The sequence below is a fragment of the Paraburkholderia sp. JPY419 genome (assembly GCF_050435705.1).
Lineage (GTDB): Bacteria > Pseudomonadota > Gammaproteobacteria > Burkholderiales > Burkholderiaceae > Paraburkholderia > Paraburkholderia youngii.
This window is the reverse complement of record NZ_JBNDKV010000002.1, coordinates 3205350-3320192: the sequence shown is the minus strand read 5'-3', so window position 1 is coordinate 3320192 and position 114843 is coordinate 3205350. Positions and strand designations below refer to the sequence as shown.

Below are 114843 nucleotides of genomic sequence, written 5' to 3'. Positions count from 1 at the left end.
GTTCGAGCCGCGGCGCCGGGGCGCCGCGCGCGATCCAGGCGAGTTGGATCACGCGCGGAAAAGCGGCGAGGCGCGCATCGTTCGACTCGACGTCGAACAGGAAGCGCGCGCCTTTGTCGTCGCGCGTTGGCAGACCCTTGATAGCGCCGACCACCTCGATGTCGCGCCCTTCCCACTCATGCGGCAGACTCACGGCGAGCCGCGTATGAGCGCGCAGAGCCGCATATCCGAAACCGACGCAGATCGCCGCGCACCACACGGCGCCCCAACCGGCGACCCGCCGCATGCGGACATCGCGCCATGCGCGGCTAGCGAACCGGTTCGAAAAGCGCCGCTCGTATTCGAGCCGGTACGCCGCACCCACCCTATCGCCACGCAAACCCCACACGGCAACGCCAGCCGCCGTGGAGCCGGCCAGTATCAACGCCCACGATCCGCCCGCATCCGGCAACACCGCCTGCTGCTGCAGCCAGATCACCCCCAACGCAAACCCGCACCAGACTGCCCGCATCCGCCCTCCGCGCCACTGGCGCCGGGCGTCGTCACGCGCCGGCGAGCAGGCAGCAGCGAGCCCGCCGGGCATGGGTCTCGCCCGGCGCGAACCCTTTCGATCAACGGAATCGATTATGCAGAGGAAAGCGCGAGTCGCGGCAGCGCGGCGAGCGCGTTAGCCGTTGTGCCAAGGGCTGCTGCGTCGGAAGTGACACCGCGCAGTTGCGCGAGACTCGCGCCGATCGCCGGAATCTGCTCCGGCGAATTGCGCTGCCTGTACATCCACGATGGCGCGATATCGGGCGCGTCGGTCTCGACGACCAGCGCGTCAAACGGCAGCTGTTCGGCGAGTCGGCGGATCTGCCGCGCGCGCTCGAACGTCAGGTTGCCGCCGAACCCGAGATGCAGGCCCTGATCGATATAAGCCTTGGCCTGCTGGAAACTGCCATTGAACGCGTGCGCGATGCCGCGATGGATCTGATGCCGGCGCAGTCCCGCGATCACCTGATCCTGCGATTTGCGCACGTGGCAGATGACCGGCAGATCGAACTCGCGCGCCAGTTGCAACTGCCCGTTGTAGAAAAATTGCTGGCGCGCATCGTCGAGACCGTCGACGAAAAAGTCGAGCCCAATCTCGCCAATGCCGACGAAGCGCGGATCGTCGAGACTCGCCTCGATCTCCAGGCGCAACAGGTCGAGGTCGGCGTCGACGGCGCCTGGCGTGTACATCGGATGAATGCCGAGCGCGTACGCGCCGCCGTCGACACGGTGCGCGAGCTCGCGCACCGCCGCGAAGTTCTGTCGCCCGATCGCTGGGATCACGATGCGCGACACGCCCGCATCGCGCGCGGACGCCGCGACCGCGTCACGATCGGCGTCGAACTCCGAAGCGTCGAGATGGCAGTGCGTATCGATCCACATGGGTTGTCTCGCTGGCAATGGAACCGACCGAAGGTGGTCCGGCGGTTCGCGGCGGCGGTCAGCATCCGCGGACCACCCGCAACGACCGTGCCGGGGTTTGGCTCAACTCGGGCTCGACTCGGTCTGAACCCGGGTTCAGACCGGCACCGGCGGTTCTTCGTGCAGCACGCCGTCGCGCAGCCGCATGATGCGATCGCAGCGCCCCGCCAATTCCGGGTCGTGCGTGACGATCACGAAGCTCGTCTCGAGCGTGCGCGACAGTTCGAGCATCAGGTTGAACACGGTGTCGGCGGTGCCGCCGTCGAGGTTGCCGGTCGGCTCGTCGGCGAGCACGCAGGCGGGCTTCGTGACGAGCGCGCGCGCGATCGCGACACGCTGACGCTCGCCGCCCGACAGCTCGCCCGGCCGATGCTTCGCGCGATGCCCCATGCCGACGCGCTCCAGCACCGCCATCGCCTCACGGCGCGCGACTTCGGTCGTCTCGCGACGAATTCGCAGCGGCATCGCGACGTTATCGAGCGCGGAAAACTCCGGCAGCAAATGGTGAAACTGATAAACGAAACCGAGCGCGCGATTGCGCAGGTCGTTGCGCTCGCGCTCGGAGAGCTTCGTGAACGGCTTGCCGAGCACCGACACCTCGCCCGCGCTCGGATCGTCGAGACCGCCGAGCACGTGCAGCAGTGTGCTCTTGCCGGAGCCCGACGCGCCGACGATCGCGAGCTTCTCGCCGCGCCGCACGGCGAGCTCGGCATTGTTGAGCACCTGCACGTTCAGGCCACCCTGCACGAACGATTTGGAAATGCCGGTGGCTTCGAGCACGTACGGATACGATGCGGGGTCCTGAGCGGTCATGGATGAATCGGTTGAGGGATGGACGAGGCGGTCATTCATAGCGCAGCGCCTCCGCCGGACGGACCTTCGCGCCGCGCCAGCTCGGATACAGCGTCGCGAGCGCGGACAGCACGAACGCGATGATGCCGATGCGAGCGACGTCGGCCGGAACCAGCTCGGACGGCAGCTCGCTGATGAAGTACACCGACGGCGGCAGGAACTGCACGCCGAGCAGATGCTCGATCATCGGCACCAGCCACGGAATGCTCCACGCGATCAGGCAGCCGAGCGCGACGCCGGTCGCCGTGCCGATGAAGCCGATCGTCACGCCCTGCACGACGAAGATCTTCATGATCGAGCCGGGCTGCGCGCCGAGCGTGCGCAGGATCGCGATATCGGCTTGTTTATTGGTCACCGTCATCACCAGCGACGACACCAGATTGAACGCGGCCACCGCAATGATCAGCGTCAGGATGATGAACATCATGCGCTTCTCGATCTGCACCGCCGAGAACCAGGTCTTGTTCTGCTGGGTCCAGTCGCGAATGTACAGATCGCCCGACAGCGTGCGCGCGAGCTGACGCGCGACTTCCGGCGCGCGCTGCATGTCGGTGAGCCTCAGCCGCACGCCGGTCGGCGCGGGCAGCCGGAACAGCGCCTGGGCGTCCTTGATGTTGATCAGCGCGAGCGTGCTGTCGTATTCGTAGTGGCCCGACTCGAAGATGCCGACCACCGTGAACTGCTTCAGGCGCGGCAGCATGCCGGCCGGCGTGATCGTGCCTTCGGGCGCGACGAGCGTGATCTTGTCGTTGACCTGCACGCCGAGATCGGCCGCGAGATCGGCGCCGAGCACGATGCCGAAGTCGCCGGGTACGAGGTCGGTCAGCTTGCCGCCCTTCATTTCCTTGCCGATATCGGACACTTCCGGTTCGAGCGTCGGCTCGATGCCGCGCAACGCGACGCCGCTCACCGCATCCTGGCGCGTGAGCAGCGCCTGGGCCTCGACGTAGGGCGCCGCGCCGATCACCTGCCGGTTCTGCCGCGCTTCCTTCGCGGTGAGCTGCCAGTCGGGCATCGACCCGGTCGGCGAAAAGATCTCGACGTGCGCGAGCACCGACAGCATGCGGTCGCGCACCTCTTTCTGAAAGCCGTTCATCACCGACAGCACCACGATCAGCGCCGCGACGCCAAGCGCGATGCCCGACATCGACACCAGCGCGATGAACGAGATGAAGCCGTTGCCAGTCGTGCGTTTGCCGGCGCGTGTGTAGCGCCAGCCAATCTGCCATTCGTAGGGAAATTTCAAGCGAATCCTTTTGTGCGTTCTTCGACTGTGTGTCGGGAGCGGCGGACATCGAGCGTGCGCCGAGCGGCCCGAGCGTCGTGATCGTTGGGCTCGCGGCGGCGCGGATCGTTCCTCGCCCGCCCAGCCGCCGTGCGGCTCCGCCGGCGCATGGAGGCGTGGCTGCACGGTGCGCCACCCCTGCCGCGCCCAGCGATCAAGCGCGAAGTTTGCCACACAATGCCGCCGGCTCGCGCAAAGCTCATGCCTCGGTTCGCGATCGACAAACCGACCGTGCCTCGTCGAAATACTCGCACCGTTTGCCCTACAATGCGCAGCATCATGCCTGCCGACCGCCTCCATCTTCTGCTGCCCTTCGCGCTGCCCGCCGCGGCCGACGCCTCCACCGCGCTTCACGACATCCAGAGCCCCGCCCTCGACAGGCTGATCGCCCGCGCGACGCTGATCGAACGCGTGATCGGCGAAGATTTTCAGCGCACGCTGCCGCACGAGCGCTGGGTCGCGCGACAATTCGGCGCGCTGCCCGATGGCACGGCAGGCGCCTCGGCCGCCGCCGACGAAGCCCCGCTCGCGCCCTACATGCTGCGCGCCGACGGCGGCGAACCCGGCAGCGCGACGTGGGCCTGCGTGCAGCCGGTGCACGTGCACATCGCGCACGACCACCTGGTGCTGATCGATCCCGCGTCGCTCGATCTGTCGGACGACGAAGCGGCCACGCTGCTCGCGCTTGCGCGTCCGCTGATCGAGGAACTCGGCGTGCGCATCGAAGCGCCGAAACCGACCCGCTGGTATCTGTCGAGCGACGCGTTCGGCACGCTCGCGGGCGCGTCGCCGTTGCGCGCGAGCGGCCGCAACATCGAGATCTGGCTGCCCCACGAAGCGCATTCCGGCGAACGCTCGCGCGCATGGATGAAGCTGCAGAACGAAGTGCAGATGGCATGGTTCGAGCATCCGGTCAACGAGGCGCGCGAGGCACGCGGGCTGCCGGCCGTCAACTCGATCTGGTTTTACGCGCAAGGCGCCGCGCGGCCGGTGCGCAGTCCGTTCGCGCAGGTGCTGTCCGACGCCGCCGCGACGCGGGGCCTCGCGCTCAGCGCGGGGATCACGCCAGGCGCGCCGCCGGCGTCGTATCGCGAACTGCCGGCGGCGCTGCGCCGTGCAACCAACGGCAGCGGCGCGACACTCGTCGAACTCGATCCATTCTCCGCGCCCTACATCGAACAGGACTGGGCGCGCTGGAACCAGGCATTCGCCGCGCTGCAGACCGACTGGTTCGAGCCGGCGCTCGCGGCGCTGCAGGCGGGCGAACTCGCCGAACTCGACCTCACGCTGTGCGGCGACACCGGCTCGGTGACGCTGAGCGTCACGCGCAGCGATCTGCGCAAATTCTGGCGGCGGCGCGTGCTGGCCTCGCTTTTCATCGAATGATCCACGGCCCTTCCGCATGACCCGAATCGTTACGCGCCCCTGCTCCCCCGTCGATGCCGAAGTACTGATCCGCTGCGGCATGCATCCGGTGCTCGCGCGCCTGTACGCATCGCGCGGCGTGTGCCTGCCCGAAGAGGTCGAGACCGGCCTCGCGCGGCTCGTGCCGCCCGTCGAGCTGAAGGGCTGCGACGCGGCCGCCGCGCTGCTCGCGGACGCGCTCCAGCGGCAGCGCCGCATGCTGGTCGTCGCCGACTACGACTGCGACGGCGCGACCGCCTGCGCGGTCGCGGTGCGCGGACTGCGCATGTTCGGCGCGCGCATCGACTATCTGGTGCCGAACCGCATGGAGCACGGCTACGGGCTCACGCCGGACATCGTCGAGCTGGCGGCGCGCAGCGCGGCGGGCAAGCCCGATCTGCTGATCACCGTCGACAACGGCATCGCGAGCGTCGACGGCGTCGCCGCCGCGAACGCGCTCGGCATCGACGTGCTCGTCACCGACCACCACCTGCCCGGCGACGAACTGCCCGCCGCGCGCGCGATCGTCAATCCGAACCAGCCGGGCTGCAGGTTCCCGAGCAAGTGCCTGGCCGGCGTCGGCGTGATGTTCTACGTGCTGCTCGCGCTGCGCGCCGAACTGCGCCGCCGCGGCGCGTTCGGCGACGCGCTGCCCGAACCGCGCCTCGACGGCCTGCTCGATCTGGTCGCGCTCGGCACCGTCGCCGATGTCGTCAAGCTCGACGGCAACAACCGCGTGCTGGTCGCGCAAGGTCTGCAGCGCATCCGCAAGGGTCGCATGCAGCCGGGGATCGCCGCCCTTTTTCGCGCCGCCGCGCGCGACGCGCGCAACGCGTCCGGCTTCGACCTCGGCTTCGCGCTGGGACCGCGCCTGAACGCGGCGGGACGGCTGTCGGACATGTCGCTCGGCATCGAATGCCTGACCACCGATGACGTCGGCCGCGCGTGGGAACTCGCGCAGCAGCTCGACGCGATGAACCGCGAGCGCCGCGAGATCGAGGCCGGCATGCAGCAGCAGGCACTGGATGACCTGTCGGCGGTCGACCCCGACGGCGCGACCACGATCACGCTGTTCAATCCGGGCTGGCATCAGGGCGTGATCGGCATCGTCGCGGGACGGCTGAAGGAGAAATTCCACCGCCCGTCGTTCACGTTCGCACCCGCCGACGATACCGGCGTGCTCGTCAAAGGCTCGGGCCGCTCGATCGCGGGCTTTCATCTGCGCGACGCGCTCGATCTGATCTCGAAGCGCGAACCGGACCTGATCGTCAAATTCGGCGGCCACGCGATGGCCGCGGGCCTGACGATCGCCGCCGCGAACGTGCCGCGCTTCACGGCCGCCTTCGAGGCGGTCGGCCGCGAATGGCTGTCGGCGGAGGCGCTCGCGCGCACGGTCGAAACCGACGGCGAGCTAGAAGACGCGTATTTCACGCCGCAATTCGTCGAGATGCTCGATGCGGCCGTATGGGGCCAGGGCTTTCCGGCGCCGGTGTTCTCGGGCGAATTCGAGGTCGCGTCGCAGGCGCTCGTGAAGGACAAGCACCTGAAGCTGCAACTGTTGCGCGGCCGCCAGCGCTTCAACGCGATCTGGTTCAATCACACCGATACGCTGCCCGCGCGCACCACCGTCGCCTACCGGCTCGCGAGCGACACATGGAACGGCGTGTCGCGCGTGCAATTGATCGTCGAGCACGCGGCGAGCTGAAATCTTCCGCAAAATCAATCGCGAACCCGCGCCGGATCGCCCGCGGGGCTCCGGCGCGGCGTGCCGATCGGCTATAATTTCTCCTTTTTACGAAGCTATAAAAGATCGACATGGAAGCGGAACGTCTCAACGCGATCGAAGCCTCTCTGGCCGACCTGCGCAAGCGCGCGGACGACCTACGGGGGTATCTTTGACTACGACGACAAAGCACTGCGTCTAATCGAAGTCAACCGGGAACTCGAAGACCCGGACGTCTGGAACGATGCGAAGCACGCCCAGGCACTCGGTAAGGAAAAGAAGCTGCTCGACGATACGGTCGGCAAACTCACGTCGATCACCAACGACGTGAACGACGCGCAAGACCTGTTCGACATGGCGCGCGAAGAAGCCGACGACGAAACGCTGCTCGCCTGTGAAGCCGATGCCCAGGCCATCGAGGCGCGCGTCGCCGACATGGAATTCCGTCGGATGTTCGCGAACCCGGCCGACCCCAACAACGCCTTTCTCGACATCCAGGCCGGCGCCGGCGGCACCGAAGCGTGCGACTGGGCGTCGATGCTGCTGCGCCAATATCTGCGCTATTGCGAGCGCAAGGGCTTCAAGACCGAAGTGCTCGAGCAGACCGAAGGCGACGTCGCCGGCATCAAGAACGCGACGATCAAGATCGAAGGCGAATACGCGTACGGCTTCCTGCGTACCGAAACCGGTGTGCACCGCCTCGTGCGCAAGTCGCCGTTCGATTCATCGGGCGGCCGTCACACTTCGTTCTCGTCGGTGTTCGTGTACCCGGAAATCGACGACTCGATCGAAGTCGAGATCAACCCGGCCGATCTGCGCATCGACACCTACCGTGCTTCCGGCGCGGGCGGTCAGCACATCAACAAGACCGACTCGGCGGTGCGTATCACGCACATGCCGTCGGGCATCGTCGTGCAGTGCCAGAACGACCGCTCGCAGCACCGCAACCGCGCCGAAGCAATGGCGATGCTGAAATCGCGCCTGTACGAAGCGGAAATCCGCAAGCGTCAGGCCGAGCAGGACAAGCTCGAAGCCGGCAAGACCGATGTGGGTTGGGGCCATCAGATCCGCTCGTACGTGCTCGACAACAGCCGCATCAAGGATCTGCGCACCAACGTCGAAATCAGCAACACGAAGAGCGTGCTCGACGGCGATCTCGATCCGTTCATCAGCGCGAGCCTGAAACAGGGCGTCTAAGCGCGCACGGCGCGGCCACGTTCAGTAATCGGGGCCGCGCTTGCTTCGTTTTCCAGTACCGCCTGAGGTTTCTACACTGACTGGCTTCCCGCTTTGCGGCGCACGCCGCGGCGGGCCACCGAATACCAAATCATCATGACTGAACCGACCCAGCCGAATGCGGCCCAGCGGAATGCCGCCCAGCCGAATGCCGCCCAGCCGACTGTCGTGCCCGAAGTGGACGACAACAAGATCATCGCCGAGCGCCGCGAAAAGCTGCGCGAGCTGCGTGAGCAGGGCGTCGCCTATCCGAACGATTTCCGTCCCACGCACCACGCCGAAGATCTGCAGTCGCAGTACGAGCACGCCGACAAGGAAGCGCTCGAAGCGAATCCGCTCGAAGTCGCGATCGCCGGCCGCATGATGCTCAAACGCGTGATGGGCAAGGCGAGCTTCGCGACCGTGCGCGATGGCTCGGGTCAGATCCAGTTCTTCATCACGCCGGCCGACGTCGGCCAGGAAACCTACGACGCGTTCAAGAAGTGGGACATGGGCGACATCGTCGCCGCGCGCGGCGTACTGTTCCGCACCAACAAGGGCGAGCTGTCGGTGCGCTGCACGGAGCTGCGTCTGCTGTCGAAGTCGCTGCGTCCGCTGCCGGACAAGTTCCACGGTCTCGCCGACCAGGAAATGAAGTACCGCCAGCGCTACGTCGATCTGATCGTCACGCCGGAAACGCGCCGCACCTTCGTCGCGCGCACGAAGGCGATTTCGTCGATCCGCAAGTACATGGCCGATGCGAACTTCATGGAAGTCGAAACGCCGATGCTGCACCCGATTCCGGGCGGCGCGGCGGCCAAGCCGTTCTCGACGCACCACAACGCGCTCGACATGCAGATGTTCCTGCGCATCGCGCCGGAGCTGTATCTGAAGCGTCTGGTAGTGGGCGGCTTCGAACGCGTGTTCGAAATCAATCGTAATTTCCGCAACGAGGGCGTGTCCGTGCGCCACAACCCGGAATTCACGATGATCGAATTCTACGCGGCCTACACCGACTACAAGTGGCTGATGGACTTCACCGAGCAGCTGATCCGCCAGGCCGCGATCGATGCGCTCGGCACGGCCACCATCACCTATCAGGGCCGCGAGCTCGATCTGTCGAAGCCGTTCCATCGCCTCACGATCACGCAGGCGATCCAGAAATACGCGCCGCAATACACGAACGAGCAGCTCGCCGACAGCACGTTCCTGCGCGCCGAACTCAAGAAGTTCGGCGTCGATGCCTCGCAGCCGCAGTTCCTGAACGCGGGCATTGGCTCGCTGCAGCTGGCGCTGTTCGAAGAGACGGCCGAGTCGCAACTGTGGGAGCCGACCTACATCATCGACTACCCGATCGAGGTGTCGCCGCTCGCGCGTGCGTCGGACAAGGTGGAAGGCATCACCGAGCGCTTCGAGCTGTTCATCACCGGCCGCGAAATCGCCAACGGTTTCTCCGAGCTGAACGATCCGGAAGACCAGGCCGCGCGCTTCAGGAAGCAGGTCGATCAGAAGGACGCCGGCGACGAGGAAGCGATGTTCTACGACGCCGACTACATCCGCGCGCTCGAATACGGCATGCCGCCGGCGGGTGGCTGCGGTATCGGCATCGACCGTCTGGTGATGTTGCTGACCGATAGCCCGAGCATCCGCGACGTGATTCTGTTCCCGCATCTGCGTCGCGAAGATTGAGCGACGCGAAGCGCGAGTAGTCGTTGCGCTTCGCGTGCAATGTGATGGTTTTGAAGAGCGCCCGGTCGATGCCGGGCGTTTTTTTATGCGCGTTTTCGCTTGGCGGGACCGGTTTCTGCGAGCAGTCGTTTTGTAACCGGCGGTAAAAGCCGCGCCAGTGCGCGCAAATCGCCGTGGTCGCAACGGTCTTGAAAGCTTGCTGACACAAGGCGCGCCGCGCAGAGGCCACCGGCCCACGCCCGAGGCCGCCATCGAGCCGGTTACAAATGGAAACGCTGCCGGGATCGAATTGCCCGACACTCAGTCTCATAGGCAGTCGACTCTGTCAGAAGCGGAGGCCCCACATGGACACCCCTACTCATCAACCCACGCAGCCACGTCGTCTTCATCCGTTGATCGCGGTCGCCGCCGGCGCGGTGCTCGTTGCAAGTCTCGTCGCTACCGCCGCGATCACCGGCGTGTTCCCGAAGGCGTCGGGCAACGGCGCACAGAACGATCAGACACAGGCCGCGCAGGTCAGCACGCAAGTGCCGGGCGTCGTCGATTCGGCCGCACCTGTCAATCCATCCGCGCAACAGCAGCAGGTTCTGGCTCAGCAAGCTGCGCAGCCCGCCCCAGCCCCGGCCCCCGCTCCGGCGCAGCAACAGCAATACGCGCAGCAGCAACAGGCGCCGGCCGCACCTCAGGCGCAGTACGCGCAACAACCCGGGCCGCAAGCAGCGCCCCAGTATGCGCAGCAGCCGGCGCCACAAGCCGCTCATTGCTCGACTTGCGGCACGGTTGTCGCGATCTCTGCAGTTCGGCATGAAGGACATGGCACCGGTATCGGCGCGGTCGGCGGCGCGGTGGCCGGTGGCGTCGTCGGCAACCAGTTCGGGGCCGGCGGCGGGCGTACCGCGTTGACGCTGCTCGGCGCGCTCGGCGGCGGGCTCGCCGGCAACTCGGTCGAAAAACATCTGCGCAGCACGACGTCGTATTCGGTGCGCGTGCACATGGAAGACGGCAAGACGCGCTACTTCACCTATCACGAGGCGCCGCCGTTCCACGACGGCGAGCGCGTGCGCGTGCAGAATGGCGGTCTCGTCGCCGACTGACATCAGCCCCTTCACTCACGCGCTCCACTCTCGTCGACGCAGCCATGAAAAAAGGCGATTCCATCGGAATCGCCTTTTCTTTGCAGTTCAATGAACCAGTTCGAACGCGCGTTCAATAATCCGCGTCTTCGATCCACGCCGCCTGAATCGCTTCGAGAATCTTTTCACTGGAGCGGTTCGGATCGTCGTCGAAGCCTTCGAGCTCCATCACCCAGCGATGCAGATCGGTGAAACGCACCTGCTGCGGATCGACATCCTGATGCTTGTCGGTCAGAGCCATCGCGATTTCTTGCGTATCGGTCCACTTCATGGCGGCGCCCTCCTGTTAGTGGTTTTCCTTCGCGTGATTGATCGAGTAACGCGGAATTTCGACGACCAGATCCTGCTCGTCCGGCATGATCGCCTGGCACGACAGGCGCGAAGCCGGTTCGAGCCCCCATGCCTTGTCCAACAGATCGTCCTCGTCTTCCTCGGACGGCGTCAAGGCGGCGAAACCCTCACGCACGATCACATGACACGTCGTGCATGCGCACGACTTCTCGCACGCATGCTCGATTTCGATACCGTTATCGAGCAGGTTGTCGCAGATGCTCTTGCCGGGAACGGCGTCGATCACCGCGCCTTCCGGGCACAGTTCGACGTGAGGCAGCACAACGATTTGAGGCATACAGTTTCCGTTTGGGTCTGAGGCACAGCGGCTGCCAGCAATGCCGCGTGCAGGCTCCGTACCATTTTACTGGCGCCGCGCGGACTTTTTAAGTCTAGCCGGCGCGCTCCATTGATTCCTGCGACGTTCGCAGTTCGTTCGCCGGTTCAGATCTCGTCCAGCTTGCGGCCCGACAGCGCGCGGCGAATCCCCTTGTTCATGCGGCGCGCGGCGAATTCGTCGGTGCCTTCGGCGAGCGCCTTAGTCGCGGCTTCGATCGCGCCGACGTCCTCGCCCGACGCGACATTGCGCAGCGCGGCGAGCAGCGCATCGAGTTCGGCGCGTTCACTGTCGTCGAGCAGTTCCGCGTCGGCCGCGAGCGCCGCGTCGGTCGCTTCGACGAGACGCTGCGCTTCGACCTGCGCCTCGCGCAGAGCGCGCGCCCGCATATCGATTTCAGCGGTCGAAAAGCTGTCTTCGAGCATGCGCGCGATGTCGTCATCGGCGAGGCCATACGAAGGCTTCACGACGACCGACGCCTCCACGCCCGACGCGAGCTCGCGTGCGAACACGGACAGCAGGCCGTCGGCGTCGACCTGATAGGTCACGCGAATGCGCGCGGCGCCCGCGGCCATCGGCGGAATGCCGCGCAGCTCGAAGCGCGCGAGCGAGCGGCAATCGCTGACGAGCTCGCGCTCGCCTTGCACGACGTGAATCGCCATCGCGGTCTGACCGTCCTTGAAGGTCGTGAAATCCTGCGCGCGCGCGACTGGAATCGTCGAGTTGCGCGGAATGATCTTCTCGGTGAGACCACCCATCGTCTCGACGCCGAGTGACAGCGGAATCACGTCGAGCAGCAGCCACTCGTCGCCTTCCGCGCCGCGGTTGCCGGCCAGCAGATCGGCCTGGATGGCCGCGCCGAGCGCGACGACCTGGTCCGGATCGAGATTGACGAGCGGCGCCTGGCCGAAGAACGCCTCGACCGCGCGGCGGATCACCGGCATGCGCGTCGCGCCGCCGACCAGCACGACGCCCTTGATGTCCTTCGTAGTGACCTTCGCGTCGCGCAGCGCCTTCTTCGTCGGACCGAGCGTGCGTTGCACCAGCTCGGCCGTGATGGTCTCGAAAGTGGCTTCGTCGATCGTCAGATCGAGCGCGGTGCCGTTGGCAAGCGTGAGCTTGAGGTTAGCCTTCGGCGCGCTCGACAACGCCTCCTTGGCCTCGCGCACGCTATCGAGCAGCAGGCGCACGTCGTGCGGCGCCAGCGTCTGCGGCGCGATGCCGGCCTGTTCGAGCACATGGCGGTACAGCGCATGATCGAAGTCGTCGCCGCCGAGCGCGGAATCGCCGCCCGCCGCCAGCACTTCGAACACGCCCTTGGTGAGCTTAAGAATGGATAAGTCGAAGGTGCCGCCGCCGAGGTCGTAGACCGCGTACAGACCTTCGGCGCCGTTGTCGAGACCGTAGGCGATCGCGGCCGCGGTCGGTTCGTTCAGCAGCCGCAGCACGTTCAGCCCCGCGAGGCGCGCGGCGTCTTTCGTCGCCTGGCGCTGCGCTTCGTCGAAGTATGCGGGCACCGTGATCACCGCGCCGACCAGTTCGTCGCCGAGCGTGTCTTCGGCGCGCTGGCGCAGCGTCGCGAGAATTTCAGCCGATACTTCCACCGGGCTCTTCACGCCGTCCACAGTACGGATCTGCACCATGCCGGGTGCGTCGATGAAGTCGTACGGCGCGTTTTCGGCGCCCTCCACCTCGGCCTTGCCGCGACCCATGAAGCGCTTGACCGACACGATCGTGTTGCGCGGGTCGCTGGCGGCCTCGGCCTTCGCCCGGCGGCCGATGCGACGGCCGCCCTGTTCCAGGTAGCGCACCACCGAGGGCAGCAGCACGTGCCCGTCTTCGTCGGGCAGCACATCGGGCAGGCCGCTGCGCACGGCGGCGACGAGGGAGTTGGTGGTGCCGAGATCGATGCCGACCGCCAGACGCCGCTGGTGAGGCGCCGGCGCCATGCCGGGTTCGGAGATTTGCAGTAAGGCCATCTGGATCTTCTCGGGGACGTTGTGCCCCGTCCTGAATGTTCGCGTTGCTGGGGGTGATGCTACGGCTCGCGGCCGCTCTGGTTTTTGTTTGTCGCTTGCTACATCGCTGCCTGCCGGTGCTGCTTCGGCGTGTTGCTGGTTGCCGGCGCCGCGCTTTTTGCGCGCGCCGCACGAAACCGGGCTAGCCTTCGAGCCGCTCGATCTGCGCTTCGATTTCCGACGCGACGCGTTCGATGAACATCATCTGCCGCACCGCCTCGGCCGCCGCCTGATTCGCACCGTTATCGAGCGATGCGCCGAGCTTGTCCAAGCGCTGACGTTCCTCGTCGCGCAACTCGATGAGCAGCGCGTCGAGCGCGTCGACGTTCTTCGCCGCGGCCGCGTCCTCGATGTTCTCGCGCCACTCCATCTGCTGCATCAGGAACGCGGGCTCCATCGCCGTGTTGTTCTCCGCGCCGACGTTGATGCCGCGCAGCGACAGCAGATAGGTCGCGCGCTTGAGCGGATCGCGCAGCGTCTGATACGCCTCGTTCGCGCGCGTCGCCCATTGCATCGCGATACGCTTTTGCGCATCGCCGGCCGCCGCGAAGCGGTCCGGATGCACCTGCGCCTGCACGGTGCGGTACGCGTGATCGAGTGTGCTCGCGTCGAGCGCGAATTGCGCCGGCAGACCAAACAGATCGAAGTGGCTGTCGTTCAGCGATGCCATCGGATGAAAGTCCGTTGATGAAAACCTGGTGTTGAAACGTTGGGCCGTGTCAGGCGTGAGCGCTTCACGCGCGCACGGATCAAACTAAAAAGGCGGCCCGCGCCGCCTTTGATCCGCCGCACGCGGAAAGTAACGAATCTAGACTCGGAACGACTCACCGCAGCCGCATTCGTCTTTCACGTTCGGGTTGTTGAACTTGAAGCCTTCGTTCAGCCCTTCGCGCGCGAAGTCGAGCTCCGTGCCGTCGATATACGCGAGACTCTTCGGGTCGACCACGACCTTCACGCCGCCTGTCTCGAACACCTGATCTTCCGGCGCGAGTTCGTCCACGTACTCGAGTTTGTAGGCGAGGCCCGAGCAACCGGTGGTGCGCACGCCGACGCGCAACCCGATGCCTTTACCACGGCGGGTCAGATACTTCTGGACGTGCTGTGCTGCCTTTTCGGTCAACGTAATTGCCATAACGTTTCTCAGTTGCCGGTGTGCTTGGCGCGCGTGTTCGCGCCGCGCTCACCGGTTGCTTCGTTCTTACCTTGTTGCTGCTCAGGCGGCCTTGCCGTCTTCGGCGACCGCCGCTTCGCCGTGGCGCTGCTTGTAGTCGGCGACTGCTGCCTTGATCGCATCTTCCGCGAGGATCGAGCAGTGGATCTTCACCGGCGGCAGTGCCAGTTCTTCGGCGATCTGCGTGTTCTTGATCGACATCGCCTGGTCGAGCGTCTTGCCCTTCACCCATTCGGTGACGAGCGAGCTCGACGCGATCGCCGAGCCGCAGCCGTAGGTCTTGAACTTCGCGTCTTCGATGATGCCGTCCGCGCCGACGCGGATCTGCAGCTTCATCACGTCGCCGCAAGCCGGCGCACCGACCATGCCGGTGCCGACCGTGTCGTCGTCCTTCGCGAAGGAACCGACGTTGCGGGGGTTTTCGTAGTGGTCGAGGACCTTGTCGCTATAAGCCATGATTACACTCCTTGATTCGTTTCAACCTGCAATCCGATGAACGTTCGATGTCGGTTTCGTTCAGCGGGCGCGTCAGTGCGCGGCCCACTGGATGGTCGACAGATCGATGCCGTCCTTGTGCATTTCCCACAGCGGCGACAAATCGCGCAGCTTGGAAATCTTCGTCTTAAGCAGGTTGATCACGTAGTCGATTTCCTGCTCGGTCGTGAAGCGTCCCACCGTGAAGCGGATCGAGCTGTGCGCCAGTTCGTCGTTGCGGCCGAGCGCGCGCAGCACGTACGACGGCTCCAGCGATGCCGACGTGCACGCCGAACCCGACGACACCGCGACGTCCTTCACCGCCATGATCAGCGATTCGCCTTCGACGAAATTGAAGCTGATGTTCAGGTTGTGCGGCACACGCTTTTCCATGTCGCCGTTCACATACACTTCCTCGATTTCCGACAAGCCTTTGAGCAAACGGTCACGCAGCATGCGGATGCGCTCGTTTTCGGTCGCCATCTCTTCACGCGCGATGCGGAAAGCTTCGCCCATGCCGACGATCTGGTGCGTCGCGAGCGTGCCCGAACGCATACCGCGCTCGTGGCCGCCGCCGTGCATCTGCGCCTCGATCCGGATGCGCGGCTTGCGACGCACGTACAGCGCGCCGATGCCCTTCGGGCCGTAGGTCTTGTGCGCCGAGAACGACATCAGGTCGACCTTCAGCTTCTGCAGATCGATCTGGATCTTGCCGGTGGCCTGCGCCGCGTCGACGTGGAAAATGATGCCCTTTTCACGCGTGATCTCGCCGATCGCCTCGATGTCCTGGATCACGCCGATCTCGTTGTTGACCGACATCACCGACACCAGAATCGTGTCCGGGCGCAGCGCCGCCTTGAATGCGTCGAGGTCGATCAGACCGTCGTCCTTGACATCCAGATAGGTGACTTCGAAGCCTTCTCGCTCGAGTTCGCGGGTGGTGTCCAGCACGGCCTTGTGCTCGGTCTTCACCGTGACGATGTGCTTGCCCTTGCTCTTGTAGAAGTGCGCGGCACCTTTCAGAGCGAGGTTGTCCGACTCCGTCGCACCCGAGGTCCAGATGATTTCGCGCGGATCGGCGTTCACGAGCGCTGCGACCTGCTCGCGCGCTTCCTCGACCGCGCGTTCGGCGTTCCAGCCATAAGCGTGGCTACGCGACGCGGGGTTACCGAACTGTTCACGCAGATACGGGATCATCTTGTCCACCACACGCGGATCGATCGGCGTCGTGGCGCTGTAGTCCATGTAGATGGGCAGATGGAGAGAGTCGTTGTTCATCAATTGCTCCGGGGACGTCATGTGCTCTGGCTTCTGGATTCGATATGGGGCTGCGGCGGAAGAGTTCTATCGCGTGCCGCGCTTCACGAACCGGCCATGTTGAAAACGGAATTGGGACCCTTGGGCGCCACGCGGACGGGTTCGACCGCCGGCGCGTCGCTGCGCCTGTCGCGCAGCACCGCCGGCGCGCCTTCGCGCGAACGCTGCTGGTCGACGAGATCCTTTAGCGAAACCGAATCGAGGTATTCGACCATTTTCTGGTTCAGCGTCGACCACAGCTCATGCGTCATGCAGTGGCCATCGTGCTGCTTGGTGCCTTCGCACGTGCCCTTGCCGCCGCACTGGGTGGCGTCGAGCGGCTCGTCGACCGCGATGATGATGTCGGCCACCGTTACCTCTTCGGCACGGCGCGCGAGATTGTAGCCACCGCCCGGTCCGCGCACGGACTCGACGATTTCATGACGGCGCAGCTTGCCAAACAGCTGCTCGAGATACGACAGGGAGATGTGTTGGCGCTGGCTGATACCCGCAAGCGTCACCGGGCCCTGCTCCTGGCGCAACGCCAGGTCGATCATCGCCGTGACGGCGAAACGGCCTTTCGTGGTGAGTCTCATATGATGTGGGAACCGCAATTCTCGACAATTTTTGTCAAGTATAAATACATGACCGATTTAGTCAAGTATGGGCGGCAAATTTTGTGTCATCTGCTTAATTGATCGCCATACTTCGACGCCAGATCCACATGCGCGGCACACGCGGCATGAGGCTGCGGTTGTCACCCGAGGGATTCGCCCGCGCTCTTCGCCCGATACCTACGCGAGCAACTGCGGGCGCAGCGCGGCGATCAGCCCGCGGCAGGCTGCTTCGCACTGATCGAGCACCAACTCGAAGCCTTCCGCACCGCCGAAATACGGATCGACGACCTCTCGCGCGCCGCTCCAGCGGCCATCCGACTCCGGCACGAACTCCATCAGCAGACGGATCTTGTCACGCTGAGAAGGCGGACACAGTTGCCGCAACGCGGCGACGTTGCGGTCGTCCATTGCAATCAGCAGATCGAAGCGCTCGAAGTCCGCGACCGTGATCTGTCGGCCGCGCAGCGCGTCGAGGGCATAGCCGCGCTGGCGCGCCGCGTGTTGTGCGCGTTCGTCGGGCGGCGCGCCGATGTGCCAATCGCCGGTGCCGGCCGAATCGATCAGAATGCGATCCGCGAGCTTTGCCTCGTCGACTAGATGACGCATCACGCCCTCCGCCGTCGGTGAACGGCAGATATTCCCGAGGCAAACGAAACAGATGGACACAGTTTTCATCAGCGATTCTTCGGCGCTCCAGGCGCCGCGCGTGAGGTCATCAGACAGTCAGCGGACTGCGCCGCGATTATACAAACCTCGACGGATTCGCGCCGGGCGTGGTACAGCCGCGCAAGCGCAGCGGGCTTCGTACCGTCGCGGTCGGCCGCGACTGCCTACGATGCCTCGGCCAGCGGGGTCGCCGCGGCGGCAGGCATCGGTTTGGCCGGCAATGCCGACGCTGTGTCGATCATGCCGTATGACACCGCGCGTGCGAGTTCGGCGGTCAGATGGTTGGCATCGAGCGGCATCTGCGAAGCGCGCGAAGAGATTTGGCCGTTGATGTGCAGATAGGCGAGCACCGCGAGCGACACAACGATGGCCAGAGGCCAGTACACCGATATTGTCTTTTTCATGATGTGTTTTCCAATTAGGGGCGCATGAGCTTTTGGCGCACTATGCCCAGTCGAAATGCTATAGGAATTCACAATCCGGAAAAACCCGCGCACACGCGATACATCGTTGCTCGAAATGGAACAGTCAATTGAGAAGTCTTCCATGAGCCATTGCGGGATCACTGGCACGAAAAAGAAGACCTTACAAACTCATACAAAGCCGCCGCGACGGAAAGCGATAATGATGGTCTTATTCTTACATCGACATTTCTTTGCACTTGCAACTGGTCCCACAAAATGAAACGCATTGCACCTCTCGCTGGCCTCGTGGCCGCCGCGCTGCTCGGCGGCTGCGCGGTCTATCCCGACGGCACGCCGATGTATGGCAACGGCTACGGCGCCTATAGCGGCTATGACGATTACGCGCCGGGCGTAGCGGTCGTGCCGCAATCCAATGTGTACCTCGGCTACAGCGATTATGGTCCGGGACGCTACTACGGCCCGCCGCCGGGCCGTGGCTTCCGCGGTCATCCGGGCGACAACGACCACGACAATCACGGCAACGATCGTGGCAACAATGGTGGCGGTCCTGGACAGCCGCACGGCGGGCCACCGCCGCAGGGTGCAGCGGGCGGTCCGCACGGCCCGAGCGGGACGAATGGCAGCCCGCGCCCCGGCGCGGGGGGCCCGCCGCCGGCGCAGCCGCAGCCGCAAGCAGGCAACGGCGGACGGGGCAACGACTGGGTGAGAAATGCGCCTGCCCGTCGCCCGGGGCAACCGACGGAACATTGAGGACCGTCCGACGTCGAGCTAGTCCCGCCCACGCCCAGGATGACAGCTGTGTGAGCGCGCAGCCGTCAAACCACTCCCACTGCCGCCGGCTCAGCCAATATGGCTGCGCTGCGCGGCATACAACTCCCGGAACGTACGACCCACCGGCGCCGGCATGTCGCGCGTAGCGGTCCAGCCCGCGCCGCCGAGCGGCAGCTTTGCAATCGACCGATTGCGCCCACCCATGCGCTCCAGCACGCGCACGGCGAGTTTCGTAAAGAGCGCATAGGCATGGGGATGCAGCGCGAGCCAACCCCACACCGCCAACCCGGCGCGCTCCTTCCACGGCCGCAGGTGTCGCTCCATCTGCTTTTCGCGCAGCTTGCGCAACAGATCGGACAATGGGATACCGACCGGGCACACGCTGTTGCATTCGCCGCACAACGTTGCTGCTTGCGGCAAATCGAGCGCCTTGTCGATGCCGACATAGCTCGGCGTCAGCACCGAGCCCATCGGCCCCGGATACACCCACCCGTACGCATGTCCGCCGACCTTCTGATACACCGGGCAATGATTCATGCACGCGCCGCAGCGGATGCAGCGAAGCATCTCCTGAAAGTCTCCGCCGATCAGCCCAGTTCGGCCACCGTCGACGAGCACCACGTACATATGCTCTGGCCCGTCCTGATCGCCCGCGCCACGCGGCCCGGTCAGCACCGAAAAATAGTTCGAGGTGGCCTGCCCGGTTGCCGAACGCGGCAGCAGGCGCATCGCTGTCGCGAGATCCTCGAGCGTCGGCAACACCTTCTCGATGCCGGTGACAGCGACGTGCACACGCGGCATCACCGTGCACATGCCCTCGTTGCCCTCGTTGGTCACGACCACCACCGAGCCCGTTTCCGCGATGATGAAATTGCCGCCCGTCACGCCCATGTCCGCGCTCAGAAAATGCGGCCGCAGCATCTCGCGCGCCTCGCGCGTCATGTCGGGAATCTCGGTGAGCCGCGGCCGGCCGTGGGTCTTCGCGAACAGATCGGCGATCTCGTCTTTATCCTTGTGAACGACCGGCGCGATGATGTGGCTCGGCGGCTCGTTGTCGTTGATCTGCAGGATGTATTCGCCGAGATCGGTTTCGATCGACTGCACGCCCATCTGCCCGAGCACTTCGTTCAGGCGCATTTCCTCGGTGACCATCGACTTGGTCTTGATCACCTTCTTTACGTCGTGCTTGCGCGCGATGTCGCCGACGAGCCGCGCAGCCTCCTGCGTGGTCTCCGCGAATAGCATCGTCACGCCGCGCCGGGTCGCCTCGCGCTCGAAGGTTTCGAGCCACACGTCGAGATTCTCGAGCGCGCGATTGCGACGCTCCTTGAGCGCCGCGCGGGTCGCGGGAAAGTCGATCGCGGTGATCGCGCTGGCGCGCGCCGACACGAACTTCGTAGACAGTTTGGTCAGGTTTTGCTGCAGGCGCTGGTCGGCGAGTTTCTGACCGGCGCGAGCCTTGAACTGCATCGATTGAACTTGCATGGCGGCCCTGAGGAGATCGGATTGAAAACGCGCGGCGCATCCGCGCGCGACGCAATGCGTGAAAGACGAGAGAGACGCGACGCGAACAATCGCCGTGTTCGCCGCGCGGGGCTTACACGTCGCCGGCCAGCATCTGCGCGATATGCAGCACGCGCGTCGTGGAGTCGCCCTGGCGGCGCAGCCGCCCTTCGATATTCAACATGCAGCCGAGGTCGCCGAGCACGACCGTACCGGCACCGCTCGCGGCGATGTTGGCGCACTTTTCGTCGACGATCGCGGTCGAGATATCGCCGTACTTGACCGCGAACGTGCCGCCGAAGCCGCAGCAATGCTCGCAGCCGTTCATTTCGGTGACCGCGACGCCGACCTGCGCGAGCAGTTCGCGCGGCTGCGCCTTCACGCCCAGTTCCCGCAGGCCCGAACATGAGTCGTGATAAGTCACCTGTCCTGCGAACTCGCCCGGTTGCAGCTGCACCTTCGCGACGTTGACGAGGAAGTCCGTCAGTTCGAACACCTTGCCGCGCAGGCGGCCGAAACGGTTCATCAGTTCGGGATCATCGCGGAACAGGTCGCCGTAGTGCGCGCGGATCATGCCGCCGCACGAGCCCGAGGGCACCACCACGTAGTCGAACTGTTCGAACTCGCGCAGCGTTTTCTCAGCGAGTTCGCGCGCGAGCCGGCGGTCTCCGGAGTTGTACGCGGGTTGCCCGCAACAGGTTTGCGCAGGCGGCACCATGACCTCGAAACCGGCGCCTTCGATCAGCTTGATGACCGAAAAACCGATCTCGGGACGCATCAGGTCGATCAGGCACGTGACGAACAATCCGACTCGCATGAGCCCTCCTTTCGGGGAAACGTCCCTGATTATCCGCTGTTTGCTGGTGCAATACCAACGGCCGGAAGGCATAGGAAGCAGCACCGTCGGATTGTAAGCGCGCCTCGAAGCGCGTTCGCTTTTTTCACAATACGAGATACAATCAGTTTTCGCTGTTTGACGCATCCACCGATTCTCATATGAGCGATACGAACCCGGATCCCAAAACCTCGATCCAGGTGATCGAACGCATGATGCGCCTGCTCGACGCACTGGCGGCACATAGCGACCCGGTCAGCCTGAAAGAACTGGCCCTCCGCACGGAGCTGCACCCCTCCACCGCGCACCGGATCCTGAACGATATGGTGATGTGCCGGCTGGTCGACCGTTCGGACCCCGGCACCTACCGTCTCGGCATGCGCCTGCTCGAACTCGGCAATCTCGTCAAGGCGCGCCTGTCCGTGCGCGACGCGGCGCTCACGCCGATGCGCGAGCTGCACCGTCAGACCGGGCAGACCGTGAACCTGTCGGTGCGTCAGGGTGACGAAATCGTCTATATCGAACGCGCGTATTCGGAGCGCTCGGGCATGCAGGTGGTGCGGGCGATCGGCGGGCGCGCGCCGCTCCATCTGACTTCGGTCGGCAAGCTGTTCCTCGCCGCCGACGAAGCCACCCGCGTGCGTGCCTACGCAACCCGCACCGGTCTGTCGGGCCACACGCAAAACAGCATCACCGATCTCGCGAAACTCGAGCGCGAGCTGTCGCATGTGCGCCAGCAGGCCTGCGCGCGCGACAACGAGGAACTGGAGTTGGGCGTGCGCTGCATCGCCGCCGGCATCTACGACGATACGGGCAAGCTGGTCGCGGGGCTGTCGCTGTCGGCGCCGGCCGATCGCTTGCAGGATTCGTGGCTGGGGCAGTTGAGCCAGACCGCGTTGATGATTTCGGAGTCGCTAGGCTACCGGCCGCAGGCGCAGCAGGATCATTCGCACGGCTCGCACAGTTCGCACGGCCAGCATTCGTAGGCCGCACGCGCAGGGGCCGCCTGACCGCCGTTGCACCGTTGCGCGCGCCGTCTTCGATGCCAACGAAAAAAGCCTCGCATCCGCGAGGCTTTTTCTTGGCACGACAACTGCAGCCGGCCCGGAATACGATCGGCTGACTAATCGTTCCGGCTTCAGGTACCGGGACCGCCGGCATCGGCGCTCGTGATACGTGTCTGGTCGCCGCCGTTGTCGAGCCATGTACGCAGACGCGTCGCGTCAGCGAAACGCGAGTACTTGCCCGACGAATCGAGCAGCACCAGGATCATCGGCCGGCCGTGGATGGTCGCCTGCATCACGAGACACTCACCCGCTTCGTTGATGAAGCCGGTCTTCTGCAGACCGATGTCCCACGTCGGGTTGCGCACCAGCGCGTTCGTGCTGTTATACGCGAGCGTGCGCTTGCCGGTGTACACCTCGTAGCTGTGATCGGTCGAGAACTTGCGGATCAGCGGGTACTGATACGCCGCGTTGACCATCTTCACCAGATCGCGCGCGCTCGACACGTTCATGCTCGTCAAACCGGTCGGGTTCTCGAAGTGCGTGTCGTTCATGCCGAGTTGCCTGGCCTTCGCGTTCATGGCCGCAAGGAACGCCGGACGGCCGCCCGGGTAGTAGCGCGACAACGCCGCCGCCGCGCGGTTTTCCGACGCCATCAGCGCAATGTGCAGCATGTCTTCGCGCGACAGCACCGAGCCCACCGCCAAACGCGAACCGGTGTTCTTCTCGTAGTCGCGGTCTTCGTCGGTGACTTCGATCTGGTCGGTCATCGGCTCTTTCGAATCGAGCACCACCATCGCGGTCATCAGCTTGCTGATCGATGCGATCGGTACCACAGCACGCGAGTTCTTGTCGAACAGCGTCTCGCCGCTGTTCTGGTCGATTACGTAGGCGACGCTCGAGCGCAGCATCAGCGCGTCCGGCGTCTCGTGCAAACCAAACGCCTGGCCGACGCTCGGCTGGCGCGGTTCGTACGCGACGCGTCGCATCACCGAATGGTGCCGGCCGTTCGCCGCGAACGTCACGCGCTTGCGTTTGACGCCGGCGCGCGGCGCATCTTCGTCTGCGGCAGCGGCTTTCACGGCCTCGCCCTTGCCGGCTTTCGCTGCCTCAGCTTTGCCGGCCTTCGCCGCACGGCTCGACACTTTTTCGGTGGCGGCTGCTTGCGCCGGCTTTTTGGCGGTTTTTGCGTGTGTGGAAGTTTTTGCGGATGCAGCAGACGTAGCTGCAAAAGTGCTGACAGGCGTAGCGAACGCCGCTGCGACGGCCAGCGAGACGGCCACCGACAGAGCGGTGCTGCGCGCCGCGCCGTGGAGCGCCTTTAGCGACGAAAACATGTCGGTTTTCATGGGTGTTCGATAGGGAGCGGCGAGAGGTTTCCGCAAGTGTAGTAAAGCAACGAAAAATTAGCAATTTGAAGCACTTATACGCGGTCCTTAAACCGGCTTGTCAGCTCCGATCGCGAAAACACGAATAAGTGCCGCGCCTCGATCGAAAAAAACGATCGTCGCCAGCAAGCCTCGCCATTGCTGCCGCCCAGCCCAACCGAGCAGATCCTTGCAGGATAACGGCAATTTCGAGACAACCTTGATCCGGGGAAATACTGTCAGAGCGCCGGCGGAAACTACTGCGCCGCGCCATGAGGGCATCGCGAGCGGGCGAAAGACTTTTAAGTGTCTGACGAAAGCCGCCGACGCGCGTTCGACTGCCTTCGTTCTTTAACGTTCCTTGTCATCGGGTGGTTTACATCGAATTGATGATGATTGGTTTTTCAGGGGCGAATCGCTGCGATGCAACCCGTCGCAGCCCCGTATAAAGGCTTTGACGCCGAAAAATAATTTCCCGACCGCCCCTTGCGAGGGTCGTTTATCTCGCACCAGCTAGGTGCAGCGACTCAATAGTTCCGCGTCATATTAATGACATGCCTACTGCATAACCTCTTGTTTTATCGGCGTTTTCTTAACATTGTGCGACGCACAAAAAACGCTTGACATTCCTTGTGGCCATCCTAAAATGGGAACCATTGCTGCGATGCACAATACATCGCGGTCCAGGCGGACGATCAATCGGCGTCTTGCCACCCACCCAATGCGGTCCGCACAGACCGGCCGCGATCCAGGAGCGTAAACCATGACTCTGCTGACCCCTGAGCAATTCGCCGCAGCCCAGAAAGCCAACTTCGAAACCCTGTTCGGCCTGACGACCAAAGCATTTGAAGGCGTCGAAAAGCTGGTTGAGCTGAACCTGCAAGTTGTGAAGTCGACGCTCGCCGAAAGCCAGGAAAATGCCCAACGCGCGCTGTCCGTGAAGGACGCGCAGGAACTGCTGGCACTGCAAGCAAGCCTCGCGCAGCCGGTGGCTGAAAAGGCGCTGTCGTATGGCCGCCACGTGTACGAAATCGTTTCGGCAACGCAAGGTGAATTCACCCGCGTTGCGGAAGCGCAATTCGAAGAGCAAAACCGCAAGGTTCAGGCGCTCGTCGAAAACGTCGCCAAGAACGCACCGGCTGGTTCGGAAACCGCTGTCGCCGTGATGAAGTCGGCTATCACCGCCGCCAACACCACGTACGAAACGGTCCACAAGGCAACCCGTCAGGCTGTCGAAATCGCCGAAAGCAACTTCAATGCAGCTGCAACGGCCGCTTCGAAGGCAGCTTCGCAAGCCGCTGCGCAAGCATCGCGCGCTGCCGCCAAGAAGGCGGTCTAAGCTTCACGCATCAACACGCCAGGCGTTAAACACCTGGCGTCGTCGTCTTTCACGCCGGCCCAGCCTACGCGCTGCGCCGGCGTTATCGCAAGCAACAGCGTCGTGCCGTTGCCGCTTACACGGTTTGATGGGCCGAACGCTCCGATACGTTGCAATGGACGTATCGTTTGCCCGGCCGCCAAGCCGGGATTTTTTTGCCCGCCTACCGGCCGCCAGGAAAACAGAAACGGCGCGCTCCGACATGGAGCGCGCCGTTTTTCTTTGCGCCACAGCCTGACGCACTTCGCCGGGAATGCATGTCGCCATGCATTCCCGGCGCACCGCTTTACTTCTTCTTGACGGGCGGCAGATCGGTACAGACGCCTTCATACAACTCGGCCGCCATGCCGATCGATTCGCCGAGCGTCGGATGCGGATGAATCGTCTTGCCGATATCCGTTGCGTCCGCGCCCATCTCGATCGCGAGACAGACCTCGCTGATCAGGTCGCCCGCGTTCAGACCGACGATACCGCCGCCGATCACGCGATGTGTCTCCTCATCGAACAGCAGCTTCGTGAAGCCTTCGTCGCGGCCGTTGGCGATCGCGCGGCCCGACGCGGCCCACGGGAATACCGCCTTGCCGAACTTGATGCCTTCGGCTTTCAGCTGGTCTTCCGTCTTGCCGGCCCATGCCACTTCCGGATCGGTGTATGCCACCGACGGAATCTGCATCGCGTCGAAGTACGCCTTCTCGCCATGCGCGGCTTCCGCCGCCACGTGGCCTTCGTGCACGGCCTTGTGCGCGAGCATCGGCTGACCGACGATATCGCCGATCGCGAAGATGTGCGGCACGTTCGTGCGCTGCTGATTGTCGACTTCGATGAAGCCGCGATCCGTCACCGCGACCCCGGCCTTTTCCGCGCCGATCCGCTTGCCGTTCGGCGAGCGGCCCACGGCCACCAGCACGAGGTCATAGCGTTGCGGCTCGGCCGGCGCCTTCTCGCCCTCGAACGACACGTAAATACCGTCGTCCTTCGCTTCGGCCGCGACGGTCTTGGTCTTCAGCATCACGTTCGCGAACCGCTGGCTGTTGTACTTCTCCCAGACCTTGACCAGATCGCGGTCCGCGCCGGTCATCAGGCCTTCGAGCATTTCGACGACGTCGATCTGTGCGCCGAGCGTCGAGTACACGGTCGCCATTTCGAGGCCGATGATGCCGCCGCCGATCACCAGCATGCGCTGCGGAATCTGGCGCAGTTCGAGCGCGCCGGTCGAATCGACGACCCGCGGATCTTCCGGAATGAACGGCAGCTTCACCGCTTCCGAGCCCGCGGCGATGATTGCCTGCTTGAACTTGACGACCTTCTTGCCGCCCTCGGTCTGCACTTCCATGTGGTTCGGATCGACGAACGCGCCGGTGCCCGTCACCACTTCGACTTTGCGCATCTTGGCCATGCCCGCGAGACCGCCGGTCAGTTTTTTGACCACGCCCGACTTGAAATCGCGCAGCTTGTCGAGGTCGATCTGCGGCTTGCCGAACGTGATGCCGTGCGACGCGAGATCAGCCGCTTCGTCGATGACGAGCGCGGTGTGCAGCAGCGCCTTCGACGGGATACAGCCGACGTTCAGACACACGCCGCCGAGCGTCGGATAACGCTCGACCAGCACGGTCTTCATGCCGAGGTCGGCGGAGCGGAACGCGGCCGAATAGCCACCGGGGCCCGAACCGAGCACGAGCATGTCGCACTCGATGTCCGCACTGCCCGAATAGCTGCCGGCCTGCGGCGCAGGTGCGGCGGCCTTCGGCGCGGCAGGCGCCGGCGCGGGCGCCGCCTTTTCAGGTTCCTTCGCCGCCGGGGCGGCCGCGGCCGCGCCGCCCGCCGCTGCCTCGACGAGCGCGATCACCGTGCCCTGCGAAACCTTGTCGCCCGGCTTGATGCGCACTTCCTTGACGGTGCCGGCGGTATCGCTCGGCACTTCCATCGACGCCTTGTCGGATTCGAGCGTCAGCAGCGACTGCTCCTGCTCGATGACGTCGCCCGGCTTGATGTTGACTTCGATAACGTCGACGTCCTTGAAGTCACCGATGTCCGGCACTTTTACTTCGACGAGACTCATGGTGTCCCCTTCTCTTATTGATCGATGATGAGCGGCGCGTTCGGCGCGCACGGCGCACGCGAATGCGCGGACGGCGCGACGCGGATCAGTCGGAACTATCCGCGCCCGCGCCGGCGGACCTCACCAGCCGGTCAAAGAATCACACGCCGGAAATCGGCAAGAATCGAACCGAGGTATGCGTTGAAGCGCGCGGCTTCCGCTCCGTCGATCACGCGATGGTCGTACGACAGCGACAGCGGCATGGTCAGGCGCGGCTCGAACTGCTTGCCGTCCCACACCGGCTTCATCGCGCTGCGCGACAGGCCGAGAATCGCGACTTCAGGCGCATTGATGATCGGCGTAAAGTGCGTGCCGCCGATACCGCCCAGCGACGAGATCGAGAAGCAGCCACCCTGCATCTGGTCCGGCTTCAGCTTGCCTTCGCGGGCGGCCTTCGACAGGTCGGCCATTTCCTTCGCGATGTCGACGAGACCCTTCTTGTCCGCGTCGCGAATCACCGGAACGACGAGGCCGTTCGGCGTGTCCGCGGCAAAACCGATGTGGTAGTACTGCTTGAACACCAGGTTGTCGCCGTCGAGGCTCGCGTTGAAAGTCGGGAATTTCTTCAGGGCCGCCACGCAGGCCTTGATCACGAACGCGAGCATCGTGAACTTGACGCCCGCCTTTTCGTGTTCCTTGTTCAGCTTCACGCGTAGCGCTTCGAGCTCGGTGATGTCCGCTTCGTCGTTGTTCGTGACGTGCGGGATCATGACCCAGTTGCGATGCAGGTTCGCGCCCGAGATTTTCTTGATGCGCGACAGCGGCTTCGGATCGATCGGGCCGAACTTCGTGAAGTCGACCTTCGGCCACGGCAGCAGATTCAGTTCGCCACCGCCGGCGGCCGGCGCGGCGGCTCCTGCCGGCGCCGCGCGCTGGCCGGTCATCACGCCCTTCACGAACGCGGTCACGTCGGCCTGCGTAATGCGGCCCTTCGGACCCGTGCCCTTCACCTGGCTCACGTCGACGCCGAGTTCGCGCGCGAACTTGCGCACCGACGGCGAAGCGTGGCTCGGATGACGCGTGCCGCCTTCGCCGGCCGGAATCAGGGGCGCCTGCGCGAGCGCGGACGGCGCGGCCGGTGCCGGGCTCGGCGCGGCCGGCGCGTCGGACGGCTTTTCGACCGGCGCCTTCGCGGCCGGTGCCGGCGCGGGTGCCGGGGCAGCGCCGCCTTCCGCTTCGATCACGACGATGACCGAGCCTTCCGACACGGTATCGCCAACCTTGACCTTCACTTCCTTGACGACGCCGGCGGCCGAGCTCGGCACGTCCATCGTCGCCTTGTCGGATTCGAGAGTGACGAGCGACTGTTCCTTCTCGACGCGATCGCCGACCTTCACCGCGATCTCGATCACGGGAACATCTTTGTAGTCGCCGATATCCGGCACCTTGATTTCCTGCACGCCGCCGCCTGCCGCCGCGGGCGCGGGCGCCGCGGCCGGAGCTGCCGCCGGTGCCGCTGCCGGTGCGGACGCAGGAACTGCCGCCGGCGCGGGCGCCGCGGCAGCCGCGTTGGCGCCTTCCAGCACGACGATCAGCGTGCCTTCGGACACCGCATCGCCGACCTTGACCTTCACTTCCTTGACGACGCCGTCAGCCGAGCTCGGCACGTCCATCGTCGCCTTGTCGGATTCCAGCGTAACGAGCGATTGCTCTTTTTCGACGGTGTCACCCGCCTTTACCAGCACCTCGATCACAGGGACGTCCTTGTAATCGCCGATGTCCGGCACCTTGACTTCGATCGCTTGACTCATTGTTAGTGTCTCCTGGGCCGCGCACGCCGCCTGCCCCTCGCGACGAGGAGCAGGCGCGTGCATCGTGGCACACGGGTGATGCCTTAGACGGTCATCGGGTTGGGTTTGGCGGGATCAAGGTTGTACTTCTTGAGCGCCTCGGCGACCACCTTGCGTTCGATCGTGCCTTCGTCAGCCAGCGCGTTGAGCGCGGCGACCGTGACCCAGTAGCGATCGACTTCGAAGAAGTGACGCAGCTTCTCGCGCGTGTCCGAACGACCGTAGCCGTCGGTGCCCAGCACGACGAACTTCTGCGGCACGAACGCGCGGATCTGCTCGGTCAGCGCACGCACGTAGTCGGTCGATGCGATGACCGGACCCGGCGCATCCTTCAGCAGCTTCTCGACGTGCGACAGCTTCTTCTCTTCGGTCGGGTGCAGCAGGTTCCAGCGCTGCACTTCGTGACCTTCGCGCGCGAGCTCGGTGAAGCTCGGCACGCTCCACAGGTCGGCGTTCACGCCCCAGTCGTTCTTCAGCAGGTCGGCCGCGGCGATCACTTCGTTGAAGATCGTGCCCGCGCCCATCAGCTGCACATGCGGCGCCTTCTTATCGGCAGCGGTCTTTCTGAACGAGTACATGCCCTTGATGATGTCCTCGGCTACGCTTTCCAGCCCCGGGCTCTGCGGGATCGCCGGGTGCTCGTAGTTCTCGTTCATCACCGTGATGTAGTAATACACATCTTCCTGCTCGGCGACCATGCGGCGCAGACCGTCCTGCACGATGACCGCGAGTTCGTAGCCGAACGTCGGGTCGTAGCTGATGCAGTTCGGCACCGAAGCCGCCCACAGCAGCGAGTGGCCGTCTTCGTGTTGCAGACCTTCGCCGTTCAGCGTCGTGCGGCCGGCAGTACCGCCCAGCAGGAAGCCGCGCGAGCGCATGTCGCCTGCGGCCCATGCGAGGTCGCCGATGCGCTGGAAGCCGAACATCGAGTAGAAGATGTAGAACGGGATCATGATCTCGCCGTGCGTCGAGTACGACGTCGCGGCCGCGATCCAGTCGGCCATGCCGCCGGCTTCGTTGATGCCTTCCTGCAGGATCTGACCGGTTTCCGACTCACGGTAGAACATCAGCTGGTCGGAATCTTCCGGCACGTACTTCTGGCCGTCCTGATTCCAGATGCCGATCTGACGGAACAGACCTTCCATACCGAACGTACGCGACTCGTCCGGCACGATCGGCACGACGCGCTTGCCGAGCGCCTTGTCCTTCAGCAGGATGTTCAGGATCCGCACGAACGCCATCGTCGTGGAGATCTCGCGGCCTTCGCCCGTGCCCTTCAACAGCGGCTCGAATGCCGACAGTTCCGGCACCGGCAGCGGCTGGGCCTTCTGACGACGCGCCGGCAGATAGCCGCCGAGGTCCATGCGCCGCTGGCGCATGTATTCGAGTTCCTTCGAACCTTCCTCGAACGTCAGGTACGGCACGTCGACGATCTGCTCGTCCGTAATCGGCAGACGGAACTGGTCGCGGAATTTCTTCAGCTGCTCCACCTGCATCTTCTTCTGCTGGTGGGTGATGTTCATCGCCTGGCCGGCTTCGCCCATGCCGTAGCCCTTGATCGTCTTCGCGAGGATGACGGTCGGCTGGCCCTTCGAATTGGTCGCTTCCGTGAACGCCGCGTAGATCTTGTGCGGATCATGGCCGCCGCGGTTCAGATTCCAGATGTCGTCGTCGGACCAGTCGGCGACCAGCGCCTTCAGTTCCGGCGTGTTGAAGAAGTGCTCGCGCACGAACGCGCCCGACTCCGACTTGTACGTCTGGTACTCGCCGTCGACCACTTCCATCATGCGGCGCATCAGCGCGCCCGACTTGTCGCGCGCGAAGAGCGCATCCCAGCGGCTGCCCCAGATGACCTTGATGACGTTCCAGCCGGCGCCGCGGAATTCGCTTTCGAGTTCCTGGATGATCTTGCCGTTGCCGCGCACCGGACCGTCGAGACGCTGCAGGTTGCAGTTGATCACGAACACGAGGTTGTCCAGCCGCTCGCGGCCGGCCATGCCGATCGCGCCGAGCGATTCCGGCTCGTCCGTTTCGCCGTCGCCGAGGAAGGCCCAGACCTTGCGGCCGTCGGTCTTCGCGATGCCGCGCGCCTGCAGGTACTTCATGAAGCGCGCCTGGTAGATCGCCATGATCGGGCCGAGGCCCATCGACACGGTCGGGAATTGCCAGAAGTCCGGCATCAGCCACGGATGCGGATACGACGAGATGCCCTCGCCGCCGACTTCCTGGCGGAAGTTGTCGAGCTGCTTGTCGGTCAGGCGGCCGAGGAGGAACGCGCGCGAGTAAACGCCCGGCGACGAGTGGCCCTGCACGAACACGAGGTCACCACCGTGCTCGGCCGACGGTGCGTGCCAGAAGTGGTTGTAGCCGACGTCGTACAGCGTGGCGGCCGACGCGAACGATGCGATGTGGCCGCCGACGTTGGTTTCCTTGCCGGCGCGCAGCACCATCGCCATTGCGTTCCAGCGGGTGTACGAGCGGATGCGGTGTTCGATGTCCTGGTCGCCGGGGTTCTTGGCCTGGCGCGCGACCGGGATCGTGTTGATGTAAGGCGTATTGGCGGAGAACGGCAGATGTTCGCCGTGCACGCGTGCAAACTCGATCTGCTTTTCGATCAGGTAGTGGGCACGGTCAGGGCCTACAGCAGAAATCACGCCATCCAGCGCTTCCAGCCATTCGCCGGTTTCCTGGGGATCGTCGTCTTTATCGGCGGCGACATATTTCATGACTTCGTCGGGTACAGCGGACATGCTCGTCTCCTGGGTATGGGGAACGCACTTTGAACAGACCACGCGGACGCAGGATAGGCCGCGGCAGCACCGGCTGATTGTAATAAGGGTCCCGACGTCAACGCAATCAAATTTTCAAATTACGAGATCAATTCTCACAATGCGGAAAATTGCTGCAACGCAACCTGGTTTGACTGCCGTTAGACTGATCCGTCGGCTAGTTTGCGCCGATTAACTGCACTTTCCGCGCTTTTTTGCGCCATTTGTCGGGGACGTGCTGAGCTACAATGCCACGCATGTTGACCGAACGGCTTTTCTCTCGCTCGGCGCGCACCGCGGGTTCGCCGGCGGATTCGTCGCCGTCCCCGCGCTGGCACCACGGACCCTGGTGGTCCAATTCCTATTTGCTGACGCCGCTGCTGTCGATCCTGGTATTCCTGGTCGTCATGAGCCTGATTCTCTGGAGTCTGAACCGGCGCGAACAGCAGCAGCAGGAAGACACGCTTTACCGCAACGTCGCGTGGGCGCAGCAGCAGATCCGGCTGTCAATGACAGGCGCGCAGGAACAGATCCAGGCGCTCGCGCGCGACCTCGCCGCCGGCCATGCCGACGAGCATTCGTTCCAGGTGAACACCACGGACATCATGCAGGGGCACCCCGAGATCCTCTACATGAACTGGTACACCGCTCAGCAGCAGCCGCGCTGGCCCAATGCCGCGCCGCCGGTGCTCGGCCAGCGGCTCGCGCGCCCGAACGACGCGCAAATGGACGAAGCGGTCAAAGCCGGCTTCGCCGAGGCGCGCAACACGCGCCGCCAGGTGTACTCGCCGCTCATCTACGACGACCTCGGCAACGGCTTCATCACGCTGCAAACGCCGATCTTCCGCGACCGCGATTTCCTCGGCACGATCGCCGCGGTGTTCTCGGTGGAAGGCATTCTGAAGCGCGACATCCCGCCTGAGCTGTCGGCCAAATACAAGATCTCGATCATCGACGTGAACAACCGCGAGTTGACCACCACGTCGACCCGCCCGCGCCTGCCGCGCGACATGTTCTACGACCTGCCGCTCGACCCGCCGGGCCAGGGCATCTCGGTGCGCGTGTACGCGTTCCCGCAGATCACCAACTTCACGAACAACACGCTGGTGTGGCTGGTGGCCGGCCTGTCCTGCTTCGTGCTGTGGAGCCTGTGGAGTCTGTGGAAGCACACCCGGCAGCGCTTCGAGGCGCAGCAGGCGCTGTACGCGGAAGCGTTTTTCCGCCGCGCAATGGAAAATTCGGTGCTGATCGGCATGCGCGTGCTCGACATGCACGGCCGCATCACGCACGTGAACCCCGCGTTCTGCCGCATGACCGGCTGGGACGAAAGCGACCTCGTCGGCAAGAGCGCGCCGTTCGCCTACTGGCCGCGCGACGCTTACCCCGAGATGCAGCGCCAACTCGACATGACGCTGCGCGGCAAGGCGCCCTCGTCCGGCTTCGAGCTGCGCGTGCGGCGCAAGGACGGCTCGACGTTCCACGCACGGCTCTACGTGTCGCCGCTGATCGACAGCTCGGGTCGCCAGACCGGCTGGATGTCGTCGATGACCGACATCACCGAGCCGAAGCGCGCGCGCGAAGAACTCGCCGCCGCCCACGAACGCTTCACCACCGTGCTCGAAAGCCTCGATGCGGCGGTGTCCGTTCTGGCCGCCGACGAAGCCGAGCTGCTGTTCGCAAACCGCTACTACCGGCATCTGTTCGGGATCCGCCCGGACGGCCACCTCGAACTCGCGGGCGGCGGCTTCGACAGCTCGCAGGCGTCGTCCGATTCGATCGACATGGTCGACACCTTCGTCGGCCTGCCCGCCGCCGCGCTGACCGAAAGCACCGCCGACGCGCAGGAAATCTACATCCCCGGCATCCAGAAGTGGTTCGAGGTGCGGCGCCAGTACATCCAGTGGGTGGACGGCCATCTCGCGCAGATGCAGATCGCGACCGACATCACGACCCGCAAGCGCGCGCAGGAGCTGGCGCGCCAGCAGGACGAGAAGCTGCAGTTCACGAGCCGCCTGATGACAATGGGCGAAATGGCCTCGTCGCTCGCGCATGAACTGAATCAGCCGCTCGCCGCGATCAATAACTATTGCTCCGGGACCGTCGCGCTGGTTAAATCCGGTCGGACGACACCCGACAATCTGCTGCCGGTGCTCGAAAAGACCGCGCAGCAGGCGGTGCGCGCCGGCATGATCATCAAGCGCATCCGCGAGTTCGTGAAGCGCAGCGAGCCGAAGCGTCAGGCCACGCGGGTCGCGGATATCGTCGCCGACGCGGTGGGTCTCGCCGAAATCGAGGCAAGGAAGCGGCGGATTCGCATCGTCACCGATCTGCGCTCGCGGCTGCCGGTGATCTACGTCGATCCGGTGCTGATCGAGCAGGTGCTGGTGAACCTGCTGAAGAACGGCGTCGAGGCGATGGCCGAAGCGCGCCCGAACGCGGTCGACCCAGTGATCCGGGTGGTCGTGCGGCTGGAGAGCGGCTTCGTTTGCATCAGCGTCGTCGATCAGGGGCCGGGCGTCGACGAAACGACCGCCGAGCGTCTGTTCGAACCGTTTTACAGCACCAAGTCCGATGGCATGGGCATGGGGCTGAACATTTGCCGTTCGATTATCGAATCGCATCGCGGGCGTCTGTGGGTGGTCAATAATGTCGAATCCGACGGCCACATCACGGGCGCCACGTTCCATTGCAGTCTGCCTATTGGGGAGCCTGACGGCCCGAGCAACGGCGGGTCCGAGGCGCCGACACCACAAACCGTTACGGGAGAGCTATGAACAGCCCAGTCACCACCCAGGAAACCGTCTTTGTCGTCGACGACGACGAGGCCGTGCGAGATTCGCTGCGCTGGCTGCTGGAGGCGAACGGCTACCGCGTTCAATGCTTCCTGAGCGCCGAACAGTTCCTCGACGCATGGCAGCCGCATCAGCATCCGGGCCAGATCGCGTGTCTGATCCTCGACGTGCGGATGTCCGGCATGAGCGGGCTCGAGTTGCAGGAACGCCTGATCGCCGACAACGCATCGCTGCCGATCATCTTCGTGACGGGTCACGGCGACGTGCCGATGGCGGTGTCGACGATGAAAAAAGGCGCGATGGACTTCATCGAAAAGCCGTTCGACGAAGCCGAACTGCGCAAGCTCGTCGAGCGCATGCTCGACAAGGCGCGCAGCGAAAGCACCAGCGTCCAGCAGCAGCGTGCCGCGGCCGAGCGCCTCGGCAAGCTGACCGCGCGTGAGCATCAGGTGCTCGAGCGGATCATCGCGGGCCGCCTGAACAAGCAGATCGCCGACGACCTCGGCATCAGCATCAAGACGGTCGAAGCGCATCGCGCGAACATCATGGAAAAGCTGAACGTCAACACGGTCGCCGATCTGCTGCGACTCGCGCTGTCGAACAAGCCGCAAACGGCGCAGTAACATCGGTATGGACGGCCCTTCGCCCGGAGGGCCGTTTCTGCGTGACCGCCATGAGTGGCAGTTGCGTCGCCCGTTCGTGACGGCGTGAGCGTCGCTGGATCCGGCGTGAGCGTGTCGTGCGAGCGGCCTGCCCCGCCGCCCGCGTGGCGCTTTCTTGCCGTCACACGTCCCGCCCCCTCCCCTCCCGTACGCTTCCACGCGCGACACGGGCCCCGAATCCGCTGCGGAAGCGCGCCTTCCGCGCCGGTATAATGTCGGACTTTGCAGCGGCGCCTTGCCCGAACCGGTAACGCGCCTGTCGCACGGCGACCCGGCTTCGTCAAGCAGTCGAAGCACGCCGTCGCGCGCCCCCTCCACGCGAGCGCTTCGACCCGCCAGCCAAAACCGCCTGCCCCGAATCGATTCCCGATCCCAACCTCGACTCAACGTTCGACCGACCATGACTGCCAAACTGATCGACGGCCTCGCCCTCTCCAAGACCCTGCGCGCCGACGTCGCGGCGCGCGCCGCAGCCCTGACCGCCCGCGGCCATCAGCCGGGCCTCGCCGTGATTCTGGTCGGCGACAATCCGGCCAGCGAAGTGTATGTGCGCAACAAGGTGAAAGCCTGCCACGACAACGGCCTCGGCTCGTCGTTCGACCGCTATCCGGCCGACCTGCCCGAAGCCGACCTGCTCGCGCGCATCGACGAGCTGAACCGCGACCCAGCCATCCACGGCATCCTCGTGCAGCTGCCGCTGCCGAAGCACATCGACAGCCACAAGGTGATCGAGGCGATCGCGCCCGAGAAGGACGTCGACGGTTTTCACGTCGCCAACGCGGGCGCGCTCCTGACCGGCCAGCCGCTGTTCCGTCCGTGCACGCCGTACGGCGTGATGAAAATGTTCGAGGCCTATGGCATCGAGCTGAAGGGTGCCAACGCGGTGGTAATCGGCCGCTCGAACATCGTCGGCAAGCCGATGGCGCTGCTGCTGCTCGAAGCGGGCGCGACCGTCACGATCTGCCATAGCAAGACGCGCGATCTGGCCGCGCACACGCGCAACGCCGATGTCGTAGTCGCCGCGACCGGTCTGCGCAACATCCTGACCGCCGACATGGTGAAGCCGGGCGCGACCGTGATCGACGTCGGGATGAATCGCGACGACGCCGGCAAGCTGTGCGGCGACGTCGACTTCGCGGGTGTCAAGGAAGTGGCCGGCCATATCACGCCGGTGCCGGGCGGCGTCGGCCCGATGACGATCACGATGCTGCTCGTCAACACGATCGAAGCGGCCGAGCGCGAGGCGGACGCGGCCAAGGCGTAAGCGCCGGGCGATCAGTGCGAGGCGGAGTGAGGTGACTCTTCCGCCTCGTCCACGGGCTCATCACCCCTCTTCTCTCGCAGCCCCGCTCATCGCCGCGCCGCCAGACCCCGCGGCCGACATCCCGCCCCAACGCGCGCCCGCGCACCGCAACATCTGTTAATTTGTCAGCCGATGGATTGGAATCGGCGCCTCCCGCCCCAATACTGTCCTTTGCCGGTGCCGCCGCGCGCCGTGCGCCGATCGTCGAGCGACACGCCGCTAGACGGCTCGCGCGAGCGCCGCCGCACCGCCCCCTTCACCCGCGTCAGACAGGAAGCCTTATGTCCACTACCGCCACGCCTCAAGACAACCCGCTCCTCGATTTTTCCGATCTGCCGCGCTTTGGCTCCATCCGACCCGAGCATGTGACGCCCGCCCTCGACGTGCTGCTCGCCGACGCGGCGGCCGCCGTCGAGCGTGCCGCGCTGCCGGTCACGCCCGCGTCGTGGGCCGACGTCGTCGAACCGGTCGAGCGCGCCACCGAGCCGCTGTCGCGCGCGTGGAGCGTGATCGGCCATCTGAATGCCGTCGCCGATACGCCCGAGCTGCGCGCCGTGTACGGCGACAACCTGCCGCGCGTGACCGAGTTCTGGTCGAGCGTCGGCCAGAATCTCGCGCTCTACGAGAAGTACAAGGCATTGAACGCGAGCGACGAGTTTGCATCGCTGAACGGCGAACGCAAGAAGATCCTCAGCAACGCGCTGCGCGACTTCCGCCTGTCCGGCGCCGAGCTGCCGGAAGACCAGAAGCCGCGTTTCGCGGAATTGCAGGAGCGCCAGGCGGCGCTGTCGAAGGCGTTTTCGGATCACGTGCTCGATGCGACCAACGCGTATGCGTACATCGTCGATGCGGGCAACGAGGCGCAACTGGCGGGCCTTCCCGAAGACGTGATCGAAGCCGCGAAGGAAGCCGCCGAGCGCGACGGCAAGACCGGCTACAAGTTCACGCTGCACTTCCCGTCGTATTTCCCGGTCATGCAGTACTCGGAAAACCGTCCGATGCGCGAAGCCATGTATCGCGCGTACGTGACCCGCGCGTCCGAGCTCGGCGCGCAATACGGCAACGGCAAGACCGAGTGGGACAACACCCAGGTGCTCGCCGACGAACTGAAGCTGCGCGCCGAAGAAGCGCAGATGCTCGGCTACGGCAACTTCGCCGAAGTGTCGCTCGCGCCGAAGATGGCCGAATCGCCGGCTCAGGTGATGGCCTTCCTCGAAGACCTCGCGACGCGCGCGCGTCCGCATGCGGAGCAGGACTGGAAGGAGCTGCGCGAATTCGCCGCGAGCGAACTCGGCATGACTGATCTGCAGCCGTGGGACATGACGTTCGCCGCCGAGCGTCTGCGCCAGAAGCGCTATTCGTTCTCGGAAAATGAAGTGAAGCAGTACTTCCCGGAAGACGCGGTGTTCAAGGGTCTGTTCAAGGTAACCGAGACGCTGTTCGGCGTGCGCATCCGCCGCGACGAGGCAGCGGTCTGGCATCCGGACGTGCGCTTTTTCCGCGTCGAGAATCAGGACGGCGGCCTCGTCGCGCAGTTCTATCTCGACCTGTATGCACGCGAAGGCAAGCGCGGCGGCGCCTGGATGGACGACGCGCGCGGCCGTCATAAGCTCGCGCACGGCGCGGTGCAAACGCCGGTCGCGTACCTGACGTGCAATTTTTCAGCGCCGGTCGGCGGCAAGCCCGCCTGCTTCACGCACGACGAAGTGATCACGCTGTTCCACGAGTTCGGCCACGGCTTGCATCACATGCTGACGCGCGTCGATGAGCTCGGCGTGTCGGGAATCAACGGCGTCGAATGGGATGCGGTCGAACTGCCGTCGCAGTTCATGGAGAACTTCTGCTGGGAATGGGACGTGCTGTCCGACATGACCTCGCACGTCGATACCGGAAAGTCGCTGCCGCGTGATCTGTTCGACAAGATGCTAGCCGCGAAGAACTTCCAGAGCGGTCTCGGCACGCTGCGGCAGATCGTGTTCTCGATGTTCGACATGCAACTGCATACCGGCTTCGATGCGAACGGTGCGAAGAGCGCCAACGACCTCGCGCGCGAAATCAACGAACGCTTCCACGTCGTGCCGCAAGCGCCGTTCTCGCGCTGGCCGAATACGTTCAGCCATATTTTCGCGGGCGGTTATGCGGCCGGCTACTACAGCTACAAGTGGGCGGAAGTGCTGTCGGCCGATGCGTATGCGGCGTTCGAGGAAGCCGCGCAAGCCGCGGGCAGTGTGCTCGATCAGACGACCGGGATGCGCTATCGCCGCGAGATCCTCGAAGTGGGCGGCAGCCGTCCGGCGATGGAATCGTTCAAGGCGTTCCGTGGCCGCGAGCCGAATATCGATGCGCTGCTGCGGCATAACGGCATGGCGCCGGGTGCCGCACACTGAGCGATGCCAATAGAAAAACCGGCGGTCTGCGCGAGCAGGCCGCCGGTTTTTTCATTTATCCGCGAAACACCGCGCTATGCGCGATGCAGCTTGAAATCGACCTGTTCAGGCCGCCCTTCGAGCGATAACGACGCGCGCGCGGCCGGCGCGCGGCTCACCACCCTGCCCCGGCTCACCACCGCGAGCCGCGCGGCGCGCAGGCGGATCGCCTCGATCTCGTCGCGCGCATCGAGCACGGCGAGATTGGCCGCGCATCCGGGCGCGATGCCGTAGTCTTCCAGACCGAGAATGCGCGCGGCGTTCACGGTCACCGCGTCGAAACAGGCGTGCATGCCGTCGACGCTGGTCATCTGCGCAACATGCAGGCCCATCTGCGCGACTTCGAGCATGTCGGCCGAGCCGAGGCTGTACCACGGGTCCATCACGCAGTCGTGGCCGAATGCGACCGTGATGCCCGCTGCCAACATTTCCGGCACTCGCATCATGCCGCGCCGTTTCGGGTACGTGTCGCTGCGGCCTTGCAGCGTGATGTTGATGAGCGGATTGGCGATCGCCGCGACGCCCGACTCGCGCATCAGCGGCAACAGCTTGCTCACGTAGTAGTTGTCCATCGAATGCATCGACGTAAGGTGCGAACCGGTGACGCGTCCGTGCAAGCCGAGCCGATGGGTTTCGGCCGCGAGCGTTTCAATGTGGCGCGACAGCGGATCGTCCGATTCGTCGCAATGCATGTCGACGCGCAGACCCTGCCCGGCCGCGTACTCGCACAGCATGCGCACCGACTGCGCGCCGTCGGCCATCGTGCGCTCGAAATGCGGAATGCCGCCGACCACGTCGACGCCCATGCCGATCGCGCGCTTCAGGTTGTCGAACGCGCCGGCGCTGCGCAGCAGACCGTCCTGCGGGAAAGCGACCAGTTGCAGATCGAGATACGGCGCGACACGGCGCTTCACTTCGAGGAGTGCTTCGACCGCGAGCAGACGCGGATCGCACACGTCGACGTGGCTGCGGATCGCGAGCAGGCCGCGCGCGACGGCCCAGTCGCAATATTGCATCGCGCGTTCGATCAACGCTTGCTGCGTGAGCTCTGGCTTCAACTCGCCCCATAGCGCGATGCCTTCGAGCAGCGTGCCCGACGCGTTCACGCGCGGCAAACCGTACGAAAGCGTCGCATCCATATGGAAATGCGGATCGACGAAAGGCGGCGTGACGAGCGAACCGGCCGCGTCGATTTCGTCGCGCGCGCTCGCGGCCAGGTTCGGTTCGACCGCGACGATGCGACCCGCGGCGATGCCGATGTCGACTTGGAACGGGTGATGCGGGGACAGCTGTGCGGCACTGCGCGGCAGCGCCGCGCGGCGGATGATCAGATCCATGTTCGCTCCGGTTGATCGCGTTTGGACTCGCTACGATTCTATCGGCGCCAGAATAATGCGGGCGCCGATGCGTACCGGCGCACGCGCCGCAATCCGTATCGGCTGCGGGCGATGCGACGCGCCTATACTCGCCGTTTCGGCCATGCATTGACGGAGCGTCCAGATGAAAACGATCGGCGTGATCGGCGGAATGAGCTGGGAGTCGTCCAGCGAGTATTACCGGCTGCTGAATCGCCACGCGAAGGTGCGGCTCGGCGGTCATCACAATGCACGCAGTCTGCTGCTGACCGTGGATTTCGCGTCGATCGAGGCGAATCAGCGCGCCGGCGACTGGCAAGCGCTCGGCGAACAGATGGCCGACGCCGCGCGCCAGCTCGAACGCGGTGGGGCCGATCTCGTGATTCTTGCGACGAACACGATGCATCGCGTGTACGAATCGATCGAGCAGGCAATCACGGTGCCGTTCCTGCACATCGCCGATCCGACCGGCGCGGCGTTGCGCGCGGCGGGCGTCGAGCGCGTGGGCCTGCTCGGCACGCGCTACACGATGGAGCAGACGTTCTATATGGGCCGGCTGCGCGAACGCTATGGACTCGACACGCTCGTGCCTGATAACGATGAACGCGCGGACGTGCACCGCATCATTTACGACGAGCTATGCCACGGTAACGTGGACGACGCGTCGCGCAAGGTCTACCAACGCGTGATCGAACATCTGGCCGCGCGTGGCGCGCAGGCGGTAATACTCGGGTGCACGGAGATCACGCTGCTGATCAAGCCGGAAGATTCGGTTCTGCCTGTGTTCGATACCACTGCTTTGCATGCGCAGGCCGCGGTGGAGTGGGCGATTGGAGCGGAGCGCTGATGGGTTAGAGGCTTCGATCGCGCGCGAATCCTGTTGCGTCTGTTCACGCGCGCGCGGCAAACGCAGCGAGCGCCACAAGCGAAACGAAGCGCTGAAAGTCAAAAAGCCCGCATGGCTTGCGCGATGCGGGCTTTCAACAATGCTTTGGTTGCGGGGGTAGGATTTGAACCTACGACCTTCGGGTTATGAGCCCGATTAAGCATGTGTCCCGATGTTCATCGATGTTGTTCACCGCTTTCAAATCAACAACTTACGTGTATAGTTGGGTCTTGGTGTTGCTGGCTGTTTCTTGCCGGCCGCGCCCAAATTCCGCCCAAACGAGGTTTTTGATGAAAAACAAGGTCACGATCAACCGCGACTTTCTCCGGAATCTGAAAGCGACCGGCAAGTTTCAGGAGTTCGCCGACGCCGACCTGACCGGGTTCAAGGTGCGCGTGTTGCCGTCCGGTACGATTCAGTTCACGGTCAAATATTACAAACCCGACGGGAGTGAGGGCCGCAAAAAGATCGGCACCTGGCCGGCGATGACCGCGAGCGACGCGCGCGAGGCGGCCCGCCGTGAGCTTGAACAGACGCCGACGAAAGCGGACTTGCCCGCCGTGGTCGAGGAAAAGAAACGCCGCCGCGCCGAGAGCATCCGCCGCGCTCACGGCGTGCCCACACTTCGCGCGTTTCTGGATGGCGACTACACCGCATACCTCGAAACGAACGGGATCAGCCTGTCGAATGCGGCCCTGATCCGCTCATCGTTTGCCGACTTGCTCGACCGCGCGCTTGACGAGTTCACGCCGTGGTTGCTTGAGGGCTGGAAATCCCGCACCATGAAAACCAGCATCAAGCCGAAAACCGTCGCGAACCGGCTCCACGCCTTGCAAGGTTTGCTCCGCGTGGCGGTCAAGGCCGGACACATCGCCTCAAACCCGGCGAAAGAGGTCGAGCGCAACGGCAAGGCCGACGTGATCGTGCGGTACCTGTCAGCCGACGAGCGCGAGCGCCTGTACGCGGCGATGGAGGCGCGCGAGGAGGCAAACCGCGACGCGCGACACCGGACCATCGCGCACCGCCGCATGCGCAAGCTCCCCGCGCTGCCGTCGTTGCGCCAGGTGCGCTATACCGACCACTTGCAACCCCTCGTCGTATGCGCGCTGAACACGGGACTCCGCAAGGGTGAACTCCTAGCCCTGGAATGGGACGACGTCGACATGGAACACCGCACGATTCACGTCCGGCGGGCCGTGACGAAGGACGACGAGCGGCGCGACGTGCCGATTACTGATGAACTGTTCGAATGCCTCACGGCATGGCGACCGCTGGCGCATGAGCGTTTTGTTTTTGGCAATGTGGAAACCGGCGAGGCGCTGACCGACTTCGGCAACGCCTGGGATCGGCTACTCGAAACGGCGCAAATCACGAACTTTCGTTTTCATGACACAAGGCACGATTACGCGACCCAACTCGTCAAGAACAGCGTTGACCTGAATCGCGTGCGCGCGTTGCTCGGGCACAGCGACATCAAGACCGTCTTGCGGTATGCACACCTGTCGCCCGATCACCTCCACGACGCCGTCGAACGGGCGTTCAACGCACCGCGCCGTGAAAAGGCCAAGCGCAAGGGCGCGAAACTGGCCGCCGAGAGATAAGGATTTTCCCTGGTTTGTGCGCCGCTGACCTCTCACTAGCAAGCGTTCCTTGCTGTTCATTGACGTTCTTTGATCTCCTCTGCGGTTCGCTCCGCGCGCCGCCATGACGACCGGCCGCCGATAAATCGCTTGCGGCCGTTCCACGTTCGCGCGGTAATGGACTTCATAAGCAACCAGACACGTGAGGAGTGCAAATGAAACATACGGAAACGACAACGCAAACGGAGAACACGCGGCACGTACTCACGGTTAAGGAGTTCTGCGAGCGCTATCGGATTGAACGGGGGCTCCTCTATCGTATGCGCCGTGACGGTCGCGGCCCGGATGTGTTGCAACTTGGGCGGCATGTCGTGATTACGATCGAGGCCGCGCGCGAGTGGGAAACGCGCATGACGGTGCGCCAACGCGGCACCGAAGCCGAAGCGACGACCGCGTAACACGCCGTAGCCGCAACACACAGTCGCACGGTCGTGGCTGTAGCAAACCGACCGTTATCCCGCGCCTGGGAACCAGAAAGAACCGAAGACATTTGTCGTGCGCATTCGTTGCGCGCGGCGAGCGTTCGCATTCGAAAACTGGAGCCGGCATGAACCAGAAAGAAAAGGGCCGCGCTGAAGGCGGCCCGAATGAACAAATGCAAGACGATTCTACCCATCGCGCATCACACCCGGCAAGACACCGGGCCGCGCCGGACTGTCCCAGCGTATCGAGCGCGCCATGACGATCAACCAGACTTACCGTGCTAGCCCGGTAAAGCGCCGGTATGGTGCGAGTCGCGTTCAGATGAGGCCAACAAAAGAACCCGCTGTTGCGAGCGCGCCAAACGCACAATGCGCCGACTACGACGCGCCGCGCTTCGCCGACGCGCAAGCGCTTGAGCGCTACTTCGACTCTCGCATTGCACGTGAACTCGAACGGTGCCGTGCGCGAATGAGCGAGGCCGAGTGGGCCGAACATCGCGCATGGATCGAGGCGAACGCGCGTGTCTCATTGCTCGAAGCGTTGCGCGCCCGCGCGAATCGGGGTGAGTTATGAACGCCGAACGTGACGTGCCGGGAAGTATCGATGCGGCGACGTACGCCAACCTGATCGAGCACAGCGGCAACCGGCGCGAGCAACTGGCCAATTCCGAAGCGAAGGCCGCGAAGGCTCGCGAAGCGAAGTCAGATGCCGCCGTCGCGGCCGATGCGAAGCGGAACGAAGCCGCCGTAGAACTGTTGCCGTTTTCGGAGGTTAAAGCCGTGAAGATTGAATGGTTGTGGCCTGATTTTTTACCACGCGGAAAACTGACGCTTCTTGCCGGTGCAAGTGGTGCATTCAAGACAACTTGCGCGCTCGACTGGGCGGCGACGCTCTCACGGGGCGGCGCGTGGCCGGACGGCACGCTTTGCGACAAGCCGCGTGATGTTGTCACATGGTCCGGCGAAGATAACATCGCAGACACGTTAGCGCCGCGCCTGATTGCGGCCGGTGCCGACCTTTCGCGCGTCTTTTACGTGAAGGCCAAAACGGTGGACGGTAAAGCGACATCTTTCGACCCGGCGCGCGACATGCTCCAACTCGAAGCGGCTATGGCCGGACATGACGTTGGCATGGTGATTATCGATCCGCTGTTAAGCGCTATTTCTGGCGACATGCACCGCGCGAATGAGGTTCGCATGGGGTTGCAGCCGCTTCTCGATATGGGCGAGCGCACCAACGCCAATATCACCGGCATCACGCACTTTTCGAAAGGCTCGAAAGGGCAACGGGTCGTAGACCGGTTTATCGGCTCTCAGGCATTCGGAGCCGTGCCGCGTATGACGATCGCATTTGCCCATAACCCCGAAACCGGCTCTCACGTTATGGCGCGGTCGAAAACGAATATTGCGCCTGAATGGGGCGGCTTCGCTTTCACTGTTGAACAGGTGATTGTAAAAGGCGATATACCGACCCAGCGCATCAATTGGGGCGGTTATCTCAATATGAGCCCAGAAGATATCGTTGCTGCGGTTGATGCCGAAGTTCAGGAAAAACTCGTTGAACAGGCGGAACATGAAAATTTCCTGAAGGGCATTCTGGCCGACGGGCCGAAGAGGACGACCGATGTCAAGAAAGAGGTAATGGGCGCGGGTCACGAATGGAAAGACATAACGAGAGCGCAAAAAGCGCTTGGCGTGATTGTGTACAAGCAACCAGGGGTGAAGGACGGACCGTGGTTCTGGCGCATGCCGTAACGGCTCGACCGTGAAGGAGAAGAATTCGGGCGAAGATCGAAGATTTCGGTTTTTCACGAACTCGGATTCTTCTAATCTTCAAATCTTCTCCCATAAAGGAAAACCCGTATGCCCCCGGCAAAGCCTTATCCAGAGAGAAGAAGGAGAAGATTAGAAGATTTTCAAAGTTGTTCTAAGGGGGTGAGTCTTTCTTTCATGGGCTCTCTCTTTCGAAGAGAAGATTAGAAGATTAGAAGATTTTGAGTTCGATAAAAACCGAAATCTTCAATCTTCCCCAAAAATCTTCTAACTCACGGAGTGACTCATGCGCACCCGCGACGAGAGGATCGACGAAGTCGCCGCGACGTTGCGTGTGTGGGCCGCCGACGAAGGTTTCGACCACGATACGCTGTTCGACGAATTCAGTGAAAGGGCAACGGCCCGCGCGCTACGCGTGTCGCCAAGCACGCTGTCGCGGTGGTACTGGGAAGGCACCGGCCCGATCCGGCCCGCACGTGTGCTGAACGGCCGGCGATGGTATTCGATCACTCAAATTGCCGCGTTGCTCGTCGACGGCGAGATCGGGGCCGCGAACTGATCCGGCTGTTTCATTCGTTCCATCCGTTCCGTTCGTTCCGTTTGCGCTGGAAAGCCCCGCCGGCGTGGTGGATGCTCCGCGTAGGGAATGACGACCGGAGAGACGTGCCATGCCTGTATCGATTGAAGCGAGCTACACCGCGAGCGGTAATGCCCTGGCCGTCATTCGCGCCGGCCGCGCGCTCGCCGTTAGCGGGAATGCTCCGGCCGCCGCGCGCGCCTGGCTGGTCGAGCAATACGGTGCGAACGATCCGGCAATCGCGCTCGTCGAGCGCGCCTCGGTGCTCACGACGAGCGCCGCGATCGAGCCGCCAGACTCGTTTGCGCGAGCGCTGGCTGACGTCGTGCTCCGGCGTTCGGTTGTCGGCCGGATCGAAGGTATCGCGCCGTTTACCCGCGTTGGATTCGAGGACGCGACCATGCGCGCGAGCGACGAGGCGGTTGGATTCTGGATCGCGGAGGCTATGCCGGTCCCGGCATTGCAAGGCGTCGATCCGTTCGTGGTCAACCAGATTCCCGTCACGAAAATAGGCGGTCTCGTGACCTTTAGCGCGGAGTTTGTCAAGCACGCCGGACCGCGCGCGGATGCGATTATCCGGCGTTGCGTCGAGAACGCATTGATCCGCCGGCTTGATGCTTCGCTGTTCGACGGCGCGGGCGGAGACGCGTCGCGGCCGCCGTCACTGGTCGACGCCGCGAGCACGATACCGGGGAGCGGCAACGCTGGGGAGGACGTCGCCGCCGCGCTCTCGACATTGCCGGAGGAGTATGGCGCCGAGCTCGTGTTGATCGTTTCGCCGTGGACCACACCGGCGCTGAACGCCTCCGGCGCGGCCGACGCGTCGACGCTCAACGCGCGCACCGGCGGACTGCTGTTCGGCTTTCCGTGCGTGACCTCGACGGCCGTTCCGCCGGGCGCCGTTGCGTGGGTTGTGCCGTCGCTGGTCCTATTGAGCGAAGCCGGCGCGTTTGTTGGCGCGTCGGACGCGGCCGTCATTGCCGCCGATGACGGCGACGGTGGCATCGAATTGCATTCGTGCTTTCAGGAAAATTTAACGTCCGTGCGCGGCGTTCTCTATATCGGCTGGAGAAAGTGCGAGCCGGCCGCCGCCGGCATGGTCTCCGACGTTGTGCCCGCAGCGATCCGGCCGGTTGCGAAGACGAAACGCACGCCGAGCGCGTAAGGGGACCGCCATGCAAACCGCACTGAACGCCGACGCCATGCGCGCGCAACGTGACTACTATCGCCGCGTCGACGAGCTGGAGCGCGCCGTACTGGCCGCCGTGCGATCCGGAGATTGCTTCGGACTTGCGCCTGACGTGAGCGCGATCACCGCCGCCGTGCTCGGCATGCCGTGCGCCAATCGCGGGCTCAATGTCGATTCGATCCTGATCGACCGCGACAACACGCGCGCGCAGTGGGTCGCGTTGCTCGTGCTGAGCGACGGCAATCACCGCACGCTGGCGGTCCCCTATCCCTGTGCGAACTGAGGAGGCGTCGCCATGACCGACTGTACCTGTGCTACTGGCCACTGCGCCTGTTACGGCGACGACGAGGCGACGCGTCTCGCCGAACGCGCAAGACAACGCGAGGCGTCCCGGCTGGAGTGGGCCGTGCTTGATTTGCTGAACGGCAAACCGGCCGGCGACGCATCGCCGCGCGCGCTCGAACTTGCCGCGTTGCTCGCGCCGCACCGCGAGGCGATCGTCGACGTGCTTGCGATCGATGTCGGCGTTTACTGGTGGTCGCATACCGGCGAGCAACAGGAGGCGCTTGTCGACTCGCGCCGGGTTCGCCTCGTGGCATAAGCGGAGACAACGGCAATGGCAAACAACGGCAACGGGCGCATCAAGCCTGGAAGGTTCCTCCGGTACGATGCGGCAAACGATCAGGGAATGCTCGCGGTACTGGCCCGCGTGGTCCTGGCCGGCCGGGCCGGGGACGACGAGCCCGTCGACCGGCTGACCGATCTTGAAGCGGTGAGGGCGTTGCCGCTCGCGCTGATCGCGGAGATCGGCTCCGCTACGCGCGTGGTACGCGCATCGCTGATCGTGCCTGTCGACGACGGCGAGGGCGACGGCGAGCGTTTGTCGTTCGAGACGGACACCGGCGTCGAAATCACCTTGCCGGCGACAAAGCCGGACAGGTCACGCGGTGCTCGCCAGGCGAACGGTACGGCCCGCGCTCCTGGCCGCGACAACGGGCACGCTGGCATGATCTGGAAATGAGCGCTGGCCTGGCACGGAAGACAAACCGCACGGCGCGCAAGGCGGCGTGTTGGCGTCGCACCTGACACCGGGGGGTATTCGGGCCTGACCGGAGGAGGCCAAAAACACCTAACGCCGGCTCACGCTTTCGCGAATGCGGGTCGCGCTGGCGTGAATTTTGTAGGCGGATGGCGAATAATGACCCCGCCTGACCCCGGCGCGGTGCGGCTTGGAGTCACACCGCACCGGCATGCAATCCGGTGCTCACTTGCAATCCCGCCAAGAATCAAATGGCCTTGGACAGGGAGGAAGTCAGGCTGCTCTTGGGAGTGGCTCAGTTCGGGTGACTCGACCCAAAAACTCGACAAAACCGACTGGCATCTTGCTCTTTCCAGCTAGGGTTCCGAGTGTAAGCAGGCTAAAGTTTGCCTTGTGTTCGCCCACCAAGGTCGTAAAGTACCCCGGTTCTTCCGAATTCCTGTCTTTCACCAAATGCTCTAGCCACTTATTAAAAAAGAAGAGACCGAACTTTCCTCGATATCGATCCTTGGAGTGCAGCTCATCAAAGGTTGTGGCGCAGGAGTCATATTCTTCGGCAGATGGTTCTCGTTCCATTTGCACTAAGTCCTGTGCGGACGCATCTGTGGACGTCACGCTATCGAGAGTCACACGAGCAAGCGGTCCTACTCGCTCGGGCAGGCGCTTGGTGAGCTCGATGCGAAGCGTACGAGCGACATATAATCGATAATTCACGGACCGCGTTACCGCCAAAAATTCCGCGTACATGGTCGCAAACAACTCCAATGCTTTCTCTCTTTCCTTGGCGCCGCCATGACAATGGAACTCATTCTTCAGTAGTTCATCAAGCACATCTTCTTCTACTAAATAATTTTCGACTGAGTATCTGTCAGTCATGAACAGATCATCCGAAGCATCTTCACCGCGAAGATCATCAAAATCTCTGTCGACAAAAAAGTAAACCCCTCTACCAATGTCATCCAAGTCTCGCCGAACCATCCGGCGAAGTTCCAATACGCCGGCTTTGCCGTTGCATATAAACGGCTCATACCGCAGGTCTCGATCGATTCGGCCAACCCAGGCATAGTAAACAAACTTGTCGTCGGGTCCCTCAAATGCAAAGACTGGGACGTCCGGCGCCCCCGACTTTAGCTGAGCTAGGCGCGTCTTTAGAACTGCTGCCACGTCTCGAGATTTCCTCATGTCCTCAAGAAGTGCTTCCTCTGCGTACTCTTCGCATTGGTAATCAGTCATTCGAATCATCCTCGTTGTCTGTCGGGTCGTCACTCCGTGCGTTTGGATCGACTTTCACCGACAGAGGCTTTGCGAACGGTTCGAGTTGGTTGTCGAAAATGAAAGGAGAGTGCGTAATCGCAATGACTTGGCTACACGACGGTGCCGCAAGCACGTCCAAGAGAATCTTTCGTTGCCAGTCAATCGACATTGAAAGCTCTGGTTCGTCAATCAGGATGATTTTATTTCCCGGATAGAGATATAATTTCGCGAACAGCGAAATCATTTGCTTTTCGCCCGACGATAATGATTCGATGGATATTTTTCTGCGAGGCGACACGCTTTCAACTTTCACGGCTAGCGCCTTTCGATCCACAGTCAATATTTTTCCGTCACCCGTCCGATGTTTCTGCACTTTGTTTTTATTGTTTTCAATGTCCGTGCTCGGATCTTCGCCAGATAGATAGCGATTGCATGAAAGAACAAAATTATCGACCATCAAATCGATTTCGCGGGTTGCCTTTATTACCTGATTCAGTTTTCCCAAAAAGTATGTCAAAAATTTGTTTGACTCAGACGAAATATCACTGTCATAAATACGGTCAACGGTAGGCATAGCGGTTTCGCTGAAGAAATTCCTTCTGGCGGATTTCAGCCGAGAGAAAAAAAGTCTCAACGATTCTTTACTGGGACGCTCTACCACATCGAAATCATCCCGGTCGAGTTCACCGGCAATGAGTTCATTGATAATGTCTGCACTGATTTTGCTGTAACCACGATTCGCCTCGCCAACAAGACGCTCGTTTAACCAAGCAAGCCTCTCAGAGATATCGGCCAATCCAAATTGAATATCGCCAGAATATATGCCGGTGCGAGGTATGTTAAGTATTTCCGATACACTCTTCCTGCGACCGAATTGGCTGCCGCGATCCGAATTTTCGGAAGGTAATGGCAACTCGATGCGGCGATACGTAGGCAAATAAACGATTTCCATCCCGGCAAAGGTATCGTTCAAAACTTTTCTGATATGAGCGATGTTTGGATGAGATTCTTCGATAGACGAAATTATCGCCGTGGCTGCGTTGACTATTTTATCGCTATCGTGCCGAAAGAATCTAATTAGTTTGTCGTATACGTCGTTTTCACCATAACGAACGTAATCGCCGCTTGAAAGCCTTTTGATATAGTCCGAGTTTATAAAGTCGTAAAGCTCGCTCGGACTTGAATTAATTCCGGCCGCGAGCTTATGAAGCCGCTCGTTAGCTGGAGTGCTTGCGATAGCCCGAACATCGTCTCGCGAAATTTCAAGGACGCTTTTGACATCTCTAAGTTTGCACTTGATTGAAGTGAAATGAAGACTGGCTAATCTATAAAATTCGCCTTTCAAAAAAGCGTCCAGTGCGCCGAGAAGGGTCGTTTTTCCCGCGCCGTTCCTTGCTATTAAGATCGTCGCGGCATATTGAGAGGTGAGGGTCACTGTACGGTAGCCGTACAGTCCCTCGATACTAAAGTGCTCTACTATTGATGCAGCCCCGCCGAGGGCAGTGTTCGAAGCCTCAGACATTTTTTCTTGTCCTTATTCTTGATGACGTACTGACAAAACCCGACGCCGGGAAGTATATATCGCTCGTTCGAAGATCGTTTGAGTTCTTGCCTTGGAACCAGCGCTGTAGGAAGTGCATCAGCTTCGGTTCATTGAGTCCGAGATTTGAGAGACAGGGGCAACTTTGCCCTCGAGCCGCCGCTTAGCAAGGCAGAGTTGCCGAGAAGTGTCCGTTAGTGGGCCACGACGAATGACGGCTCCTAGCCGAACACTTACTCATAAGGCCTTGACTCGATCAGTTGAATGCAGGCCGCCGTGCGCTCGGTACGGCTGGGGAAGGGAATGGGTGCGAAGCCGTACAGGCCGAGAAAACAAAAAACCCGCTCGAGGGCGGGTTTGATGGTGCGACGGTGTTTTGCCGGATTCTGGCGGCTGGCGCCCACATAGCGCCCAAATTTCGAAGAAAAGCTTCATTCCCGAAGCGGCCTGAATCGCGGAAAGCCTTACTAGGCTTTGGTTGCGGGGGTAGGATTTGAACCTACGACCTTCGGGTTATGAGCCCGACGAGCTGCCAGACTGCTCCACCCCGCGTCAGAGAAAAAAGATTATATAAGCTTGCTAGCAAAACGTCAAACCTATGCGCAGAACATTTATCGAACGACGTCGTCGCGATGAGATTCGAGCCCCGATGAACACGCATGAGCATGCGCCGTGAGCGCAAGACATGCGGGGCAGCCTCGTATTCCACGCATGGCGCGACGCACACAGCAAGTAGAATGTCGCCGACTTTGACCGGCGAGGCCCCCGCTATAATCGGCCTCGCTCTCATCACGCACGCACCGGATATTTTCGTGAAAATCGCCACCTGGAACGTCAACTCCCTCAAAGTCCGCCAGCAGCACGTCATCGACTGGCTCGCGAGCAGCGGCACCGACGTGCTGTGCCTGCAGGAACTGAAGCTCCCCGACGAAAAGTTTCCGCGCGCCGAACTCGAGGCGGTCGGCTATCGAAGCTGGTACGCGGGTCAGAAAACGTATAACGGTGTCGGCATTCTGGTGCGCGAAGGTTTGAACGTCGACGAAACCAGCATCGTGCGCAACATCCCCGGTTTCGAGGACCCGCAGCAGCGCGTGATCGCGGCGACCGTCGACGGCGTGCGCATCATCTCCGCGTATTTCCCCAACGGCCAGGCGCCCGGCACCGACAAGTTCGCGTACAAGCTACGCTGGCTCGACGCGCTGCACGACTGGCTCGCAACCGAGATGACACTGCATCCGAAGCTCGCGCTGCTCGGCGACTACAACATTGCGCCCGAAGATCGCGATGTGCACGACCCGAAGGCATGGGAAGGTCAGAATCTGGTGTCGCCCGAAGAGCGCGCCGCGTTCGTGCGGCTGATCGGCCTCGGTCTGCTCGACGCCTTCCGCCAGTTCGAGCAGCAGGAAAAGATCTATTCGTGGTGGGACTACCGGATGATGGCGTTCCGTCGCAACGCGGGGTTGCGCATCGATCACATCCTGCTGTCGAAGGCGCTGTCCGACATCTGCAAGGCGTGCGACATCGACAAGGTGCCGCGCAAATGGGATCAGCCGTCGGATCACGCGCCGGTGTTCGCGCAGCTCGGTTGATCCGGAACACAGGCACGAAGCGAGGCAGTGCGGCCTCGCTCCCCTATTGCTTTAAGCGTCGCCCAGCACACCCCACAAGAACTCGAACACCATCGCATCATGCTCGGCCTGCTCCAGCTCATCGGAGCCGCCGTGTCCGCCTTCCGTATTCTCCCGGTACCACACGTTCTGCGCGCCCAGCGCCTGCATGCGCGCGGCCATCTTGCGCGCGTGGCCGGGATGCACGCGATCGTCGGCGGTCGACGTCATGAATAGCACCGGCGGATACGCGACGCCCGCCGCGAGGTTGTGATACGGCGAATACGCGGCGAGCGTGCGCGCTTCATCGGGTTCGTCCGGGTCGCCGTACTCGTCGATCCACGATGCGCCCGCGTGCAGCAGGTGATATCGGCTCATATCGAGCAACGGCACCTCGCACACGACCGCGCCGAATAGCTCCGGCCGCTGCACCATGCAGGCGGCCACCAGCAGACCGCCGTTGCTGCCGCCCTGAATGCCGAGCTGCGCGGCGCTCGTCACGCCTCTCGCGATCAGCGCTTCGGCGACCGCGATGAAATCATCGAACGCGCGCTGGCGATTTTCTCCCTGCGCCGCCGTGTGCCAGCGCGTGCCGAACTCGCCGCCGCCGCGAATATGTGCGACCACGTACACGCCGCCGCGTTCGAGCCAGCCGATGCCCTGCCCCGTCAGATAGCTCGGCAACAGCGGAATCGCGAAGCCGCCGTAGCCGCTCAGCAGACACGGACGCGTCGATTGTCGATCGCCCGGCGATGACAGTGCTTCCTTCGGCCCAATCACCGTGTACGGTATGCGCGTGCCATCGGCCGATACCGCATGGCCGCGCGTCACGGCAGCGCTCGTCGCGTCGAACTGCGTCGGCCAACGGTCGAGCAACTCCCATTCGCCGGGCTCGTCGCGCGCGAGATCGGAGAGCCAGTAGGCAGGCGGTTGCAGATAATCGTCGGTGTCGACGAACACTTCGTCGTTCAGCGTCGACTCGACCGGCGACACATCGACCTGTGCATCGCCGCGCGCCGCAAACACGCGCTCGCGCCAGTGCCACGTGCCGTCCTCGCGCTGCGAAGGCGTCCAGATCAGCGTCTTGGCGCGTACGTCGTCGAGATACGACACGATCAGATGATGGCGCGTATGCGTCCAGTCGCAGGCCGAGGTCAGCGGTGTCGGCGTGAAAAGCGGCGTCACGTCGCGCTCGCCGCGCAAAAACGCGTCCTCGCGAATCGCGAGCAGCGCGCCGCCAGGATAGCGCGCGCGATTGCCGTCCCACTCGCAGTCCCAGTCGAGCCGTGGCTCTAGCAGCAGCCAGCCCTGCCACGCCCCCACCGCGACATGCGACGGCACCTCGTAACGATGCCAGGCATCGCTGACGTGGTCGAGGTAATAGGTGTGCGAATCGAAAAAGTCGACGCTGCTCGTCACCGTATGCCGGCGATCGAGCGGATCGTAATTCGCCTCCACGCCGATGTCGTCAAACTCGCCGCGAAACACGACGGGCGCGTCGGCGAGCGCGGTGCCACGGGTCCAGCGCCGCACGTCGCGTGGATAACCGGAACGCGTCAGCGTCTTGCGCCCGTTGTCCCAGCCGACGTACAGCGTATCGCGATCGATCCACGACACCGTGTGCTTGCCCGCCTTTGCTATCGCGAAACCATCGTCAATGAAACGCCGCGCGTCGAGATCGAACTCGCGCACGGCGAGCGCGTCCGAGCCGCCCGGAGACATCGTGATCAGCGCGCGGTCGCCGTCCGGATAAAGGATGTCGAGATCGACGCACACCCACGGTGTGCCTTCGGCCGCGCCGAGCGCGTCGAAGTCGAGCAGGTTCTGCCACACCGGCGCGCCGGCGCGCCATGCGGCCCACGCGGTGCGTCGCCAGATGCCGCGCGGATTGCTCGCGTCCTGCCACAGATCGTAGGCCCAGTCCTTCCAGCGATCAGGAATCACCGGGCGCTCGCGCGGCAGATAGGCATCGGCGAGCCGGCGTCTGAGCGCGTCGAACGACGCGCCGCTGCACCACGCCGCACGGGTGCGCGCATTCTGCGCGTCGACCCATGCGAGTGCGTCGGTGTCGTACAGCTCTTCGAGCGACAGGAAAGGATCGGGGGAAAGCGGCCACTCGAACGGGGCGGGAGAAGCGGGAGAAGCTGGCATCGTCGGCTGTCGGATCGGAACAGCGTTGATTATGCCTCGTGCACGACAGTTGCCGGTTTGCCGCAACGCGCGATGCAAAAACGACGAAGGCGGCCTAAGCCGCCCTCGCCTGCGATGCAGGATCGCTCAATACGACCGCATCAAGGCTCGAGATTGAGCTCCTGAATCTTGCGCGTAATCGTATTGCGCCCGATACCGAGCCGCTCGGCCGCCTCGACCTTGCGGCCGCGCGTGAAGTCGAGCGCCTCGCGGATCACGGCCGCTTCGAAGCGGCGCGCGAGTTCGTCCATCACGTCGGCCGCGTTCTCGCGCAGCATGCGCGCGACTTCGGTGCGCAGGCCGCCTTCCCATGCGCTCAGCGCGGTGGCGACCGACGCACCGCCCGCACCGACCGGATGCACGAGCGTGCTGGCGTTCGCGCCAGCGAGCGGCGCACCGACCGTGAATCCCGCATTGGTCGTCGCGGCGCCATCCGTCGTCGCGCCTGCGGCGGCGCCCGCACCGGGCTCGCTCCCGCCGCCGTGCGCGGGACCGAGATCGGGCGGCAGATCCTTGATTTCGATCGTCTGCGCGGGCGCCATCACCGTGAGCCAGTTCGCGAGATTCTCGAGTTGCCGCACGTTGCCCGGAAACGGCAGCGACGCCAGATACGCGAGCGCCTCGTCGGACACGCGCTTCGGTTCGACACCGAGATCACGCGCGCTCTTCTGCAGGAAATGTCGCGTCAGCAGAGGAATGTCCTCGCTACGCTCGCGCAACGCGGGCAAGCGCAAGCGGATCACGTTCAGACGGTGATACAGGTCCTCGCGAAACAGCCCCTGCCGCACGCGCGCTTCGAGATTCTGGTGTGTCGCCGCGATCACGCGCACATTCGCGCGCAGCGGATTGTGGCCGCCCACGCGATAGAACTGTCCGTCCGACAGCACGCGCAACAGACGCGTCTGCAGATCGAACGGCATGTCGCCGATTTCGTCGAGAAACAGCGTGCCGTTCTCGGCCTGTTCGAAGCGTCCCTGGCGCATCGCCTGCGCGCCGGTGAACGCCCCACGCTCATGACCGAACAGTTCGGACTCCAGCAGATCCTTCGGAATCGCGGCCGTGTTCAACGCGATGAAGGGGCCGTTCGCGCGTGGGCTATGTCGGTGCAGCGCACGCGCGACCAGTTCCTTCCCGGTGCCTGATTCGCCGGTAATGAGCACGGTGGCCGCCGAATGCGACAGGCGACCGATCGCGCGAAACATGTCCTGCATCGCGGGTGCCTGGCCGAGCATCTCGGGCGCTTCGGCGACGCGCTCGTCCCACGTCTGCTCGCCACGCATGCTTTCGTCGACCGCGCGGCGAATCAGCTCGACAGCCTTATCGACATCGAACGGCTTCGCCAGATACTCGAACGCACCGCCCTGGAATGCGGCCACCGCGCTATCGAGATCCGAGAACGCGGTCATGATGATGACCGGCAAGCCTGGCACCTTGTCGCGGACGGTTTGCAGCAGCTCCAGCCCGGAGCCGCCGGGCATGCGGATATCGGAGACCAGCACCTGCGGGCTGTCGTGATCGAGCGCGGCCGACGCTTCGCGCACGTTGGCGAAGCTGCGCGTCGCGAAGTTCTCGCGCGCCAGCGCTTTCTCGAGCACCCAGCGAATTGATTGATCGTCGTCTACTATCCAGATCGGCTTCATATGGTTCGGTCAGAAGTCTTGAGGTGCTTGTGGTATCTAGAGGTCGAGCGGCAGCAGAATCTGAAACTCGGTATGGCCCGGCCGGCTGTCCACCTCGATCAGACCTTCGTGCTGCTGCACGAAGGTCTGCGCAAGCGTTAGACCGAGACCGCTGCCGTCCTCGCGCCCCGATACGAGCGGATAGAAAATGCGGTCGCGAATCTCTTCCGGAATGCCTGGGCCGTTGTCGACGATATGCAAGTCCAATGCCAGCTTGCACAGGCGTTTTGAAATCGTGACCTTCCGCGCGATGCGCGTACGCAACTCGATGCGCGCATCGCCCTGCGAGATCCGCTCGCGCAACGCCTCGGCCGCATTGCGCACGATGTTCAGCAGCGCCTGGATCAGCTGCTCCTTGTCGCCGCGCAGATCCGGCACGCTGACGTCGTAGTCGCGCTCGATCGTCAGGCCGCGCGGAAATTCCGCGAGAATCACCTGACGCACACGCTCGCACACCTCGTGAATATTCACGTCGCCGACGATATGCGGATGCCGGTGCGGTTCGAGCAGGCGGTCGACCAGCGTCTGCAGCCGGTCCGACTCCTTGATGATGACCTGGGTGTATTCGCGCAACTCGTCGCGTTGACGCTCGCCGAGTTCGAACTCGAGCAGTTGCGCGGCGCCGCGAATGCCGCCGAGCGGATTCTTGATTTCGTGCGCGAGATTGCGGATCAGATGCTTGTTGACGGCCGTCAGGTCGTTGATGCGCTCTTCGCGGTCGGTGCGCAGATGTCGCTCGTTCTCGAACAGTTCGAGCAACACGTAGTCCTGCGCGCTTTCCAGAAAGCCGACGATCGCATGCACGTGCAGCGGCTCGTGGCCGGGACGCTCGAGCACGGCGTCCAGATGCGTCGCGTGAAAACGGTGCGCGGCGATCGCGGTGATCGTCGCGACCAGTTCGTCCGCATTCGAGAAGATGTCCGGCCACGCCATCTGCGTAAGCTGCTTGCGCGACATCTCCAGCATCGACTCCGCCGACGGATTCGCGAACGCGACGCGCAGCGTGCGCTTCTCGAGCACCAGCACGACGGTGGGCAACGCCTCGAAGCCTGGCAGCAAGCCAGAGCTCACAAGCTGCACGTCATCCGACAGCGTCTGTTCGTGTCCTTTCCTTGCCTTGATCAGATTCTTGAGAACCATCTTGCAGTGTGGCCGGTAGGAGATGGTGATAAATCAGGAGTGCGGCCTGTTGGTGATTCGTCGCAATGCATGTCGCCCGCGCGCGGCCGGCCGTGCGTACGGCCTAACGAAAAAGGGACGGCGCCGCCGTCCCTTCGTGACCGATCGCGAGCGTCGGGCAAAGCGCTTCGCCGCGTGAAGGGCGAAGCGCCATCGCCGCTTACAGCGAGTAGTACATTTCGAATTCGATCGGGTGCACCGACTGACGATAGCGTTGCAGCTCGCCCGTCTTCAGTTCGATGTACGCGTCGAGCATCGAATCCGTGAACACGCCACCGCGCGTCAGGAACTCGCGGTCCGCGTCGAGTGCGTCGAGAGCCTGGTCGAGGCCGGCGCACACGGTCGGGATCTTTGCATCCTCTTCCGGCGGCAGGTCGTACAGGTTCTTGTCGGCAGCTTCGCCCGGGTGAATCTTGTTCTGTACGCCGTCCAGACCCGCCATCATCAGCGCGGAGAAGCACAGGTACGGATTCGCCAGCGGATCCGGGAAGCGCGTTTCGATACGGCGGCCCTTCGGGTTCGACACGTGCGGAATACGGATCGATGCCGAACGGTTGCGAGCCGAGTAAGCCAGCTTGACCGGCGCTTCGAAGTGCGGCACGAGACGCTTGTACGAGTTCGTACCCGGGTTGGTGATCGCGTTCAGCGCGCGAGCGTGCTTGATGATGCCGCCGATGTAGAACAGCGCGAATTCCGACAGACCTGCGTAACCATTGCCCGCGAACAGGTTCTGGCCGTCCTTCCAGATCGACTGGTGAACGTGCATGCCCGAGCCGTTATCGCCGACGACCGGCTTCGGCATGAACGTCGCCGTCTTGCCGTACGTGTGCGCGACGTTGTGGACGATGTACTTCATCTGCTGCAGCCAGTCCGCGCGCTGCACGAGCGTCGAGAACTTGGTGCCGATTTCGTTCTGGCCCTGACCTGCCACTTCGTGGTGGTGCACTTCGACCGGAATGCCGATCTGTTCGAGCAGCAGACACATTTCCGAGCGGATGTCCTGGAACGTGTCGACCGGCGCGACCGGGAAGTAGCCGCCCTTGGTGCCCGGACGGTGGCCGGTGTTGCCGCCTTCGAATTCCTTCGCCGACGACCACGGTGCTTCTTCCGAACCGATCTTGATGAAGCAGCCCGACTGGTCCGTGTTCCACTGCACCGAGTCGAAAATGAAGAATTCCGGTTCCGGACCGAAGTAAGCGGTGTCGCCGAGGCCCGAGCTCTTCAGGTACGCTTCGGCGCGCTTCGCGAGCGAGCGCGGATCGCGCTCGTAGCCCTTGCCGTCAGCCGGTTCGACGACGTCGCAGGTCAGCACGAGGGTCGATTCTTCGAAGAACGGGTCGATGAAGGCCGTGTTCGCGTCCGGGACCAGCAACATGTCCGATGCTTCGATGCCCTTCCAGCCGGCAATCGACGAACCGTCAAACGCATGGCCGCTTTCGAACTTGTCTTCATCGAATGCCGACACCGGCACCGAAACGTGTTGCTCTTTGCCGCGCGTGTCGGTGAAGCGGAAGTCGACAAACTTGACGTCTTCGTCTTTGACGAGTTGAACGACGTCGGCCACGGATTTACTCATAACCTATCTCCTGATTAACAATTTCGGCGGATTTCAGCCGCCGCCCAATCTAGCTGACCCGTCCCGGAACGTCCACTTATACGGCGTCGCAGGCGGAAAATTCTGCGGGACCAATCGATCGGCACCAATAAAGCAGATAGTGTGCCACCTCTGGGCCCGCTATGAGCCAATTCGGCGCCCATCGTTACTGCGCTTACGTCTGCGGGCTACGCGCGGAGCGCGGGCTGCGCTACCCAGAAACGCCCGAGCATCCTTGTGCACCAGTTTCGTGCATTCACCGCTTTGGAAAACGCGCTATCTTCCATTTTGGTGCATCTGGGCAAAATCGCACCAAACTTGCGCATCGAGGTTGGGACAGCGCCCGGCGACTGCCCCACGACGCCCAGTCTACCCAGGTCTGCGCGGTGCCTGCCGCGCGCTAGAATGATCATTTGGTCCGAAGGAGATTGACGCTCATGAGCACGCTCGAACAGCTTTACGCGAAGGCGGACGCCCGTCGCGCCGAGAACCAATTGCCCTACGCGGGCGCGGTATCGCCGGCCGAGGCGTTCGAATTGCTGGAACTCGATCCGCGCACGCGTCTCGTCGACGTCCGTACCCGCGCCGAACTCGACTGGGTCGGCCGGCCGGTGATCGGTGATGGCCAATACGCGCATGTCGAATGGACGCGCTATCCGGGCGCCGTGCCCAATCAGGAGTTCATGCAGCAACTCGCGCAGGTCGCCTCGCCCGACACGCCCGTGCTGTTCCTGTGCCGCAGCGCCGCGCGCTCGAAGCTCGCCGCGATCGCCGCGACCCAGGCCGGCTTCACGAAGGCGTACGACCTGCTGGAAGGCTTCGAAGGCGACAAGGACGGCCAGGGGCATCGGAAGACGGTGTCGGGATGGTGTTTTCGCGGCTTGCCGTGGATCGGCGCCTGATGGCGGACTGGCGCACTGTCGTCACATGCGCAAGTCCTGTCTAGCGGGGGCTGAGGCAGGCTAATCGAAACAGGACGCGCCGACCACGCACTGATTGCATCGTCGGCGCGGGTTGTGACACTACGATGTCGCGGCTCGCGCCAACCCGACCCTCAGGCGCGAACCGCTGTCGCGTTCTCAGCTTCGCGGCTTACCCGTGGCGGCCGCCGCCGCTGCCGCGACTTCAGGCTCGACGATGTCGCCACCGAGCAGATGCACCCCTTCGCGCAGCTTCACGAAAGCCGCGGCGACGGCTTCCGGCTCACCCTTCACCCCGAGATCGATGTGATGCCGCGCATACACGCCGCCGCGCTCCGCATCCCCGACGCTCGGCAGGCTGAACACCCGCACGCCCGGAAAATCCCGCTCGATTTTCTCCATCAGCGGCGTTACGCGCGACTCCGGCAGCTCGAACACCAGCAGCGACTTTTCGGCGTGCGGCGTGGTGTGATGCAGATGCGCGTACTGCGTGTCCAGCACCCACTCGATCATCGGCCAGGCCATCACCGGGAAACCCGGCACGAAATGGTGCTGGCGGATCGAAAAACCCGGAATCTTGTTGTAGCCGTTCGGAATGATGTCGGCGCCCTGCGGATACGTGCCCATGTTCAGGCGATGCCGGTTCTCGGGCGAGTTCAGATCCAGCGGTGTCGTTGAAGTCGCCGGATACATGTCGCGGATGCGCTCCTGGATGAGCTTCGCGGCCTGCGGATGCAGCTCGAGCGGCACGCCGAGCGCGGCCGCCGCGCACTGGCGCGTGTGGTCGTCAGGTGTCGCGCCGATGCCGCCCGTCGAGAAAACGATGTCGCCCGACGCGAACGTCCGACGCAGCGTCGCCGTGATGCGCTCCGGATCGTCGCCGATGTACTCCGCCCAGCCGAGCGACAGCCCGCGCGCCCGGAGCAACTCGATGACCTTCGGTAGATGCTTGTCGACGCGCCTGCCCGACAGGATTTCATCGCCGATGATGATGACGCCAAATGCCATTGCCGCCTCTTTCGTTTGATCAATAGGGAACCGGCGCGACCTCGCGCGCGCCGCCAGACGCTTCCGCCCGCATACGCTGCAGCGCGCGCAGGCAGTAGTTGCCGAACCATAGCGCCGAGAACACGAGGATGAACGCGTAAATCCAGATCGTCACCGTGGTAATCACCGGGAACAGCACGATCAGCCATACCGACGACGCCCACAGCAGCGTCGGCAGCGAACCTAGCAGGCCGCTCACGACGCCGATCAGCAGCAGCGGCAAGCGGTGGCGCCGCACGAGTTCACGCCGCTCGTCGCGCGTCGCATGCAACGCGAGCGCGTCGTAGGTCATCACCCGATACGTGAGCCAGCCCCACAGCAGCGGAGGAATCAGCGCGAAGAACGGCGGTACGAGCCACAGCGGCAACGTGACGATCAGCAGCACGAGACACAGCAGCGTGGTCCAGAGCGCCTGACCGAGGCTACCGTACCATGTTCCGCCGCGGCGTATCTCCAGCCCGGCGAATTGGCGCGCCGCGAGAAAGCGGATCACGGCCGGCATCGACAGCATGGCGATCAGCAGCAGCACCGTGACGACGATCAACGGGATCGCCATTGCAATTACGATGAACGGCGCGATGACCGCGTGCAGCGTCGAGAAACCGAGCACGTCGAACAGATGATAAAGCGTGGCGGTGAAAGACCAGTCGTCGAGCCACGTGCGGGTCGCGCCGGTCACCGTCTGCCAGCAGAACCACAGGAGCAAGCCCCAGCCGACCGTCGCGACGATAAACGGTTTGAAGGTCAGCCAGAGCATGCGCGGATGCACCGCGCTTGCGAGTGCACGCCCAAACGAGCGCAACAGATCATTCATGCGAGCCAATGCCTGCGAACGGAACGATGGACAGGAAAAATGCGCCGCGCGCCGGCCTGGCATGCTGGTGGGGCACTGGAGGTGCGCACGAACGTGCACAGCATAAACCAAGGGACACGCCGCCGGCGGAAGTGGGCGGCGGGGCGGAGCGCGTGCTCGAGAGAATCCGCAATGGACTCAGAATGAACTCTGAATGGACTCTGAAAGGACTCAAACGGCAGCGGTGTCGTTGCCGGTTGCGCGGCGCTTCAATACCAGGCGATGCGCGATGCGCACGAAGGCGAACCAGTGCTGCGCCCAGAAGCCATCGCCATAGCGGCGGCCTTCGAGCTGATCGCTGATACCGGTCGGCTCCACGTCGCGGCTCCACGACGCGCTGCGGAACAGCATGTCCCACCATGGGAACAACACGCCGAAATTGCAGCCGTACTTGCGCCCTTCATGACCTAAGCCGATTGCGTGGTGACGGCGATGGAACGCCGGACTGACGAGCAGCCGCTCGCCGAGCCAGCCGTAATACAGCCGGATGTTCGCGTGCTGCACGCTCTGCGCGAGGTTCGTGATCGCGACCAGCACGACGAACTGCGACGGCGGCACACCGATCGCGAGCGAGATCACCGCGAAGAACGACGCCTGCAGCAAATCATCGAGCAGATGGTTACGATCGTCGGACCAAAGCGACATCTGCCGCTGACTATGGTGTACCGCATGCAGTTCCCACCACACGCCGAAGCGGTGCTGCCCGCGGTGATACCAGTAGCCGGCGAAATCGAGCACGAACAGATACATGACGAACGTGACGAGCGGCTGCGTGGTCACGCCGGGCCACAGGTTGTCGAAGTTCAGGTTCGCGATGCCGTGAAGCCTGAGCCAGCCTTGCACGTTGTCGAAGAACGGCTGCAGTGCGAAGAAAAAGAAAAGATTCAGAATGCCGAGCTTGGCGATCCACGTGTACAGCACGTCGACCCGCACTGCCTTGCGGTTCTCCCATTGCTCGACCGGACGCAGCGCCTCGAGCGGACGCAGGATCGCGTACATCGCGAGCACCTCGAGCACACCGACGATGACCCAGTACAGGCTGTCGTACGTGTCCTCGTCGTAGTCCATCAGATTGAAACGGAACAGCAGCGGCTGTACCACGTCGACGTACAGCCACGTCTGCGTGGCTGAAACGAAGCTGTCGAGTGTCGAGAAAATCAGATGGAACATGATGCTGGCCTGTTACTTCATCCCTGGTGGCTCGTGGCGCCGGGGCTCTGCTGCGTTGCTCCCAGGCACCCCCTGAGACCCCTCAAGCACCGTTCGGCGCCGTGACCGGCGCGCGGTTGAAGAAATAGATGCCATGCGGCGAGCGGCCGACCGCAATCGTCTGGATCAGCTTGCGCGTGTTGAGATCGATGATGCCAATGTGCTTCGCGAAGCGGAAGGTCACCCACAGATAGCGCTTGTCGGCGGAAAGCTCCATGTCGTCCGGTCCCGGCATCAGGCCGGTGATATCGCCGACGTTGGTGAGCGTGTCTTCGTCGATGATGCTGATCGTGCTAGCGACGCGGTTCGACACCGCGACATGCTTGCCGTCGGCGAGCGAGCGGAAGTTGTGAGCGCCCTTGCCCGTGTGAATCGTCTTGACGACTTTCTGGTTGCGCCAATCCACGACGGCGACGTAGTCCTCGCCGGTCATGCCGACGAGCAGGTACTTTTCGCCCGGCGTCATCCACAGGCCCGCGGGCACCTTGCCGACCTTCATCTTCCATTTGACGGTTTGCGTGGGCAGGTCGATGGCGGCGAGTTCGCCCGAGATCTGCAGCGAAACGAACACCGTCCTGCTGTCATTCGTGAACGCCATATGGCTGGGCATCACCGCGAGCGGCAGCCGTGAAGCCAGCGTCATCTGGTTTTTCTGGTTGTCGTAGTGGTAGATGTCGAGGCGGTCGAGCCGCAAGCCCGTAGTGACGAGCCACTTGCGATCCGGCGAAAAACCGATTTGATAGGGATCTTCGATGTTCTCGACCCAACGCTGCAACTGCCCCGTTTTCGGATCGACGAACATCAGGCTGTTCGACACCGAATTGGCGACGATCAGCGAGGAATTGTCCGGCGTGGCCATCAGGTGATGCGGTTCCTTGCCCGTGGGCACGGTGCCGATGACCTGGCGGCTGTTCTCGTCGATCAGGCTCAGCGTGGCCTCACCGGAATTGAGCACGATCACGTTATTGGCGTGCGCCGCCGGAGAAAAAAAGCTTGCGGCGGCGACCAGCACCGCAGTTGCGGCGAACGTGGCAGTCAAGCCGGGAAGAAGAAATTTACGCATGAAAACTCGCTTCGGAGAACAACGGTCATTGTAGAACGTTTGCCGGTCCGAGCGGTTGACGTAAGTCACCGGGCGACGAGCGAAAAATGACGGATGCGATGAAGTGCGGCCGCGCGTGGGAAAGTTCGTCTGCCACGTCCCGTTTGATGCTCGCGCCGCGGGTTTTCGAGTGAGGAATCAATGTGCTCTCCTTGCCAGAATCAATCATGCATCAGCCACACGCCAATATCGCCCAAAGCAATAACCAAAACAATAGGAATATTCTTTTTTTCGCGTCAATAAATCTACCTTTATTAATATATTTTTTAGCCCAATTGAATTTCGGAGTTCGCTGATATCTGAATTGCGCGCGGGCATCGGAGAATTCTTCCTGCGCGTTGTCCCGCCAGCGCCTCATCCGTGCGAACCACGCGTACAACGCGGGGACGACGCGCGCTCGACCAAATAGCGCAAGCAGCTTCACCAATGGCAAGGGTTTTTATTTCAAGATTTTCAAACTTACCCGGGCAATAACGTCACACCAATCTCGAATTACGCACCACACGCCACGAACTAAAATAATGCGGAGGATTTTAAATTGATGAACAAGAATATTTCGATAATTGGCCGTACCACATCTCAAAGAAAGGTCGCAGCGGCGCAAACTGCCTGCCTGCAAACACACCGTGCTTCCGCCCGCCAGAAAAGCATCGCCCGAGCAGTTCGACGTACCGCGGGTGTTGCCATAGCGGCGGCCCTGTGCGTCACGGAAGCGAACGGCGCCGGCGTCGATTCCGTCGAGGTAGGCACGGCCAGCGCGCCCGCCGACGCCGCGGTCGCGATAGGCGCACAGGCCATCGCAAGCGGCAACTCATCGCTGGCGATCGGCTCGCAGGCGAACGCGCAAAACGACGGCGCGCTCGCGGTAGGGGCAGGCGCCACGGCGCAGGGCGACAGCGCAGTCGCCGTGGGTCTCTCCTCTTCCGCAAAAGGCGAAGGCGCAAGCGCCTTTGGGCCCTATGCGAATGCGCAGGCGGAACGCGCGACCGCGGTCGGTCTCGACGCGTCGGCGCTCGGTGTCGACTCGGTCGCAACGGGCTCCGGTTCAATGGCGGCGAATTCGGCCGCCTCCGCGTTTGGCTCCCAATCCACGGCAACCAGCGTCGGATCGACCGCGCTCGGCTATGTCGCGCAGGCCGGAGGCACCAACTCGCTTGCCGCCGGAGCATGGGCCTCGGCACTGGCGGACTCGAGCGTCGCCCTTGGTAGTAACACCCTCGTCAGCGGTGTCGGCGCCATCGCCCTCGGCGTCGCTGCGCAGGCGAGCGGCGCCTACGCCAGCGCAATCGGCTTCGGCGCAACGGCAGCGGGAGCCGGCGCGATCGCGCTCGGCAGCAACGCAAACGCGAGCGCCGACAATAGCGTCGCGCTGGGCGCCAATGCCAGCACCACGACGGATCTGTCGCAAAGCGCATTTGTGCCCGGGGGAGCGGACGCTACCCCGGTCGCGGCCCGCATCGCGACAGGCGAAGTCTCACTTGGCTCGGCGAATAATGAGCGTCGCCTGACCAACGTCGCCGCGGGCGCTGCGCCCACTGACGCGGTCAACGTGAGCCAGTTGAACGCGGTCGACAACAAGGTCGATGCACTCGCTGAAAGCAGCGCGCTGCACTACCTCAGCGCTGCCGACCCGGCCGACGGCTCCAACAACGCGCTCGCAGAAGGCACGCACGCGCTCGCCGTGGGCAGCAACGCCAGCGCCGTCGGCGCCAACGCAAGCGCATTCGGCACGAGCGCCAGCGCGAGCGCAACGGACTCGACCGCGATAGGCGCGGGCGCCGTCGCCGGCACGGCCGGCGCGACCTCGCTGGGCGCGTCAGCGTCGGCCTACGGCTCAGGGGCCACGGCGCTCGGGGCCAGCGCGACGGCAAACGGCGACGGCACGCTCGCGATCGGCTCTGGTGCCAGCGCAGCCGCCGACAACGCACTTTCGCTCGGCTATCAGTCGAGCGCGCTGGCGGCGAACGCCGTCGCGCTCGGTCAGGGCTCGATCGCCGATCGCGCGGGGACCGTATCGGTCGGGTCAGCGGGCAACGAGCGTCAGATCACCAACGTCGCGGCCGGCACCGCGGACACCGATGCGGTCAACGTCGCCCAGCTGAAAGCGGTGAGCGATCAGAGCAGCGCGAGCGCGGCGAAACTCGACGGCGCGGTCATGTACGACACGAACGCCGACGGCAGCATCAATCGGAACAGCATTACGCTCGGCGGCGATACCACGGAGGGCACCGCCATCCACAACCTCGCGAACGGCGTGCGGGCGTCCGACGCGGTCAACCTCGGTCAGCTGAACGCGGCGCTCGAAGGGGCGATCAATAACGCGGCGACCGGTTCGGCCGGCGCGTTATTCAGTGCTGCGGGTGATAGCGCGACTGAAACCGCGCAAGCATCCGGTGCACACGCGATTGCGGCCGGGGCGAATGCGCGGGCAAGCGGCGCCAACGCGGCAAGCGTCGGGGCGAACGCCATCGCCAGCGGCAACAACGCGACGGCGGTCGGCGCCGCGGCCAGCGCGAGCGCCGACAACTCGGTGGCCTTGGGCCAGGGCTCCATCGCAGACCGAGCGAACTCAGTATCGGTTGGCTCGGTGGGCCAGGAGCGCCAGATCACCAACGTCGCGGCCGGCGTGCGAGGCAGCGACGCGGTCAACGTCAATCAGTTGCAGCAAAGCATGAGCGGCGCGATCAGCGCGGCGAATCGCTATACGGACGATCAGATCCGTTCCGCCCGCCGGGACAGCTACGGGGGCACGGCATCGGCGCTCGCGATGACAGGCTTGCCGCAAGCGGTCCTGCCCGGACACGGCATGGTCGCGATGGCGGCCGGCACGTACGGCGGTCAATCCGCGCTCGCAATCAGCGTGTCGCAGTTGTCGGACACCGGCAAATGGATCTACAAGGCCCAAGGCAGCGCCGACTCACGCGGGCAGTTCGGCGCATCGATCGGCGCGGGGATGCATTGGTGAAATCAGCACGGGCGATCGTGTCAGGCAAAGCCCGGCCGCCTTGCACACCCAGTGTCCAGCGCCCGCGTGCGAGCGGCCTGACTTTACCGCTGCATCGACTCCCAAACCTTGTACAAGCGCTTCACCGAGACCGGCATGGGGGTGCGCAGCTCCTGCGCAAACAGCGAGATGCGCAACTCCTCGAGCAGCCAGCGGAATTCCGCAAGCCGCGGATCCGTGACGCCGCCGCGCTGCGACACCGCCCGCTGAAAGTGCTGCAACAGCGGCTGGAATTCGGCGAACTGCCGCGCGTCGCGGGTGGCGTCCGCGCGCAGCTTGTCGATACGCAGCGCCATCCCCTTCAGATAACGCGGGAAATGTGCGAGTTGGGCATACGGCGTATCGACGACAAAACGCTTGCCGATCAGCGCATCGAGTTGATTCTGCAGATCGGTGTACGCGGCCGCGAATGGCTTCGCCTGCAGAAGCTTCTTCGTCAGGCTCGCGTACTCGCCGAGGATCTGGCCGACCAGCCGCGAGATTTCCTGCGCGAGCAACGTGAGGCGGCTACGCCCTTCGTCACGGCGGGTATGGAAGCTCGCATCGTCGTCGGGCAGCGGGTCCTGCAGACACGCGCGGTCGAGCGCGGTGTCGATCAACTGATCGCGCAGTTCTTCCTGCGTGCCGCGCGGCATGAACTGCATGGCCATTTCGCGCAGGCCCGGCAGATTCTTCTCCAGATACTTGATCGGCTCCTTCAACTGCAGCGCGAAAAGCCGACGCAGGCCCGCCCGATGAATCCGCGCGGCTTCTTCGGGCGAATCGAACACCTCGACGTCGCAGTGGGTGCCACGGTCCACGAGCGCCGGGTAGCCAAACAACGTCTGGCCACCACGGCGAATTTCGAGCAACTCGGGCAGCTTGCCGAAATTCCACGTGGTCAGGTTTTCGTACAGCGCGGTGGCTGGTGCGCCATCCGGCGCCGCGGGTTGTGGCGCGGCCGCGCCCTTGCCGCGCGCCGGGCCGCTCGCAGCCAGATCGGGAGACCGCGCAGGTGTCGCGACACCGCCGCCTGCATCGGCCAGGGCGGCGCCTGCCGCGCCCGAAACGAGCTTCTGGAAATGCTGCTGCGCCTGACCGCCGAGTTCTGCGCGCAGTTGCGACAGATTGCGTCCCATCGCGAGCTGCCGGCCATGTTCGTCGATGACCTTGAAGTTCATGAACAGATGCGCGGGCAGCGTCTCGAGCTTGAAGTCGGACTGCTTCATCGCGACCTGGGTCTGCTCGCGCACGTCGGCGATCAGCGCTTCGAGCAGCCCGCCTGCTCCGAAGCGCTGGGCGCCGTGCCGTTCGGCGAAACCTGCCGCGTATTCAGGGAGCGGCACACAATGCCGACGCAGCTTCTGCGGCAGCGACTTCAGCAGCAACTGCGCCTTCTCTTTCAGCATGCCGGGCACGAGCCACTCGCAACGGCGCGCGTCGACCTGGTTCAGCGCATACAGCGGTACGGCGAGCGTTACGCCGTCGCGAGGCGTGCCCGGCTCGAAGTGATAGGTCAGCGCCATCTCGATGCCCGCCATCGTCAGCCACTTCGGGAACAGATCCGTCGTGACACCCGCCGCTTCGTGCCGCATCAGATCGTCGCGGGACAAATACAAGAGCCGCAGCTTGTCCTCCGCCTGGCCGCTCTTTTTGACTTCGTCGCGATACCAGCGCTCGAACGACGCGCCGGTATAGACGCCATCCGGCAGCGCCTGATCGTAGAACGCATAGATCAATTCGTCGTCGACCAGCACGTCCTGGCGGCGCGACTTGTGCTCGAGCTGTTCGATGTCGGCAAGCAGTTTGCGGTTGTGCGCGAAGAAGGCCAGCTTCGTGTCGAACTCCCCTTCAACAAGCGCACCGCGAATAAACAGCTCGCGCGCCCGCGCCGGGTCCTGCTTGCCGAATGCGACGCGCCGCCGGTGATAAATCGGCAGGCCGTACAGCATCGCGCGCTCGAACGCGGACACCTGCGCCGCGCGCTTTTCCCAATGTGGCTCCGACAACGACTTTTTCAGCAGATGCGCGCCGACCTTCTCGACCCACTCCGGCTCGATTTTCGCGATACAGCGCGCGTAAAGCCGGCTCGTTTCGACCAGCTCGGCAGCCATCACCCATTTGCCCGCTTTTTTCACGAGCGCAGAGCCCGGCCACAAATAGAACTTGATGCCGCGCGCGCCGAGATAGTACGGCTCATCGTCGGCTTTCAGGCCGATGTTGCCGAGAAGGCCGGTCAGCAGCGCAAGATGGATCTGCTCGAACGTCGCCTCCGCTTCGTTCAGGCGCCAGCCGTGCTCGCGCACGACCGTCAGCAGTTGCGAATGAACATCGCGCCACTCGCGCAGCCGCAACTGCGACAGGAAGTTCTTGCGGCACTCGTCCTGCAACTGCCGGTTCGATTTCTTGTGCGCGATCGCTTCGTCGAACCAGTTCCAGATCTTCAGCCACTGCAGGAATTCGGAGCGCTCGTCAGCGAAGCGGCGATGCGCCTGGTCGGCCTGCTCCTGCGCGTCGATCGGCCGATCGCGCGGGTCCTGCACGGACAGCGCGCTCGCGATGATCAGCACTTCCTTCATCGCCTGCTGGTCGCGCGCGGCGAAGATCATGCGGCCGACGCGCGGATCGAGCGGCAGTCGCGCGAGTTCACGGCCGAGCGGCGTCAGGTGATTGTCGTCGTCGACGGCGCCGAGCTCGTTGAGCAACTGGTAGCCGTCGGAAATCGCACGGCCCGGCGGGGGCTCGATAAACGGGAACGTTTCGATCGCCGTCAGGTGCAGCGACTTCATGCGCAGAATCACCGAAGCGAGCGAAGAGCGCAGAATTTCCGGATCGGTGAAGCGCGCGCGGCCCTGGAAGTCGCTTTCCTCGTACAGCCGAATGCAGATGCCATCGGCAACCCGTCCGCAACGCCCCGCCCGTTGATTCGCGGCGGCTTGAGAAATCGACTCGACCTGCAGCTGCTCGACCTTGTTGCGATACGAGTAGCGCTTCACGCGGGCGAGGCCCGTGTCGACCACGTAGCGGATGCCGGGTACCGTCAGCGAAGTTTCGGCGACGTTGGTCGCGAGCACGATGCGGCGCGCGTTCGACGCGCGGAACACGCGCTCCTGCTCGGCCGCCGAGAGCCGCGCGAACAGCGGCAGAATCTCCGTATGGGGCGGGTGATGTTTGCGCAGCGCCTCGGCGGCGTCCCGAATCTCACGCTCGCCGGGCAGGAACACCAGCACATCGCCGTGACCCTCGCGGCACAGTTCGTCGACGGCCTCGACGATCGCCTCCATCAGATCGCGATCGGTCTCGCGCTGCGTCTTCGGGCGCTCGCGGCCAGACGACGCCACACCCGAGGTCCCTTGCGCCGCCTTGACCGCCGGGCTGTCCTCGACCACCGGTCGGTAACGCACCTCGACCGGATAAAGCCGCCCGCTCACTTCGATCACCGGTGCGGGCTTATCGTCGCTGCCGAAGTGGCGCGCGAAACGGTCGGCGTCGATCGTCGCCGAGGTCACGATCAGCTTCAGGTCGGGACGCTTCGGAAGAATCTCCTTCAGGTAGCCGAGCAGAAAATCGATGTTCAGGCTGCGCTCGTGCGCTTCGTCGATGATCAGCGTGTCGTAGGCTTTCAGCAGCGGATCGGTCTGCGTTTCGGCAAGCAGAATGCCGTCGGTCATCAGCTTGACCGATGCGCCCGGCGCGAGGTTGTCGTTGAAGCGCACCTTGTAGCCGACCACTTCACCGAACGGCGTGCCGAGTTCCTCGGCGATACGGCGCCCGGTCGCCGACGCGGCGATCCGGCGCGGCTGCGTATGGCCGATCAGACCATTGCCGCCTGTGCCCAGACCACGGCCGAGCGTGAGGCAGATTTTCGGCAACTGCGTGGTCTTGCCCGAACCGGTTTCGCCCGACACGATCACGACCTGATTCTCCGCGATCGCCCGCGCGATCTCGTCGCGACGACCGGAAACGGGAAGTGCTTCGGGGAAGGTGATCGGTGGAATCGGATTCGGCTCGACGATCCGCGGCGACCGCGGTTCGCGCGGCGCGCGAGGCTCCTTGCGCGGCTCGCCCGATTGTTTGTCGTGCGAGTGCGTGGCGCGCGGACCGTGACGTTGCTCGTCACGTGGTCCGCGCTCGTCCTGTTCGTTGCGAGGCGCACGATGCCGTTCAACGCGCGGCGTGTCCGAGCGCGCGTCGCGGACTTCGCCACGCTGCCCGCTTTGCCGCGTACCACCTCGCTCATCACGAGCCTGGCGGCCATGCGCACCGCGCGGCGCGGTCGAAGGCGTACTGCGGTGCTCGCTTTGCGGCCCCTCCTGTTGCTCGCTTTGCGGCCCACCGCTCTGCTGCTCACGGGCCGCGTTTTGAAGCGCGGAACGGAATTGGCCAAGCTGCTCGCTCAACGAAGCGCCACGTGGCTCGCCACGAGCCCCACCGCCCCGCTTGGCATCGGACGCTTCACCCGATTCAGCGCGAGATTCGCCGCGCCGTTCATCACGCGCCGCGCCTCGCGCGCGAGCGTGCTTTTCGCGATCGTCACGACCCGCACCGCCACCTTCCGGCGACACTGTTTGCGCAGAGGCGCCCGCCTCCCGACGCGCGTCACGCGCCTGCTCTGGTTTCGCATCCTGCGCTGGGTGGCGCATCGTGTCACCGGGCCTGGCCGGCTCTCCGGCCGACGCCGGTTTCTCGTTCGCCCCAGCGGGACTTTTGGGTACATTCGACATGGGGGCGCATTATAATCCCCGGCATGAATTCCCAAACCGACCTCGTCCCCGCGCCCGCGAGCGTTCCGGCCCCCGCCGACTCGCCGGAAACCCTCGCCCAGCACGCGCAATTCGTCGACTGGATGCGTTCAGTCGCTCCGTATATCCACGCGTTCCGAAACAAGACATTCGTCGTCGGTTTCGGCGGCGAAGTGGTGCATCAGGGGCTGCTCAATGCACTCGTGTCCGACATCGCGCTGCTACAGGCAATGGGCATCCAGATCGTTTTGGTGCATGGCTCGCGCCCGCAGGTCGAGGAGCAGATGAGTCTCCACGGCGTCGAATCGGAGTTTTCGCACGGCATGCGCATTACCGACGCGCGCGCGCTCGAGTCCGCGAAGGAAGCGGCCGGCGAAGTGCGTCTCGACATCGAAGCCGCAATCAGCCAGGGTCTGCCGAACACGCCGATGGCGCACGCGCACATCAGCGTCGTGTCGGGCAACTTCGTAACGGCGCGCCCAGTCGGCATTCTGGACGGCGTCGACTTCCAGCACACGGGTCTCGTGCGCAAGATCGACGCGGATTCGATCCGACATTCGCTCGCGAGCCGCAAGCTCGTGCTGCTGTCGCCGCTCGGCTTCTCCCCCACCGGCGAAGCGTTCAATCTGTCGATGGAAGACGTGGCTTCGGCCGCGGCCATCGCGCTGCGCGCCGACAAGATCGTGTTCCTGACCGAAACCGCGGGTCTGATGGAGACCAGCGAAAGCGGTACGGAGCTGATCCGCGAACTGTCGCTCGACGACGCCTACAAGCTGCACGAAAGCGGCGAAGTCACCGGCGACGCCGGCTTCTACCTGAAGCATTCGATCCGCGCCTGCCGCGGCGGCGTGCCGCGCGCGCACATCATCCCGTATGCGCTCGACGGCAGCCTGCTGCTCGAACTGTTCCTGCACGATGGCGTCGGCACGATGATCTCGTACGAGAACCTCGAAAGCCTGCGCGAAGCGACGCCGGACGACGTCGGCGGCATTCTCGCGCTGATCGAGCCGCTCGAAGCCGACGGCACGCTGGTACGGCGCGGCCGTCACCAGATCGAGCGCGACATCGACCATTTCTCGGTGATCGAGCACGACGGCGTGCTGTTCGGCTGCGCGGCGCTGTATCCGTATTCGCAGGAGCGCATCGGCGAAATGGCGTGCCTTACGGTCGCACCCGAAGCGCAAGGCACCGGCGACGGCGAGCGTCTGCTCAAGCGGATCGAGCAGCGCGCGCGGGCACGCGGCCTCACGCGCATTTTCGTGCTCACCACGCGCACCGAACACTGGTTCCTGAAACGCGGCTTCGTCAAGGCTACGGTCGACGACCTGCCCGAAGACCGCCGCCGACTCTATAACTGGCAGCGAAAGTCGCTCGTGCTGATGAAACAGCTTTGAGTAACTGCGTGATCGTCCCCATCTGATCCGAACTGGCGTTTGCCCGCCCCACGTTGATACAGTAATTATTTTTCATGGGACTGGAGTCAGTGCTAAAGCACTCACTCCGGTCGACACAGGAGAAGCACAGCATGACTCGTATGGTTCAATGCGCGAAGCTCGGCAAGGAAGCCGAAGGCCTCGATTTCCCGCCGCTGCCGGGCGAACTCGGCAAGCGGATCTACGAAAGTATCTCGAAGGAAGCCTGGCAGGCCTGGTTGAAGCAGCAGACCATGCTGATCAACGAAAACCGCCTGAACATGGCCGATCCGCGCGCGCGTCAGTATCTGATGAAGCAGACCGAAAAGTTCTTCTTCGGCGAAGGCGCGGATACCGCATCGGGCTACGTGCCGCCGTCGGCTTGAGCTTGCCACGTCGAGAGCGACACCAGCACGCGTCGCCCGAACCGGGCGAACACACGCCTAAAAATCCGCGCCGCGAGCGCGGATTTTTTCGCCCCGACATCGGCCGCGCATCGTGTCGGCATTCACCTCGTCTGCACGTCAAAAAATCGCCCCCGCGAATGTTCTAAGCGGTCCGTTTTCAAACCCGTTTCGACCCCGCCAGAACCCCCGCCCCGCAATGGATTGAGCCACACCGGCGGCCTTCGCCCGCACCCCCGGTTTGCACGATCCTCTGTCATCGTGCTAATATGTGCCCCGTTTCAGCTGCAATTCACCTTCATTCGTGTTCTTTTCAGATTGGCTCGTCGTGCATTTTCGGCGCGTGCGTCATCCTGAATCGAGCTGTTTTTAAACAAGAAGGCTCGTCGGTCGTTTCCCCGCCTAACGCGGATAAATTCAAGACCGGCCTTTTTCGTTTCAAGCCTTCAGTGGCGCATGGGTCGGCTTCCGCAACCCCGCGTCCTTCATGCACCTGCCCCCCTTCCACGGCCACGCAGGTGCAACTGTCAGCACAATCTAGACGAGTGTTTTTTCGCGAACTTATCGCGAGGCACGGGCGTTTGCTTCATTTCGCCAACTGTTCCGCCGCCGTATAACCGGCACCGCGGATACCCTCGCCACGCTCACGAAATTGCACTTCCAGCAACCGAGGCGGAACGCATCACGAGTTTCGTCGCAGTCATTGGAGTTTTTAACCTTGACCGCTTCCAGCAACGGCTTCTGGCGACATCACAAACAAGAACAACGCCTTACCCTCGACGACATCACCGTCGTCGATCACTCCCTCCTGAAACGGGCCGTCGGCGCAATGGCGCTCGGCAACGCGATGGAATGGTTCGATTTCGGCGTGTACAGCTATATCGCGGTGACGCTCGGCAAGGTGTTCTTCCCCTCGTCGAGCCCGTCGGCGCAGCTCATCGCGACCTTCGGCACGTTTGCCGCGGCGTTTCTCGTGCGGCCGATCGGCGGCATGGTGTTCGGGCCGCTCGGTGACCGTATCGGCCGTCAGCGCGTGCTGGCGATGACGATGATCATGATGGCCGCGGGCACCTTCGCGATCGGCCTGATCCCCAACTACGCGACGATCGGCATTCTCGCGCCGGCGCTATTGCTGCTCGCGCGCCTCGTGCAGGGCTTCTCGACCGGCGGCGAGTACGGCGGCGCCGCGACCTTCATTGCCGAATTTTCGACCGACAAGCGCCGCGGCTTCATGGGCAGCTTCCTCGAGTTCGGCACGCTGATCGGCTATGTGCTCGGCGCGGGCACGGTCGCGCTGTTGACGGCGACGCTGTCGACCGACGCACTGCTGTCCTGGGGCTGGCGCGTGCCGTTCCTGATCGCCGGTCCGCTCGGCCTCATGGGTCTCTACATCCGTATGAAGCTCGAGGAAACGCCCGCGTTCAAGAAGCAGGCCGAACAGCGTGAAGCCGAGGACCGCGCGCTGCCTAAGCAGTCGTTCGGCCAGCTGCTCGCGCAGCAATGGAAGCCGCTGCTGCTGTGCGTCGGCCTCGTGCTGATCTTCAACGTGACCGACTACATGGCGCTGTCGTATCTGCCGAGCTATCTGTCGGCGACGCTGCACTTCAATGAGACGCACGGCCTGTTCCTCGTGCTGCTCGTGATGATCCTGATGATGCCGATGACGCTCGCCGCCGGCCGTCTGTCCGACGCGATCGGCCGCAAGCCGGTGATGCTGCTCGGCTGCGTCGGTCTGTTCGCGCTGTCGATTCCCGCGCTGCTGCTGATTCGCATGGGCACGGTGCTGCCGGTGTTCGCCGGTCTGATGATTCTCGGCGTGCTGCTGTCGTGTTTCACCGGCGTGATGCCGTCGGCACTGCCGGCGCTGTTCCCGACCCGGATCCGCTACGGTGCGCTCGCGATCGGCTTCAATGTCTCGGTGTCGCTGTTCGGCGGTACGACGCCGCTCGTGACCGCATGGCTGGTCGACCGCACCGGCAATCTGATGATGCCCGCGTACTACCTGATGGGCGCATCGCTGATCGGCATTGTATCGGTGCTTGCGCTGCGCGAAACCGCGCGCAAGCCGCTGCTCGGCTCGGGCCCGTGCGTCGCGACGCGCGCCGAAGCGCACGCGGTGCTGCGCGGCGAACGCGAGGCCGAGGAGATGGATGAACGGTTCGCGGCGGCTGCGACCGCGCGTGCCTGATCGGCGCAGTCATCCCTCGCCAGAGTAGTCTCGAAGCGGGCCGGCGATTTTCGCCGGCCCGCTTTTTTTACGTCAGCAGCGCATCGAACGTCGCGCTGACCTGCGCGCCTTCGACGATCAGTCTGCCAGCGCACACCGGCAGCTTGAAGCGCCGTGGCCCCGCGCTGCCCGGATTGACGTACAGCACGCCGTCGCGCTCGGCGATCGACGGCTTGTGCGAGTGGCCGCTCACCACGACGCGAATGCCTTCATCGTGCGGTACGCAGCCCAGCTCGGCGATATCGTGCACGACCAGAATCGTGACCTGCTGGACGGTCAGCCGAGCATGCGTCGGTAAAGACGCCGCCCATTCACCGGTATCGTTGTTGCCGCGCACCGCGGTCAGCGGCGCGATCCGCGCGAGCGCGTCGAGCACGTCCGGCTTGCAGATATCGCCCGCGTGAATGATCGCGTCGCAGCCGTCCAGATAGTGCAACGCTTCGGGACGCACGAGGTTGTGGGTATCGGAGACGAGCCCGATGCGGGCAGCAGTCGATGGTGGGCGACGTGAAGTCATGCGCAGTCCTGCTCAGTCTGCGGCTGCGCAAACTCACGCGCCGCCGCTGGGGCGCGCCGCTGCCCAGCCAGCATGCGCCGCGTCAACCCCTGCACGACGACCGACACCACCGCCGCGCACGCAAAGCCCGTCGCCACACCGTACTGTGGCAACAGCAATGCCGTCACCGCGAAGAACGCCGCGAACGAGCCGCGCCCGACCACCATGCCGCGCATCAGCAGCGCGACGAAGTCCGCGCCATGCGCACGCTGCGCCGATACCGCGAGCACGATACCGAGCAGCGGAAACACCGACAGCACGCCACTCCACGCCGCGCCCATCGATGCCGAGGCCGTCGTCACCGCGAGCGTCAGCAGCGCGCCCGCGAGCATGCGTACCGCCAGATCCGCGCGGCCGACGCGCGCCGCCGGTACATGACCGGTCGCGCGCGGCAAGCTGCTCTGCGACACCGCGACGCCCACGCACGCCGCCGCCAGCGCCCACCCGGCCGAACCGGGCAGCCGCACGATCAGCAGCGCCGCGCCGAGCCAGCCGGCCACCCCCACGACCAGTGCAAGCGGCCAGGCGAAACGCCGGCAGGTCCAACCATAAGCAAGATTGAACGCCTCCAACGCGGCGATCGCCGCAATCGACGCCGCCGACGCCTGCGCCGCGAACGCCGGCCCTCGCTCGAGCGCGAGCAGCAGCATGATCGGTCCGGCGACGACCGGCAGCCCCGCGAGCCATCCCGCGACCGATGGTCCCCAGACGCGCGCGGCCACCGTCAGCGCCGCGAGAAAGGCCGGCACCAGCACGAGCTTCAGCGCGAGCAGCATGCTCAGGCCTCCAGCACGTGTTCGATGCGCCGGTCCGGCACGAACCACCACACGGCCGCGAGCGCGTACAGCGCCGCCGACGCCCACGGCACGACGAACGCGAGCCCGATGCCGGTCAGGTAAATGACGACCGAGACCTTACCCTTGAAGTCGTTGCCGAGCGCTTTGGCCAGTGCCGAATCGCGTCCATGCTGAGAAATCAGCGCACGCGTCAGGATGAAATACGCGATCGCCGACATGAACAGCACGATGCCGTACATCGCGGTCGGCCACGCGGCCAGATGGTTTCGGCCGACCCAGTGCGTGACGACCGGCAGCAGCGACAGCCAGAACAGCAGATGCAGGTTCGCCCACAGCACCGTGCCGTTGACCTTCTGCACCGCATGGAACACGTGATGGTGATTGTTCCAGTAGATGCCGACGTAGATGAAGCTCAGTACGTAAGCGCAGAACACCGGTACGACCGGGCGCAGCGCCGCGAGATCGTAGCCCTCTGGCACCTTCAGCTCGAGCACCATGATCGTGATGATGATGGCGATTACGCCATCGCTGAAGGCTTCGACACGTCCCTTGCCCATGCTGCGTTGTCCCGAAGATGAATGCGGTGGGGCGCACAGCCCGCCCGCGCGTTGCGCCCGGGCCGCGCCGCTGCCGATTATCCGCGATGGCGCGAGGATTTGTCGATGCGCGGAACCGGCCGCGCGAACGGCTCTATGCGCCGGGGCTCACGGGTAGTAGACGGCGAGCCACACGCTTGGCTCGGTGTCGCTCGTATATGCGACGCGGTGCCGGCAATGCGCTTCGATCAGCACGTGATCGCCTGGCTTCATCGGATGCGGCTCGGGGTCGCCGTCGAATTCGAGCACCGCCGCGCCGCTGAGCAGCACGACCCATTCGGCGCGCGGGCTGTCGTACCAGAAGCCCGGCGGACTCGCCTGCCCCGTCGAGACGATCCGCTCGATCGTCACGCCGCCCCGCTCGACGAGCGCGTCGACCTGCTCATCGGCCGTCGTCCTCGACCGCGCGACGGCGTCGAACAGGTTGCCGCTGCTACGTGCGGGTTTGAGCGAGCTTGTCATGGGCGTGTCGCGCCGGCGTCAACGCAGTTCATTGCATCGGTTTGAGTCCATCGAGCAGCGTCGGCACGAGTTCGCTGATGGTCGGATGCACGTGCATCGCGTATTGCAAAGTGGGATACGGCGCGCCCGCCGTCATGATGTCGACGAACGTATGGATCGCCTCGTCGCCCTCGACGCCGTGAATCGCCGCGCCGAGTATCTGTTTGCTGTTGGCATCGACGAGCGCCTTCATGAAGCCGTCGGTTTCGCCACGCTCGCGCGCACGGCCCACTCGCGACATCGGCATCGTCGCGATCAGCGCTTTGCGGCCGCTCTTGCGCACCTCCTCTTCCGACATGCCGACACGCGCGAGCGGCGGATCGACGAACACCGCGTACGTCATGATCCGCGTGTCGACGCTGCGCGCGCCGCCGTCGAGCAGGTTCGCCGCGACGATCTGGTAGTCGTCGTAAGACGTATGCGTGAACGCGCCGCGGCCGTTCACGTCGCCGATCGCCCAGACGCCCGGCACGCTGGTGCGCAGCTGGCCGTCGACGATGATCGTGCCGTGCCGGTCGGTCTCGATGCCCGCGACGTCGAGACCGAGGTCGTCGGTATTCGGCGTGCGGCCGGTCGCGATCAGCAGATGCGATGCCTCCATCGCCGGAATGTTCTGCTCGAAGCCGATGCACACGTCGTTTGCGCGATGCGGATGCGGCTCGACGCGCGTCGGCTGCACGCCGAAATGAAACTCGACGCCCTCGCGCGCGAGCACCTTCTGCACCGATTCCGCGAAATCGGCATCCTCGCGGTTGAGCACGCGCTCGCCACGCACCAGCACGCTGACGCGGCTGCCGAAGCGGCGAAACACCTGCGCGAATTCGAGCGCGATATAACTGCCGCCGACGATCACCAGATGATTCGGCAACGTGGTCAGTTCGAGCAGCGTCGAGTTCGTGTAGTACGGAATCCGCTGGATGCCTTCGAGCGGCGGCACGACCGCGCGCGTGCCGGTGTTGATGAAGATTTCGAACGCGCTGAGTTCGTCCAGCAGTTGGCCGTCGCGCCCGATGATCGAAAGCGTGCGCGCGCCGGTGAAGCGCGCGTGGCCATTGAACACCGTGATGTTTTTCGTGCCGCGCAGCCACTTTTCGACGCCGCTGCGCGACTGTCCGATGATCCGGTCCTTGCGCGCCTTGACGGCCGCCATATCGACGCTGACCGAGCCCACCTGCACGCCGAGGTCCGCCGCATGGCGCGCCACGTGCGCCGCGCGGGCGCTCGCCACATAAGATTTGGTCGGCGTGCAGCCAACGTTGACACAGGTGCCGCCGAAGTCCGCGCGTTCGATCACCGCGGTACGGCGCCCGCTTTGAGCGAGCCGCACGGCGAGCGGCGAGCCGCCTTGTCCCGTACCGATCACGACTGCGTCGAAGTGCTGTGGCATGGCAACTCTCCCGGGGCAGGGTGCAGGTCGTAGCATCTTACGCTTAGTGCCACGGGCTGCCATGCGATGTCGGATTGTGCGGGCGCTTTGGCGACGGCCCGTTTCGCCGCGCGCCGCGCGAGGCGGCGCCAATCAGTCTGGATTACTGGGTGGTACTTCGTGGGACTTCTCAGGCGTGGCAATGAACCGCGCAAATCAACTCGCGCGAACGCTGCAATGCGGCCTGCGCGCCGCGCGCCGCGAACACCCAGCCGACCTGGCCGAGATTGAAGTCTTGCGACACCATCACCTGCATCAAGGCGACCATCGGCAACACGACCGATGGCCGGTAAAGCTGGTTTCTGATCAACTCTGACATCACGACCCCCATTGCGGAGCGCCGCTTCGGCACTGCGCACCAATAACGTTTCGATGGGGGAATTCTAGGGAGCGCGTCGCCGCCGATAAATAGCGGCAACGCGAAGTCACTTGTTCGGCAAACTGAACAATCGCATCAGGACGCCTTCGCCCTGCCGATCAATTGCGCGTCGTACAGCGTGCGCGCATAGGCGCTGGCCCCGACCGGCCGGCTGTACAGGTAGCCCTGCTGCTTGTCGCAATCGATCGCGCGCAGAAACGCCGCCTGCTCGGCGGTCTCGACGCCCTCGGCGGTCACGTTCATGCCGAGCGAGTGCGCCATCGCGACGACCGCCTGCGTGATCGCGATCGAATCGCGATGATCCGGCAGCCCCGCGACGAACGACCGGTCGATCTTCAGGTTGTGCAGCGGAAAGCGCTTCAGGTACGACAGCGACGAATAGCCGGTGCCGAAATCGTCGACCGACACGCGCACGCCCATTGCGCTCAGCGCGCTCAGCATCGGCAGCACGGTATCGCTGTCGCTCATCAGCAGCCGCTCGGTGATTTCGAGTTCGAGCGCGGCCGGTTCGAGCGCGCACTGCGCGAGACAGCGCTCGATGCGCTCGAGCAGCCCGTCGTTGAACTGCCGCGGCGACAGATTCACCGCGACGACCAGATGCGGCGCCAACGTGCGCCGCCACTGCGCGACCTGCTGGCAGGCGTGTTCGAGCACCCAGTCGCCGATCTCGACGATCAGCCCGGCGTCCTCGGCGACCGGAATGAATTCGCCCGGCGACACGTTGCCCAGTTCGCCGTTGTACCAGCGCAGCAGCGCTTCCGCGCCGATCGTGCGGCCGCTCTGGCTATCGACGATCGGCTGGTACACGAGGCTCAGCTCGTTGCCCGCGAGCGCGCGCCGCAGCGACTGCTCGATCGTGAAACGCCGCTGCAGATGCTGGTTCAGCTCGGCGGTGAAGAACTGGAAGTTGTTGCGGCCGCGCTGCTTCGCGTGATACATCGCCGAGTCGGCGTTGCGCATCAGCGTCGCGACGTCCCGGCCGTCTTCGGGAAAGAGGCTAATGCCGATCGACGCGCCCAGGTAGTACTCGTTCCCCGCCACCGCGAATGGCACCGCGATCATGTCGAGAACACGATGCGCGAGGCCGATCAGCTCGCTGGTATTACCGCACGCACTGGAGACGATCACGAACTCGTCGCCGCCCACCCGCGCCAGCGTGTCGCTGCGCCCGACGCAGGCCGACAACCGCTCGGCCACGCTGCACAGCAGGGCATCGCCGGCTTCGTGACCGGCGGTGTCGTTGACCTTCTTGAAGCCGTCGAGATCGACGAACAGCACGGCGACGCTGGCGAGTTCGCCGCCATGCTCGCCGCCGGCGCGCGGCGCGAACAGGTCGCGCATCCGTTCGGTCAGGTAGGCGCGGTTGTAGAGGCCCGTCAGCGAATCGCGCGTGGCGAGGTACTTCAGCTGGCGCTGCGCCTCGCGCACCGGCCCGATGTCGGAAAACGAAATCAGCACGGAGTCCGGTTCGCTGTCGCCCGGGCGCAGGATCGGCACGACGTTTTCCGTGATCCACACGACTTCGCCGCTCATCAGCTCGAGGCCGATCGTCACGCCGAGCATCGGCTTGCCGGTCGCGAAGACCTGGGTGACCGGACGGTTGGCGTCGCCGATCACCGAGCCGTCCTCGCCGAACGCGCGTGTCATCACGGTCTGCATGCTGCGGCCGACGACCTGCGGTGTCACGTGCAGCATGCGCTGCGCACTCGGATTGCAGGCGAGCACGATGCCGGTGCGCGACTGCACGACGATGCCTTCGCTCAGATGATCGACGACCAGCCGGTGACGCTCCTCGCTATGCGCGAGGCGCTGCGCCATCGCGTCCTGATGGACCGCGAGGCCGACGCTGCTGCCGATGTCGCGCAGCATCGCCTCTTCCTCGGGGGTCGGACGGCGCGTGGTGCGGTAGTAGACCGCGAACGCGCCGAGCACGTTGCCGGCATCGTTTTCGAAGGGCACGGACCAGCAGGCGCGCAAGCCATGGGGCAATGCGAAAGCGCGGAAGTTTTCCCACAGCGGATCGGATTCGATGTCGTCGACGATCACCAGACGGCGCTCGAACATCGCCGTGCCGCATGAGCCGGCGCGCGGACCGATCGCGGCGCCCTCGATCGCGGCGCTGAACGGGGGCGGCAGCGACGGCGCGCCGCCGACACGCACGTGCAAGCCGTCGGGGTCGAGCAGCAGGATCGAGCAGCACGCGCCGTCGCCGAGCAGCGCCTCGGCGCGACGGCAGACTTCGTCGAGCAGCTCGGGCAGCGGCGTGTTGCGCGTGATCAGCCGCAACACGCTGCGCTCGGATGCGAGTACTTCCTCGGCCCGTTCCGGGCGATAGCGGGCGCCCTCCGGCGCGGCTGTCGTGCCACGTGATGTCGCTTCGCAAATCATAGTTGCGCCCCCCAACCCAACATCGGCAAGTTAGTGTACGCGGCACACCGGGGTTTACGCTAAGCACGGCGTGGAAATCTGCCACGCATTGCGTGCGGACGGCTACGGGTGTGGTGTGCGAGCATCGGTCGACGCGGGTACGACGGGCGACGGCAGGTCTGAGGCCGTCGGTTCGTGGCCCGCAAGCGCCGCAGCGGATCGATGCCGGGCCGCTGCGGCAGGTTGCGGCGGCCCGATTGGCACCACTGTCTTCAGTGCTGTGGCGGCGTCAATGTCTCAATTGTCAATTGTTGCCGCCGCCTCCTGGTGGCCGTGTTCCGCCGCCACCACCGCCTTGGGGTCCGCCTTGATGATCACTTTGAGGTCCGCCTTGACCACCTGGGGGACGATTGCCGCCGCCCTGCTGAGCGCCGCCCGGCGGGCGACCGCCTCCGCCGCCTTGCGGTCCGCCGCCCGGTGGCCGGCCAACCCCCCCACCGCCCTGCTGCGCGCCGGGAGGACGGCCGCCCGCGCTGCCCGGCGGCGGACCACCCGGTGGTCGGCCGCCCGCGTTGCCCGGTGGTCGGCCGCCCTCGTGACCTGGAGGCCGTCCGCCTGCATGGCCCGGCGGCGGCCCACCCGGAGGACGCCCGCCCGCATTGCCCGGCGGCGACCCACCCGGAGGACGCCCGCCGACATGCCCCGGCAACGGCCGCCAGTTCGGCGGGGGATGCCCGGCGCCCGGTCGCGGCGGCGGGGGCGGCGCATGACGCGCCCAGCGCGACCGCTGGCCGTACCACGGCTGGCCGCGGTAGTAGTTGCCCCAGTAATCGTTGATCGAGAACGCGAGGATCGGCAGGCCGAGCGCCGCGCCGTAGTTCAGCGGCATGTTGTAGCCCTGGTACGGCGAACTGAGCCGAGACGCATACACCCAGCCGCGCAGATTCGGTGTGGCGACGTCGCACCACTGGTAGTTGCTCAGGCACCCCATCACCGTCACCGGAACGCCGCCCGGTAGCTGCGCGACGATCGGGTAGTCGGACGCCGGGCCCGCGCGCAGGTTTGTGCCGCTATTCGTATAGGCCTGCGACTGCGCGCTGGCCACGCCGGGCAAAATCAGCAGGCCCGCTGCCATGTAAAGACCGATCACGAGTTGTCGTTGCATTCGTTCTTCCTATCTCGATGGCCACCTTTTGATCACGCCGGCCTATGTGCCCCCACTTCCAATATATAGAGATTGCGCCTTCTTCATGACACGCGAACGTGCGCGCGCCGTACTCGCGCATGGCACATGCCAGCCGGCAAGCCCGTGCGGCAACATCTGGTAACGACCCGCCCGAACTCCCGCGTTGTTCGGACGTCCGCGAGGCGCGCGACCGGTCGATCATCGGCGGCATGATCAATCGATGCACCGCCGGGACCCTGATGACCCTTTTCCGCCGCCTCCTGATCGCCGGACTGCTGCTCGCGCATCCGCATGCCAACGCCACCAGCTTCGACTGCCACCGCGGCCGCTCGCCGGCCGAGCGCATGATTTGCGGCGACTCCGCGCTGTCGGCGCTCGACGACACGTTGGGCCAACTCTACTGGCAAGCGCGTCGACGAGTCGCCCAGCGCCGCGCGTTCATCGACGACAGCGACAGCAAGTGGGCCTGGCGCGAAGCGAACTGCCGTGACGCCGCGTGTCTGCGGACGTGGTACGCGACGCGCATCGACGAATTGCAGCGGCTGCTGGCGAGCTTGCCGGGCGGCTCCCGGCGCGCGGCGTCCGCGGGTGGGGATGCGGACGCGCACCCGGACCCGTCGACGCTGCAATGCACGGCCGCGAAGCCCGGCCTCGTCGTCAACGAGCAGTGTGCAAGCGTGATCGGACAGTCGGGCAAGCGTTGGAAGTATCAGCCGCACGATGGCGACTGGTTTTGCGGCGTGGCCACGCTCCAGCCTGTGGACATGGCGCCGCCGCAAGCACAAGCGCCGATGCCGATGCAACCGCAGGTGCAGGCGAGCGTTGGGCAATGAGACGGCGAAACACACTGGCCACGACGGCGATCAACCTGCGCGCCGGGTGAATTGCGCACGCAAAGCTCAGTCAGCGGCCGACGGCTCACCGCCCTCGCCTGTGCCGAACAGCTCCGCGCAAAGCTGCGCGCCGATTTCGCTCAGCGACGCGGCTCCGGTGCCATCGTCGTGGAACATCGTATCGACGAGACCGCCGCCCGATAGCGCCGTCAATTGCCGCCGCAAGCTGCTCATCGGCACGCCGGCCTGCTTCGACAGCTTCGCTAGCGACCATGCGCGCCGGGGTGTCTCGCGATGCGCGCGCCATAGCTGCGCGAGTATCGCGGCGAGTTGCGGGTCGATGTCGTCGTCGTTCATGTCGGTCTCGCAGTTGTGAGGTGTCGGTCGTATCGCGGTTGCGCCCTTCACGTCATCGCCGTAGCCAGCTCGCCGAGCGTCTTCAGCGCCGCCTCGGCCGGCGCGTTCCACGGATAGCTGTAGTTGAGCCGGATGAAGTGCCGATAATCGTTGCGCGTCGAAAACATCATCCCCGGCCCGACCGTGATACCTCGTTCGAGCGCGGCCTGATAAAGCCGCATCGAGTCGATCGCAACCGGCAGCTCGACCCACAGCACGTAGCCGCCGCGCGGCGTCGACACGCGCGTGCCGACCGGGAAGAAGCGCAGCACCAGCGCACTCATGATGCTCGCCTGCTGCCGGTACACGCGGCGCAGATGCCGCAAATGCCGGTCGTAGCCATCCTGACGCAGATAATCGGCGACCGCGACCTGCGGCACCGACGGCGTCGTCAGCGTATTCAGGAACTTGAGCTTCTCGACCTGCGCGCGATAACGCCCCGGCAGCGCCCAGCCGATCCGGTACGACGCGCTCAGGCTTTTCGAAAACGACGCACAGTGCAGCACGAGCCCTTTGGTGTCGAACGTCTTCAGCGTCGATGGCCGCGCGTCGCCGAAATACAGCTCCTGGTAGACGTCGTTTTCGATCGCCGGAATCTCGTGCGCGGCCAGCAGTTCGACCAGCTGCCGCTTGCGCTCGTCGGACATGCAGAAACCGAGCGGATTCTGGAAGTTCGGCATCACCATGCACGCGGCGATCTTCTGCCGCGCGATCACCTTCGCGAGCGCGTCGATGTCGATGCCGTCGACCGGATGCGTCGCCACCTCGATTGCGCGCATGCCGAGGCGCTCGATCGCGTGCAGCATCGCGTAGAAGGTCGGCGATTCGACCGCGACGGTGTCGCCCGGCTTCGCGACCGCCTGCAGGCTCAGGTTGATCGCCTCCGTCGCGCCGAGCGTGATCACGATTTCGCCCGGATCGACCGGCAGACCGTTTTCCGCATAGCGCCGCGCGATCTGGCGGATCAGCTCGGGGTTGCCCGGCGGCAGATCGTCGATCAGATTCCAGCTCGCGTGCCGCCGCGCAACCGCGTTCGCGTACTGGTTGATGCGCCGCCACGGGAACAGCGACGGATCGGGATACGGCGAGCCGAACGGCACGGCGTCGTGCGCGCGGATGCTGCGCAGGGTCGACAGCACGAGCCGGCTCACGTCGACCGTCGCGGGCACTGGCGGCGGCGCGGACTTGCGGCCCGCGCCCGCCGCGGCGGGCACCGGCGCGAGCGCCCGCGCGGCCGCGTCGCGCACGAAATAGCCCGACTGCGGCCGGCTCTCGATGATGCCGCGGCTCTCCAGCAGCGCATACGCATGCAGCACCGTCTTGATGCTGACGCCGTGCTGCTGGCTCGCCTGCCGCACCGACGCAATCCGCTCGCCGGCCGCGAATACGCCGCGGCGCACGGCTTCGGTGATTTCGTCGGCGAGTTTTTCGTAGAGCTTCATGCGATTTGGGCGGTTCAGGGATCGTCGCGCAACTGTACTCCTATTCTTTCCGATTTTCTGTATCCGACGTGGATTGTAGAACACAGTACGCTTGCGGGCATTGGTCTGCAAAATCTGTCGAATCTGTCCATCGTCACGTCATGAAGAAGAACGAAGCACAAGCCGAACCCCGCATCGAGCCGTACAAGCACCCCGCCGCCGGCTGGGGCGCGCTGAAGCATGTCGCCATCAACCTGCTCAAGGAAAAGGTCGCGGGCGGCAACTACCGCACGCTGCTCAAGCAGAACCAGCCTGACGGCTTCGACTGCCCCGGCTGCGCGTGGCCGGATCGCGAGCACGCGTCGACGTTCGAGTTCTGCGAAAACGGCGTGAAGGCGGTGGCCGCCGAGGCCACCGGCAAGCGCGTGACGCCGGCGTTCTTCGAGCAGCACAGCGTCGCCGAGCTGATGACGCAATCCGACTTCGAGCTTGAGCAGCACGGCCGCCTGACCGATCCGCTCGTCTACGACGCCGCGCGCGACCGCTACGTGCCGATCGGCTGGGACGGCGCGTTCGAGCTCATCGCAAGCCATCTGAAGCGCCTCGACGATCCGAACCGCGCCGCGTTCTATACGTCGGGCCGCGCGAGCAACGAAGCCGCGTTCCTGTACCAGCTGTTCGTGCGCATGTACGGCACCAACAATTTTCCCGATTGCTCGAACATGTGCCACGAGGCGACGAGCCGTGGCCTGCCGCACACGGTCGGCGTAGGCAAGGGCACGGTCACGCTCGACGACTTCGAACACGCGGATACGCTGCTGATCTTCGGCCAGAACCCGGCCACCAACCATCCGCGCATGCTCGGCGAGCTGCGCGAATGCGCGAAGCGCGGCGCCACGATCGTGTCGATCAATCCGCTGAAGGAGCGCGGCCTCGAACGTTTCGCGAGCCCGCAGCATCCGGTCGAAATGCTGACGATGGGCAGCACGAAAATCAGCTCCGTGTTCATCCGTCCGAAGGTCGGCGGCGATTTCGCGCTGATCAAGGGCGTCGCCAAACGCGTGCTCGAACTCGACGACGAAGCGCTCGTGTCAGGCCTCGAGCGCGTGCTCGACGTCGACTTCATCGCCCAGCACACGGTCGGCTTCGCCGCATTCGCCGATGATCTGCGCGCCGAGCGCTGGGACACGATCGTCGCCGAGTCCGGCGTGCCGCTCGACGAGGTGCTGAAGCTCGCCGATATCTACGTGAAGGGCCGCGCGGTGATTTCGACCTGGGGCATGGGTCTCACGCAGCACAAGAACTCTGTCGCGACGGTGCAATTGCTGTCGAATCTGATGATGATGCGCGGCAATATCGGCCGGCGCGGCGCGGGGCTGTGCCCGGTTCGCGGCCACTCGAACGTGCAGGGCGACCGCACGGTCGGCATCGAGGAAAAGCCTACCGAAGCGTTTCTCGACAATCTTGGCGCAGTCTACGATTTCGCGCCGCCGCGTGAGCACGGTCTCGACGTCGTCAACACGATTCAGGCGATGCTCGATGGCAAGGTGAAAGTGTTCATCGGCCTCGGCGGCAATTTCTCGATCGCGACGCCGGATACGCCGCGCACGTGGGACGCGATGCGCGCATGCGAGCTGACCGTGCACGTGACGACGAAGCTCAATCGCAGCCACCTCGTGCATGGCCGCGACGCCCTCATCCTGCCAACGCTCGGGCGCACCGAGATCGATATTCAGAACGGCGTGGCGCAAGGCGTCAGCGTCGAGGATTCGATGAGCATGGTGCACATCTCATACGGGATGAACAAGCCGGCGTCGGACAATCTGCTATCCGAAGTGGCGATCGTCGCGCGCATGGCGCATGCGACTTTGGGCAGCGGCAAGGTGGACTGGCTCGCGCATGCGGCCGACTACGCATTGATTCGCGATGGCATCGCGAAGGTGATCGACGGTTTCGACGACTACAACGAGCGGCTGAAGAAGCCCGGCGGTTTCCATCTCGGCGTCGCGTCGCGCGATCGCATCTGGAAAACGCCGAGCGGCAAGGCGCAGTTCATCGTCCACGCGATCGCGCTCGACACGCCGATTCATCAGGCGAAGAAGCGTCACGGCGAACGCCTGATGACGCTGATGACCATCCGCTCACACGATCAGTACAACACGACGATTTACGGTCTCGACGATCGCTATCGCGGCGTGTACGGACAGCGGCGCGTGCTGTTCGCCAACAAGGACGATCTGGCGATGCTCGGGTTCGCGGCCGGTCAGCGTGTCGATATCACGAGCGTGTGGGCCGATGGCATCGAGCGACGGGTGGACGGTTTTCTGCTCGTCGAGTACGACATTCCGCGCGGCTGCCTCGGCGCTTATTACCCGGAGACGAATCCGCTGGTGCCGCTCTCCTCGGTCGCGGATGGCGCGGGTACGCCGACGTCGAAGTCGATTCCGGTGTTGTTGACCGCGTCGGCGGTGGAGGATGCCGCTGTTCTGGCGGCCTGAAGTCGGCTCTATTTTCCGCGCCTTGCGCGCGGCGTCCCTCACCCGGGCTTTTTCGCCAGATCGCGATGCGTCAGATACAGACGCAGATCGAATTCGATCTGGTGGTACCCCGGCTGCATGAACTCGCACAGACGATAGAACGCCTTGTTGTGATCGCTCTCTTTCAGATGAGCGAGTTCGTGCACGACGATCATCTTCAGAAACTCCGGCGCCGCGCCCTTGAATAACGACGCGATGCGGATTTCCTTCTTCGCCTTCAGCTTGCTGCCCTGCACGCGCGAAATGCTCGTATGCAGGCCGAGCGCGTGGCGCATCACGTCGAGCTTGCTGTCGTAAGCGACCTTGTCGATCTGCTCCGCGTTGCGCAGGTATTCGCGTTTGAGCTCGCCGCAGTACTCGTACAGCGCGCGGTCGGTTTGCACCTCGTGCGTGTTCGGGTACTTCTGCGCGAGATAGGAGCCGAGCTGATCGTCGGCGATCAGCGTTCTCACCTTCTCTTGCAGAGGTGCGGGGTAGCCGGTCAGGTATTTGAGCGAAGACATGAAGACGGATCGAGGTTGGCGAGGAGATATTACGCAGGGTCGCGCCGATCGACAAGGTTGGGCGCTTGTCCGGATTTACGCCGAGTTCTGGGGGCTCATCGCGTTATGCGGCGTGACATCATCGCGTTATGCGGCGTGACAGTTTCTCACTCAATTTGTCCGCATAGGCCAACGAAAGCGCTTCACCCGCACGCGCATGGCGCGAACATCTCGGTTTCACTCAGGCGGACATCGCGGCGCGTCTTGGCATCAGTCAGTCTGCTTATGCACAACAGGAAAACAGCGATCGCCTGCGCAAATCATCGCGCGAAAAGATCGCGGCTGCGCTCGGTATCAGCGCGAAGCAACTGGATTTCTGATCGGGAAAACTGGAGAGCGAGATCGGCACGGCGGTCATCGGCGTGCGCGCATCGTGCCTGTCATTTGCAACTCTGGTGCCGGGGACCGGACTTGAACCGGCAAGCCCGAAGGCGGCGGATTTTAAGTCCGCTATGTTTACCAATTTCATCACCCCGGCAAGGGTCGCAATCGCGCGTGGTCGCGAATTCTACCATCGCCTCGCCGCAGCCCCAAGAACGCCCGACACCACGTTCATCCCCAAGTCACAAACCTTGCCGATAATCCGCTCACGAAAACGATTACAGCGGGCCGCAAACCGATGACGCCGACGATCAAGGATGTCGCCGCCCACGCGGGCTTTTCCATCGCCACGGTATCGCGCGCGATCAACGCGCCGCATACCGTGAACCCCATCACGCTCGACAAGGTACGGCAGTCGATCGACGCGCTGAACTTCCGCCCGAGCCCGCTCGGCCGGCAATTGCGCGGCGAGCGCACGCGCCTGATCGGCGTCGTTCTGCCGACGCTCGCGAATCCGGTGTTCGCCGAATGCCTGCAAGGCATCGACGATCTCGCGTCGGCGCAAGGCTACCGGCTGATGCTGATGACCACGCAGTACCACGTTGAGCGCGAACGCCACGCAATCGAAACGCTGCGCGAGCATCGCGTCGAAGGCCTGATCCTGACCGTCGCCGATGCCGACACCCATCCGCTGCTCGACGAACTCGACCGCGACGGCCTGCTGTACGTGCTGATGCACAACGACACGGTGCGCCGCCCGTCCGTGTCGGTCGACAATCGCCTCGCCGCCTATGACGGCGTACGCCGGCTCATCGCCAACGGCCATCGCCGCATCCTGATGCTGGCCGGCTCGTTCGCCGCGTCGGATCGCGCGCGTCAGCGGCATCTCGGCTACACGCAGGCGATGCAGCAAGCCGGCCTCACGGCCGCGCCCGCGCTCGAAGTCGATTTCAACGCCGACGAACTCGCGCCGTCCGTGCTCGCGCACCTGACGCACGGCGCAAACCGTCCGACCGCCCTCTTCTGCAGCAACGATCTGCTCGCGATGGTCGTGATGCGCGGCCTGCGTCGCGCGCGTCTGAAGATTCCGCAGGACATGTCGATTCTCGGCTTCGACGGCCTCGCGATGGGCGAACTGCTGTCGCCAGCGCTCGCGAGCATCTGCGCGCCGAATCGCGAGATCGGCTGTGCGGCGTGGCAGCGCTTGCTCGCACGCATCGGCGGCGCGCGCGACGATCGCGCATTCCCCGCCACCTCGCTCGCGTTGACCCTGCCGCACAGCGTGCGCGAAGGCGCGACGATCGCGGCGCTCGGGTCCCACGCAGATTTCGACAGGGCATCACCAACGCAAGGGCTGACCGCCTAGGCAGCCTTCGCGCACTACAACCGCTTGCAACCACCACCTTTTACGGGCCCGGAGTGAGTGCGGAAGCACTTGCACCGATCGAACACAGGAGACCTGCAGTGACCCGCTCGACCTCACGTTTCGCATCCTCGCTCAGTCCGCTCTGGCAGAAACTGTCGCACGCCGCCGCGACCGTGCTACCGGCGAGCCTGCTCGTCGCCGGCGCGGCGTTCGTCACGCTCGCGCCGCAAACCGCGCGCGCCGATGAAACCGCGATCTGCTACAACTGCCCGCCCGAATGGGCCGACTGGGCGAGCCAGATCAAGGCGATCCAGCAAAAGACCGGCATTCGCGTGCCGTTCGACAACAAGAACTCGGGCCAATCGATCGCACAGCTGATGGCCGAGCAGAAAAGCCCGGTCGCCGACGTCGTGTATCTCGGCGTGTCGTCCGCGTTCCAGGCCAAGGACAAGGGCGTGATCCAGACATACAAGCCCGCGCACTGGGACGACATTCCGGCCAGCCTGAAAGACCCGCAAGGCTACTGGTTCACGATCCACTCGGGCACGCTCGGCTTCTTCGTCAACAAGGACGCGCTCGAAGGCAAGCCGGTGCCGCGCTCGTGGGCCGATCTGCTGAAGCCCGAATACAAAGGAATGATCGGCTACCTCGATCCGTCGAGCGCGTTCGTCGGCTATGCGGGCGCGGTCGCGGTGAACCAGGCGCTCGGCGGCACGCTCGATAACTTCGAGCCGGGCCTCGACTGGTTCAGGAAGCTCAAGGCGAACGCGCCGATCGTGCCGAAGCAAACCGCGTACGCGCGCGTGCTGTCCGGCGAAATTCCCATCCTGCTCGACTACGACTTCGACGCGTATCGCGCGAAGTACAAGGATCATGCGAACGTCGAGTTCGTGATTCCGCAGGAAGGCACGATCTCGGTGCCGTACGTGATGAGCCTCGTGAAGGGCGCGCCGCATGAAACGAACGGCAAGAAGGTGCTCGATTTCGTGCTGTCTGACGAAGGCCAGAAGCTGTGGGCGCAAGCGTATCTGCGGCCGGTGCGCGCGAGCGCGATGAATGCCGAGACCGCCGCGCAGTTCCTGCCCGCGAGCGAATACGCGCGCGCGAAGCCGGTCGACTTCGCGAAGATGGCCGAAAAGCAGTCGGGCTTCGGCGAGCGCTATCTGCAGGTGATGCATTGAACGACGTCACGTTCCCGCTGCGCTGGCGCATCGCGTTGCTCGCGCCGGCGCTCGCGGTATTCATCGCGTTCTGGCTGCTGCCGATGGGCGCGCTCGCGCAGCTCTCCGGCGGCGGCCACGCGTTCGCGACCTATCGCGCGATGCTGACCAATCCGCGTTATATGTCGAGCCTCGGCGCGACCGTCGTGCTGTCGGCGGCGGTCACGGCGGCCACCCTGGTGCTGTCGGTGATCGCGGGGCTGCTGCTCGCGCGCCGCGAGTTCGTCGGCAAGCGCACGCTGTTCGCGCTGCTGACGTTTCCGCTCGCGTTTCCGGGCGTCGTCGTCGGCTTCATGGTCATCATGCTGGCCGGGCGTCAGGGGCTGATCGGCGCGCTCTCGCTGAAACTCGCGGGCGATCGCTGGGTATTCGCGTATTCGATGAGCGGCCTGTTTCTCGGCTATCTGTACTTCTCGATTCCGCGCGTGATCGTCACCGTGATGGCCTCCGCGACCAAGCTCGATGCCTCGCTTGAAGAGGCCGCGCGCTCGCTCGGCGCATCGCCGTGGCGCATCATGCGCGACATCGTGCTGCCGGCGCTGTCGCCCGGTCTGATCGCGGCAGGCGCCGTGTGCTTCGCGACCGCGATGGGCGCGTTCGGCACGGCGTTCACGCTCGCCACCGACATCGACGTGCTGCCGATGACCATCTATACCGAGTTCACGCTGAACGCGAACATGGTGACCGCCGCGGGGCTGTCGATCGTGCTGGGCATCGTCACGTGGGCGGTGCTGGCCATCGCGCGCAGCGCGAGCGGTTCGGGCGTGGCGGCGAGCGCATGAACGACAACCCATCCATGAACTCAGTCACGGCCTCCTCGCCGTCGCAACCGGCAGCGGGACCGCGCACGCTACGCGCGTGGCCTTCCTCGCGAACCTGGCTCGCCGCGGGTCAATGGTTCGTCACCCTGCTGCTGTGCGCGTTCCTGATCGTGCCGGTCGTCATGTCGATCGTCGCGGGGCTGACGGTCAACTACTTCAAGGGTGTGTCGAGCGGACTCACGCTGCGCTGGCTCGTCGAAGTGTGGAGCCAGTATCACGGCTCGGTGTGGCTGTCGCTCGAAGTGGCCGCCGCGACGCTCGTCGTCACGCTGTTGACCGGCGTACCCGCGGGCTACGTGCTCGCGCGCAGCAAGACACGCTTCGCCCGCATCGTTGAGGAGTTTCTGGTGCTGCCGATCGCGCTGCCCGGCCTCGCATCGGCGCTCGCGCTGCTGGTGATCTACGGCGGCTTCACGGCGTTCCGGATGAGCACGGCGTTCATCGTGGTCGGGCATGTGGTGTTCACGCTGCCGTTCATGGTGCGCGCGGTCGCGGCGGTCTGCGCGAGCAGCGATCTGCGCACGCTAGAAGAAGGCGCGGCAAGCCTCGGCGCGGGCTTCTTCACGCGCTTCGTGACGATCGTGCTGCCGAACGCGCGGCCCGGCATCGTCGCGGGCGCGCTCGCGGTGCTGACGCTGTCGATCGGCGAATTCAACCTCACGTGGATGCTGCACACGCCGGACACGAAGACGCTGCCGGTCGGCCTCGCCGATACCTACGCATCGATGCGCATCGAGATCGGCAGCGCGTACACGATCCTGTTCTTCATCATGACGATGCCGCTCCTCGTCGCGATGCAATGGCTCGGCGTCGATGCGACCGGCCAGCGCAGCGCGTCGAACAGGCACGGCGCCGCCTCTTTCGCGAAACCCATCGACACGCCATGAAACTCACCTCGGTTCCCATCACGCTCACGCAATGCGCCAAGACGTTTCGCGGCACGCGCGTGCTCGAACCGCTCGACCTGTCGATCGGCGCGGGCGAAACCCTCGTGCTGCTCGGACCGTCGGGCTGCGGCAAGACGACGACGCTGCGCCTGATCGCGGGCCTCGAAACCCCGGACGCGGGCGGTCGCATCGCATTCGGCGACGACGACGTGACCACGCTGCCGATCGAAAAACGCGCGGTCGGCATGGTGTTCCAGAGCTACGCGCTGTTTCCGAACCTGACCGTGCGCGGCAACATCGGCTACGGTCTGAAGATCAGGCGCGTGCCGGCGGCAACTGCCCGCCAACGCATCGACGAACTGCTCGGCATGATGCGGCTTGCCGCGCACGCGGACAAACCGATCGATCAACTGTCGGGCGGCCAGCGTCAACGTGTGGCGCTCGCTCGCGCGCTCGCGGTGCAGCCGCGCGTGCTGCTGCTCGACGAACCGCTGACCGCGCTCGACGCGCGTCTGCGCGACGCATTGCGCACGGAGATGAACGCGCTGTTGCGCGAGCTCGGCATCACCACCGTCTACGTGACGCACGATCAGGCCGAGGCGATGGAGCTCGGCGATCGGATCGTCGTGATGAGCGCGGGACGCATCGAGCAGATCGGTTCGCCGCGTGACATCTACTATCGTCCGGCCAATCGCACGGTCGCGCAGTTCGTCGGCACGATCAACCGTATCGCGGGCGAGCCGCGCGACGGCATGCTGACGACGAGCGGCGGCGCCGTGCCGGTGCCCGCGCATGCATCGAATGCGACCGGCCCGCACGAAATCTTCTTTCGCCCCGAGGACGCGCGGCTCACCGACCCCGCGCTCGCGCAGTTGCGCGGCCTGATCGAAAGCACCGCGTTCCTCGGCGAACGCACGCGTCTGACGATTGGCGGCGCCGCGCCCGAGCCGCTCGTCGTCGATGTCGCGGGCCGTATCGAGCTTGCGCGTGGCACGCCGGTCGGCATTTCGATCGAGCGGGACGCACTGATTGCGCTATCGTAGGTACAAACAGCGCCGCAGCCAGGCGCTCAACACGAAGCAACAAGGACCTCTGTCATGCTGCTGGCCCAAATTAGCGATCTGCATATCAAACAACCCGGCGCACTCGCGTATCGCCGCGTCGATACCGCTCCCTACCTCGCGCGCTGCATCGACGCGCTGAACGCGCTCACACCGCGCCCCGACGCGGTGCTGATGACCGGCGACCTCGTCGATCAGGGCGACCCAGAGCAGTATGCGCACCTGAAGGCACTGCTCGCGCCGCTCGAGATCCCCTACTTCCTGATGGTCGGCAATCACGACGAACGCAACGCGCTGCGCGCGGCGTTTCCCGAGCGCGAGGAATTGCAAAGCGGCGGCGAGTTCGTGCAGTACGCGGCCGACGTCGGCCCGCTGCGCGTGATCGCGCTCGATTCGCTGGTGCCCGGTTCGAGCGCCGGCATGCTGTGTGACACGCGGCTCGCGTGGCTCGCGCAGCAGCTCGATGCGGCGCGCGGCAAGCCGGTCGTGGTCGCGCTGCATCATCCGCCGTTCGCGTGCGGCATCGGACATATGGACGAGATCCGGCTCGACCCGGCGGCATCGGACAAGCTCGCCGCGTTGATCGCCCGCTATCCCAACGTCGAGCGCGTGCTCTGCGGGCACGTGCATCGCTCGATGTTCGTGCGCTTCGGCGGCACGATCGCGAGCGCGATTCCCGCGCCCGCGCACCAGGTGGCGCTCGATTTTCGCGAGGAAGGACCGTCGGCGTTCGTGATGGAGCCGCCCGCTTACGCGCTGCATTACTACGCGCCGGCGACGGGCATCGTCACGCATCACGCGTATGTCGATCCGGCCGACGGCCCGTATCCGTTCTACGATGCTGGCGCGTTGATCGACTGACAGGAGCGGTAGATCTCTCTGCAACCGGATGGCGGACGCGCGGGCGAGCGCTCGCGCGACCGCCAGCAGGAACCCCGCCGCTCCGGTATGATCGGCACGCTTGAGGACCGCGCATGGGCCGGTCCGTCGATCCGCCTCCGTCATGTCCACTTCCGACGCTTCCACTTCCGCTTCCTCCGCCCGGTCGTTGCGCGGCGTGTTGCTGCTGCTCGCGACGATCGCCGGTGTCTCTGTGGCGAACATCTACTTCAATCAGCCACTCCTCGACAACTTGCGCCAGTCGTTTCCGGACAGCGCGTCCTGGGTCGGCGCGGTGCCTGCCGTCACACAGCTCGGCTACGCCGCCGGCATGCTGCTGCTCGCGCCGCTCGGCGACCGCTTCGACCGGCGTTTGCTGATCCTGCTGCAGATCGCCGGCATGTGCGTCGCGCTCATCGTCGCGGCGTCGGCGCCGACGCTCGCGGTGCTGATCGTCGCGAGCCTAGCGATCGGCGTGCTCGCGACGATCGCGCAACAGGCGGTGCCGTTCGCGGCCGAACTCGCGTTGCCGTCCGAGCGCGGCCACGCGGTCGGCACCGTGATGAGCGGCCTGTTGCTCGGCATCCTGCTCGCGCGGACCGCGGCGGGCATCGTCGGTGAATACTTCGGCTGGCGCGCGGTGTTTGGCGCATCGGTCGTCGCGCTGCTCGCGCTCGCGGTCGTCATCATTTTGCGTCTGCCGAAGAGCCAGCCGACCTCGACGCTGCCGTACGGCAAGCTGCTCGTGTCGATGTGGCATCTGGTGACCGAGCATCGCGCGCTGCGCGAGGCGTCGCTGACCGGAGCGGCGTTGTTCGGCGCGTTCAGCCTTTTCTGGTCGGTGCTCGCGCTGTTGCTCGCGGGTGCGCCGTTTCATCTCGGGCCGCAGGCGGCGGGGCTGTTCGGTATCGTCGGCGCGGCTGGCGCGCTGGCCGCGCCGCTCGCGGGCAAGTTCGCCGACCGGCGTGGCCCGCGCGCGATCATCACCGTGTCGCTCGTGCTGGTCGTGATCGCGTTCGTGATCTTCGGCGCATCGGCGAAGAGCATCGCGGGACTCGTGGTCGGCGTGATCATTCTCGACATCGGCGTGCAGGCCGCGCAGATTTCCAATCAGTCGCGCATCTATGCGTTGAAGCCCGATGCGCGCAGCCGCGTGAATACCGTGTACATGGTCGCGTATTTCATCGGCGGGGCGCTGGGCTCGGGTGTCGGCGCGATCGTGTGGCCGGCGTTCGGGTGGATCGGCGTCACTATCGCGGGGATCGGGTTTGCCGGGCTCGGCGCGTGGAATCATCTGCGCTTGCCGGCGCGGACGGGGCATTGATATCAATGCTGACCAGGGCCGGATAAGAATCGTCTTGTCGATTTGCCACCGCTGGCGGAGCCTGGTAACGCCTGTCGCATTCCGTCGCGCGGAATCATCCTTCGCCCATTTCATTACTCGTCATTACTTGATAGCTTAACGGACTGATGTGGGCACGAGTCGAAGACTCGCGCCATTGTTCATCGACGCGTTATGCGTTGTCCCCTGCCCGATCAAGTCCACACGCCGGTATGTCGAATAAATATAACTACGGAATACACGGCAATCTAACCGCGACGCAACTGTTCCTTCTAATCTCCGTGGATGAAACCATGGCCCAAATCGGTATCAGCGATGCCGTGGGCGCCTCCATGATCGTCGCAGGCTCGCGCTTCATTCCGACGCGAGGCAAATTTGGCGGCGCGGTAAAAGGCACGTCAGTGGCGTCGAAGCTGTCCCGCTCGCTATTGCCCTTCGAGTTAAAGCATCGAATTCTGCCTACATTCACGTCATGGACGAGCGTCGTGCTACTGCGCGTGAAGTTGACGAGCCATCTGGGCGTATTCGTCGGTCGAGCAATTCCCGGAGTCGGGTGGATAATCACCGCATCTGACGTGGCAATAATCGGCTACAAAACCGTCAATGCCTATAACCGCCTGGTCAAACCGGAGGATCGCCTGTAATGAACGACACTTGGCTCGATCTCACTCGGTTCATCCGCGAAATGCGCACGCCCGCTGGGCTGCCCCTCGACGACGAGCTGACCCGCGACATGGATCTGTATCACGATCTGGAGTGGGAGCCGGCGAGAATCCTCGACGTGATGCAGGCATGGGCTCAACGCTTCCAGGTGGACCTGCGCGATTTCGACGTCGCCTATTACGTTCCGTCCGCCAATATGCGAAAACTCGACATCGTCGCGGCCGCGTTGAAGTCCCCGTTCAGTGCCAGCGCGCGAGAATTACTCGGTGGACGTTCGCTTACCCTTGGGATGCTCGAAGAAGCCATGAAATGCGGATCATGGAAAACTGACTAGAAACGTCCTCCCGCGCAGGCTCTTACTCGCCGCCCCCCCGCCCCAACGCATACTCATGCAGCGCGTCGAGCACACGATCGAACTCGAACGATTTGTCGTAAAAGTGCCGCACGCCGTACTGCTCGCAGCGCGCTCGATACGCGGGCAACGCATGATTGGTCAGCACCGCCGCGAACATCGAATCGATCAGCCCCTCGCGCTGCAGATACGCGAGCACCGGCACACCCGAGCCCTGCTTCAGTTGCAAATCGACGATTACCGCGTCGAACGCTTCGTCGCCGAGTAACGCGATTGCCTGATCGGCGGAATCGGCATAAGCGGCCACGCGCAGCAAGCCCGAAGCATCGATCGCCTCGACGAGGCTGCGGCGGATCAGCGGCGAATCCTCGATCAGCAGCACGCGCAACGGCGCGCGGCTGGCTGGATCGGTAGCAGGGTTCGATTCGCTGTTCATCAGGATGTCTCGATCGTCCGTCATTCGATCAGACCATTCTTGATCGCGTAATACGTGAGGTCCGCGTTGTTCGCGAGTCGCATCTTCTCGAGCACTCGCGCGCGATACGTGCTCACCGTCTTGACCGACAGATGCAGTTCTTCCGCGATCTGAGTCGGCAACTGGCCGGCCGCGAGCTTGCAGAAGATCTGGAATTCGCGCTCCGATAGCGCTTCATGGGGACGCCCGGCGGCGGGCTTGTCGAGATTGTCGGCAAGCGTATCGGCGACCGCCTCCGACAGATAGCGGTGACCGCGCGCAACCGAGCGGATCGCGCGCACGATTTCTTCCGGCTCGCAGTCCTTGTTCAGATAGCCGTTCGCGCCCGCGCGCAGCAGATTGATCGCGTACTGGCTCTCGGGGTAGCCCGACAGGATCAGCACGCCCTGCTCCGGACGCACCTGCTTGATCACCCGCAACGTATCGATGCCGTTCTTGTCCGGCATCGCGATGTCGAGCAGCACCACGTCGAATGCCTGCTCGCGCACGAGGCCGATCGCTTCGTCGCCGGTCGCGGCCTCGGCGGCGACGCACATGTCCGGCTCGTCGGCGACGAATTGTCTGAAACCACCTCGAACGATCGCATGATCGTCAGCTATCAGCACTCGAATCATCGCTTGGGTGTCCGTGCAAAGGGAGTCGCTCCTAAGCCGACATTGTAATGATCCGCGGCCACGGCAGAACGTGGACTGCGAGGGCGGCTTCGCACCGCAGCCGCCGGCATTCCCGAGTTCGCTGGCGCCCGGTCAACACTATTGCGCCGCGTCTTCGTCGCTTCCCTGTCACTTTGGCGCGCTACTCACGCCCCGCGAGCAGATCCGCCATATCGTCGGCGTGCTCTTCCTCGACCGCGAGAATCTCCTCGAACAGCCGGCGCGTGGTCACGTCCTTCTCGCCGAGATAGTGGACGATCTCGCGGTACGTGTCGATCGCGATGCGCTCCGCGATCAGGTTCTCGCGAATCATGTCGGTCAGATCGGTGCCTTCCTTGTATTCCGAATGCGCGCGCGCCTTGATGCCGTCCGGCGCGAAATCGGGTTCGCCGCCAAGCTGCACGATGCGCTCGGCGATGCGATCGGCGTGTTCCTGCTCCTCGCTCGCGTGCTCGGCGAATTCTGTCGCGACCGCTTCGGAGTTGATGCCCTTCGCCATGAAGTAGTGACGCTTGTAACGCAGAGTGCAGACGAGCTCGGTGGCGAGCGCGTCGTTGAGCAGCTTGAGCACCGTGTCGCGATTCGCGCCGTAGCTCGGCGTGACCGGACCATCCGACATATGCTTGCGCGCGTCCTCGCGGATCTTTTTGATGTCCATCACGAACGTGTCGCCAGATTGCTTCGTCATCGAACTTCTCCTTTATCCGATATTGGGGAATCGCGCATCAGCACGAATCGCGCCTGATGCGCCGACGGTGGAGTGACGGCGCGCTTCGAACGCGGGCGCCTCGATCGAGGATTCAAACGCCGCGCGTTCCCGCGCCTTGTTGACTACCTGTACCTACGTATTGCGTACTTCGCTGCCGATCTCGTGTTACGTTCATCCAGGGCTCGCGTGGCTAGGTTCGAAACACGCCGAGCAGCAACGTGACCACGAACACGACGAGGAAGATGTAGAAGAGGATCTTCGCGATTTCGGCCGCGCCGGCCGCGATGCCGGTGAAGCCGAACACCGCCGCGATGATCGCGATCACGAAGAAGACGATGGCATAGTGAAGCATGGCATTTCTCCCTTTTGTTGGCCCTGCAATCGACTACCAGCAAACCCCTCGCCTGCTATGAAGGCGCGGCTTGCCGCCACTGCGATGGCCGCGCTAATCAATCGTTTTCTTCGTCACGACGAAGCCGAGCACGAGGAACACCACGCACAGCACGACAAAGACGAAGAACAGGAACTTCGCGATCGCCGCCGCGCCGGCCGCAATGCCGGTAAAGCCGAGAAGACCCGCGATCACCGCGATGATCGCGAAGAACAGCGCCCACTTCAGCATGATGGTTTTCTCCCGAAACATTGAATGAACGATCGGGTCCATGCTATCGATGCGCGGTGCCGCGCGCATTCCGACGCTCGCCGTTTTTCGTGTGAGAATCCGCTTACATTGGATTACGACGACGTTACGCGCGGCTTCGGTCGATGCTGAAGTCGACGCCCGAGTCGATGCCCTTTTTGCGGAGCAGCAAGTGTCGAATCTGCAGAACCCGCCGGAACAGCCTGGCGCGCGCGCCGCGGCGCGGCTCGCCGACTGGATGCGCAGGCGCAGTTGGGCGATCGCGATGACGGTCGCGATCGTGATCACGGTGGGCGGCCTCGTGATTCTCGAGAGCGCGCGTCAGCGCATCGCCGCCGAGTACGAGACCGCGCTCGAAGCGCGCGACGTCACCGTGCAACTGAGCACGCTCGCGAGCGACCTATCGCGCCTCAGCGCACAACAAAACCAGTTTCTTCTGACGAAGGACGACGCATCCGCGCAAGCGTTCTGCGCGAGCGCCGCGCGCATTCGCGAGACCACCCGGCAGTTGGACCACTTCTATCGCGGCGGGCGCGCGGACAGCGCGGAGCTCGCGAGCTTTACGCAGATTCTCGCGCTGATCGACGCGCGCATCGGCGCGGGCACCGCCGCGATGCAGCGCGTGGCGCCGCATCCGCTAGAACTCGGCGGATGCGGGCCCGCGAGCGACGTCAATCCGGCGGACGCGTCGCTGATCGACAGCACGCTCACGCTGCTGCGCGACAACGAGGAGCGCCGCGCGCAGCACGCGCTGGCCGCGAGCCGCGCCGATCAGCGGCTGTCGACGCTGTGCGCGGCGGGGCTGTCGGCGCTGAACATCGTGCTGTTCATTCTGCTGTTTCGCAATCTAGGCATCCAGATCGACCGGCAGGCGCGCGCGCAGCGTCAGCTGATTACGCAGCAAGAGGAACTCGACCAGCTGGTGGGCGAGCGCACGCGCCAGCTCGAAGCGCTCGGCTGGCATCTGCAGGCGGTCAGCGAAAACGAAAAGACCCAGCTCGCACGCGAGCTGCACGACGAGCTCGGCGCGATTCTGACCGCATGCCGGATGGACGTAGCGTGGGCGCGCCGCAAGCTGAAGGACAGCGGGCCGGACATCGCCGACAAGCTGCAGCGCGCGCTCGCCAATCTCGACCAGGGTATCGCGTTGAAGCGGCGCATCATCGAGGACATGCGGCCGACCGTACTCGCCAATTTCGGGCTCGTCACCGCGCTGCGCACGCTCGCCGACGAAGCCGCGCAGCGCAACAACTGGACGCTCGAACTGCACCTGCCCGCCGACGATGTCCAGCTCGACGAACAGACCGAGATCGCGCTCTTTCGGGTCGCGCAGGAGTCGCTGACGAACGCCGCCAAGTACGCGCGGGCCTCGAAGGTCGGCATCGCGCTGCGGATCGGCGATGGCGAGGTCGCGCTGCATATCGCGGACAACGGCGTCGGCATCATGCCGGCCGATCTGAAACGCACGCATACGCATGGCCTGCTCGGCATGCGGCAGCGCGTGGCCGCGCATGGCGGACGCTTCGACATCCGCCGTGGCGCGCAAAACGGCACCGAAATCGACGTCGTGATGCCGAGCGCAAGCACGGCGACGCCTTCGATCGATCAGCCGCCGGCGTCGCCGGCCACACCGATCACTTCGTCGCAAAACCCCGTCTGACGCATGCTGGCCGTCGCACCGCAAAGCCGTTGTAGGAGTGCGCCGACGCAAACACCGGAGCACGCCTACAACAAAATCGCGGCACGGCCGACAGCGCCGCCCCCAACCTTTTTTTTACCATGCAATCAGGCCGGTTCGAAACCGGATCGAAACCTGATCGACTGGCATGGCCCCGGTCGGACGACATCAACCGATGCATTCTCGACAAGGAGAAGTTTCATGACTCGACTGATCGCTTTGCTTGTGCTCGCAGGAACCGCCATGCTCGTCACGGGTTGCAACACGATGGCCGGCGCCGGCCAGGACATTTCGAAGGGCGGCCACGCCATCACGAACGAGGCGGAAAAGGCAAAATAAGCCGGCACATGGCAGCAGGTTTTGCAGAGCCCGTCGCGGGATGTCGCGCGGGCTTTTTTGTGCATGTTGGCTTGCTACGCGGCGCGACGCGTTTTCAGAGCGCCATCAAACAGAACGGCGACCCACTCTCGTGGATCGCCGTGCCGTCCTCCCCACTTTCCGACCATCCGGAGTCCTTGATTATCCGGTCGGCGCGAGCGGCTCATCGATGCTCGCGCCGCGCGAGGCTCATCCGGTGATCGGTGGCCCGCGTCATTGCCCGGTCAACGTATTCGACAGCTCCACGCTCGGCGTGCTCGTATTGCCGTTCTGTACGATCAGCAGACGAATCTGCCCGGGCGCCAGTTGGCTCAACACGCCCGCGATCGGCACCGAGGTGATCAGCCAGTCGGCGTTGTTCGCCAGCGAGAACGAGTTCGACTGGAAGATCGGCGTCTTGCTGCCGGCCACCGTCGCGATCAGCACGTACTGGCCACCCGACACGTAGATCGAATCCTGCCCGCTCGCCGGCACCGCGTTCTTGAGCGACACGCCGGCGAGCGTCGGCGACACGCTGGTGATGCTGGTGGCGGTGGCCTGCACGAGGTAGAGGTCGAGGTCCGGCGCGTTCGCCGACGCATTGAAGCCGCGCACGCGCGCGTCGTTGGTCAGCAAGCCCTTGTCGAACGGATCGTCGATCAGGCCGATGTCGGGCGCCGACAGACCCGGCAACGCGAGCACCGTGTACACGTGGCCCTTCGCGACATCGGGGAAGCTGCCGCTCGCGAGCGCGTTCTTCGTGCCGGTCGCCGCATAAGCGACGGTCGTCGGGCCCGTGTCGATATTGGTGAGGTTGGTCACGCCTTTATACGAGATGTTGGTCTGTCCGGAAGGCGCGCTGCCATTGACAAGGAAGTCGACCGCGGGGCCACCCGGAAGCGCGTGAACGAAATGGATCTCGGGATTGGTCAACCCCAGCGTCTTGCCCGCATCGCTGCCATCACCGCCGCCGCACGCGCTCAGTACCGCCGCGGCCGCAACGACCGCCACCATGATTCGGATAATTTTCATTGTTTTCACCTGTTTCGATATAGGGCTTGACGCTCACCGCCCATTGATACGCGGGCGGCCGCGGGAAGCCTCGCGGTCGCCCTCCTCCCATCCGTGCCGCACGGCGCGCCGGTTTTGTCGGTGGCGCGTCCGTGACGATGGACGCTCAAAATCAGCAATGGGTGTGCCGTGCCCCAAATAGCTGGCCTGAGACAACCGACCCAGGTCTTGCGAATCAACGGAATGCCGCGGTTTAGAATTTTTCCTCGGCGGTCTGGTCCGGCGCGCGGTGTATCGTTCGTGCGGCCCCCACTTACACGGTCCCTGCATGTCTTACCAACACTTACTCGCCGAGCTCGACCTGGGCTTCACACGTCTGTCCAACCGCGTCGTGATGGGCTCGATGCATACGGGCATGGAAGACCGCTTCTGGCATTACCCGCAACTGGCCGCATACTTCCGGGAGCGCGCGAAAGGCGGCGTCGGCCTGATCATCACGGGCGGCATTTCGCCGAATCGCGAGGGCTGGCTGCTGCCGTTCGGCGGCACGCTCAACTCGGTGTTCGATCTGCGCAATCACCGGCTCGTGACCGAGGCCGTGCACGCGGAGGGCGGCAAGATCGCGCTGCAGATCCTGCATGCGGGCCGTTATGGCTATCAGCCGTTCGCGGTGTCGGCGTCGGCGTTGAAATCGCCGATCTCGAAGTTCAAGCCGCGCGCGCTGACGCTCGCCGGCATCGACCGAACCGTGCGCGACTACGCGCGCTGTGCGCGGCTCGCGCAACGCGCGGGCTACGACGGCGTCGAGATCATGGGCAGCGAAGGCTATCTGCTGAACCAGTTCCTGTGCCCGCGCACGAACCGGCGCACCGATCGATACGGCGGCAGCATCGAGAATCGCATGCGGCTCGCCTATGAGATCGTCGAGCGGGTGCGTGCCGAATGCGGCGAGCGCTTCATCGTCGTGTACCGGCTGTCGCTGATCGATCTGGTCGAGGGCGGCAATACGTGGGAGGAAACCGTGCAGGTTGCGCAGGCGCTCGAAGCGGCCGGCGTGACGATCTTCAACACCGGCATCGGCTGGCACGAGGCGCGCGTGCCGACCATCGTGACCTCGGTGCCGCGCGCGGCGTTCGCCTCGCTGACCGCACGCCTGAAGGCATCCGTCAACGTGCCGGTGATCGCGTCGAACCGTATCAACACGCCCGAGGTGGCTGAAGCGCTGATCGCCGACGGCTCCGCGGATCTCGTGTCGATGGCGCGGCCGCTGCTCGCCGATCCCGAGTTCGTGCTGAAGACCGCCCTGGACCGCGCGCAGGAAATCAACACCTGCATCGCGTGCAATCAGGCCTGCCTCGATCACACGTTCAGGAATCAGCGCGCGAGCTGCCTCGTCAATCCGCGCGCGGGACGCGAAACCGAGCTCGTCTACCGGCCGCTGGCGAGCGCGCGACAGGCGCGCTCGATCGCGGTGGTCGGCGCCGGGCCGGCCGGGCTATCGGCCGCGACGGTGGCGGCCTCGCGCGGGCATCGCGTGACGCTGTTCGAGGCCAGCGACACGCTCGGCGGCCAGTTCAATCTCGCGATGCGCGTGCCGGGCAAGGAAGAGTTCAGCGAAACGATCCGCTACTTCGGCAGCCAGTTGCAACGCCATCGCGTCGACGTGCGGCTCGGCACGCGCGTCGATGCCGCGCTGCTCGCCGCGGGCGCCTACGACGACGTGATCGTCGCGACCGGCATCGTGCCGCGGCGGCCGGCGATTGCCGGCATCGACGGGTCCAACGTGCTGTCGTATGTGGACGTGCTGCGCGGTGCGCCGGTCGGCGCGCGCGTCGCGGTGATCGGCGCGGGCGGGATCGGCTTCGACGTCAGCGAGTTTCTGCTGCATCGCGCGGGCGAGCCGCTGCCGGTGCCGCGCGATACGTGGCTCGACGAATGGGGCGTCGACCTCGCGGTGCGCGAGCGCGGCGGCCTGAAGCCGCCCGTTGCCGCGCAACCGGCGCGGCAGATCTGGCTCTTGCAGCGTAAGGCCGGCAAGCTCGGTGGCGGGCTCGGCAAGACGTCGGGCTGGGTGCATCGCGCCGCGCTCACGAGGAACGGCGTGCAGATGCTAGGCGGCGTCGACTATCGGGAGATCAGCGCGCGCGGTCTGAGGATCGCGCGAGACGGTGCCGACGAATGGCTCGACGTCGATACGATCGTCGTGTGCGCGGGGCAGGAGTCGTTGCGCGAGCTGTTGCCGTCGACCGTCGATGGCAAGCACGGCGGCGGCGGCCCGCGTTTTCATGTAATCGGCGGCGCGAAGCTCGCCACCGAGCTCGATGCGAAGCGCGCGATCCGCGAGGGCGCGGAGCTCGCGGCGGCGCTTTGACAACTGCGGCGCGGTTCGACGAGAACCGACCGCGCTCAGGCGCTGCCCTTCTTCTGGTAATCGAACCAGAACGACAAGCCGACGCTGCTCAGGATCACGATCGTCGCGATCACCGTCGAGCGTGTGACCGGCTCGCCGAGCAGCAGCGCACCCAATGCAACCGCGACGATCGGATTCACGTACATGCAGCTGCTCGCGATGATCGGGCTCGTGTGGCGAATCAGATAACCGTACGCGACGAACGCGGCCATCGTGCCGATCAGCATCAGATACAGGAACGCGACGAGCGGCAGGAAATGCAGCTCGAGCATCCGCTCGCCCGCCGCCCACGCGACTAGCGTCGAGATCGCGCCGCCAAGGCCGATCTGCAGTGAGGTCGACAGAAACAGGTCCGACGGCAGCTTCAGCACTCCGGCCAGATGCGCGCCGCCGGCCCAGAACAGCGCGCCGCACAGAATCGCGAGACTGCCTCCCACCGAGCCCGGCGTGCTGTCGCCGTGACTCAGAATCACGATGCCGGCGAGCCCGAGCCCGACCGCGAACCATTCGCCGCGGCCGATCTTCTGTCCGGCGGCGGCCGCGATCACGGTCGCGAACAGCGGCACAGTCGCGACCATCACGGCCGCGGTGCCGGTGCCGACCGTGCGCATGCCGTACGCGAGCATGCCGCTCGACAGACCCACCAGCATCGTGCCGACGAGGCCCGCGTTGCGAATTTCGGCGACGCTCGGCCAGACCGGCTTGCGGCGCGCGGCGAACACGAACAGACCGATGCCGGCGAACAGGTTGCGCAAGCCCGACATCAGCAGCGGCGGGAACGAGCCGAGCGCGACGTGCACGGCGAGATAGGTCGAGCCCCACACCAGATAAACGACGGCAAGCGCGAGCGCGACCCGCCCTTTGCGCGACTGCGGCAGACGCAGCGACCAGCCAGACGGAGAAAAAACCGAGCGTTGCAGCGACATGCGTTCAGCCCGCCGTCGCCACTCGACCCGCGCGCTGCGCTCGATGCCCGCGAGGCGCCGCGCCTGCGTCGATGCCTTTCGGGCGGGATGGCGGACACCGCATCGGCGATGCGGTCTGACGGGTGAGGCTGGCGGACATGTCGGTGGAACAGTAAGACGATGGGCGGCGCAGGAAGCGCCAGAAACGGCTGTGGCGGCGGAATCGGTCAAAACGACGCGATGCAACGCGGCCGCGATGCGCGGCGACGCCGCGGGCGAAAGCCGCGGCGCGCAACGCATTATGCAGTAAGCGCCGAGTGCGCCGCGCGACAGAATCGTAACTTTTTGGTTTCCTGCAACAGAAAAGCCGGGGACGCATCCCCGGCTTCCATTCAGCGTCGAATCCGTTCGATGCTCCACCCATCGGCAGGATCGCTAAGCACCCCGCACGCGGACTCAGTTGCCCATCGCGCCCGACGCTTCGTGCTTCATGCCCATCTCGCCGCCGCCCTTTTTCATCGAATCGTGTTTCATCGCGTCCTTTTTCATGCCGTCCTTCGACATGCTGTCTTTGGACATCGAATCTTTCGACATCGTGTCTTTCGACATCGCATCGTTCGACATCGCGCCGCTCGCCTGCGCGAATGCGGCGCCGCCGCTTGCCAGCATCAGCAGTGCGATCGTGGTGACTGCAATCTTCTTCATGGGATGACTCCGTTGGTGGTGGATGAATCGAAACCGGCCCGTGCCGGCGTGCTTCCGAAGCCGCTGCCGCAAGCGCGCGTGCGCCCGCATGCGTCAGGAGCCTCCGAACCAGTTGTAGCCCTGGTCGACCCAATAGCCGCCGGGATACGTGTTGGTGACGAATATCTCGACGATGTGCTTCGGATTCTTGTAGCCGAGCTTGGTCGGCATGCGCAGCTTCATCGGGTAGCCGTATTTCGCGGGTAGTCGCTCGCCGTCGTAAGAAAACGTCAGCAGCGTTTGCGGATGTAATGCGGTCGGCATGTCGATGCTTTCGTAGTAGTCGTCCGCGCATTTGAAGCCGACGTACTTCGCCGTCATATCCGCGCCGACACGCCGCAGAAAATCGCCGAATGGCGTGCCGCCCCAGCGGCCGATCGCGCTCCAGCCTTCGACGCAGATATGCCGCGTGATCTGCTCGGCATGCGGCAGCGCGTACAGTTCGGGCAGCGTCCACACGCGCTTGCCGGTCACGAGCCCGCTCAGCTTCAGCTGATAATCCGAGCCGTCCACGCGCGGCACGTCGTCGATGCCGTAGTACGCGTTGAAGGGAAACGGTCGCGTGATCTGCGCTTCCGTATAGGTCGGCGCGAGCTGCTTGGGATCGAACAGCGCGGCCTGGGCGCGATCGTTCAGCCGCGACACAGCGGTGAGGAAGCGGTTCACGGAAGCGTCGTCGGTCAGCGAGCAGCCGCTCAGCATCGATAGACCGCCGAGCGTCAATACCTGCTTGCCGAACAGGCGGCGCGACGGCATCGCCAGTTCGCGCTTCGCATCGAGCAGGATCGACGCGCGGTCGAGCGTGTGGCCAACACGCTGCGTGGGCTGGTCTGCTGGTTTGTCGATTGGCTTGTTCATGATTCGGTATCCGTAGGGGGTTCGCGTGGCGCGTCGATGAGCGTGAATATCGGCATGGCCGTCAGCAGCCGCGGCTCAATGTCCGCGCAGCATCGCGAGCAACGAACGCGGCACGAGCGCGACCATCGCCAGATGCACCGCAAGAAACGCGGCCAGCAGCGACATCGCGGTGAAGTGCACGACGCGTGCGTTGTCGTAGCCGCCCATCAGTTCACGCAGCAGTGGAAACTGCACCGACTTCCAGATCGCGAGCCCCGATAGCACCAGCACGATCAGATCGGCGATCGCGAACAGGTAGGCGAATTTCTGCACCGCGTTGTAGACGCGCAGATCGTCGTGCGACAGCTTCCCGCGCAACGCGGCGATGAAATCGCGCAGCACCGCGCTCGGCGTCAGCGGCAGGAACTTGCGCACGAAACGCCCGCTCGCGAGATTCAGCGCGATATACACGAGGCCGTTGAACACCAGCAGCCACATCGCCGCGAAGTGCCATTGCAGCGCGCCGCCGAGCCAGCCGCCCAGCGTGATCGCGGTCGGAAAGCTGAACGTCGGAAAGATCGGCGACGCGTCGTAGATACGCCAGCCCGAAAGCATCATCACGATCGCCGCGAGCGCGTTCAGCCAATGCGTGATGCGCAGCCACAGCGGGTGAATGACGCCGCGCTTGGGTGCGGCTGGCGCGGAGGGTGCGCCGGGGCGCAACGCGTGCGGTGTGGGTGTGGACATGGCGGCTCTCCTCGGGCAGCGGTAGAGAATGCGGCGCGTGCGATGTCGATCAACGGCACGCGGGAAGATCGGCCGCTTGCAGCACGTCGCCGCTCGCGTCGCTTTCGACGAACGCGACCACGCCGAAGCGGTCGGCGGCGTTGTCGGTCGGATCGGCTTTCGCGTCGACGCTCGCTGCGCGTAGATCGATGTCCTGACGAATCCGCGCGTGACCGGCGACGAGTGGCACGGGCCCGAACCAGGCACGGACGACCCGTTCGTGATGCAGCGTCGCGCCGCGGTTTTCGCCCGCGCCGACCTGCGTCGTCAGCGCGTTTTCGTAGACGGCAACATAGGCGCTCAACGGACCCGTGATGGCGGCTGCCGTCGTGCTGAACTGCGCATCGACATCGAACGCGCCGGGCGCACGCGGGCTCAGCGCGAGCGCGACATTGGCCTGCGCGGGTGCGGCGACGAGTTCGTCGATGCGGCGCTCGAAACTGTCGCGTTGCGACCAGTCGCGCAGCTCGCGGCCCGCGACGAACACTTCCGGCGTATAGATCGTGTGCGCGCCCGCGAGATGCGTCAGCGTCTCCTGACGTTCGGTGAAGCGATGCTGGGAAAACCGGTCGCTCCAGCCGAGGCTGTTCCAGTAGTCGACGTGCAGTGCGAGCGGCACGATGCCGCGCGCGACGCCGTTGCTTTTCCATTGACCGAGCCAACGGTCGGCGGGCGGGCAGCTATCGCAGCCCTCGCTGCTGTACAGCTCGACGAGCACTAACCGGTGCGCGGGGCTGTGCGTCGCGCATAGGGGCGCGGCCGCATCGGCCGCACGGATGCCCGAAGCGCTCAGCACAACGAGCGCGAGGCCGGCGGCGGGCCTGGAAAAACTCGTAAAGCGCCGAAGTAGCGAGCGATTGTGCGCGGTCGACATGACGTGCTCCGATCGTAATCTGCACGTTTGTCGAACCGCGCGGCCGGTTATGACAAGCCTCTTTTAATTTTTTTCCGGCATGGCTAGCGAGCCAAGGCTCGCCGCGACTCAGTCGTAACTAACCACTACCGTCACGCGCGTGTCCGCATCGGTGCGCCGCGCGTTCAGCGACAGCACGCCGCCCGCGCGATCGACCGCGTAGTGGCCGTCGCGGGCCAGCACGCCGTGCCCAATGCCATCGACGAAACGCGCTGCCACCAGATCGCGCGACTGCGTGCCGCCGTTCACTTCGAGCGTGACATCGGCCCCGCTGACGACGCCCGGCGGCGCGCTGAACGTCACCGTGCGCGAGAAGCGCTGACCGGCCACGCTCGCACTATCGACGGCGACGCCAGTGGGCGCCGTATCCGCACTGATCTGCAGCGGCGGTGCGACGATCATCCCCACGAACCGGATCACGCCGCCCGTCACCGTCGATGCCGCCGGCGCCGCCAGCGGCGCGGCAAGCAATGCCACCACCGCGGCTGTGCGACCGAACGTTCGCCACCGCATTGTTTCCGCTTTCATGTGCACCTCTCTGTCAATCGGCGCGAGTCGCGTCGCGCCATTCACGCGCCATCCCGCGAATCGGTTCGCTGGAGTGCGGCCTTCGCTGCACTTTGTTTAACGGCAATCCTTTGACTGGCTTGAACGCAATGCGGATCACGTCGCTTTCTTCTGGCACCGCACAAAGACGGCCGATCGACGGAGCGCGATGTCGCCAACGGAAGTGCCCGAGACAGCGTGCTAACATCAAGCTTTCGTCGCTGGTGTCGCGGGCTTCACGTTTTGCTGCGCGGCAACCTGCCGTTCGCTATTCCCATCACCTGGTCGTTTTGCCCGTGACTTCGCTGCGTCGTCCGACTTTCCGTGCTCTCGCCCGCTTGCGCCCATGCCGCGCAGGCGGCTGCGCGCGCGCGGGCGTCGCGCCGCACGGCACCGGCGAGACGTCCCGAATGCTCCCGCTTCACGCCGCCCGGCGCCCTCGCTGACGTAGCCTGCCGATACCCCGGGGGCCGCGTCGCCGGGCTCCGGGCTTTCCCATTCGCACTCATCCGCCGACCACCCGCATGGGATCGTCGCACGCGGCCATCCTTCACCGCCTTATCGGAGTCCTGATGATGAAGAAGATCAAAACCTGCTATCTGACCGAACTCGACGTGACCCGCCTCGAGAAACATGCGGCCGCCAACGCCAAGCTGCAGCAAATGCTCGACGACGTGCTCGAACGCGCGGTAATCGTCGACTCGCACGACATCCCGGCCGACGTCGTCACGATGAACTCGCAAGCAACGCTGATCGATTCGGCGAGCGGCGAACAAATGACGTGGACCGTCGTCTATCCGCCCAACGCCGATTTCGCGCAAGGGCGGCTGAATGTATTCTCGCCGGCCGGCCTCGCGCTGCTCGGCGCGCGCCGCGGCGAGAGCATCAGCTTTACGCCACCCAGCGGCGATCAGCAAGTGCTCAAGATCGACAAAATTCTGTATCAGCCCGAAGCCGCCGACGATTTTTCGCTGTAAGCCGGCTGTTCCATTGCTGTAAGTTGCCCCTGTCTGATGCGGTCTCGAAATAAGCATAGGAGATGTCTGGATTCATCTGGACCGGTTTTTTGAATCACTCAGACAGGTTGCCAAACCGCGGGCGGGCGGTGTATCGTGTGCGCTGCTAACGCGGGGGTCCTGCGTAGCGCGGAGCTGGAGGTCCGTGTTGCGTGGGTGAGAAATACCCTTTGAACCTGATCTGGATAATGCCAGCGCAGGGAAGCGTACGGATCTCGCACCAGCCTCGACAGCGTCACCTCTTAGCGATTTCCGACCACTTCCATCTCAGTCTCCTGCTTAGCCGCCCCACTTTGTACGGAGACTTACATGAACGCCAATCCGAAGTTTATTTCCGCCGAAGCCCATGTGGACGAGGCCGCCGTCGCGCCGCTGCCGAATTCGCGCAAGGTCTATGTGACCGGCTCACGCCCCGACATCCGCGTGCCGATGCGCGAAATCTCGCAGGCCGACACGCCCGACAGCTTCGGCGGCGAAAAGAATCCGGCGATCTACGTGTACGACACGTCGGGCCCCTACTCCGACCCGGACGCGAAGATCGACATCCGCGCGGGTCTGCCCGCGCTGCGTCAGGCGTGGATCGAGGAGCGCGGCGACACCGAGCCGCTGAGCGGTCTGTCGAGCAGCTTCAGCCGCGAGCGCGCCGCCGATCCGGCCACCGCGCAGCTGCGTTTCCCGGGTCTGCATCGCACGCCGCGCCGCGCGATCCCCGGCAAGAACGTCACGCAGATGCACTACGCGAAGCAAGGCATCATCACGCCGGAAATGGAATACATCGCGATTCGCGAGAACCAGCGTCGTGCCGAGTATCTGGAGACCTTGAAGGCGAGCGGCCCGAACGGCGCGAAGCTCGCCGCGATGATGGGCCGCCAGCACCCCGGCCAGGCATTCGGCGCGAGCGCGTTCGGTCCGAACGGTCTCAGCGAAATCACCGCGGAATTCGTGCGCGAGGAAATCGCGCGCGGCCGCGCGATCATCCCGAACAACATCAATCACCCGGAGAGCGAGCCGATGATCATCGGCCGCAACTTCCTCGTGAAGGTCAATGCGAACATCGGCAACTCGGCGGTGACCTCCTCCATCGGCGAGGAAGTCGACAAGATGACGTGGGCGATCCGCTGGGGCGGCGACACGGTGATGGATCTGTCGACCGGCAAGCACATTCATGAAACGCGCGAATGGATCATCCGCAACAGCCCGGTGCCGATCGGCACGGTGCCGATCTATCAGGCACTCGAAAAGGTCAACGGCAAGGCCGAAGACCTGACGTGGGAAATCTTCCGCGACACTCTCATTGAACAGGCTGAGCAGGGCGTCGACTACTTCACGATCCACGCGGGCGTGCGTCTGCAATACGTGCCGCTCACCGCGAACCGGATGACCGGCATCGTGTCGCGCGGCGGCTCGATCATGGCGAAGTGGTGTCTCGCGCATCACAAGGAAAGCTTCCTGTACGAGCACTTCGAAGAGATCTGCGAAATCATGAAGGCCTACGACGTGGCCTTCTCGCTCGGCGACGGCCTGCGTCCCGGCTCGATCTACGACGCGAACGACGAAGCGCAACTGGGCGAGCTGAAGACGCTCGGCGAGCTCACGCAGATCGCATGGAAGCACGACGTGCAGGTGATGATCGAAGGTCCGGGCCATGTGCCGATGCAGCTGATCAAGGAGAACATGGACCTGCAGCTCGACTGGTGCGACGAAGCGCCGTTCTACACGCTCGGGCCGCTGACCACCGACATCGCGCCGGGCTACGACCACATCACGTCGGGCATCGGCGCCGCGATGATCGGCTGGTTCGGCACCGCGATGCTGTGCTACGTGACGCCGAAGGAACACCTCGGTCTGCCGAACAAGGACGACGTGAAGACCGGCATCATCACGTACAAGCTCGCCGCGCACGCAGCGGACCTCGCGAAGGGTCATCCGGGCGCGCAGGTACGCGACAACGCGCTGTCGAAGGCACGCTTCGAATTCCGTTGGGAAGACCAGTTCAATCTCGGTCTCGACCCGGACAAGGCGCGCGAATTCCACGACGAGACGCTGCCGAAGGATTCGGCCAAGGTCGCGCATTTCTGCTCGATGTGCGGCCCGCACTTCTGCTCGATGAAGATCACCCAGGACGTGCGCGAGTTCGCCGCGCAACAGGGCGTCAGCGATAACGAAGCGCTGCAGAAAGGCATGGAAGTCAAGTCGATCGAGTTCATGAAGCAAGGCGCGGAGATTTATCAGCGGCAATAAGCGGCTTGCGAGACGCGCGCGCGAAGTAGCGCCCTGCAGTATCGAAGCCCGCCGGCATGGCGGGCTTTTTTTATTTCGCCGCTTCGAGCAGGCACGCTGTGTGCTGACAGAAAGAAACAACTACTTCCAACAACGAAGGGAGTCAGCATCATGAAATCGATCCGTCAACTCGGTACTCGTCTTGGCCCGGTCGCAGTCGCGCTTTCGCTCGTCGCGGGTGTCGCGGCATGCGGCGACATGTCCCCGCGCACACGCGATACCGCGATCGGCGCGGGTGTCGGGGGCGCGGCCGGGGCGGCGATCGGCGGCAGCGGCTTGTCGACGTTGGGCGGCGCGGCCGTGGGCGGTGTCATCGGTAACCAGATCGGCAAGTGAGCGTTGCGTCCGATGATGCGTCTGACGATTCATACAGGACAGCCAAGCATTTATTCCGACCCCGCACCGGACTGACGAGAGCCGCGAATGCGGTGCGCCCTCGTCCCGACAGCGCGCGTGGAAATAGACTGAAATATGCGGTTGCGGTTTTGCCACAGCGCTGCCGCGGCAGAAGCGTAAGCTCCTCATCACGACGTCGCGCGAGGCGGCATCGGTTCATCGAGGAGCGCGTCATGAAGTCCCGCGTCGTCACCCATCTTCGCGCGGTGCGCCTCTCGACGCCACGCGAGGCATCCAGTTTTTCCGCAAGGTTCGCGCGGCCCCGCCGCCGCGATTTCCGCGCTCGCCCCCAGTCTGTTTTTAGCCGGCTGCTATTACCCCGCCGGCTACTATCCCGCGGGCTATTACACGTCGTACTATTCGACCGCGCCCGCGACCACAGCGGACCAAACCGCACCGGCCACCGATCCACAGCAGACGCCTCAAGCCCA

Annotated in this window: 99 protein-coding genes, 2 tRNA genes, 1 pseudogene and 1 riboswitch (1 of these 103 cut by a window edge); of the genes and pseudogenes, 45 read left to right on the top strand and 57 right to left on the bottom strand. The window is 64.3% G+C overall.

Annotation, left to right across the window (positions count from 1 at the left end):
* The 4 genes from QFZ91_RS21480 to QFZ91_RS21465 all read right to left on the bottom strand — a co-directional run.
* On the bottom strand, window positions 1-511 hold the start of the coding sequence (locus tag QFZ91_RS21480; protein WP_429568358.1) for a DNA internalization-related competence protein ComEC/Rec2. Its footprint begins 2120 nt before the window's first position; only the first 511 of its 2631 coding nucleotides appear in the window; it begins with the start codon at window positions 509-511; its stop codon lies beyond the left edge, outside the window.
* Between the two features lie 113 nt (window positions 512-624).
* Window positions 625-1413, bottom strand: a complete 789-nt coding sequence (locus QFZ91_RS21475) for a TatD family hydrolase (protein ID WP_176379963.1) — start codon at window positions 1411-1413, stop codon at window positions 625-627.
* Window positions 1414-1548: 135 nt separating this feature from the next.
* Window positions 1549-2265 (bottom strand): lipoprotein-releasing ABC transporter ATP-binding protein LolD, encoded by a 717-nt coding sequence (gene lolD / locus QFZ91_RS21470; protein ID WP_018435427.1) that lies wholly within the window; start codon window positions 2263-2265, stop codon window positions 1549-1551.
* 31 nt (window positions 2266-2296) lie between these two features.
* Window positions 2297-3550, bottom strand: a complete 1254-nt coding sequence (locus QFZ91_RS21465; RefSeq protein ID WP_429568357.1) for a lipoprotein-releasing ABC transporter permease subunit — start codon at window positions 3548-3550, stop codon at window positions 2297-2299.
* Window positions 3551-3856: 306 nt separating this feature from the next.
* Between QFZ91_RS21465 and QFZ91_RS21460 the strand changes: the two genes are divergently transcribed.
* The 5 genes from QFZ91_RS21460 (at window position 3857) to QFZ91_RS21440 (ending at window position 10714) form a co-directional block, all read left to right on the top strand.
* Window positions 3857-4975, top strand: a complete 1119-nt coding sequence (locus QFZ91_RS21460; RefSeq protein ID WP_429568356.1) for a regulator — start codon at window positions 3857-3859, stop codon at window positions 4973-4975.
* A 16-nt stretch (window positions 4976-4991) separates the two neighbouring features.
* On the top strand, window positions 4992-6698 hold the full coding sequence (recJ, locus tag QFZ91_RS21455) for a single-stranded-DNA-specific exonuclease RecJ (protein WP_429568355.1): 1707 nt from the start codon (window positions 4992-4994) through the stop codon (window positions 6696-6698).
* Between the two features lie 110 nt (window positions 6699-6808).
* A protein-coding gene (gene prfB / locus QFZ91_RS21450; protein ID WP_013089810.1) for a peptide chain release factor 2 occupies window positions 6809-7913 on the top strand; the annotation gives its coding sequence in 2 pieces (ribosomal slippage) (window positions 6809-6889 and window positions 6891-7913; 1104 coding nt in all).
* Window positions 7914-8048: 135 nt separating this feature from the next.
* The gene (gene lysS, locus QFZ91_RS21445) at window positions 8049-9620 is read left to right on the top strand and encodes a lysine--tRNA ligase (protein WP_429568354.1); all 1572 of its coding nucleotides are present in this window, start codon (window positions 8049-8051) and stop codon (window positions 9618-9620) included.
* 344 nt (window positions 9621-9964) lie between these two features.
* Window positions 9965-10714, top strand: a complete 750-nt coding sequence (locus QFZ91_RS21440; RefSeq protein WP_429568353.1) for a glycine zipper 2TM domain-containing protein — start codon at window positions 9965-9967, stop codon at window positions 10712-10714.
* 112 nt (window positions 10715-10826) lie between these two features.
* Here the strand turns inward: QFZ91_RS21440 and iscX are convergent, their stop codons facing one another.
* From iscX to QFZ91_RS21390, 10 genes are all read right to left on the bottom strand, one after another.
* The gene (gene iscX, locus QFZ91_RS21435) at window positions 10827-11024 is read right to left on the bottom strand and encodes a Fe-S cluster assembly protein IscX (protein ID WP_008922031.1); all 198 of its coding nucleotides are present in this window, start codon (window positions 11022-11024) and stop codon (window positions 10827-10829) included.
* A gap of 15 nt (window positions 11025-11039) precedes the next feature.
* The gene (gene fdx, locus QFZ91_RS21430; protein WP_013089813.1) at window positions 11040-11381 is read right to left on the bottom strand and encodes an ISC system 2Fe-2S type ferredoxin; all 342 of its coding nucleotides are present in this window, start codon (window positions 11379-11381) and stop codon (window positions 11040-11042) included.
* A gap of 146 nt (window positions 11382-11527) precedes the next feature.
* A complete protein-coding gene (hscA, locus tag QFZ91_RS21425; RefSeq protein ID WP_184226654.1) occupies window positions 11528-13399 on the bottom strand; it encodes a Fe-S protein assembly chaperone HscA in 1872 nt (623 codons plus the stop codon).
* 181 nt (window positions 13400-13580) lie between these two features.
* On the bottom strand, window positions 13581-14108 hold the full coding sequence (hscB, locus tag QFZ91_RS21420) for a Fe-S protein assembly co-chaperone HscB (protein ID WP_176369793.1): 528 nt from the start codon (window positions 14106-14108) through the stop codon (window positions 13581-13583).
* A gap of 138 nt (window positions 14109-14246) precedes the next feature.
* Entirely contained in the window at window positions 14247-14570 is a 324-nt protein-coding gene (gene iscA / locus QFZ91_RS21415) for an iron-sulfur cluster assembly protein IscA (protein ID WP_129959361.1), read from the bottom strand.
* Window positions 14571-14651: 81 nt separating this feature from the next.
* On the bottom strand, window positions 14652-15065 hold the full coding sequence (gene iscU, locus QFZ91_RS21410) for a Fe-S cluster assembly scaffold IscU (RefSeq protein WP_013089817.1): 414 nt from the start codon (window positions 15063-15065) through the stop codon (window positions 14652-14654).
* A 72-nt stretch (window positions 15066-15137) separates the two neighbouring features.
* A complete protein-coding gene (locus QFZ91_RS21405; RefSeq protein ID WP_176108193.1) occupies window positions 15138-16361 on the bottom strand; it encodes an IscS subfamily cysteine desulfurase in 1224 nt (407 codons plus the stop codon).
* A gap of 83 nt (window positions 16362-16444) precedes the next feature.
* Window positions 16445-16975 (bottom strand): Fe-S cluster assembly transcriptional regulator IscR, encoded by a 531-nt coding sequence (iscR, locus tag QFZ91_RS21400; RefSeq protein WP_013089819.1) that lies wholly within the window; start codon window positions 16973-16975, stop codon window positions 16445-16447.
* Between the two features lie 198 nt (window positions 16976-17173).
* Complete coding sequence (locus QFZ91_RS21395) at window positions 17174-17671, bottom strand: low molecular weight protein-tyrosine-phosphatase (protein WP_176108192.1); 498 nt, start codon at window positions 17669-17671, stop codon at window positions 17174-17176.
* A 155-nt stretch (window positions 17672-17826) separates the two neighbouring features.
* Window positions 17827-18066: a hypothetical protein gene (locus QFZ91_RS21390; protein ID WP_429568352.1), complete on the bottom strand. Its 240-nt coding sequence runs from the start codon at window positions 18064-18066 to the stop codon at window positions 17827-17829.
* 276 nt (window positions 18067-18342) lie between these two features.
* On the opposite strand from QFZ91_RS21390, the gene QFZ91_RS21385 reads away from it, so the two are divergent.
* Window positions 18343-18837: a hypothetical protein gene (locus tag QFZ91_RS21385; RefSeq protein ID WP_429568351.1), complete on the top strand. Its 495-nt coding sequence runs from the start codon at window positions 18343-18345 to the stop codon at window positions 18835-18837.
* A gap of 90 nt (window positions 18838-18927) precedes the next feature.
* Here the strand turns inward: QFZ91_RS21385 and QFZ91_RS21380 are convergent, their stop codons facing one another.
* Complete coding sequence (locus QFZ91_RS21380; RefSeq protein ID WP_429568350.1) at window positions 18928-20343, bottom strand: lactate utilization protein B; 1416 nt, start codon at window positions 20341-20343, stop codon at window positions 18928-18930.
* A 112-nt stretch (window positions 20344-20455) separates the two neighbouring features.
* The gene (locus QFZ91_RS21375; RefSeq protein ID WP_429568349.1) at window positions 20456-21178 is read right to left on the bottom strand and encodes a (Fe-S)-binding protein; all 723 of its coding nucleotides are present in this window, start codon (window positions 21176-21178) and stop codon (window positions 20456-20458) included.
* Between the two features lie 179 nt (window positions 21179-21357).
* Between QFZ91_RS21375 and QFZ91_RS21370 the strand changes: the two genes are divergently transcribed.
* A complete protein-coding gene (locus QFZ91_RS21370) occupies window positions 21358-22182 on the top strand; it encodes an IclR family transcriptional regulator (RefSeq protein ID WP_176126472.1) in 825 nt (274 codons plus the stop codon).
* A gap of 152 nt (window positions 22183-22334) precedes the next feature.
* On the opposite strand, the gene pbpG is transcribed toward QFZ91_RS21370, so the two are convergent.
* The gene (gene pbpG, locus QFZ91_RS21365) at window positions 22335-23549 is read right to left on the bottom strand and encodes a D-alanyl-D-alanine endopeptidase (protein WP_176379978.1); all 1215 of its coding nucleotides are present in this window, start codon (window positions 23547-23549) and stop codon (window positions 22335-22337) included.
* Between the two features lie 781 nt (window positions 23550-24330).
* Between pbpG and QFZ91_RS21360 the strand changes: the two genes are divergently transcribed.
* Entirely contained in the window at window positions 24331-24906 is a 576-nt protein-coding gene (locus QFZ91_RS21360) for a phasin family protein (protein ID WP_013089827.1), read from the top strand.
* A 325-nt stretch (window positions 24907-25231) separates the two neighbouring features.
* Here QFZ91_RS21360 and lpdA read toward each other — a convergent pair whose 3' ends face one another.
* The 3 genes from lpdA to aceE form a co-directional block, all read right to left on the bottom strand.
* A complete protein-coding gene (gene lpdA, locus QFZ91_RS21355; RefSeq protein WP_176108187.1) occupies window positions 25232-27004 on the bottom strand; it encodes a dihydrolipoyl dehydrogenase in 1773 nt (590 codons plus the stop codon).
* A 131-nt stretch (window positions 27005-27135) separates the two neighbouring features.
* The gene (gene aceF, locus QFZ91_RS21350; protein WP_429568348.1) at window positions 27136-28794 is read right to left on the bottom strand and encodes a dihydrolipoyllysine-residue acetyltransferase; all 1659 of its coding nucleotides are present in this window, start codon (window positions 28792-28794) and stop codon (window positions 27136-27138) included.
* A gap of 83 nt (window positions 28795-28877) precedes the next feature.
* The gene (gene aceE, locus QFZ91_RS21345; RefSeq protein ID WP_429568347.1) at window positions 28878-31583 is read right to left on the bottom strand and encodes a pyruvate dehydrogenase (acetyl-transferring), homodimeric type; all 2706 of its coding nucleotides are present in this window, start codon (window positions 31581-31583) and stop codon (window positions 28878-28880) included.
* Window positions 31584-31858: 275 nt separating this feature from the next.
* On the opposite strand from aceE, the gene fixL reads away from it, so the two are divergent.
* The 4 genes from fixL to QFZ91_RS21325 all read left to right on the top strand — a co-directional run bounded on the left by fixL (window position 31859) and on the right by QFZ91_RS21325 (window position 38745).
* Complete coding sequence (gene fixL / locus QFZ91_RS21340) at window positions 31859-34375, top strand: PAS domain-containing sensor histidine kinase (RefSeq protein WP_217710116.1); 2517 nt, start codon at window positions 31859-31861, stop codon at window positions 34373-34375.
* The gene (gene fixJ / locus QFZ91_RS21335) at window positions 34372-35016 is read left to right on the top strand and encodes an oxygen response regulator transcription factor FixJ (protein ID WP_008922736.1); all 645 of its coding nucleotides are present in this window, start codon (window positions 34372-34374) and stop codon (window positions 35014-35016) included. The genes fixL and fixJ overlap by 4 nt, the downstream gene beginning before the upstream one ends.
* A 439-nt stretch (window positions 35017-35455) precedes the next feature.
* Window positions 35456-36319, top strand: coding sequence for a bifunctional methylenetetrahydrofolate dehydrogenase/methenyltetrahydrofolate cyclohydrolase FolD (gene folD / locus QFZ91_RS21330; RefSeq protein ID WP_176124105.1), 864 nt, complete (start codon window positions 35456-35458; stop codon window positions 36317-36319).
* A gap of 320 nt (window positions 36320-36639) precedes the next feature.
* Window positions 36640-38745, top strand: a complete 2106-nt coding sequence (locus tag QFZ91_RS21325; protein ID WP_429568346.1) for a M3 family metallopeptidase — start codon at window positions 36640-36642, stop codon at window positions 38743-38745.
* A gap of 74 nt (window positions 38746-38819) precedes the next feature.
* Here QFZ91_RS21325 and QFZ91_RS21320 read toward each other — a convergent pair whose 3' ends face one another.
* Window positions 38820-40121 (bottom strand): amidohydrolase family protein, encoded by a 1302-nt coding sequence (locus tag QFZ91_RS21320; protein WP_429568345.1) that lies wholly within the window; start codon window positions 40119-40121, stop codon window positions 38820-38822.
* Between the two features lie 163 nt (window positions 40122-40284).
* Between QFZ91_RS21320 and QFZ91_RS21315 the strand changes: the two genes are divergently transcribed.
* From QFZ91_RS21315 to QFZ91_RS21275, 9 genes are all read left to right on the top strand, one after another.
* Window positions 40285-40986: an aspartate/glutamate racemase family protein gene (locus QFZ91_RS21315; protein WP_429568344.1), complete on the top strand. Its 702-nt coding sequence runs from the start codon at window positions 40285-40287 to the stop codon at window positions 40984-40986.
* 329 nt (window positions 40987-41315) lie between these two features.
* Window positions 41316-42626: a tyrosine-type recombinase/integrase gene (locus tag QFZ91_RS21310; protein WP_429568343.1), complete on the top strand. Its 1311-nt coding sequence runs from the start codon at window positions 41316-41318 to the stop codon at window positions 42624-42626.
* A gap of 194 nt (window positions 42627-42820) precedes the next feature.
* A complete protein-coding gene (locus QFZ91_RS21305) occupies window positions 42821-43063 on the top strand; it encodes a hypothetical protein (RefSeq protein ID WP_429568342.1) in 243 nt (80 codons plus the stop codon).
* A gap of 594 nt (window positions 43064-43657) precedes the next feature.
* Window positions 43658-44842, top strand: a complete 1185-nt coding sequence (locus tag QFZ91_RS21300; protein WP_429568341.1) for an AAA family ATPase — start codon at window positions 43658-43660, stop codon at window positions 44840-44842.
* A gap of 304 nt (window positions 44843-45146) precedes the next feature.
* A complete protein-coding gene (locus QFZ91_RS21295) occupies window positions 45147-45419 on the top strand; it encodes a hypothetical protein (RefSeq protein WP_429568340.1) in 273 nt (90 codons plus the stop codon).
* 109 nt (window positions 45420-45528) lie between these two features.
* Window positions 45529-46602, top strand: a complete 1074-nt coding sequence (locus QFZ91_RS21290; protein ID WP_429568339.1) for a phage major capsid protein — start codon at window positions 45529-45531, stop codon at window positions 46600-46602.
* A 10-nt stretch (window positions 46603-46612) separates the two neighbouring features.
* The gene (locus QFZ91_RS21285) at window positions 46613-46909 is read left to right on the top strand and encodes a hypothetical protein (RefSeq protein WP_429568338.1); all 297 of its coding nucleotides are present in this window, start codon (window positions 46613-46615) and stop codon (window positions 46907-46909) included.
* 12 nt (window positions 46910-46921) lie between these two features.
* Window positions 46922-47227: a hypothetical protein gene (locus tag QFZ91_RS21280; protein WP_429568337.1), complete on the top strand. Its 306-nt coding sequence runs from the start codon at window positions 46922-46924 to the stop codon at window positions 47225-47227.
* A gap of 15 nt (window positions 47228-47242) precedes the next feature.
* Window positions 47243-47647: a hypothetical protein gene (locus QFZ91_RS21275; RefSeq protein ID WP_429568336.1), complete on the top strand. Its 405-nt coding sequence runs from the start codon at window positions 47243-47245 to the stop codon at window positions 47645-47647.
* A gap of 291 nt (window positions 47648-47938) precedes the next feature.
* Here the strand turns inward: QFZ91_RS21275 and QFZ91_RS21270 are convergent, their stop codons facing one another.
* The 3 genes from QFZ91_RS21270 to QFZ91_RS21260 all read right to left on the bottom strand — a co-directional run bounded on the left by QFZ91_RS21270 (window position 47939) and on the right by QFZ91_RS21260 (window position 51011).
* On the bottom strand, window positions 47939-48898 hold the full coding sequence (locus QFZ91_RS21270; RefSeq protein ID WP_429568335.1) for a DUF4435 domain-containing protein: 960 nt from the start codon (window positions 48896-48898) through the stop codon (window positions 47939-47941).
* Entirely contained in the window at window positions 48891-50441 is a 1551-nt protein-coding gene (locus tag QFZ91_RS21265; RefSeq protein ID WP_429568334.1) for an AAA family ATPase, read from the bottom strand. Before QFZ91_RS21265 ends, QFZ91_RS21270 begins: the two co-directional genes overlap by 8 nt.
* Before the next feature lie 493 nt (window positions 50442-50934).
* A tRNA-Met gene (locus QFZ91_RS21260) sits at window positions 50935-51011 on the bottom strand.
* A 260-nt stretch (window positions 51012-51271) separates the two neighbouring features.
* Between QFZ91_RS21260 and xth the strand changes: the two genes are divergently transcribed.
* Window positions 51272-52048: an exodeoxyribonuclease III gene (gene xth, locus QFZ91_RS21255; RefSeq protein WP_176124101.1), complete on the top strand. Its 777-nt coding sequence runs from the start codon at window positions 51272-51274 to the stop codon at window positions 52046-52048.
* Window positions 52049-52099: 51 nt separating this feature from the next.
* On the opposite strand, the gene QFZ91_RS21250 is transcribed toward xth, so the two are convergent.
* From QFZ91_RS21250 to glnA, 4 genes are all read right to left on the bottom strand, one after another.
* On the bottom strand, window positions 52100-54217 hold the full coding sequence (locus QFZ91_RS21250; RefSeq protein WP_429568333.1) for a prolyl oligopeptidase family serine peptidase: 2118 nt from the start codon (window positions 54215-54217) through the stop codon (window positions 52100-52102).
* Window positions 54218-54357: 140 nt separating this feature from the next.
* The gene (gene ntrC / locus QFZ91_RS21245) at window positions 54358-55896 is read right to left on the bottom strand and encodes a nitrogen regulation protein NR(I) (protein WP_429568332.1); all 1539 of its coding nucleotides are present in this window, start codon (window positions 55894-55896) and stop codon (window positions 54358-54360) included.
* A 36-nt stretch (window positions 55897-55932) separates the two neighbouring features.
* Window positions 55933-57075: a nitrogen regulation protein NR(II) gene (glnL, locus tag QFZ91_RS21240; RefSeq protein ID WP_018435399.1), complete on the bottom strand. Its 1143-nt coding sequence runs from the start codon at window positions 57073-57075 to the stop codon at window positions 55933-55935.
* 199 nt (window positions 57076-57274) lie between these two features.
* Window positions 57275-58690, bottom strand: coding sequence for a type I glutamate--ammonia ligase (gene glnA, locus QFZ91_RS21235; RefSeq protein WP_176108159.1), 1416 nt, complete (start codon window positions 58688-58690; stop codon window positions 57275-57277).
* A 455-nt stretch (window positions 58691-59145) separates the two neighbouring features.
* On the opposite strand from glnA, the gene QFZ91_RS21230 reads away from it, so the two are divergent.
* A complete protein-coding gene (locus QFZ91_RS21230; protein ID WP_013089841.1) occupies window positions 59146-59610 on the top strand; it encodes a rhodanese-like domain-containing protein in 465 nt (154 codons plus the stop codon).
* Between the two features lie 177 nt (window positions 59611-59787).
* Here QFZ91_RS21230 and QFZ91_RS21225 read toward each other — a convergent pair whose 3' ends face one another.
* The 4 genes from QFZ91_RS21225 to QFZ91_RS21210 all read right to left on the bottom strand — a co-directional run bounded on the left by QFZ91_RS21225 (window position 59788) and on the right by QFZ91_RS21210 (window position 63800).
* Entirely contained in the window at window positions 59788-60636 is an 849-nt protein-coding gene (locus tag QFZ91_RS21225; RefSeq protein WP_429497161.1) for a competence/damage-inducible protein A, read from the bottom strand.
* 19 nt (window positions 60637-60655) lie between these two features.
* Entirely contained in the window at window positions 60656-61489 is an 834-nt protein-coding gene (locus QFZ91_RS21220) for an EI24 domain-containing protein (protein WP_429568331.1), read from the bottom strand.
* A gap of 210 nt (window positions 61490-61699) precedes the next feature.
* On the bottom strand, window positions 61700-62698 hold the full coding sequence (locus tag QFZ91_RS21215; protein WP_429568330.1) for a sterol desaturase family protein: 999 nt from the start codon (window positions 62696-62698) through the stop codon (window positions 61700-61702).
* A gap of 82 nt (window positions 62699-62780) precedes the next feature.
* Window positions 62781-63800, bottom strand: a complete 1020-nt coding sequence (locus QFZ91_RS21210; RefSeq protein WP_429568329.1) for a beta-propeller fold lactonase family protein — start codon at window positions 63798-63800, stop codon at window positions 62781-62783.
* 580 nt (window positions 63801-64380) lie between these two features.
* Between QFZ91_RS21210 and QFZ91_RS21205 the strand changes: the two genes are divergently transcribed.
* On the top strand, window positions 64381-66804 hold the full coding sequence (locus QFZ91_RS21205; RefSeq protein WP_429568328.1) for a YadA family autotransporter adhesin: 2424 nt from the start codon (window positions 64381-64383) through the stop codon (window positions 66802-66804).
* Between the two features lie 83 nt (window positions 66805-66887).
* On the opposite strand, the gene hrpA is transcribed toward QFZ91_RS21205, so the two are convergent.
* Entirely contained in the window at window positions 66888-71546 is a 4659-nt protein-coding gene (hrpA, locus tag QFZ91_RS21200) for an ATP-dependent RNA helicase HrpA (protein WP_429568327.1), read from the bottom strand.
* A 23-nt stretch (window positions 71547-71569) separates the two neighbouring features.
* Between hrpA and argA the strand changes: the two genes are divergently transcribed.
* From argA to proP, 3 genes are all read left to right on the top strand, one after another.
* The gene (gene argA / locus QFZ91_RS21195) at window positions 71570-72958 is read left to right on the top strand and encodes an amino-acid N-acetyltransferase (RefSeq protein WP_176108152.1); all 1389 of its coding nucleotides are present in this window, start codon (window positions 71570-71572) and stop codon (window positions 72956-72958) included.
* Window positions 72959-73089: 131 nt separating this feature from the next.
* Window positions 73090-73362 carry an oxidative damage protection protein gene (locus QFZ91_RS21190; protein WP_026228676.1) on the top strand — a complete coding sequence of 91 codons (273 nt, stop codon included), beginning with the start codon at window positions 73090-73092 and terminating at the stop codon, window positions 73360-73362.
* A 736-nt stretch (window positions 73363-74098) separates the two neighbouring features.
* The gene (proP, locus tag QFZ91_RS21185; RefSeq protein ID WP_176108151.1) at window positions 74099-75568 is read left to right on the top strand and encodes a glycine betaine/L-proline transporter ProP; all 1470 of its coding nucleotides are present in this window, start codon (window positions 74099-74101) and stop codon (window positions 75566-75568) included.
* Between the two features lie 67 nt (window positions 75569-75635).
* Here proP and QFZ91_RS21180 read toward each other — a convergent pair whose 3' ends face one another.
* The 8 genes from QFZ91_RS21180 to QFZ91_RS21145 form a co-directional block, all read right to left on the bottom strand.
* Entirely contained in the window at window positions 75636-76124 is a 489-nt protein-coding gene (locus tag QFZ91_RS21180; protein WP_184226637.1) for a metallophosphoesterase family protein, read from the bottom strand.
* Complete coding sequence (locus QFZ91_RS21175; protein ID WP_368718756.1) at window positions 76121-76939, bottom strand: hypothetical protein; 819 nt, start codon at window positions 76937-76939, stop codon at window positions 76121-76123. The genes QFZ91_RS21180 and QFZ91_RS21175 overlap by 4 nt, the downstream gene beginning before the upstream one ends.
* A 2-nt stretch (window positions 76940-76941) precedes the next feature.
* Window positions 76942-77517, bottom strand: coding sequence for a TMEM175 family protein (locus tag QFZ91_RS21170; protein ID WP_176382052.1), 576 nt, complete (start codon window positions 77515-77517; stop codon window positions 76942-76944).
* A gap of 147 nt (window positions 77518-77664) precedes the next feature.
* On the bottom strand, window positions 77665-78018 hold the full coding sequence (locus QFZ91_RS21165) for a cupin domain-containing protein (RefSeq protein WP_368718755.1): 354 nt from the start codon (window positions 78016-78018) through the stop codon (window positions 77665-77667).
* A gap of 28 nt (window positions 78019-78046) precedes the next feature.
* Window positions 78047-79444: an FAD-containing oxidoreductase gene (locus QFZ91_RS21160; protein ID WP_429568326.1), complete on the bottom strand. Its 1398-nt coding sequence runs from the start codon at window positions 79442-79444 to the stop codon at window positions 78047-78049.
* 169 nt (window positions 79445-79613) lie between these two features.
* Complete coding sequence (locus tag QFZ91_RS21155; protein WP_008922008.1) at window positions 79614-79802, bottom strand: hypothetical protein; 189 nt, start codon at window positions 79800-79802, stop codon at window positions 79614-79616.
* 135 nt (window positions 79803-79937) lie between these two features.
* Window positions 79938-82250: a putative bifunctional diguanylate cyclase/phosphodiesterase gene (locus tag QFZ91_RS21150; RefSeq protein WP_429568325.1), complete on the bottom strand. Its 2313-nt coding sequence runs from the start codon at window positions 82248-82250 to the stop codon at window positions 79938-79940.
* Window positions 82251-82533: 283 nt separating this feature from the next.
* Window positions 82534-83394: an SH3 domain-containing protein gene (locus QFZ91_RS21145; protein ID WP_429568324.1), complete on the bottom strand. Its 861-nt coding sequence runs from the start codon at window positions 83392-83394 to the stop codon at window positions 82534-82536.
* A 260-nt stretch (window positions 83395-83654) separates the two neighbouring features.
* Between QFZ91_RS21145 and QFZ91_RS21140 the strand changes: the two genes are divergently transcribed.
* On the top strand, window positions 83655-84248 hold the full coding sequence (locus QFZ91_RS21140) for a lysozyme inhibitor LprI family protein (protein ID WP_429568323.1): 594 nt from the start codon (window positions 83655-83657) through the stop codon (window positions 84246-84248).
* A 66-nt stretch (window positions 84249-84314) separates the two neighbouring features.
* On the opposite strand, the gene QFZ91_RS21135 is transcribed toward QFZ91_RS21140, so the two are convergent.
* The gene (locus tag QFZ91_RS21135; protein ID WP_176108142.1) at window positions 84315-84605 is read right to left on the bottom strand and encodes a helix-turn-helix domain-containing protein; all 291 of its coding nucleotides are present in this window, start codon (window positions 84603-84605) and stop codon (window positions 84315-84317) included.
* A gap of 47 nt (window positions 84606-84652) precedes the next feature.
* Window positions 84653-86086 (bottom strand): PLP-dependent aminotransferase family protein, encoded by a 1434-nt coding sequence (locus tag QFZ91_RS21130; RefSeq protein WP_429568322.1) that lies wholly within the window; start codon window positions 86084-86086, stop codon window positions 84653-84655.
* A 140-nt stretch (window positions 86087-86226) separates the two neighbouring features.
* Here QFZ91_RS21130 and QFZ91_RS21125 point away from each other — a divergent pair, with 140 nt between their 5' ends.
* Window positions 86227-88563 carry an FdhF/YdeP family oxidoreductase gene (locus QFZ91_RS21125; protein WP_429568321.1) on the top strand — a complete coding sequence of 779 codons (2337 nt, stop codon included), beginning with the start codon at window positions 86227-86229 and terminating at the stop codon, window positions 88561-88563.
* Window positions 88564-88601: 38 nt separating this feature from the next.
* On the opposite strand, the gene QFZ91_RS21120 is transcribed toward QFZ91_RS21125, so the two are convergent.
* Window positions 88602-89105: a M48 metallopeptidase family protein gene (locus QFZ91_RS21120; protein WP_429568320.1), complete on the bottom strand. Its 504-nt coding sequence runs from the start codon at window positions 89103-89105 to the stop codon at window positions 88602-88604.
* Between the two features lie 173 nt (window positions 89106-89278).
* On the opposite strand from QFZ91_RS21120, the pseudogene QFZ91_RS21115 reads away from it, so the two are divergent.
* Window positions 89279-89464 (top strand): annotated as a pseudogene (locus tag QFZ91_RS21115) (helix-turn-helix domain-containing protein); the annotation flags it as partial.
* Window positions 89465-89537: 73 nt separating this feature from the next.
* On the opposite strand, the gene QFZ91_RS21110 reads toward QFZ91_RS21115, so the two are convergent.
* Window positions 89538-89622 (bottom strand) — tRNA-Leu (locus QFZ91_RS21110).
* A 141-nt stretch (window positions 89623-89763) separates the two neighbouring features.
* On the opposite strand from QFZ91_RS21110, the gene QFZ91_RS21105 reads away from it, so the two are divergent.
* From QFZ91_RS21105 to QFZ91_RS21065, 9 genes are all read left to right on the top strand, one after another.
* Window positions 89764-90831: a LacI family DNA-binding transcriptional regulator gene (locus tag QFZ91_RS21105; protein WP_429568319.1), complete on the top strand. Its 1068-nt coding sequence runs from the start codon at window positions 89764-89766 to the stop codon at window positions 90829-90831.
* A 98-nt stretch (window positions 90832-90929) separates the two neighbouring features.
* Window positions 90930-92012, top strand: coding sequence for an ABC transporter substrate-binding protein (locus tag QFZ91_RS21100; protein WP_429568318.1), 1083 nt, complete (start codon window positions 90930-90932; stop codon window positions 92010-92012).
* Window positions 92009-92833, top strand: a complete 825-nt coding sequence (locus tag QFZ91_RS21095; RefSeq protein ID WP_429568317.1) for an ABC transporter permease — start codon at window positions 92009-92011, stop codon at window positions 92831-92833. The genes QFZ91_RS21100 and QFZ91_RS21095 overlap by 4 nt, the downstream gene beginning before the upstream one ends.
* Before the next feature lie 14 nt (window positions 92834-92847).
* Window positions 92848-93759 carry an ABC transporter permease gene (locus tag QFZ91_RS21090; RefSeq protein ID WP_429568316.1) on the top strand — a complete coding sequence of 304 codons (912 nt, stop codon included), beginning with the start codon at window positions 92848-92850 and terminating at the stop codon, window positions 93757-93759.
* A complete protein-coding gene (locus tag QFZ91_RS21085; RefSeq protein ID WP_368718745.1) occupies window positions 93756-94802 on the top strand; it encodes an ABC transporter ATP-binding protein in 1047 nt (348 codons plus the stop codon). The genes QFZ91_RS21090 and QFZ91_RS21085 overlap by 4 nt, the downstream gene beginning before the upstream one ends.
* Before the next feature lie 54 nt (window positions 94803-94856).
* Window positions 94857-95681 (top strand): phosphodiesterase, encoded by an 825-nt coding sequence (locus QFZ91_RS21080; protein ID WP_176382079.1) that lies wholly within the window; start codon window positions 94857-94859, stop codon window positions 95679-95681.
* A gap of 142 nt (window positions 95682-95823) precedes the next feature.
* Complete coding sequence (locus QFZ91_RS21075) at window positions 95824-97023, top strand: MFS transporter (protein WP_176108131.1); 1200 nt, start codon at window positions 95824-95826, stop codon at window positions 97021-97023.
* Window positions 97024-97253: 230 nt separating this feature from the next.
* Entirely contained in the window at window positions 97254-97685 is a 432-nt protein-coding gene (locus QFZ91_RS21070; protein WP_429568315.1) for an STM2901 family protein, read from the top strand.
* Complete coding sequence (locus QFZ91_RS21065) at window positions 97685-98038, top strand: DUF1493 family protein (RefSeq protein WP_176124072.1); 354 nt, start codon at window positions 97685-97687, stop codon at window positions 98036-98038. Before QFZ91_RS21070 ends, QFZ91_RS21065 begins: the two co-directional genes overlap by 1 nt.
* 22 nt (window positions 98039-98060) lie before the next feature.
* On the opposite strand, the gene QFZ91_RS21060 is transcribed toward QFZ91_RS21065, so the two are convergent.
* The 5 genes from QFZ91_RS21060 to QFZ91_RS21040 form a co-directional block, all read right to left on the bottom strand.
* Complete coding sequence (locus tag QFZ91_RS21060; protein ID WP_176382183.1) at window positions 98061-98492, bottom strand: response regulator; 432 nt, start codon at window positions 98490-98492, stop codon at window positions 98061-98063.
* 20 nt (window positions 98493-98512) lie between these two features.
* Window positions 98513-99145 carry a response regulator gene (locus tag QFZ91_RS21055; RefSeq protein ID WP_429568314.1) on the bottom strand — a complete coding sequence of 211 codons (633 nt, stop codon included), beginning with the start codon at window positions 99143-99145 and terminating at the stop codon, window positions 98513-98515.
* Between the two features lie 181 nt (window positions 99146-99326).
* Window positions 99327-99872, bottom strand: a complete 546-nt coding sequence (locus QFZ91_RS21050) for a ferritin-like domain-containing protein (RefSeq protein ID WP_429568313.1) — start codon at window positions 99870-99872, stop codon at window positions 99327-99329.
* Window positions 99873-100083: 211 nt separating this feature from the next.
* On the bottom strand, window positions 100084-100245 hold the full coding sequence (locus QFZ91_RS21045) for a DUF1328 domain-containing protein (protein WP_006052455.1): 162 nt from the start codon (window positions 100243-100245) through the stop codon (window positions 100084-100086).
* A gap of 93 nt (window positions 100246-100338) precedes the next feature.
* Window positions 100339-100515 (bottom strand): DUF1328 family protein, encoded by a 177-nt coding sequence (locus QFZ91_RS21040; RefSeq protein WP_013089874.1) that lies wholly within the window; start codon window positions 100513-100515, stop codon window positions 100339-100341.
* 40 nt (window positions 100516-100555) lie between these two features.
* Between QFZ91_RS21040 and QFZ91_RS21035 the strand changes: the two genes are divergently transcribed.
* Window positions 100556-102193 carry a sensor histidine kinase gene (locus tag QFZ91_RS21035; protein ID WP_429568312.1) on the top strand — a complete coding sequence of 546 codons (1638 nt, stop codon included), beginning with the start codon at window positions 100556-100558 and terminating at the stop codon, window positions 102191-102193.
* Window positions 102194-102412: 219 nt separating this feature from the next.
* Window positions 102413-102550 carry an entericidin A/B family lipoprotein gene (locus QFZ91_RS21030; protein ID WP_013089876.1) on the top strand — a complete coding sequence of 46 codons (138 nt, stop codon included), beginning with the start codon at window positions 102413-102415 and terminating at the stop codon, window positions 102548-102550.
* A gap of 252 nt (window positions 102551-102802) precedes the next feature.
* Here QFZ91_RS21030 and QFZ91_RS21025 read toward each other — a convergent pair whose 3' ends face one another.
* On the bottom strand, window positions 102803-103600 hold the full coding sequence (locus QFZ91_RS21025; RefSeq protein WP_429568311.1) for a DUF4397 domain-containing protein: 798 nt from the start codon (window positions 103598-103600) through the stop codon (window positions 102803-102805).
* Window positions 103601-103907: 307 nt separating this feature from the next.
* Between QFZ91_RS21025 and QFZ91_RS21020 the strand changes: the two genes are divergently transcribed.
* Window positions 103908-105950, top strand: a complete 2043-nt coding sequence (locus QFZ91_RS21020) for an FAD-dependent oxidoreductase (protein WP_429568310.1) — start codon at window positions 103908-103910, stop codon at window positions 105948-105950.
* A gap of 35 nt (window positions 105951-105985) precedes the next feature.
* Here QFZ91_RS21020 and QFZ91_RS21015 read toward each other — a convergent pair whose 3' ends face one another.
* The 6 genes from QFZ91_RS21015 to QFZ91_RS20990 form a co-directional block, all read right to left on the bottom strand.
* Window positions 105986-106915 carry an EamA family transporter gene (locus QFZ91_RS21015; protein WP_368718401.1) on the bottom strand — a complete coding sequence of 310 codons (930 nt, stop codon included), beginning with the start codon at window positions 106913-106915 and terminating at the stop codon, window positions 105986-105988.
* 435 nt (window positions 106916-107350) lie between these two features.
* Complete coding sequence (locus QFZ91_RS21010) at window positions 107351-107599, bottom strand: pentapeptide MXKDX repeat protein (RefSeq protein WP_368595223.1); 249 nt, start codon at window positions 107597-107599, stop codon at window positions 107351-107353.
* 93 nt (window positions 107600-107692) lie between these two features.
* Window positions 107693-108496: a molybdopterin-dependent oxidoreductase gene (locus QFZ91_RS21005; RefSeq protein ID WP_429568309.1), complete on the bottom strand. Its 804-nt coding sequence runs from the start codon at window positions 108494-108496 to the stop codon at window positions 107693-107695.
* A 75-nt stretch (window positions 108497-108571) separates the two neighbouring features.
* A complete protein-coding gene (locus QFZ91_RS21000; RefSeq protein ID WP_429568308.1) occupies window positions 108572-109222 on the bottom strand; it encodes a cytochrome b/b6 domain-containing protein in 651 nt (216 codons plus the stop codon).
* A gap of 49 nt (window positions 109223-109271) precedes the next feature.
* Window positions 109272-110135: a DUF1223 domain-containing protein gene (locus tag QFZ91_RS20995; RefSeq protein WP_429568307.1), complete on the bottom strand. Its 864-nt coding sequence runs from the start codon at window positions 110133-110135 to the stop codon at window positions 109272-109274.
* A gap of 108 nt (window positions 110136-110243) precedes the next feature.
* On the bottom strand, window positions 110244-110702 hold the full coding sequence (locus tag QFZ91_RS20990; protein ID WP_429568306.1) for a hypothetical protein: 459 nt from the start codon (window positions 110700-110702) through the stop codon (window positions 110244-110246).
* Window positions 110703-111292: 590 nt separating this feature from the next.
* Between QFZ91_RS20990 and QFZ91_RS20985 the strand changes: the two genes are divergently transcribed.
* The 3 genes from QFZ91_RS20985 to QFZ91_RS20975 all read left to right on the top strand — a co-directional run bounded on the left by QFZ91_RS20985 (window position 111293) and on the right by QFZ91_RS20975 (window position 114352).
* Complete coding sequence (locus QFZ91_RS20985) at window positions 111293-111697, top strand: GreA/GreB family elongation factor (protein WP_429568305.1); 405 nt, start codon at window positions 111293-111295, stop codon at window positions 111695-111697.
* A gap of 142 nt (window positions 111698-111839) precedes the next feature.
* A riboswitch (TPP riboswitch) is annotated at window positions 111840-111957 on the top strand.
* 88 nt (window positions 111958-112045) lie between these two features.
* Window positions 112046-113977 carry a phosphomethylpyrimidine synthase ThiC gene (gene thiC, locus QFZ91_RS20980; protein WP_429568304.1) on the top strand — a complete coding sequence of 644 codons (1932 nt, stop codon included), beginning with the start codon at window positions 112046-112048 and terminating at the stop codon, window positions 113975-113977.
* A 150-nt stretch (window positions 113978-114127) separates the two neighbouring features.
* Entirely contained in the window at window positions 114128-114352 is a 225-nt protein-coding gene (locus QFZ91_RS20975) for a glycine zipper 2TM domain-containing protein (protein WP_429568303.1), read from the top strand.
* Window positions 114353-114843: the final 491 nt, after the last annotated feature.

What these genes read in the sequence shown, in the direction of transcription:
- QFZ91_RS21380 (WP_429568350.1), bottom strand. Translation starts at nt 20,343, where the DNA reads ATGCAAGTTCAATCGATGCAGTTCAAGGCTCGCGCCGGTCAGAAACTC.
- QFZ91_RS21310 (WP_429568343.1), top strand. Translation starts at nt 41,316, where the DNA reads ATGAAAAACAAGGTCACGATCAACCGCGACTTTCTCCGGAATCTGAAA.
- QFZ91_RS21010 (WP_368595223.1), bottom strand. Translation starts at nt 107,599, where the DNA reads ATGAAGAAGATTGCAGTCACCACGATCGCACTGCTGATGCTGGCAAGC.
- iscX (WP_008922031.1), bottom strand. Translation starts at nt 11,024, where the DNA reads ATGAAGTGGACCGATACGCAAGAAATCGCGATGGCTCTGACCGACAAG.
- lolD (WP_018435427.1), bottom strand. Translation starts at nt 2,265, where the DNA reads ATGACCGCTCAGGACCCCGCATCGTATCCGTACGTGCTCGAAGCCACC.
- thiC (WP_429568304.1), top strand. Translation starts at nt 112,046, where the DNA reads ATGAACGCCAATCCGAAGTTTATTTCCGCCGAAGCCCATGTGGACGAG.
- QFZ91_RS21050 (WP_429568313.1), bottom strand. Translation starts at nt 99,872, where the DNA reads ATGACGAAGCAATCTGGCGACACGTTCGTGATGGACATCAAAAAGATC.
- QFZ91_RS21125 (WP_429568321.1), top strand. Translation starts at nt 86,227, where the DNA reads ATGAAGAAGAACGAAGCACAAGCCGAACCCCGCATCGAGCCGTACAAG.
- QFZ91_RS21220 (WP_429568331.1), bottom strand. Translation starts at nt 61,489, where the DNA reads ATGAATGATCTGTTGCGCTCGTTTGGGCGTGCACTCGCAAGCGCGGTG.
- QFZ91_RS21315 (WP_429568344.1), top strand. Translation starts at nt 40,285, where the DNA reads ATGAAAACGATCGGCGTGATCGGCGGAATGAGCTGGGAGTCGTCCAGC.
- QFZ91_RS20990 (WP_429568306.1), bottom strand. Translation starts at nt 110,702, where the DNA reads ATGAAAGCGGAAACAATGCGGTGGCGAACGTTCGGTCGCACAGCCGCG.
- QFZ91_RS21000 (WP_429568308.1), bottom strand. Translation starts at nt 109,222, where the DNA reads ATGTCCACACCCACACCGCACGCGTTGCGCCCCGGCGCACCCTCCGCG.
- QFZ91_RS21225 (WP_429497161.1), bottom strand. Translation starts at nt 60,636, where the DNA reads ATGGCATTTGGCGTCATCATCATCGGCGATGAAATCCTGTCGGGCAGG.
- folD (WP_176124105.1), top strand. Translation starts at nt 35,456, where the DNA reads ATGACTGCCAAACTGATCGACGGCCTCGCCCTCTCCAAGACCCTGCGC.
- QFZ91_RS21090 (WP_429568316.1), top strand. Translation starts at nt 92,848, where the DNA reads ATGAACTCAGTCACGGCCTCCTCGCCGTCGCAACCGGCAGCGGGACCG.
- QFZ91_RS21130 (WP_429568322.1), bottom strand. Translation starts at nt 86,086, where the DNA reads ATGAAGCTCTACGAAAAACTCGCCGACGAAATCACCGAAGCCGTGCGC.
- QFZ91_RS21150 (WP_429568325.1), bottom strand. Translation starts at nt 82,250, where the DNA reads ATGATTTGCGAAGCGACATCACGTGGCACGACAGCCGCGCCGGAGGGC.
- QFZ91_RS21055 (WP_429568314.1), bottom strand. Translation starts at nt 99,145, where the DNA reads ATGATTCGAGTGCTGATAGCTGACGATCATGCGATCGTTCGAGGTGGT.
- QFZ91_RS21080 (WP_176382079.1), top strand. Translation starts at nt 94,857, where the DNA reads ATGCTGCTGGCCCAAATTAGCGATCTGCATATCAAACAACCCGGCGCA.
- lpdA (WP_176108187.1), bottom strand. Translation starts at nt 27,004, where the DNA reads ATGAGTCTCGTCGAAGTAAAAGTGCCGGACATCGGTGACTTCAAGGAC.
- QFZ91_RS21015 (WP_368718401.1), bottom strand. Translation starts at nt 106,915, where the DNA reads ATGTCGCTGCAACGCTCGGTTTTTTCTCCGTCTGGCTGGTCGCTGCGT.
- QFZ91_RS21305 (WP_429568342.1), top strand. Translation starts at nt 42,821, where the DNA reads ATGAAACATACGGAAACGACAACGCAAACGGAGAACACGCGGCACGTA.
- glnL (WP_018435399.1), bottom strand. Translation starts at nt 57,075, where the DNA reads ATGGTTCTCAAGAATCTGATCAAGGCAAGGAAAGGACACGAACAGACG.
- QFZ91_RS21475 (WP_176379963.1), bottom strand. Translation starts at nt 1,413, where the DNA reads ATGTGGATCGATACGCACTGCCATCTCGACGCTTCGGAGTTCGACGCC.
- QFZ91_RS21180 (WP_184226637.1), bottom strand. Translation starts at nt 76,124, where the DNA reads ATGACTTCACGTCGCCCACCATCGACTGCTGCCCGCATCGGGCTCGTC.
- hscA (WP_184226654.1), bottom strand. Translation starts at nt 13,399, where the DNA reads ATGGCCTTACTGCAAATCTCCGAACCCGGCATGGCGCCGGCGCCTCAC.
- QFZ91_RS21020 (WP_429568310.1), top strand. Translation starts at nt 103,908, where the DNA reads ATGTCTTACCAACACTTACTCGCCGAGCTCGACCTGGGCTTCACACGT.
- QFZ91_RS21250 (WP_429568333.1), bottom strand. Translation starts at nt 54,217, where the DNA reads ATGCCAGCTTCTCCCGCTTCTCCCGCCCCGTTCGAGTGGCCGCTTTCC.
- QFZ91_RS21070 (WP_429568315.1), top strand. Translation starts at nt 97,254, where the DNA reads ATGTCGAATAAATATAACTACGGAATACACGGCAATCTAACCGCGACG.
- hscB (WP_176369793.1), bottom strand. Translation starts at nt 14,108, where the DNA reads ATGGCATCGCTGAACGACAGCCACTTCGATCTGTTTGGTCTGCCGGCG.
- iscA (WP_129959361.1), bottom strand. Translation starts at nt 14,570, where the DNA reads ATGGCAATTACGTTGACCGAAAAGGCAGCACAGCACGTCCAGAAGTAT.
- QFZ91_RS21280 (WP_429568337.1), top strand. Translation starts at nt 46,922, where the DNA reads ATGACCGACTGTACCTGTGCTACTGGCCACTGCGCCTGTTACGGCGAC.
- recJ (WP_429568355.1), top strand. Translation starts at nt 4,992, where the DNA reads ATGACCCGAATCGTTACGCGCCCCTGCTCCCCCGTCGATGCCGAAGTA.
- QFZ91_RS21215 (WP_429568330.1), bottom strand. Translation starts at nt 62,698, where the DNA reads ATGTTCCATCTGATTTTCTCGACACTCGACAGCTTCGTTTCAGCCACG.
- QFZ91_RS21075 (WP_176108131.1), top strand. Translation starts at nt 95,824, where the DNA reads ATGTCCACTTCCGACGCTTCCACTTCCGCTTCCTCCGCCCGGTCGTTG.
- QFZ91_RS21165 (WP_368718755.1), bottom strand. Translation starts at nt 78,018, where the DNA reads ATGACAAGCTCGCTCAAACCCGCACGTAGCAGCGGCAACCTGTTCGAC.
- pbpG (WP_176379978.1), bottom strand. Translation starts at nt 23,549, where the DNA reads ATGAAAACCGACATGTTTTCGTCGCTAAAGGCGCTCCACGGCGCGGCG.
- QFZ91_RS21265 (WP_429568334.1), bottom strand. Translation starts at nt 50,441, where the DNA reads ATGTCTGAGGCTTCGAACACTGCCCTCGGCGGGGCTGCATCAATAGTA.
- QFZ91_RS21385 (WP_429568351.1), top strand. Translation starts at nt 18,343, where the DNA reads ATGAAACGCATTGCACCTCTCGCTGGCCTCGTGGCCGCCGCGCTGCTC.
- QFZ91_RS21155 (WP_008922008.1), bottom strand. Translation starts at nt 79,802, where the DNA reads ATGTCAGAGTTGATCAGAAACCAGCTTTACCGGCCATCGGTCGTGTTG.
- QFZ91_RS20975 (WP_429568303.1), top strand. Translation starts at nt 114,128, where the DNA reads ATGAAATCGATCCGTCAACTCGGTACTCGTCTTGGCCCGGTCGCAGTC.
- QFZ91_RS21175 (WP_368718756.1), bottom strand. Translation starts at nt 76,939, where the DNA reads ATGCTGCTCGCGCTGAAGCTCGTGCTGGTGCCGGCCTTTCTCGCGGCG.
- QFZ91_RS20995 (WP_429568307.1), bottom strand. Translation starts at nt 110,135, where the DNA reads ATGTCGACCGCGCACAATCGCTCGCTACTTCGGCGCTTTACGAGTTTT.
- QFZ91_RS21320 (WP_429568345.1), bottom strand. Translation starts at nt 40,121, where the DNA reads ATGGATCTGATCATCCGCCGCGCGGCGCTGCCGCGCAGTGCCGCACAG.
- QFZ91_RS21170 (WP_176382052.1), bottom strand. Translation starts at nt 77,517, where the DNA reads ATGGGCAAGGGACGTGTCGAAGCCTTCAGCGATGGCGTAATCGCCATC.
- QFZ91_RS21360 (WP_013089827.1), top strand. Translation starts at nt 24,331, where the DNA reads ATGACTCTGCTGACCCCTGAGCAATTCGCCGCAGCCCAGAAAGCCAAC.
- iscU (WP_013089817.1), bottom strand. Translation starts at nt 15,065, where the DNA reads ATGGCTTATAGCGACAAGGTCCTCGACCACTACGAAAACCCCCGCAAC.
- aceF (WP_429568348.1), bottom strand. Translation starts at nt 28,794, where the DNA reads ATGAGTCAAGCGATCGAAGTCAAGGTGCCGGACATCGGCGATTACAAG.
- QFZ91_RS21460 (WP_429568356.1), top strand. Translation starts at nt 3,857, where the DNA reads ATGCGCAGCATCATGCCTGCCGACCGCCTCCATCTTCTGCTGCCCTTC.
- QFZ91_RS21390 (WP_429568352.1), bottom strand. Translation starts at nt 18,066, where the DNA reads ATGAAAAAGACAATATCGGTGTACTGGCCTCTGGCCATCGTTGTGTCG.
- fdx (WP_013089813.1), bottom strand. Translation starts at nt 11,381, where the DNA reads ATGCCTCAAATCGTTGTGCTGCCTCACGTCGAACTGTGCCCGGAAGGC.
- QFZ91_RS21105 (WP_429568319.1), top strand. Translation starts at nt 89,764, where the DNA reads ATGACGCCGACGATCAAGGATGTCGCCGCCCACGCGGGCTTTTCCATC.
- QFZ91_RS21060 (WP_176382183.1), bottom strand. Translation starts at nt 98,492, where the DNA reads ATGAACAGCGAATCGAACCCTGCTACCGATCCAGCCAGCCGCGCGCCG.
- fixJ (WP_008922736.1), top strand. Translation starts at nt 34,372, where the DNA reads ATGAACAGCCCAGTCACCACCCAGGAAACCGTCTTTGTCGTCGACGAC.
- QFZ91_RS21290 (WP_429568339.1), top strand. Translation starts at nt 45,529, where the DNA reads ATGCCTGTATCGATTGAAGCGAGCTACACCGCGAGCGGTAATGCCCTG.
- QFZ91_RS21230 (WP_013089841.1), top strand. Translation starts at nt 59,146, where the DNA reads ATGAGCACGCTCGAACAGCTTTACGCGAAGGCGGACGCCCGTCGCGCC.
- QFZ91_RS21065 (WP_176124072.1), top strand. Translation starts at nt 97,685, where the DNA reads ATGAACGACACTTGGCTCGATCTCACTCGGTTCATCCGCGAAATGCGC.
- QFZ91_RS21375 (WP_429568349.1), bottom strand. Translation starts at nt 21,178, where the DNA reads ATGCGAGTCGGATTGTTCGTCACGTGCCTGATCGACCTGATGCGTCCC.
- argA (WP_176108152.1), top strand. Translation starts at nt 71,570, where the DNA reads ATGAATTCCCAAACCGACCTCGTCCCCGCGCCCGCGAGCGTTCCGGCC.
- QFZ91_RS21285 (WP_429568338.1), top strand. Translation starts at nt 46,613, where the DNA reads ATGCAAACCGCACTGAACGCCGACGCCATGCGCGCGCAACGTGACTAC.
- QFZ91_RS21030 (WP_013089876.1), top strand. Translation starts at nt 102,413, where the DNA reads ATGACTCGACTGATCGCTTTGCTTGTGCTCGCAGGAACCGCCATGCTC.
- QFZ91_RS21270 (WP_429568335.1), bottom strand. Translation starts at nt 48,898, where the DNA reads ATGACTGATTACCAATGCGAAGAGTACGCAGAGGAAGCACTTCTTGAG.
- QFZ91_RS21395 (WP_176108192.1), bottom strand. Translation starts at nt 17,671, where the DNA reads ATGAAAACTGTGTCCATCTGTTTCGTTTGCCTCGGGAATATCTGCCGT.
- QFZ91_RS21325 (WP_429568346.1), top strand. Translation starts at nt 36,640, where the DNA reads ATGTCCACTACCGCCACGCCTCAAGACAACCCGCTCCTCGATTTTTCC.
- glnA (WP_176108159.1), bottom strand. Translation starts at nt 58,690, where the DNA reads ATGAGTAAATCCGTGGCCGACGTCGTTCAACTCGTCAAAGACGAAGAC.
- QFZ91_RS21295 (WP_429568340.1), top strand. Translation starts at nt 45,147, where the DNA reads ATGCGCACCCGCGACGAGAGGATCGACGAAGTCGCCGCGACGTTGCGT.
- QFZ91_RS21190 (WP_026228676.1), top strand. Translation starts at nt 73,090, where the DNA reads ATGACTCGTATGGTTCAATGCGCGAAGCTCGGCAAGGAAGCCGAAGGC.
- QFZ91_RS21160 (WP_429568326.1), bottom strand. Translation starts at nt 79,444, where the DNA reads ATGCCACAGCACTTCGACGCAGTCGTGATCGGTACGGGACAAGGCGGC.
- QFZ91_RS21040 (WP_013089874.1), bottom strand. Translation starts at nt 100,515, where the DNA reads ATGCTGAAGTGGGCGCTGTTCTTCGCGATCATCGCGGTGATCGCGGGT.
- QFZ91_RS21140 (WP_429568323.1), top strand. Translation starts at nt 83,655, where the DNA reads ATGACCCTTTTCCGCCGCCTCCTGATCGCCGGACTGCTGCTCGCGCAT.
- aceE (WP_429568347.1), bottom strand. Translation starts at nt 31,583, where the DNA reads ATGTCCGCTGTACCCGACGAAGTCATGAAATATGTCGCCGCCGATAAA.
- QFZ91_RS21035 (WP_429568312.1), top strand. Translation starts at nt 100,556, where the DNA reads ATGCTATCGATGCGCGGTGCCGCGCGCATTCCGACGCTCGCCGTTTTT.
- QFZ91_RS21025 (WP_429568311.1), bottom strand. Translation starts at nt 103,600, where the DNA reads ATGAAAATTATCCGAATCATGGTGGCGGTCGTTGCGGCCGCGGCGGTA.
- ntrC (WP_429568332.1), bottom strand. Translation starts at nt 55,896, where the DNA reads ATGAAGCCGATCTGGATAGTAGACGACGATCAATCAATTCGCTGGGTG.
- QFZ91_RS21210 (WP_429568329.1), bottom strand. Translation starts at nt 63,800, where the DNA reads ATGCGTAAATTTCTTCTTCCCGGCTTGACTGCCACGTTCGCCGCAACT.
- hrpA (WP_429568327.1), bottom strand. Translation starts at nt 71,546, where the DNA reads ATGTCGAATGTACCCAAAAGTCCCGCTGGGGCGAACGAGAAACCGGCG.
- QFZ91_RS21135 (WP_176108142.1), bottom strand. Translation starts at nt 84,605, where the DNA reads ATGAACGACGACGACATCGACCCGCAACTCGCCGCGATACTCGCGCAG.
- QFZ91_RS21300 (WP_429568341.1), top strand. Translation starts at nt 43,658, where the DNA reads ATGAACGCCGAACGTGACGTGCCGGGAAGTATCGATGCGGCGACGTAC.
- QFZ91_RS21085 (WP_368718745.1), top strand. Translation starts at nt 93,756, where the DNA reads ATGAAACTCACCTCGGTTCCCATCACGCTCACGCAATGCGCCAAGACG.
- QFZ91_RS21045 (WP_006052455.1), bottom strand. Translation starts at nt 100,245, where the DNA reads ATGCTTCACTATGCCATCGTCTTCTTCGTGATCGCGATCATCGCGGCG.
- QFZ91_RS21370 (WP_176126472.1), top strand. Translation starts at nt 21,358, where the DNA reads ATGAGCGATACGAACCCGGATCCCAAAACCTCGATCCAGGTGATCGAA.
- QFZ91_RS21120 (WP_429568320.1), bottom strand. Translation starts at nt 89,105, where the DNA reads ATGTCTTCGCTCAAATACCTGACCGGCTACCCCGCACCTCTGCAAGAG.
- QFZ91_RS21440 (WP_429568353.1), top strand. Translation starts at nt 9,965, where the DNA reads ATGGACACCCCTACTCATCAACCCACGCAGCCACGTCGTCTTCATCCG.
- QFZ91_RS21275 (WP_429568336.1), top strand. Translation starts at nt 47,243, where the DNA reads ATGGCAAACAACGGCAACGGGCGCATCAAGCCTGGAAGGTTCCTCCGG.
- lysS (WP_429568354.1), top strand. Translation starts at nt 8,049, where the DNA reads ATGACTGAACCGACCCAGCCGAATGCGGCCCAGCGGAATGCCGCCCAG.
- QFZ91_RS21145 (WP_429568324.1), bottom strand. Translation starts at nt 83,394, where the DNA reads ATGCAACGACAACTCGTGATCGGTCTTTACATGGCAGCGGGCCTGCTG.
- fixL (WP_217710116.1), top strand. Translation starts at nt 31,859, where the DNA reads ATGTTGACCGAACGGCTTTTCTCTCGCTCGGCGCGCACCGCGGGTTCG.
- QFZ91_RS21405 (WP_176108193.1), bottom strand. Translation starts at nt 16,361, where the DNA reads ATGAACAACGACTCTCTCCATCTGCCCATCTACATGGACTACAGCGCC.
- QFZ91_RS21005 (WP_429568309.1), bottom strand. Translation starts at nt 108,496, where the DNA reads ATGAACAAGCCAATCGACAAACCAGCAGACCAGCCCACGCAGCGTGTT.
- QFZ91_RS20985 (WP_429568305.1), top strand. Translation starts at nt 111,293, where the DNA reads ATGATGAAGAAGATCAAAACCTGCTATCTGACCGAACTCGACGTGACC.
- QFZ91_RS21205 (WP_429568328.1), top strand. Translation starts at nt 64,381, where the DNA reads ATGAACAAGAATATTTCGATAATTGGCCGTACCACATCTCAAAGAAAG.
- iscR (WP_013089819.1), bottom strand. Translation starts at nt 16,975, where the DNA reads ATGAGACTCACCACGAAAGGCCGTTTCGCCGTCACGGCGATGATCGAC.